The organism is Serratia sp. NCCP-200 (genome assembly GCF_059697885.1).
Genome location: NZ_BAAKUJ010000001.1, coordinates 1 through 113,229 on the forward strand (window position 1 = coordinate 1; position 113,229 = coordinate 113,229).

Genomic DNA, 113,229 nt, shown 5'->3' on the forward strand with positions numbered 1-113,229 from the left:
GCGCCGATGGTAGTGTGGGGTCTCCCCATGCGAGAGTAGGACACTGCCAGGCATCAATTAAGCCAAGAGGCCATCCGCAAGGATGGCCTTTTTGCTATGCGCAGAAAACAGGAAATAACAGTGAAAACCCCTCACCCCCGCCCTCTCCCAGAGTACCAGCCGAGAACAACTGAACATCCGTGCGAAGGGAGAGGGAGCCGTCCGGCGTCGTGGATGAGTGAGTGCGGCTTCGGCAAGTCGGAACCTTTGATGAACCCATGCCGTTTCGACAGTGATGAGTAATCAGAAAGATAAGAAGTTCAGAGGAATACCAGCGGACTCGATCGGTTCCCTCTCCCTTTGGGAGAGGGTTAGGGTGAGGGGTCATTACCAAGCTTCAACGCGCCAGATGATAAATACTGTACCCTGTCGCAGCCCCTGCCACATCCCAGGCAAAATCCTTCCAGCTCCAGCCCGTACCGCCTTCGCGGCTGTCATACAGCTCTTTCGCCGCGCCCAAGCCAACTGAAAATAGCAGGCCAAAACTGCGGCTACGTGCCTCATTCCAGTTCTGATGATCGCCATAAGCCGCACCAGCGGCGGCAAATGCAGCGGAAGCCACAAAGTGCTGAGCCTTGTCTTTGCCGGTCCAGCTATCATTGGCCAGGTGAGTACAGCCACTGGAGAACAACAGTACCGGAAGGAGGAGAAGCGGGCGGAGTGGGCGCATAGTGAAAACATCCTGTCTCAATATGAACAAAAAAGCCCGGCATTGCCGGGCTGTGGTGCAGTTAATTATAGCGAGTTTACAATATACGGCTAATCAAGCGATCGATACGGATCCGACGCAGACGACGGATCAGTTTACGCACCTTGACCGGATATTCCTGAATGCTTTGCAACTCGAGGTAGTGGCCCACCACCGTGGTATGGGTGCGGATCGTTTCCAACTCTTTATGCCGCTGTTCCTGCATTTCGTGCTTGGGATCGTGGAACAGAATGGCGTTCTCCAGATCCAGCCGCCAGGCGCGCGGGTTGAGGTTGTTACCGGTGATCAATTGCCACTCGTCATCGACCCACATCCCTTTCAGGTGATAGCTGTTATCGCCGTCTTTCCACAGGCGCACAATCAGCTGGCCGGTATCAACATAGCGTTGCAGGCGGCTCAGGAAGCGGCGCAGGTTGATTTCGTAAAGATAAGGCAGCGCGCCGATAATCTTGAACGGCTGATCTTCAGGAATGTAGAAGTCATTGGCCGTCTTGTCCCCCACGATGATCTCCACCTGTTTCCCTTGGCGCAGCAGATAAATGATATTGCGCACCAGCAAGGCTGGCAGGTTGAAGTAAGGCGTGCACAGCGTCAGTTTCTGATCGGTGCTGGACATCAGGTGGTGGATCGTTTTGTTCAGAATACTCTGTTTGCCCAGGCCGACTAACGGAGTGACGGCCAGCTCATCATTACTGGCTCCCCCCTGAAATTGATAGGCGGCACGGCGAAGGGCAAAGCGGAACAGGCGGATTTCGTTCTTGATCTCGAGGCTCTTGGGCCTGTCAGCACGATCAAGACGCTGTACGGCACCGGCGGTTAACAGATGCTGTTTGATGTAATCGCACAGGGTTACCGCCAACGGGTTATTGGTGATCAGCTGATAGCGATCGTAACGATACTTATCATGCTGGTGCAGATAGACATCATTAATACTGGCACCGCTGTAGATCACCGTATCGTCAACGACAAAGCCCTTCAAATGCAGTACGCCCAGCGCTTCGCGAGTATTGACTGGAACGCCGTAAATCGGCACCGAAACCTGCGGGTGTTGTGCCGCCATAGCGCAGTACCAGTCGGCATTGGTATTGGCCGCTGCCGCACCGATACGCCCACGTTGAGCACGATGCCAGTCTACCAACACGCAGATCTCCAGCTCAGGGCGCTGCTGCTTGGCTTGATAGAGCGCATTGAGGATATCGCGGCCCGCATCGTCATGCTCCAGATAGAGCGCTACCAGATAAATACGGGTTGTTGCGTTAGCGATCGATTCCAGCAGCGTTGCACGGAAATCAGCCGGCGTAAAAAGGGTACGGACATCAGCAACCGTCTGGGGGAGTTTGGGCAGTTGTGCAAGGTGTTGTTGATGTTTGCTACGTTTAAATTTTGACAACATCACAGTGCGCTTCTTCTCTCATATTTGGATGGCCGGAACGCCACTTCCATGAATAAAATGCTTCGAACAATCGGGCGATAATACCACTAGTTGCCCCGATTGTGCGTATGTTTTGGCGTTAAGTAGTGGATTCGTATTACATTGCGACAGCGGTCACGGCGTCGCCCCATCCTGTAGCGGCAGGGTTAAATTGACAATCCCTTCGTCAATTTGTACATCGACCTTGAACCCCAGCTTTTGAGCCAGTGTGACCATTCCGCGGTTATTCGGCATCGTAATGCCTGTCAGGCGGATCAGGCCTTGCGCTCGCGCATAGCCAATCATTTTCATCAAGAGCTGTCGGCCCAGACCCAGGCCTTTCAGATCGGAACGTACCAGTACGGCGAATTCGGCGTCGGTGTTGTCCGGATCTGACAGGGCGCGCGTCACGCCGATGATCTCTTCGCCATGGCGTACCGCTACGAAAGCCATTTCTCGATCGTAGTCGATTTGGGTCATGTTAGCCAAATCGTCGTGGCTAAACTCGTTGATCTCACTAAAGTAGCGGTAATAGAGATCTTCCTTGGTGACGCGGTCGATAAAGTGCTTCAGCGCCGGTTCATCCTCCGGCAGGATCGGGCGGAACAGGCATTGAGAACCGTCTTTTAATTCAATGGCTTCTTCCAGCTCATGGGGGTAAGGGCGGATCGCCAGGCGCGCCTGTGGATCGCCACTGAAAGGCGTTAACTGCATGGAAACGTCCAGCAGGGTAAATTCGCTACCGGAGGCTAATACCGGATGAATATCGAGGCGTGAGATCTCTGGGCAGTCAAGGATCAGGTTGGAAACCTGCACCAACAGGCGGCTTAAGCCGGGGATATCAAGCGGCCGCAGCGCACTGCGCCCACGGATTTTGCCTCCTTTCACCGCCTGCAACACCAGATAACGCGCTAGCGCCATATTCAGCGGCGGCAGGGCAACGGCGACCTGGTTTTCCTTACGCCATTCAATGCCGCCTTCGCCGAGCATTATCAGCGGGCCGAAGGTCGCGTCCTGTTCAACGGCAATCCGCAATTCTTGTGCTCCGGCACGGTTGGCCATGCTTTGCACTAACAGACCGTGGATGCGCGCCTGCGGATAAGTACGCTTCACCCGATCGAGGATCGCTTCCGCTGCCCGCTGCACCTCGGTGGCGGTACGTAAATAAAGCATGACCCCCTGAACTTCGGATTTATGCGAGATATCCGGAGAGCGCAGTTTCAGCGCCACCGGATAGCCAATCTGTTCGGCAATGTGCACCGCTTCGGCGCTGTCACTGGCAATCCAGGTTGGCAGGGTGCTGAGGCCGTAAGCCTGCAGAATCGGCTGGACTTCATGGGTATCCAACTGGCTCGCCCCTTCGGCCAATGCCTGATGGATCAACTGGTGCGCGGCGGCGGTATTGGCCGTAAGCCCAATCGGTAGCGCCGGAGTTTCCTTCAGCTGCTTCTGGTTACGGCGGTATTCCACCATATGCATAAACGCGGTGACCGCGCCTTCTGGCGTGCGATAGGTTGGGATCCCTGCCTCGGTAAACAGGCGGCGGGCCTCCTGAGAGGAGTATTCACCACACCAGTTGGTTAACAGCGTAATGCGTTTCCCACGGGGGTGCTGGCGGATGGCCTCGATCAGCCGTTCGGCGGTCTCAGTGCCCGGAGAGGCGGCGCTAGGGGCATGGATCAGCAGCAGGGCGTCATAGTCGTGGCTGTCGAGCAGCGGTTGCAGAGCGGCCAGATAGCGCTTGGGGGTTGCATCATCACGCAGATCGATAGGATTTCCTGGCCGGATAAACTCCGGTAGGGCAGTGCTCAGCTTCTCCTGAGTCTCATCCGTCAACGTTGCCAGCTTACCGTTGCGGGAGAGTAATTGGTCCAGCGCCATGGCTGCGGGGGCCGCGCCGTTGCTGATAATCATTAGCCGCTCACCGCGCAGCGGGTGCATATGGCTTAAGGTTTCCACGGCGGAAAACAGCTCGTGAGTATCCTGCACGCGCAGCAAACCGGCGCGTTGGATCGCAGCATCGTAGGCGGCGTCTAATCCCTGCTGGCTGTTGAGTAGCTGCTGTGCCTGTTGGCTACGGCCACTTTTGATCACCAGGATCGGTTTATTGCGTGAGGCACTGCGGGAGGCGGAAAGGAAACGCCGCGCGTCGTTGATGTTTTCCAGATACAGCATAATGGCGCTGGTTTTGCTGTCGCGGGCCAGGAAGTCGAGCAAATCGTCTACGTCGATATCCAGGCTATCCCCTAACGCGATGAAGTAGGAGAAGCCAACCTCCCGTTGTTGCGCCCAGTCCAGAATGGTGTTCGCCACGGCGGCAGACTGGGAGATAAACGCCAGCTTGCCTTTCTGAATGGGGACCGGCGAAAAGCTGGCGTTGATACCTTGCCAAGGTGCCAGCAAGCCCAGGCTGTTTGGCCCCAGCAGGCGCATTGAGTAACGTTGTGCGGTGGCCTTCAGCTCGGCGAATTGTTCCACGGGGGAGGAAAGTACAATGGCGGTTTTGCAGCCGCGCTCACCCAGGGCTTCGATCAGTGCCAGGTTACGCTGGGCATTGGTACACAGCACGGCCAGATCGGGGGTTAGCGGCAGGCTGGCTACGTCGGGATAGGCCATCACGCCGCAGACAGCCTTGTAGCGAGGCGTGACCGGCAGTATCGGGCCGGTAAACCCGCCAGCCAGTAGATTGCGCATCATCAGGTAGCCAGCCCGGCCGGGCTGTTGAGAAGCGCCGAGCACGGCGATTGATTTGGGACGTAATAGCGCTTCTAACCCTCTCTGGCTCATGTGCGGCTCCTGCTCCTGATCGGTTTGCCTGAAAGAGGCAAATTATCGTCTGATTCTAGGCGCTTTGTGGCAGATTTGCTGTGACCGGTGCCTCTGGGCGGTGAGGTTTCCCGGCCAGATACTGTTCACGGAAGTAATTGAAATGTTGGCTCAGCCCGGTCGCGGCCTGTTCATCGCCTGCCTGTTGGAGCAGGGCGGCAGCGACTTCTGCCGTACAGTGCTGTTCGGGGCGGCTGGCAACACGTAGCAAATAGTCCGATGAGGCCAACACGTTCAGTGAAAAGACCGGGAACTGATTCAGATAGGGGCTTTTACGGAACATCTTGCGCGCTTCCGACCAGGTACCGTCGAGCATGATAAATAAAGGCGGCTTGCCACCGGTGGGCAGGCTGCTAACCACCGGGCGATCCGCATCGGCATATGACGCCGGAAATACCACGTAGGGCTGACGAGTGGGATCGTTGATGGCTGCCAGCAGGCCCGGATCGATTTCGGTGCGTGACCAGGTAAACGCCAGGGTATCAGGCAGGATATCGGCGATCAGGCGGCCGGTATTGCTGGGTTTTAACGGCTCTGCGCCGAACATGATCAGGCAAAAGCGGCTGTTGGCCTGCTGCGGTTTGATGGTGGCACACAGGCAGTTTTGCTGCGGTAGCAAACAACCCTGACAGCGCACGGCGCGGCTACCTCTGGCCAGAAATGGGCGGGTGGCGCGGTCTAAACGGTTTTGGCGCAGACGAAGTACGGCGTTGTCAGTCATAACGATCCTGAAAAACTGCCATTGTAGCGCAGAAAAAAGCCCGGCGGGAGAGGCGCACGGGCTTTCTGGGTGATGAGATGCCGACAACAACTGGCGGCATAGTAAGCGCTTTTGCGTTAAACTAGCTCGTTAAGCCAGTTATCGAACGGCGCTTTCGGCATCGCGCCGTTGAGCATATCGACCATCTTGCCTTCACGGAACACCATGATGGTAGGGATGCTGCGAATGCGGAAGCGGGCGCTCAACTCGGGTTCGGCTTCGGTGTTGACCTTCACGAAACGCACCTTGCCAGCACGCTCCTGTGCCACGTCTTCAAAGATCGGCGCGAAGCTGCGGCACGGGCCACACCACGGGGCCCAGAAATCGACCACGATCGGCAAGTCGTCTTGCAGGAGCTGGTCCAACGTGGCGGCGGTGGCGTTAATCACTTCACCGTCGAACAATTCATGGCCGCAGCGGCCACATTTAGCGCCGTCCGCCAGACGTTCTTCCGGCACGCGGTTGGTGGCATTACAAGCTGCACAAACTGTATTCATGGTTACCTCTGGGGCTGACGCAGCATGTTAGCCGCGTATATGTATCCTTAATGTTGCTTATTATCGGTAAAAGCGTGGCATTCGACCAAGTGATTTGTTCGATGAATTTGATAGATGCTAGCTTTTAGCGCAAGTTGGTGGCTTAGCGCACCAACATCAGGTAATCTTCGCGCCCTGCGCGTTGGTGGAGAAGACAATGAACGATTCATTTAGTGGCAAGAACGGTAAGGTTAAAGTGATGTTCGTCCGTAGTGACGACGATAGCGGCGACAACCGTAACAAGAACAAACGACCTGACGGCAAAGGCCGCCCGGCTGACAATGCACGCTCTGGCCGTGCCGGTCAGGATAAGGCGCGCGGTGGTGACCGTCGGGGTGCCGATCCCCGTCGCAGCGGCAGTGAAAGCGATCGTCCTCGCCGTCCGGCGCGCACCGAAGACAGCGGTGGTTATGAATCACCGTGGAAAACCGTGTCTCGTGCTCCGCAAGAAGAACCGGCGTTCGATCATGGTGGCATCAGTGGCAAAAGCTTTATCGATCCTGAGCAGCTGCGCCGCCAACGTGCGGAAGAAACCCGTGTTTACGGTGAAAACGCCTGTAAAGCCCTGTTCGCCAGCCGTCCAGATGCCATCGTCCGTGCCTGGTTTGTGCAATCCGTAACCCCACGTTTCCGTGAGGCACTGCGTTGGATGGCGGCTAACCGCAAGGCTTACCATGTGGTGGATGAAGAGGAACTGGCCAAAGCGTCCGGTACCGAACATCACGGCGGCGTGTGCTTCCTGATTAAAAAGCGTCAAGGTCTGGATGCGCAGGCTTACCTGCAGAATGCACCGGCCAAAGATTGCGTGCTGGCACTGGAAGAAGTGGGCAACCCACACAACCTGGGTGCGATCGTTCGTTCTTGTGCACACTTTGGCGTGAACGGCGTATTGCTTCAGGATCCAGCGGTGCTGGAATCTGGCGCAGCAGTGCGTACGGCTGAAGGCGGGGCGGAACACATCAAGGCAATCAATGCCGATGACTTCCTATCCGTGCTGGATACGTTCCGCAAAGCGGGTTACACCATCGTCACCACCTCCAGCCATAAAGGCACGCCGTTGGCGCAGGCTAAACTGCCAACCAAGATGGTGCTGGTGTTGGGTCAGGAACGTGATGGCCTGAGCGACAGCGCTTGGCAACAGGGTGATATGAGCGTGTCTATCGGCGGGACTGGCAAAGTAGAAAGCCTGAACGTCTCGGTAGCGACCGGTATTCTGTTGGCAGATTGGTGGCGTCAGAACCAGGCGTAATCTGTTACGCAATAAAAGCTCGTTCGATTGCAGACAAAGCCCTGGCCGTAAGGTCAGGGTTTTGATCTATGTGACTAAATATGTCTGCAACTCTAGCCCTTAAAAATCAGCTTTCCCAGTTTTCTCAACTTTCATGTTGTCGGAAAATTTCTTTTGTGTCGCATAAAAGCTGCCAAGGGTAAAAGCTTTCAGCTGTTGATCCGTATCAGCCCGGCACGAAGCGCTGTCGCAAGCAGCATTGATTATCCCAAAAGTTACGGCCTTTTGTTTCATATCAAATTTGGCCTCTTCAAGACTGTTTTTTCCCATAGCGACCACACATCCAGTTACAATGGCCTGAGCTTTTTGCTCGTTCATGCGCAGTATCGTGTCATTAACGAGCTTGCTGTACCCATCATTGTTATACACATCGACGGCGAACTCGCGGCATTCATCATAATACGGACTGGTTTTGACTTCTGCGTAGGCAGGTATTTTCATGGCAGCACAACCCACCATACCAAGGCTTAATGCTGCAATCAGCGTTTTTTTATCATGCTTTAGCCCAGAGATTCCCTGTTAGAAAAGTTTATAAATTCAACTAATATCCATTCTGGCACTGCGGCATTATTGTTGTCTTTTATGTAGCCAAAATCCACAAAAATAGGTCGATGGGGAAAGCATCATTCAATTCTATGAGGCGGTCCATCTTTGAACCGCCCCATATCACAGAAGATCTTTAGCCACTTCCATTGGAGTTTATGGGCGTGACTCGATCAGTGGGCTCCGCCCCCGCCGCCCCCGGAACTGAACGGTGGTTTGGCGAACCAGACCAGCGCCAGCAATATCAGGAACACCCCCGCCGAAAGCCAGAATATCTCGTTGGCCGAGATGATCAGCCCCTGCGCGGTGATCTCGTTGGCGATATACGCCGAAGCCTGCTGCTTACTCATGCCGAGCTGCTCCAGCTTGCTGTACATCTCCTGCGACTGCGGGTTGAACGGATTCACAAACTCGCTCAGCTGCGAGTGATGCATCGCCTCCCGGCTGGTCCACAGCGTGGTGGTGATCGAGGTGCCGATAGAGCCCGCCAAGGTACGGGTAAAGTTCGACAGGCTCGATGCTGCCGCTATGCGATCCGGCGGCAACCCAGACAGGGTAATGGTCGTCAGCGGCATAAAGAAGCAGGCAATCGCAAAGCCCTGGAAGAACTGCGGCCAGGCGGAAGCGCCAAAATCCATCCCCGGCTCAAACGTGTAGGCGCGCCAATAGAAGCACACGGCATACATGATGAAGCTGAAGGTGACCAGGCGGCGCATATCCAGCCGGTGGCCGAAGCGGCCGATAATCGGTGACAAGATCACCGGCAGCAGCCCGATCGGCGCAGATGCCAAGCCAGCCCAGGTGGCGGTGTAGCCATATACCTCCTGTAGCAACTGTGGCAACAGCACGATCGCCCCGAAATACAGCATGTAGGCCAGGCTGATACACAGACAGCCAATGGTAAAGTTGCGCGATTTGAACAGCGACAAATCCACCACCGGGTGATCGTCCGTGAGCTCCCATACCACCAGGAACACCAACGCCACCACGGCCACGACGGTCAGGACAATGATCTCGGTCGAGTTGAACCAGTCCAGCTCCTTGCCCTGATCGAGCATAATCTGCAGCGCACCGATACCAACCACCAGCAGTACCAGCCCGACGGTATCGATCGGTTTGATCTCGGTTTTGGTTTCCCTGCCTTTCAACGTCGACATCGCGACCAGGATCACGAACAGCCCAATCGGGATGTTGATGAAGAAGATCCAGCCCCAGTGATAGTTATCGCTGATATAGCCGCCCAGGATAGGCCCAAAAATCGGCGCGACGATCACGGTCATCGACCATAGCGCCAGGGCCATCGAACGCTTGGCGGGGGGATAGTTATTCAGCAACAAGCTTTGCGACAACGGGATCAGCGGCCCGGCGACGATGCCCTGGATCACGCGGAAGAAGATCAGCATGCCCAGACTGTTGGAAATACCACACAGCCAGGAGGCCAGGGCGAACAGCGCCGTGGACCACAGGAACAGGCGAACTTCACCCACGCGTTTCGCCAACCAGCCGGTGATCGGAATGGAGATGGCGTTGGCCACCCCAAATGAGGTGATCACCCAGGTGCCCTGCGAGTTGGAAGACCCGAGGTTACCCGAGATGGTCGGTATCGCCACGTTGGCAATAGTGGAGTCCAGCACCTGCATAAAGGTCGCCATGGCGAGCGCGACCGTCATCCAGGCGAGCTGGGCACCTTCAAGCGGTTTCTGTGCCAAGGTAGCCTCCCGCTCGCTTAACCGGCGTTTGCATGGATCACATCGGCGATCATTTGATTCACCGGTGCCAGATCCAGCGTCAGCGCGTTGGTTTCAAACAGCGGTTTTTGACGTACCGTATCGGAGAGCACCAGGCCGTCCAGATTGGTGGTGTCGACTTTGACCAGCGTAGAAAGACCGATACGCAGAGGATGCTCAGCAACCTGTTGCGCATCCAGTTCGATACGCACGGGTAAACGTTGCACCACTTTGATCCAGTTACCGGTCGCGTTCTGTGCAGGCAACAGTGAGAATGCGCTGCCGGTACCCATATCGATACCCACGACCTTGCCTTTGAACACCACGTCGCTACCGTACAGGTCACTCACCACGGTGGCCTCTTGGCCGATACGCATATTGGCGATCTGCGTTTCTTTAAAGTTGGCATCCACCCAGACATGATCCGGTGCCACTATGGCCATCAGAGGCGTCCCAGGGGAGATCTGTGCCCCCACCTGAACGCTACGGCGTGAAACGAAGCCGGTGATTGGGCTGACGATACGGGTACGCTGCAGCGCCATCCAGGCATCGCGCATCTGTGCAGCGGCTTGCAGCACGGCGGGCTGTTTATCCAGCGGGGTATTCAGCACCATCGCCTGATTGGCATTGTATTGCTGCACTGCGACTTCCAGTGCCGCTTTGGCATTGTCTACCGCGTCACGCGCATGTTGCAGCTCTTCGCGGCCAATGGCATCGGCGTTGCCCAGCACGATACGACGCTTGAGATCGTTTTCTACCTTGCTCAGCTCAGATTTGCGCAGCGCAATGTTAGCCTGATACTGCTTACTGTTGATCACCAGCTGATGCGTTTGGCGCACGCTGTTGGCCAGCGCGGTTTTGGCCCGCTCAAACGCCTGTTCGGCGTCGGTAGGATCCAGCGTTAACAGCACATCGCCTTTGCGGACAAAGTCGGTGTTATCGAAGGTCACGCTGTTCACGCTACCGGAAACCTGGGCCATGATCTGCACCTGATTACCGGCCACGTAGGCATCGTCGGTTTCCTGGTGATGACGCAGCACCAGGAACCAATAGACTAAATAGGCCACCCCAATAATCACAAAAATAAACGTCAACAGCAGCAGCCAGAATTTACGCTGCCGTTTTTTGCCAGCCGGTTGCTGCGGGTTTTGAGTTTCCGCACTTGCACTCATGGTATTCTCCACGCTCTAAAATTATGCTTTAGGTTCCGCTGCCGCCGGGGCCTGGTAGCCACCCCCTAACGCGCGTACCAATGCTATCTTCGCCTGCATCAAGTTGCTGCTGGCATTCAGTTGTGCCTGTTGCTGCTGTAATAGCTGCGTCTGGCTGGTCAACAGTTCATCACGCCCAATAATTCCTGCCTGGTATTTGGCGTTGGCGACCCGGTACACATCCTGCATGGATTGGGAGGCAGAGGTTGCCTGCAGCAGCTGCTTGCTACTGCTCTGTTGAATGGTGATGGCGTCGGCCGTTTCCTGTAACGCATTGACAAGCGTTTGGTTATAGGAACCCACCGCCTGATCGTAGAGTGCAGACTCTTCACCCAGCTTGCTGCGTAGCGCACCGGCATGGAAGATAGGCAGGGAAATAGCTGGTACCACGCCCCACGCCTGGCTGGCGGCTTCAAACAGATTCGGGCTGGTGCCGCCGACGTTGGTGGTGGTCAAGCCAGCAAAGGCCGAGATCGACAGGCTAGGGTAGAACTCTTTGCGTGCCGCACTGACCCGTTGGTTATAGGACTCCACCAGTTGGCGCTGTGCCACGATGTCCGGGCGTTTACCCAGTAACTCTGCGGTGAGTTCGCCTTTGGGGGCTAACTGCTCTTCGCTTGGCATGGCTACCGGATGCAGAGACTGCATCGCATCCGGGCCAAGACCGGCCAGGGCGGCCAACTGGTGTTTGAGTTGTTCAATCTGTGACTGCAGCTGGATGATCTGCTGCTTGGCACTGTCTGCTTGTGCCTGGGTCTGTTGCGGGATTTCCACGCCGTAGATCCCGGCTTTATATTGCTTTTGGCGCAGGTCGGCCAGGCGTTGATTGTTATCCACCTCTTGTTGCAGCACATTCTCCAGCGCGTAATTCGCCTGTAACTGGTAATAGGCTGAAGCTACCGAACTGGTCAGCGTCAGAGCGGCCTGTGCTTGCTCGGCACGAGCGGCATCGATCTGCGCTTTTGCCGCATTGACCTGATTGCGATATTTGCCCCACCAGTCAAACTCATAGGCCAGATTCAGGCCCAGAGAGTTAGAGGACTCATACACCGGGTTGGGCGGATAGCCAAAGCCCAGGTTGGTGTTTTGCGCCACACGCTGACGGTTGATGCTGGCATTCAGATCCAGGTTGGGGCCATTGGCGGCACTGGCTTCCCCCGCCACGCTTTGGGCTTCACGCACGCGAGCGCCTGCCTGTTGCAGCGAAGGCGAGTTTTGCAGCGTCTGGGTCATCAGGCTATCAAGCTGGGGATCGTTAAGGGTGCGCCACCATTGCGGGCTGATGGCAAGCGAGCTGACTTTCGGCTGGGCAAGCTGCAGCTGTTGCGGATCCATCATCTTGGATTGCGGGGCAATATTATCGGTAGATGCGCACCCCGCCAGCAACAGAACGGCGAACAGCGGGGTGAATCTCCAGTTTAACGGGGATCGCATAAAATGATTACCTGAACAGGAATTATTGGGATAACTGTTCTGAAACTTCCATCTGATCCAAACGGGTCAACAATTTGCGCGTCAGCATTTCAAGCTGCTGCTGCTCCTCGTCGTTCAGCGTAGACCACAGAAAGTGCAGACATTTATGCTGCGGTGGCAGCAATTGTTCGAGAAACGCTTCCCCAGCCTGGGTCATATGCAGATGCAGGCAGCGGCGATCGTGATCGCTTTCCCGGCGCTCAATCCAACCGCGTTTCTCTAGTTCATCGGCAATGCGGGTGGCATTGGTACGTGACGAACCCAGGGCCGAGCTTAGCTCAGAAGGCTGAATACTGTGGTTTTCCTGCGCATCCAGCGTAATGAGAGCCATAAACAAGGTTTCGTTGATTCCCTGTGCTTTCAGCATTTTATTGCGATTTTCCAACAGCTTGCCTTGCATATGCATGCACAGGCGGGTCAGCAGGATTTCCTGGTATGGGAAGTCTTTCTGACGTTTGGCGCGGAAATTCAGCATTTGCTCTATGGGGGTAAACGAGCTTTCCATAATTTAGTGCCTCATTAATTTCGTTCGGTATAGTAACGATGGTGATTAATAATGTAAATCTTCAGCCAGGGGAATAATTTAGCAATTCGTGTCATTTGTAAGTTGTTTGTAAATGCTTAACGCCACAGACACTAAGGTCTTGTGATTGAAGGCACAAATTCTGCCGTTCCGCAGGCTGAGATAGGTAAGGTTTGTTTATGTAACAGGGCGGGGCACTACGGCATCCTGCGGAGGGGATAGAAAGAAAACTTACCTGAGTAAGGTCGTTCATGGTGGTCCGGGGCGCAGGGTGCATAGGTCGCCAATAATTTACCGCGACAATATTACCAGAGTGTAAGTAATTTTCACACCCTGCGGCCTAATAAATTTCCTGGGTTATTATTTTCTTGCTAACTAGATGGTGGCCGGACCCTGCGGGTCATAGCGCTTGCCACGCCACCACGTCAGCAGATTCAGCACGCACAATACGCCACCAATCCCCGCTACGCCGTTCCAACCAGCATGTTGATAAGCGGCGGCGGAAAGCACTGAACCCACGGCACCCCCGATAAAATAGCTGGTCATGTAACCGGCGGTCAGGCGATTACGCGCCTCCGGCATGATGCGATAAATCACGCTTTGGTTGGTGACATGCACCCCCTGCACCGCCAGATCCAGCACCAGAATGCCGATAATTAGCGCCCAGAGAGAGTACGGGGCCAACGCAATCGGGATCCAGGACAGCAGCAACAGCACCAATCCGACGCTGGTGGTTAGCCCTGCTTTGCCCTTATCGGCCAGATGACCGGCACGTGAGGCAGCCAAGGCGCCAGCAGCACCCACTAGACCAAATAGCCCAATTACGCCTTCGGAATAGTTGAAAGGTGGGGAAGCCAGCAGGAAAGCCATTGAGGTCCATAGCACGCTGAAGTTGGCGAACGACAAAGCGCCAATGATCGCGCGGGTACGCAGCAACGGGGTGAAGCAGAACAGGGAAAAGATGGATTTCAGCAACTGCGGGTAGTTCAGGCCGGAATGCAGCTTATAGCGTGGCAAGGCGCGCCACAGCAGCAGGGCCATCAGGATCATCAACACGCTGGCCACCCAGTAGATGGTACGCCAGCCGCCGAGGGCCGCTAAAGCACCGGCGACGGTACGTGCCAGCAGAATGCCGAGCAGCAGGCCGCTCATGATCACACCGACGGTTTTACCGCGTTTTGCCGGGTGCGCCAAGGTTGCGGCGAGTGGCACTAAAAGCTGGGCCACGACGGAGAACAAGCCGGTAAGGGCCGTTCCGAGGATCATCATCGATAAGGTGCTGGAGGAAGCGGTGATCAGCATGCCCCCGGCGGCTAACAGCGTCATAAAGACGATCAGCCCGCGGCGCTCAAACATATCGCCCAACGGCACCAGAAACAGCAGGCCAACCGCATAGCCTAGCTGAGCCGCGGTGACGATAAATCCGGCCTGGTTAACCGAGAGATTAAAGTTTTGTGCGATGGTTTCCAGCAGCGGCTGGGCGTAGTAGTTGCTGGCAACCGCCAGGCCGGTGGCCATCGCGATTAACAGCGTCAGTGCAGGGCTAAGCCCCGGGTGTTCGGTTGGTTGGTTCATAGGTCTTCAATAATGGAAATCTGTGATCGAAGTATCAGACACAACAGAATGTTAAGGCAATGTATAATTTTTATCAGTATGCCGCAGGAAGGATGTCGGTCAGTTAAACAAAGAAAACGGGGCCCTCACCCTAACCCTCTCCCACAGGGAGAGGGAACCGATCGAGCGGGTCTGAAAATTCGGTGATTTACCTTGGAAGGGGACTTATCAAGTAGGTCTGAACATTCGGTGATTTACTTTGGATGAGGGGACAATCGGGTTTGCCGAGATTATCCCTTTATTGGCAAAAGAGCAGGGGCTAACAGCTCCCTCTGAAGTGAGAGGGGACTGATCGAGTGGGTCTGAACATTCGGTGATTTACTTTGGATGAGGGGACAATCGGGTTTGCCGAGAAAGCCCCTTACTTCCAAAAGAGTAGGGGCTAACAGCTCCCTCTCCCTGTGGGAGAGGGTTGGGGTGAGGGCTATTATGACTTGGCGGCTTCAGCGGCGGTTTTCACCCAGCCGTCAAACGTGGCCTGGTGAGCCTTGATCCAGCCATTGACATGGTTTTGGATGTCCGCCTCGGAGGACTGGCCTGCATGCATCCGCAGGTTCTGCGCGTTGACGTCGGCAATCGGCAGTTTCATGATGGCAAACAGCTTGGCGGCGGCAGGGTTGGCCTGCGCCCACTGTTTATTGGCGGCAATATGCATGTTGTTGACCGGGAAGCCATAGTTGGCCCCGTTCGGCAGCTTGGTATCCACATCTTTCAGCTCGCCCGGCAGGGAAGAGAACGGCACCTGCAACCAGACAACGTCACGCCCTGGCACCATCACATCGCTGACCCAGTACGGCGTCCAGGTGTAATACAGCACCGGCTTGCCTTCTTTGAAGCGGGTGATGGTATCGGAGATCATGGCGGCGTAGTTGCCCTGATTATGCTCCACGGTTTTGCCCAAGCCATAGGCGTCGATATGGTGATTAATCACCGTTTCACAGCCCCAGCCCGGGGTACAGCCAGTCAAGTCGGCCTTGCCGTCACCGTTGGTATCAAACAGCTTGGCAATTTTCGGATCTTTTAGTTGCTCAACGTTGGTAATGTGATACTTCTCGGCGGTTTTTTTGTCGATCAGGTAGCCCTGAGCGGCACCGCTGACGTAAGCCCCTTCGCGATAGAATTTTTTATCGCCCCCGGCGGCCTGATATTGATCGGCGTGTAACTGATCCCAGTTCACCGCCAGAAAAGTGGCATCCCCAGCGGCGATGGAAGTGTAGGCCACGTTGTAGTCCACCTCACGCGGCTCTTTCACGTCATAACCGAGTTTTTCCAGCGCCTTGCTGACCAGCAGCGTTTGGAAGGTCTCCTCGGAGATGGTGCTCTGTATCGGTTGTACCGAAATACCTTTTCCTGGCAAATCAGCAGCGGAAGCAACCTGTGAACCAAGCAGTGTGGTAAGGGCAATTGCCCAGATCCCTGTAGTGCGCATAGTTTTTCCTCTGTTATTGATGTTGTTTGGAGATAGAGCCCGCCAGGGCAGAAAGCCGCCGGCGGGTAGAACGATCAGGCTTTTTTGATAAACGGGCGAGCGATCAACCCGATTGGGCCGTGGGTATACCAGCGGCCTAGCCCTTTACTGCGGCGATCGCGCCCCAGCGACTGGGTGAGGCGATCGAGAATAATGGCAAGAATAACGATACCGACGCCACCTACGGCGGCCAGTCCCATATCCAGGCGGCCGATGCCACGCAGCACCATCTGGCCCAGACCGCCTACGGCGATCATCGAGGCGATAACCACCATCGACAGCGCCAGCATCAGCGTCTGGTTAACCCCGGCCATGATGGTTGGCATGGCCAGCGGCAACTGCACTTTAAACAGCAGCTGGCGCGGGCTGGAGCCGAAGGATTCGGCGGCTTCGATCAGATCTTCCGGCACCTGTTTGATGCCCAGGATCGTCAGACGCACGATGGGCGGCAGGGCAAAGATTATTGTGACGACCACCCCCGGCACGTTACCGATACCGAACAGCATGACGATCGGCACCAGATAGACGAAGGCTGGTGTGGTCTGCATGGCATCAAGCAGTGGCCGGATCACCTTGGCGGCATGTTTGCTGCGAGCCAACCATATGCCCAACGGCAGACCTATAAGGATGCAGAAGAACAGGGCGGTGAGCACCAGCGCCAGCGTGACCATTGCCTGTGACCAGGCCCCGATTGCGCCGATGGCGACCAATGACAGCAGCGTGGCGGCTCCCATGCCGAGGCTGGATATCTGCCAGGCGATCAGCGAGAACAGCAAAATGGCGACTGGAGCAGGCATACCCAGCAAAAACTGCTGGAAACCACTGAGGATGAAATCTACCGGCACGCGAATGCCCTGGAACAGCGGACGGAAGTGCAACACCAGCCAATCAATGGCGTGGGTGACCCAGCTGTCAAACGGTACCCAAGCCTTGTGGAACGGATCCAGCAGGCTAAAGTGCTCGGGCTCCACTGGGGCGCTGTTAAGCCAGTCAGCGCTCGATGCGGCCTGATTAGCGGCATCGTGGGGTACGCTGTCTGCCGGTGCGCCGGTTGACCAGGGATCGCTGCTGGTAGCAGCCTGAGTTGCCGGGGCGTCGTTAGGGGATGTGGCAGCTGTTGCCCATGGATCCTGATAATCACTCATTCGTAGGGCCCTCTTTATCTAAAGCCTGCAGCAGCATGCCTTTGGAAATGATACCGATATAGTTGTTGTCTTCCCCGACCACCGGCACGGCGCAAGGAGCCTGTGCGACCAGTGAGATCAGTTCGCTCAGCGGCATATCCGCCGGAACGGGCAGTGGGGCATCCAGCAAGGCGTCGTCCAGCGTTTGATTGGCCGCCAGCGCCTGCTTGAGAGAGTCTATCGATACCACGCCGATAAATTTCTGGCCGCGTTCAAGCACGTAGCCATAGTCACGGTCTTCATCACGCAGGATCTGCAACGCAGAGCGCGGACCAAAACCGGGGGTCTTACGGATCAGGGTCACCGGGCGACGTTTGGCGATATCTTTGGCACTGAAAACGTGGCTGATATCGACGCCGCGGAAGAAGGTGCGCACATAATCGTTGGCCGGATTATTTAATATCTCATCCGGGGTCCCCACCTGGATCACTTCGCCGCCTTGCATAATGGCAATGCGATCGCCAATACGCATCGCTTCATCCAGATCGTGGGAAATAAAGACGATGGTGCGCTGATGTTTCGCCTGTAATTTGACGAGCTCATCCTGCATCTCGGCACGAATTAATGGGTCTAGCGCAGAGAAGGCTTCATCCATTAACAATATATCCGGATCGTTAGCCATGGCGCGGGCTAAGCCGACACGCTGGCGCATACCACCGGACAGTTCATCGGGATAAGCATTGGCATAATTTTCCAGCCCAACCTGACGCAAAGCGTCCAACGCTTTTTCCTGGCGTTCCTGTAAAGGAATACCCGCTAATTCCATGCCGAATGCGGTATTATTTAATACGTTCATATGCGGCATTAAAGCGAATGACTGGAACACCATGCTGATCTTATTACGCCGTACGGTGCGCAGCGCAGCATCGGATATTTTTGATATATCCTCACCGTCAATCAGCACCTCACCGCGGGTGGGTTCTATCAGACGATTGAGAAGGCGTACCAAGGTGGATTTACCGGAACCGGAAAGCCCCATGATGACAAATATCTCGCCTTCTTCAATGGCCAGAGAGGCGTTCTTGACGCCAAGTGATAACCCCGTTTTTTCCAGCAGCTGGTCTTTCGTCAAACCTTTGTCTATCAGCTTAAATGCGCGTTCCGGGTGCTCACCAAATATCTTATATAAATTTTTAACTTCTAGTTTAATTGCCATGCAATTCGCTGTTTCCTTTGGTTTATTATCAAACGCTAAAGTTGTCCTAATAGAAAATAAGAGTGCCCTATACCCTAACACACTGACATTCTGAGACAACCCTCAATGTTCATATCGCAGGATTTTTCTGGTGATATCCGGTTTGATGGTTGGGCATAATTACCCGATTTTTACGCGGTTATTTAACCATAATGAGCAATAGAAAATGGCCGGATATATTGGTGACTACGGCAGCTATTTGCAGGGAATATTGACAGCGTCAAATGGGTAATTAATGCACGCATGGTAAAGTTCTGCGTGCATTGACTAACGGCAGGAAAATCAGCGGGTTTACCACCGTGGATCAGAGCGTGGGTTCTTCGCTGCTGGTGGGAATAACGACCAGTTCCACTTGCTGCTGCTGTAACACCGATCCCATTGCAGAGGGGGGAGGTAGGTCGGTAAATAACGCGGTCGCCTGTCGGGTATTGCCGATTTCTACTGCCGCCGAAGCATGGAATTTGGTGTGGTCCGCAGCCAGCAGAATATGACGGGAGTGCGCCATCATCGCTTTCACCACGCTGGACTCATTCACGTCAAATTCCAGCAGGTCGCCGTTAGCTTCGATTGCCCCGACGCTGGTGATCAGGTAGTCGGCGCGAAAGCCTTCCACAAAGCTTACGGCGCTGGGGCCGATGATACCGCCGTTATTGGGGCGCAGCGTACCGCCCGGCACCATCACTTCGAACTCGGTGTTTTTATACAGGATATGTGCCACCCGCAGGCTATTGGTAATGATGCGCAGGTGGCTGTGGTTCATCAGCGCCCGGGCAACATGCTCAACGGTGGTGCCGATGGTGATAAAAATGGTGGAACGATCGGGAATGTAATCGGCAATGGCCTCCGCAATGGCTATCTTCTCTTGTGTGTAAGAGAGTTCCCGTTGCTCAAAGGCCGTGTTGACCACGCTGGAGGCACGACCTGCGCCCCCATGATGGCGGCTAATCAGCCCCTGCTCGCTCAGTTTGCGGATATCGCGCCTGACCGTCTGCGTTGACACTTCCAGCAATTGCGCCAGCTCGTCGATGTTCATATAGCCGCGCTTGGCGATCAACTGGATCAGCTGATCGTGGCGTGGGTTGCCGGTAAGTTCAGTCAGACTCATGCTCCACTCCCTTAATATTGTCATGGGCCAACCATATTATACAAAACTGGCCAGGAAAGAGTCAGTTTGATCACAATTGGGGATGCCCGCGCGCCCGCCAGGACGTGTACACTTCAATGCGGCAACTGCATTGGCGTAACGCACCGCCTGAGCTATATCGGGTTGTGAACCCAGGGATACCGCCAGCGCACCGTGGAAAACGTCTCCGGCACCCGTGGTATCCACCACCTCAACCGGAAAGCCTGGCTGATGTTTAAGTTGAGCGTTTTCCAACCAGAAACAGCCATGTTTACCCTGAGTGACATAAACTTGTCCGTTTTTGTCATTTTTTGCTGCACGCAATCCCTGCTCGATATCTGTTTTTCCTGTCATCCGCAGCAAACCAGGCTCGGAGAAGGCTGCATGGTCGGCCAAAGCAACCAGCGGGCGGATATCCTGCGGTGTGACATCGGCATCCAACAGGGTAGTGACACCTGCGCGCCGGGCCAAGGTGAAGGCGGTCAGCGCGCCCTGATGCCAACGCACGTCCGCCAACACCACATCGTAATGGCTAAAGTCGATGTTATGCAGCCATTCGGCATCCTCGGGTAAATCTGGGCTGGGATGGTTGATGATCATGCGTTCTCCCTGGGCATCCACCAGCACAGCCGATTGTGATGAGCGCGCCTGTGGGCAACGTCGGGCATGCCTGACATTGACGCCATAGCTGCCCAGCTCGGCCAACAGGGTTTGCCCGGTAGCATCGTCCCCGACCCGGCCAATGAAATCTACCTCTGCCCCCAATCTGGCTGCGGCCACCGCAGCCGTTGCCGCCGGGCCTCCGCCAATTTCGCGGTAGTCGGTGGCAACATATTTCCCCCCGCCTTCAGGCAGTTTCTCTACGTAATACAGGCGGTCTTGCACTGCAATGCCTACGCATGCGATTCGAGTCATGGTCTGGATCCCTGGATGTTGAACTGTGTAAGCGAACGGTTTTCAGCAAAAAGTGGCTGCCGATCACGCTGCCACCATTTTAATTCACTCAAATGTTAAAAGAGTGACGGCTGTCAATTTTTTGACCATAAATTACAAATACGATCAAAAACAGACAAAAACGGTCTGATTTGTGGCCGGTGGGATGACACAGACATGACACTAGTAACCAACAGGAGAGAACCATGGCACAGATCGCATTTATCGGGCTAGGGCAAATGGGCGCGCCGATGGCCAGCAACCTGATCAAGCAGGGGCACCGGCTGAACGTTTTTGATATCAGCCCGGCGGCGGTCAGCACCTTGGTTGCTCAGGGGGCCAAGGCGGCAACCAGCCCGGCGCAGGCGGTACAGGACGCGGAGTTCGTCATCACCATGTTGCCTAACGGCGAACTGGTGCATGAGGTGTTATTTGGTGCCGAGGGGGTGTGCTGCACCTTATCGCCTGCGGCATTGGTGATGGACATGTCCACCATCCACCCACTGCAAACGGATCGGCTGATTGCCCAGATGCAGGCTCGGGGCTTTAGCCTGATGGATGCCCCGGTCGGGCGGACTTCAGACCATGCTCAGGCTGGCACGTTGCTGATCCTGGCTGGTGGCACCGCCGAGCAGGTGGAGCGTGCGACGCCCGTGCTGATGGCGATGGGCTCGGAGCTGATCAACGCCGGTGGGCCGGGCATGGGGATCCGCGTGAAGCTGATCAACAACTACATGAGCATCGCGCTCAACGCGCTGTCTGCCGAAGCTGCGGTGCTGTGCGAGGCGCTAGGGCTGTCGTTTGACGTTGCGCTGCAAGTCATGAGCGGCACACCGGCAGGCAAGGGGCATTTCACCACCACTTGGCCAAACAAGGTGCTGAAGGGCGATCTCAGCCCGGCGTTCATGATCGATCTGGCGCACAAGGATCTGGGCATAGCGTTGGATGTGGCCAATCAGTTGCACGTTGCCATGCCGATGGGCGCAGCCTCACGTGAGGTTTACAGCCAGGCGCGGGCCAGCGGGCGCGGGCGTCAGGATTGGAGTGCCATTTTGGAACAGGTTCGGGCTGCTTCGGGCAGAGCGGATCAAGCGTAACACTTAACGTAATTGCGGTTGCTATGCAGCGCGCAGAGGGGAGAAGAAATGCCTTATTTATCTGGTAACACCATGATCCAACATGCATGGGAAAACGGCTATGCCATCGGCGCGTTCAGCGCACACAACGCCGAAACCATTCGCGCCATTTTGCTGGCAGCCGAACAGGAGCAGGCCCCGATCATGATCCAGGTGGGGCAGAAAGTGATTAGCGTGATGGGTCTGGAGCCCATGAAGGCGATGATCGATGCGTTTATGCGCGATATCACGGTGCCGGTGTGCATCCACCTGGATCACAGCCGCAGCTTCGAACAGACCATGCAGGCGGTGCAGGCCGGGTTCCAGTCGGTCATGTTTGACGGCTCTCACCTGTCATTTGACGAAAACGTACGGATCACCCGTGCCGTGGCGGACGTGGCCCATGCGCTGAACATTGGGGTCGAGGGTGAGATCGGCAAGATCGGCGGCACCGAGGATGATATTTCGGTCGACGAAAAAGACGCCCTGATCACCAGCAGTGACGAAGCGCTGCAGTTTGCTCAATCGACCACGGTGGATTATCTGGCAGTGTCCATCGGCACCGCTCACGGCCTGTACAAACAGGAGCCCAAGCTGGCGTTCGAACGTCTGCAAGAGATCCGCGAGATCGTCAAAAAACCGATTGTGCTGCACGGTGGCTCTGGCGTACCAGACGATCAGATCCGCAAGGCGGTTTCACTGGGCGTCGCCAAGGTGAACGTGGACACAGAACTGCGGCAGGCCTTCACCCAGGGCATGGCTGAAGTGCTCGACCAGGATCCGCACGAGTTTGTCTTGGCGGTGTCGCTCGGGCATGGCCGTGATGTGATGCAGGCCAAGGTCGCCGAAAAAATCAGGCTGTTTGGCAGCCAGGGTAAAGCCGCTCAGTTTTAAGCATCCGTTGCGCGGCAAACTGCCGCGCTCACCATAGGGCACAGATTATGACAACCATTCAACGCCAGCATTTTGGCGAACATCAAGGGCAGGCCGTTTCCCTTTTCACGCTGACCAATGCCAACGGGATGCGGCTGTGTGTGACCGATTACGGCTGCATCATTACTCAGCTTTGGGTGCCGGATCGCCATGGGCAAGCGGAAGATGTCGTGATGGGGTTCGACAATTTGGCGGCTTATCAGGCCGGGCATCCGTTTTTCGGCGCGATTGCCGGGCGCTGCGCCAACCGTATCGCTGGTGGACGTTTCAGCATCGACGGTCAGGAATATATTCTGGCCACCAACGAGCTTCCTACCGGACAACACCTGCACGGCGGACGTCGGGGTTTTGACAAATATGTCTGGCAGGCACAGGAAGACGGCGACGGCATTATTTTCAGCCGTACCTCTATCGATGGTGAGGAAGGCTATCCGGGCAATCTGCAGGTTAGCCACCGCATCGGCCTGACGGAAGACAATGTGATGACGCTGAGCTTTGAGGCACAGACCGATAAGCCGACGCTGGTCAACCTGGTTAATCACAGCCACTACAACCTGCGCGGACATCAGCATCTGATCCACGATCAGCAGCTCAAGATCGACGCCGACTTTATGACGCCGGTAGATGAAACCACCATGCTGCCCACCGGCGAAATCCGCCGTGTTGCCGGGACGGCATTTGATTTCCGCAACGCCCGTCGTCTTGGGGACGCCATGCTGCACCGCCCGGCGCAGGATTTTGATATGAACTACGTGCTTAAACCTGGCGATGACGCGTTGCATCCCGCTGCCAGTCTGATTTGCCCGCAGACCGGGCGAGTGATGGAAGTACACACCTCGCTGCCGGGCGTGCAGTTTTATAACGCCTTCAAGCTTTCCAACAAGATCTGGAATGGCAAGGCTGGCCATCGCTATCAGGCGTTTTCCGGCATCTGCCTTGAAACCCAGGCGTTCCCAGACAGCATTCACCACGCCCATTTTGGCAACGTGGTGCTGCGCCCAGGGGAAAACTATTACAGCCAGACTGAACACCGCTTCAGCACCGTGGCATAGATTTATTCGATTACTGGAAGCAATGTGATGAAAAATAAAGCAAAAGTAGGCGTATTGGCGCTTGGCCGCGCGACCTTCGATGTGCCCTACGCGCAAGAGATGCTGGCGCAAGCCTGGCAGGCGCTGAGCGGAATGGATATCGAGCTGGTGGGGGAACCGGTGTTGCAGTTTGATGCCGAATCGGCTCTGCAAATACTGCCCGCACTCAAACAGGCCGATCTCGATCTGCTGCTGATCCTGCAAGTGACCTTTACCGATGCCTCCCTCACCACCGAAGTGGTGCGTGATTTCCCGGTGCCCACGGCGATGTGGTCATTCCCGGAAGCCCGTACCGGTGGCCGTCTGCGCCTGAACTCTTTTTGCGGGGTGAATCTGGCTTGCCATGCCCTGAGCCGTGAAGCCATCAATGTGCAAACGCTGCACGGCCTGCCGGACGACAGCCGGGTAATTAACGAATTACAGCAGCTGGCGCAGGCCGCGGCGATCGTTAAGCGCTTCAAACAGGCCAAGGTGATGGTGATTGGCGAACACCCGCTGGGTTTTGACGCCTGCAACTACAACCAGCAGCAACTGACGCAGCACTTTGGCGTTGAGGTAACTCGCCAGCCGGTGCTGGAGTTTATTGAAGAGGTGAAGGCGCTGCCGGACAGCGTGGCCGATGCGCCTTATGCCCGCCGTGCCAAGGATTTCCCTAACCTGGCAGAGATGGATCAAACGGCCACCCGCAAAACGCTCAAGGTTTACTCTGCCCTGCGTGAAAAAGCGCAGCGTGAAGGTTACACCGGCATTGCCGTGCGCTGTTGGCCGGATTTCTTTACCGATTACGGCTGCGCTGCCTGCGGGGCGTTGGCGTTGATGAACGAAGATAAAGTGCCGTGTGGCTGTGAAGCCGACATGTTTGGCGTGCTCTCTTCGCTGATGGCGCAGTGGGCCTCTGGCAATGCGGCGTTCAATACCGACCTGGTGGATATCGATCCGCAGGATAACAGCGTGGTGTTCTGGCACTGCGGGCAGGCACCGATCGAAATGGCCGATCGCGATGGCCCGGTGCAGGCCACCATCCACTCCAACCGCAAGCTTCCTCTGCTGTCTGAGTTTGCTCTCAAACCGGGGCGCATCACGCTATGCCGCATCACTCAGGGTGAGGGCAAGCTGCGCCTGATGCTGGCCGGTGGCGAAATGATCAAGGCTCCGCTGGCGTTTTCCGGTACAGCCGGGACCGCACGCCTGGATGTGGATGCAGACACTTACCGCCAGCGCCTGATTGCGGCGGGTATGGAGCACCACACCTCGCTGGTTTACGGCGAGCACCGCCCGCTGCTGCGCAAAGTGGCCGGTCTGCTTGGTTTGGACGTGATTGAACTGACCTGAGCGGGCGACCAACGCTTGGAAAAATACGGTATTTAACCTTTTGGAGAATGGATCATGGTTTCTCAGCAAGGCTTGGAACTCACGCAACACGCAGGTGGATTTACGTTGACCTTTCAGCAGCGTGTGCTGATACAACACACGGCTGCGGCTCCGTGCCTGTGGATTGGGCGCGGCAAGGCGGATATCGAGATGTTCCGCGGCAACTTCAGCATCAAAGACCAGCTCAGTGAAAAACTGGCGCTGACCGAAACCCAGATCGTCCCGCAGGGCAAAGGCTGGCTGATCCGCTTTAGCCGGGGCGATGTGGCCCAGTGCACGCTGGCAATCACTACCGATGCGCAAGGGCGGTTGGAAATGCAGCTGCGCAACAGCGACGAGCAGAACAACCGCATGTGGTTGCGCCTGGCTGCCCAGCAGCAAGATCACGTTTATGGCTGCGGCGAACAGTTTTCCTATTTCGACCTGCGCGGCAAACCTTTCCCGTTATGGACCAGCGAGCAGGGGGTTGGGCGTAACAAGCAGACCTACGTTACCTGGCAGGCAGACTGCCAGGAAAACGCCGGTGGTGATTACTACTGGACCTTCTTCCCGCAGCCGACGTTTGTCAGCAGCCAGAAATATTACTGCCACGTAGAAAACAGCTGCTACATGAACTTCGATTTTTCTGCCCCAGAGTTCCATGAACTGGCGATCTGGCAGGATCAGGCGGTGTTGCGCTTTGACTGCGCCGACAGCTACATCAGCCTGTTGGAAAAGCTGACCGCGTTGCTTGGCCGCCAGCCGGAACTGCCGGACTGGGTGTATGACGGCGTCATCCTGGGCATTCAGGGCGGCACCGAGGTCTGCCAACAGAAGCTGGACGTGATGCGCGAGCACGGTGTCAAGGTTAGCGGGATCTGGGCGCAGGACTGGGAAGGACGGCGGATCACCTCTTTTGGCAAACGCCTGATGTGGAACTGGCGCTGGGACAGCGAGCTGTACCCGGAGCTGGATAAACGCATCCCGCAGTGGAAAAAAGAGGGGGTACATTTTCTGGGGTACATCAACCCTTACGTGGCCATCGAGAAAGAGCTGTATGCCGAGGCGGCAGAAAAAGGCTATCTGACCAAGGATTACGACGGCAAAGACTATCAGGTCGAGTTTGGCGAGTTCTATGCTGGCGTAGTCGATCTCACCAAGCCTGAAGCTTATGACTGGTACAAGAACGTCATTAAAAAGAACCTGATCGAGTTTGGCCTCGATGGGTGGATGGCGGACTTCGGCGAATATCTGCCGACCGATACCGTTTTGCATAACGGCATCGATGCGGAAATCATGCATAACGCCTGGCCAGCACTGTGGGCCAAGTGCAACTACGACGCGCTGGAAGAATGCGGCAAGCTGGGCGAGATCCTGTTCTTTATGCGCGCGGGCTACACCGGCAGCCAGAAGTATTCGGTGATGATGTGGGCGGGCGATCAGAACGTGGACTGGAGCCTGGACGACGGCCTGGCTTCGGTGATCCCGGCGGCACTGTCGCTGGCGATGACCGGCCACGGTCTGCACCACAGCGATATCGGCGGTTACACCACGCTGTTTGAGATGAAACGCAGTAAAGAACTGCTGATGCGCTGGTGCGAGTTCTGCGCTTTCACGCCGATGATGCGTACCCATGAAGGTAACCGCCCAGATGATAACTGGCAGTTCGATCATGATGTGGAAACCATCCGCCAGTTTGCCCGCATGAGCCAGGTCTTCACCTCCCTCAAGCCGTACATCAAGCAGGCGGTGGCGCTCAATGCGCAGTCCGGCTTACCGGTGATGCGCCCGCTGTTTCTGCACTACGAAGACGATGCCCACACCTACAGCCTGAAATACCAATACCTGTTTGGCCGCGATCTGCTGGTGGCTCCGGTGCATGAAGAAGGGCGCACCGACTGGACGCTCTACCTGCCGCAGGATAGCTGGATCAACCTGTGGACCGGTGACCGGCATAGCGGAGGAGCCGAGGTGACGATAGCAGCACCACTAGGCCAACCGCCGGTGTTCTATCGGGCGGATAGCGAGTGGGCGGAGTTGTTTGCCTCGTTACGCACGCTGTAATCACCAACTGTCAGCCGCCCGTTGTCCAGCCGGCAAGGGCGGCTATCTCTGGGAACAGGTGTTTTCCAAGGAGAATCACCATGAGTGAAGCTAACCAGGATCCGGTGAAGCTGATATTGCCCCTGCGCGAGAAATTCGCCTATGGCATGGGCGATGTCGGTTCCAACCTGCTGTTGTGTGTCGGCACGCTGTATCTGCTGAAATTCTATACCGACGTGTTGGGGATCCCCGCCGCGTGGGGCGGGCTGATCTTTCTCATCTCGCGTTTTTTTACCGCCTTTACCGACATGGGGACCGGGCTGATGCTCGATTCCCGGCGCAATATTGGCCCCAAAGGCAAGTTCCGGCCATTTATTCTTTATGCCTCAATGCCGGTGGCGTTGCTGGTGGTGGCCAATTTTATCGGCGTGGGCGCTTCGTTGGATGTCACCATTAAAACGGTGATCGCCACGCTGATCTTTATGGCGTTCGGGCTGTTCTTCAGCATGATGAACTGCTCCTACGGCGCGATGGTGCCTGCGATGACCAAAAACCCGCAGGAACGTGCGCAACTGGCTGCCTGGCGGCAGGGCGGGGCGACGGTGGGTTTGTTGTTGTGTACCGTAGCGTTTGTGCCGATCCTGTCGCTGTTTGATGGGCGTCCACAGGTGGGTTATCTGGTGGCGGCAGCGATCTTCGCTTTCGTCGGCATGCTGTGCATGTGGTGGTGCTATTCCGGCGTCAAAGAGCGTTATGTCGAGATCCCGAAACCGGGTGCACCCAAGCCGGGTCTGTTGCAGTCCTTCAAGGCGATCGCCGGTAACAAACCGCTGTTCGTGCTGTGCGTGGCCAACCTGTGCACGCTGGCGGGCTTCAACATCAAGCTGGCGATCCAGATTTACTACACCCAATACGTCCTCAACGATATCACCCTACTGTCCTATATGGGTTTCTTCAGCATGGGCTGCATCCTGCTTGGGGTGCTGCTGGTTCCGACGGTGGTGAAACGCTTTGGCAAGAAAAACGTCTATCTGGGCGGCCTGTCGCTGTGGATCCTGGGCGATGCCATGAACTATATGTGGGGCAATACCTCCACGCTGTTTGTGTTGTTCTCCTGCCTGGCGTTCTTCGGTACGGCCTTCGTCAACAGCCTCAACTGGGCGCTGGTGTCGGACACCGTGGAATACGGTGAGTGGAAAACCGGCGTGCGTTCGGAAGGCACGGTTTATACCGGCTTTACCTTCTTTCGCAAGGTTTCCCAAGGGCTGGCAGGGTTCTTCCCTGGCGTGATGCTGGCCTATATCGGCTATGTTCCCAACGTGGCGCAGGGGCCTGGCACGCTGGAAGGCTTGCGACAGCTGATCTTCCTCTATCCCTGTGGCCTGGCCGTGCTGACCGCATTGACCATGGGGCTGTTCTATCACCTGACGGAGAAGAACTATCTCAAGATCGTCGGTGAGCTGGAAGAGCGCAAGCGGGTGGTAAGCCCGGCGCTATAAGCGGCCTGGTGTTAATCGGGGCGAATGTATTCGCCCCTGCAACCAGAAAAACGCAGGATGTAAGACAATAATAAGGACCCGTCAGATGGCCAACTCTTTATCCTACCAAGACCCCGTTACGCTGCGGTTGCCGCTGCGCGAAAAGTTCGCCTACGGCATGGGGGACTTCGGTTCCAACCTGATGCTGTGTATCGGTACCCTATATTTGCTGAAGTTCTATACCGATATTCTGGGATTACCCGCCATCTACGGCGGAATGATCTTCTTGATCGCCAAATTCTTCACCGCCTTCACCGATATGCTGACCGGCGTGCTGCTGGATTCCCGGCGCAATATCGGTGCCAAGGGCAAGTTCAGGCCGTTTATCTTCTATGCCTCGCTACCGGTGGCTTTGCTGGCCGTGGCCAACTTCCTCAATAGCGGGTTCAGCCTGAATACCAAAACCGTCCTGGCTACCGTGCTGTTTATGCTGTTCGGCCTGTTCTACAGCCTGATGAACTGCTCCTATGGAGCGATGGTGCCAGCCATGACCAAAAACCCGCAGGAGCGCGCGCACCTGGCCGCTTGGCGGCAGGGAGGTGCAACGCTTGGGCTGCTGTTGTGCACCGTGGGCTTTGTCCCGATCCAGATGCTGTTCACTTCACGCCCGGAGATAGGCTATCTGGTTGCCGCGGTGGTGTTTGCGACCTGTGGCGTGCTTTGCATGTGGTGGTGCCATGCCGGGGTCAAAGAGCGCTACGTTGACGTAGTACCGACGCATCATAAACCTGGCATCTTCAAATCCTTCCGCGCCATTTTCCAAAACCCACCGTTGCTGGTGCTGTGCATCGCCAACCTGTGTACGCTGGCGGCGTTTAATATCAAGCTGGCGATCCAGGTCTACTACACCCAATACGTATTGCACGATATCCATTTGCTGTCCTATATGGGCTTTTTCAGCATGGGCTGTATCCTGATTGGCGTGCTGATGGTGCCGGCGGCGGTGAAGCGCTTTGGCAAAAAGCGGGTCTACCTGGGTGGCCTGTTGCTGTGGTGCCTGGGCGATCTGTGTAACTACGCCTGGGGCGACAGCTCGCTCTCTTTCGTAGCGTTCTCCTGCATGGCCTTCTTCGGCACGGCCTTCGTCAACAGCCTGAACTGGGCGCTGGTGCCCGATACCGTTGATTACGGCGAATGGAAAACCGGCATCCGTGCGGAAGGCTCGGTGTATACCGGCTATACCTTTTCACGCAAGATCTCCGCCGCGCTAGCCGGATTGTTACCGGGCATTATGCTGACGCAGATCGGCTATATTCCGAATGTTGAACAGTCTGCCTCGGTGCTGAAAGGCCTGCGCGAGCTAATCTTTATTTATCCCTGCGTATTGGCGATGGTTGCCGCCGTCATGATGGGGTTTTTCTATAAGTTAAACGAGCAGTTATTTATGCAAATCATCACCGAGATTAATCACAAAAAAGGAAACCGCGACCAACAGGCCGAGCTTCATCCGGCAATCAATACGGCAATAATCAAAGAAGTCTAAACCAGGGTATTACCAATAATAACGCACAGCTGTCATGCCTAACGGCATGGCGGCGGGATTTCTGCATGCTTTTATCAGGAACAATGTCACAAGGAAACTTAACCATGTCTACTTTCTGGGGTTCTGGCAGCAATAAAACCAAGACGATACTGCTGGTAGCGGCGTTGTTTGCCTCAGCCAGCGCTCAGGCCGGGCGTGCCTATCTGGAAACTCGAGAGGCTTATAATACCGCCTCTGAATTAAACGAAATCATCCTGCGCGGCGGCTATAATTTTGATGGTGGAGCCGGTGTGATGGCCACCAACGCCTATAACATTGGCAAGTTTGATCAGCTCAAGCACAGCTATAACGAGCTGGAGGGCTGGTATCCATTGTTCCGGCCAACGGATAAATGGACGGTGTCTCCTGGTGGGCTGGTCAACTCGAGTAGTGCGGGTTCTGGCGGTGCTATCTATCTGGACAACAACTATAAATTCCTGCCGTTTTTCAACCTGACCGTGCGTTATCGCTATAACCATAATAACTACGATTCCATCGATTTTAACGGCAACCCAGCACGTAATGATACCCATGAAATTGCCAACTACTGGAACTTTAAACTCAGCGATGAGTTAAATTATACCTTCGAGCCACATTACTTTATCCGGGTTAACGATTTCCACAGTAAGAATGGCAAGAGTCACCATTGGGAGATCACCAATAAGTTCAGCTATAAAATCGATACCCATTGGATGCCCTATCTGGAGCTGCAATGGCTGGACCGCTGGAACGATTATAATAAGGAGCAGTATCGTATCCGCGTAGGGTTGCGGTATACCTTTTAAGCCACACCAATAAAAAACCCGGCCAAGTCTTGGCCGGGTAAAAAGAGCTGAATGTAATATTGATGCCGATATCGAAGGGGATATCTATGAGTCAGCATAACCCCGAAATATGACAGGCAGATGTCAGCCTAAGCCTTGCGGTATAGACGACGCGGATGACCGATATTGCCGTAGAGCATTTCAACGTGCACAAACTGGGTTGCTACGCAGTATTCCAGATAGCGGCGTGCGGTGGTTTTGCTAATGCCGGCGTGTGCCACCACGTCTTCCACCGCATGGGCTACCTCTGGCCGCTCGTTGAACAACGCCTGCACCAACTCCAGAGTAATGGTTTCAATCCCTTTGGCGCTGGGTTCGTTGGAAAACTGCTTGGACTGCAGGTTATACAGTGCATCGACGCTGCTCTGGTCGATGACCTTGAAGGTGCGTTGGGTCTGCACAAACTGCATAAAGCGTTCCAGCGAATTGCGCAGCCGCTTATAGGATACCGGTTTGATGATGTAGTCGAAGGCCCCGTTGCGGATCGCCTGGCTACAGGTATTCATATCGCTGGCTGCGGTAATGAAAATCACCGAGCAGCCGGGCTTTTTCACCGCGGCTTCTTCCATTAGCGCAATCCCCTGGCCGTCCGGCAGAAAGTTGTCCAGCAGGATCAGCCGGGGCTGGTGAGCATTCACTTTTGCTCTGGCTTCCGCCAGGGTAGCGGCATAGGCCACCACCCGCAGGTTGAAATTTTTCTCAAGAAATTCGGCGTGTAGCGTGGCCAGTTGCGGCTCGTCTTCCACGATCAGAACGTCCAGTGTCTCAGGTTGCATAGGTCGGATCCGGGTGCTTAAGCTTTTGGGATAAACAGCGAGAAAATGGCGCCGTGCGGATCATTGTCCGACACTTCGATGCTGCCATGTGCCTGAGCGACGTGGCTGGCCACCAGGTGCAGGCCGATACCGTGGTCGCCCTTATCTTTGGTTGTCACGCCTTGTTCAAACAGCGTATCACGAACCTGCGGTGCAATCCCGGTGCCGCGATCGGCCACTTCGATCACCAGCTCGTTGCTGCTGTCATTGATATAGAGTTCTACCGCTTCGTGCGGTGCCGCGCAACGCAGCGTAGCATCGAACGCATTATCCAGCAGGTTGCCAATAATCGACATCAGCTCGGTTTCATTCAGCGCGGCGGGGATTTGGCGCAGTTGGCAGGCGGGGTCGAAGCGGAGTTCAATGCCTTTTTCCCGTGCGCTGGAGTATTTACCCAACAGCAGGCCACATAGAGCGGCGGAGCTGAAGCGCTGGGAAATGAAATCGAGGATCTCTTGTGCGCCTTCCGACTGGGCCTCCACATAGCGGACGGCTTCGTCATAACGTTGCATATGCAGCAAGCCGGCGAGCGTGGCCGTCCAGTTCAGCTGTTCGTGGCGCATGATGCGCAGGTTATCGGCATAGCGTTTTACCTGGCTAAGCTGGCTGCTGAGGGTGTTGATGTCGTTCTTGTCGCGAAAGCTAATCACCCATCCCTGTAGCTCATCTTCCTGCATGATCCGCACCCGGCTGGCAATCACTCGCACATGGTTGAAGCGGCACACTTCATCATGGGTGTCGTGCCCCAGCTGCGCTGCGGCAAAGAAATCGGGCTGCGACTGAATGATCTCACCGATGTGCTGACCCAGCAGATTATTAGCCGGTTGGCGCAGATCCAGCAGCTCACGTGCTGCGTGGTTAATAGTGATGATGCGCAGTTGCGGATCTATGGCGATCACTCCTTCATAGATGGCCTCCAACAGGGCTTTTTGCTGGCGCACCAGCAGCGCGATCTCTTTGGGCTCTAATGAAAACATCTGGCGTTTCAGGTTTTTCGATAATAGCCAGGAAAAGATAAACAGCGCCATCAATAGCAAGACGATCGAGGCCACGATCTGGGTCAGCGTGCGGGCATTTAAACTGTCGATATGGGATTTAAGGTAGCCGACGGAAACTATGCCAATTACCCGGTTATTGTCATCCAGGATCGGGGCCTTGCTGCGTAATGAAATACCAATTCCCCCATTGCGGATCGAGATAATACTTTTGCCTTCCAGCACTTCTTTATTATCACCACCGATCATCGGCTTGCCCAGTTGCTCGGGGTGTTCGGAATGATAAAGATGCATGGTATGCCTATCGCCAATCACAATATAGCTGGCATCGCTGCTGGCACGGATTTTTTTCATCAGTGTGGCGATATATTGCGTGTCGTTATTTTCAACCGCGGTGACCAGAGAGGGGATCAGCGCAATCTCACGAGCCTGCACTTGGGCACGGGCGCCCAGATCCCGGTGCAACTGCGCATCCAGTTGGTAGTAAGTGTAAACCCCGATCAGCGTCAACAACACGCAAGAAAAGGCGACCAGGCACAGGAACAGCTTGATATGAAAAGAGAGTTTGATGTGCATGGTTTGCCGCGGATCCTGGTGTCTGTTTGGGTGACTACCCTATCATGAGTCGCCCTTGAAGTAATATTGCCCAAGATCAAGTTGTGAGCATCGGCACGGCTTTATTGTAAGGAGGAATGAAAACAAACCTATTATTGAACCCATTAACTCCACAGGTTATTTTACATAAAGAGTATTAACACCATAGAAACCATAACCCCCATTAAAAACCCTTATTTATTTTGAACAAAATCACAGCGGTGACTCCAAGCGTTTCTCTATGATGGCCGAACAAACAATAAGAGGCCAGATTATGAGCACAACCGATGATTCCTACCTCGTTACCAAAGATAAAACAGCCGATATTCCGCTGCGTGAAAAGTGGTGGCATATTCTGGATAATTACAAAATAGGAATTATACCGCTGCCCTTCTTCGTGCTGGCAGGAGTGCTGATCCTGCTCGATTGCCTGGCAGGGAAATTACCCAGCGATATCGTGGTGATGGTGGCGACGCTGGCGTTCTTCGGCTTTGCCTGTGGTGAGTTCGGCAAGCGCCTGCCGCTGGTGGGGAAAATGGGGGCTGCCGCCATCTGCGCCACCTTTATACCTTCCGCACTGGTGCACTATGGTTTGCTGCCGGACGTGGTGGTTGAATCCACCACCAAATTCTACAAGTCGACCAATATTCTTTATCTCTACATCTGCTGCATCATCGTCGGCAGCATTATGAGCATGAACCGCCAGGTATTGATCCAGGGCTTCCTGCGTATCTTTGTGCCGATGTTGTGCGGTGAGGTTGCCGGTATGCTGGTCGGGATGGCGGTGGGTATGGCGTTGGGCCTGGATCCGTTCCAGATCTTCTTCTTCCTGATCCTGCCGATCATGGCCGGTGGCGTGGGGGAAGGGGCGATCCCATTGTCAATGGGCTATGCCGCCATTTTGCATATGGAGCAGGGTGTGGCCTTGGGGCGTATCCTGCCGATCGTGATGTTGGGCAGCCTGACGGCGATCGTGATTGCTGGCCTGCTGAACCAAGTGGGGAAACGCTATCCGCACCTTACCGGCGAAGGCAGCCTGATGCCGAGCAAGCAGGGTGATAGCGAGGTCGCGGCAACCGAGAAACTGAGCGGTAACGTGGATGTTGCCACTATCGCCTGTGGCGCGCTGCTGGCCATCTTGCTGTATATGGTGGGCATGTTGTTACACCGGCTGATCGGCTTGCCGGCCCCGGTGGGGATGCTGTTTGCCGCTGTGGCGGTGAAACTGGCACACGGCGTTTCGCCACGCATTCAGCAAGGATCGCAGGTGGTGTATAAATTCTTCCGCACCGCCGTGACCTATCCGATCCTGTTTGCCGTAGGGGTTGCTATTACGCCGTGGCAAGAGCTGGTGGATGCCTTCACCGTACAGAACCTGATTGTGATCGTGGCCACGGTAAGCACGCTGGTGGCCACCGGTTTCCTGGTTGGCAAGAAGATTGGTATGCATCCGATCGACGTGGCCATTGTTTCCTGCTGCCAGAGCGGACAAGGCGGAACCGGTGACGTGGCGATCCTGACTGCGGGCAACCGGATGTCACTGATGCCCTTTGCCCAGATCGCAACGCGCATCGGCGGAGCGATCAACGTTTCGCTGTCGCTGCTGGTGCTGTCGCATTTCTATTGATGACCCCTCACCCCAACCCTCTCCCACAGGGAGAGGGAGCTGAAAGCCCCTGCTCTGTTAGGAGATAGGCGAAAATCTCAGCGAAGGTGAGTCAACTAAAGTCCATGATCGATCACCGTACCTCACCCCAACCCTTTCCCACAGGGAGATAGGCGAATATCTCAGCGAAGGTGGGTCGACTAAAGTCCATGATGGATCACCGTACCTCACCCCAACCCTTTCCCACAGGGAGATAGGCGAAAATCTCAGCGAAGGTGGGTCGACTAATGTACATGATAGGTCCTGGTACTTTCATACCGATCTTGAGGAGTTAATCTGTAATTTGTTGGTATGTAAGTAGAAAACAGTAGTTGAGATGTGGCTCGTTCAGTCCCCTCTCCCTGTGGAAGAGGGTTAGGGTGAGGGGGCTAGCGGTGAGGTTAAGTGACTCTTGCTGATGAAAAAACAACCATATCTATTGAGTATTCAAGAGTGGTGTAGCACAATTGAGCTACATTTTTTGTCATCGCCGAGGTTTGACCATGTCAACCACCACCATCCGCCTGCCTGAAGAACTTAAAGCTCGCGTCGCGGCCGCAGCAGACAATATTGGCGTGAGTTCTCACAGTTTTATTCTGCAGGCTATTACGGAAAAAACTCAGCGGGAAGAGTTACGTCGCGATTTCGAGGAACAGGCGGAACAGCGTTATGCCAACATTATCGCCACGGGTGAGACCATTTCCTGGGACGATATGCGCGGTTATCTGGAAAGCTATGTAGCCGGAAATAGCACGGCCACCCAGCCTGTAGCGAAAAAACTGGGGGGGCGATGACCAAAATCGAGTTGGCGCCAGAGGTCAGGGATGATATCGAGCGGATTCTCGGCCATTTGGCGCATTATGAGGTAGCCGATACCGGGCAGCGAATTCAGGAGATTATCCAGGCGATTACGGTACTGGAACATAATCCGTTGATTGGCAGGCCACTTGGCTCAGGAACGCGTGAGTTGATTATTGGCCAGCAAACGCGAGGATATTTGGCGCTTTATAAGTACGTGCCCGATATCGATACGGTATTTGTTCTGGCCATCCGTAGCCAGAAGGAACTGGGTTATTAATTGTTGAGGTTTTAGCTAGAGGCGCAGCATCCTGTTCCCTATCAGGCTCAGAATTCCCAGTCCTCATCTTCGGTATTCACCGCTTTGCCCATCACATAGGAAGAGCCGGAGCCGGAGAAGAAATCGTGGTTCTCATCGGCGTTGGGTGACAGTGCCGACAGGATTGCCGGGTCTACTTGTGCCATTGCCGGTGGGAACAACGCCTCGTAGCCCAGATTCATCAGCGCCTTGTTAGCGTTATAGTGCAGGAAGGTTTTCACCTCTTCCGTCCAGCCCACTCCGTCGTAGAGCTCTTCGGTATACCGCACCTCGTTGTCGTACAGATCCTGCAGCAAATCGAAGGCAAAGTTCTTCACCTGCTGGCGGCGGGCCGGGCTGGCCTGCTCCAGGCCTTTCTGGAACTTGTAGCCAATATAGTAGCCATGCACCGCTTCATCGCGAATGATCAGGCGGATCAGATCGGCGGTGTTGGTCAACTTGGCCCGGCTCGACCAGTACATGGGCAGGTAAAAGCCGGAATAGAACAGGAACGACTCCAGAAACACGCTGGCGACCTTTTTCAACAGCGGATCGTCGCTGCGATAGTGCGCCAGAATGATGCTGGCCTTTTTCTGTAGCGTGGCGTTTTCCTCGCTCCAACGGTAAGCCTCGTCAACATCCCGGGTTTGGCACAGGGTGGAGAATATCGAACTGTAGGAACGGGCGTGTACCGCCTCCATGAAGCTGATGTTGGAATACACCGCCTCTTCGTGTGGGGTGATGGAATCGGCGATCAGCGCCGGTGCGCCAACGGTATTCTGGATGGTATCCAGCAGCGTCAGCCCGGTAAATACGCGGATGGTGAGCTGCTGCTCCTTGGCGGTCAGCGTAGCCCAGGACGGAATATCGTTCGACAGCGGCACCTTTTCCGGCAGCCAGAAGTTGCTGGTCAGGCGGTTCCACACCTCCAGATCCTTGTCGTCATCAATCTTGTTCCAGTTGATGGCCTGCACTCGTTGCATTGTCATAATTTTCCTCACAGCGCGCAGGACACGCAGCCCTGCACCTCGGTGCCTTCCAACGCCATCTGGCGCAGACGGATGTAATAAATGGTCTTGATGCCTTTACGCCAGGCGTAGATTTGCGCGCGGTTAATGTCACGGGTGGTGGCGGTATCGCGGAAGAACAGCGTCAGCGACAGCCCCTGATCCACATGCTGCGTGGCGGCGGCGTAGGTATCGATAATCTTTTCCGGGCCAATTTCGTAGGCGTCCTGGTAATACTCCAGGTTGTCGTTGGTCATGTAGGGGGCTGGGTAATAGACCCGGCCAATCTTGCCCTCCTTGCGGATCTCGATGCGTGAGACGATTGGATGGATGCTGGAGGTCGAATTATTGATGTAGGAGATGGAGCCGGTAGGCGGCACCGCCTGCAGGTTCTGGTTATACAGCCCGTGCATCATCACCGCAGCGCGCAGTGCCAACCATTCCTCACGCCCAGGTATGGCGATATTGGCGTTGGCAAACAGTTCGCGTACCCGCGCGGTTTTTGGCTGCCACTCCTGCTCGATGTATTTGCTGAAATATTCCCCGCTGGCGTAGGTGGAGTTCTCGAAACCGGCAAAACTGCTGCCGCGTGCTATTGCCAGCCGGTTGGAGGCGAGCAGGGCGTGGTAGGTCACGGTGTAGAAGTAGATATTGGTGAAGTCGATGCCTTCGTCCGAACCGTAGAAGATGCGTTCGCGCGCCAGATAGCCGTGCAGGTTCATCTGGCCCAGGCCGATGGCATGTGTTGCCTGATTCCCCGCGGCGATAGACGGCACCGAGCCGATATCGCTCATATCCGCTACCGCCGTCAGCCCGTAGATCGCGGTTTCCACCGCCTTGCCGAAGTCTGGCGCATCCATGACTTTGGCAATGTTCAGCGAACCAAGGTTGCAGGAGATATCTTTGCCGATCTCGGTATAGCTCAGGTCCTGATGGTAACGGCTGGCGCTGTTGACCTGCAGGATCTCCGAGCACAGGTTGCTCATATTGATGCGCCCGGCGATCGGATTGCTGCGGTTGACCGTATCTTCAAACATCATGTACGGATAGCCGGATTCGAACTGGATCTCCGCCAGCAGTTGGAAAAACTCACGGGCGTTGATGCGGGATTTGCGGATGCGTTTGTCATCCACCATCTCACGGTATTTTTCGCTAACGCTGATCTCAGACAGCGGTACGCCGTACACCTGTTGCACGTCGTAAGGCGAGAACAGGTACATCTCTTCGTTATTTTTTGCCAGCTCGAAGGTGATATCCGGGATCACCACCCCCAGCGACAGGGTTTTGATGCGGATTTTTTCGTCGGCATTTTCCCGCTTGGTATCCAGGAAGCGCAGAATATCGGGATGATGGGCGTGCAGATACACCGCTCCGGCGCCTTGACGTGCCCCCAGTTGATTGGCGTAAGAGAAGGCATCCTCCAGCATTTTCATTATCGGGATCACCCCGGAGGACTGGTTCTCAATGCGCTTGATCGGTGCGCCAACCTCGCGGATATTGCTCAGCAGAAAGGCCACACCGCCGCCGCGTTTGGAGAGTTGCAGTGCCGAATTCACCGCGCGGCCAATCGACTCCATATTGTCTTCAATACGCAGCAGGAAGCAGGAAACCAGCTCGCCGCGCTGCTGTTTGCCGCAGTTGAGGAAAGTTGGGGTTGCGGGTTGGAAGCGCCCGGAGATGATCTCTTCCACCAGATCCTGCGCCAGCGCGGTATCGCCCGCTGCCAGCCGTAACGCAACCATACACACCCGGTCTTCATAGCGTTCCAGATAGCGGTGGCCATCGAAGGTTTTCAGCGTATAGCTGGTGTAATACTTGAAGGCGCCGAGGAAGGTCTCGAAGCGGAATTTCCTGGCATAGGCCTGCTGGAACAACTGCTTGATAAAGGGGAACTCATACTGCTCCAGCACCGCCGCTTCGTAATAGCCCTCATCCACCAGATAGCTCAATTTCTCCGCCAGATTGTGGAAGAACACGGTGTTTTGGTTCACGTGCTGCAAAAAGTATTGCCTGGCGGCCAGCCGATCCTTATCGAACTGGATGCGCCCTTCTGCGTCATAAAGGTTGAGCATCGCGTTGAGCGAATGGTAATCCAGCGTGGCGCTGGCGGACCTGGTCAGTTCTGTCGTTGCCAAAATGCGGTGACTCCCTGTTGAACGATAGCGACGTCTTGTGTGGTGCCGAGTAGCTCAAATCGATAAAGCACCGGTACCTGGCATTTTTTGGCGATGATGTCACCGGCGATGCCATACGCGGCGCCGAAATTGGTGTTACCTGCGGCAATCACACCGCGCAGGTAACCGCGATTCTGCGGATCATTGAGAAAACGGATCACCTGGATCGGTACGGCACCGACGCTGCTGCCGCCGCCGTAACTGGGCACGATCAGGATATAAGGGTGCTCCATCAGCACTTTTTTACTGCCCGCGATCGGGATGCGTATCGCGGGCAGTGCCAGCTTCTCAACGAATCTGTGGGTGTTCTCCGAACTGCTGGAGAAGTAGACCAGCGGATCCATGGCACACCTCAGGAGGTTAGGGCGTTGGCTAACGCGCCGATCTTGTCCGGGCGGAAACCAGACCAGTGATCGTCACCGGCGATAATCACCGGAACCTGTTGATAGCCCAGTGATTTAACGTGGTTCAGCGCCTGCTGATCCTGAGTCAGATCGACCACGCGATAGTCGATCCCTTGTCTATCCAGGGCACGGTAGGTGGCATTGCACTGGACACAATCTGGTTTGGTGTAAATAATAATACTCATGATTCGCATTTACCTTTTGTATTGAAGGAAAGGCGGATAAGTCAGAAAGTTGAGCATGATAGGGCGTTTCTGACGGCGTCACCAACCCAAGCGTTTCCCCCTGCGTTGATGAATGAATACTATATGTGGATATTTATATTATCAACATCACTATATGTGGTGTTTTTCGGTTTTTGGTGCGCAGGCCGCGCCGAGGCTGGAAAAGCGGTGGGGAAATATTTTTTGCGATGCGGATCGAGCAGGCCGGGTTGCCCCGGCCAGCAAAATTACTGCCGCATGCTGACTGCCAGGCGGTTAAAGGCGTTCATAATGCTGATGGCAAAGGTCAGATCGCTGATTTCGGCATCGCTGAAATGGGCTTTCAGGGCGTCAAAGGCGCTGTCCGGTGCGCCGGTTGCCGCAATCAGGGTCACCGCTTCTGCCCATTCCAACGCGGCACGTTCTGCCTCGCTGAATTCATGGCTGACGCGCCAACCGGCCAGCGTATCCAGCTTGGCGTGGCTCGCACCCCCTGCACGCATCGCTTTGCCGTGCATATCCAGGCAGAAAGCGCAGCCGTTGATCTGCGAAACACGCATAAACATCAGCTCAATGATCGCTTTATCCAGCGGGCCTTTCTCTAACCCGCCCAATGCGCTCACCATGGCTTTATAAGGGGCCGGTGACAGTTCGGCGTACTGCAAACGTTGCTTGATCATGTTCAAACCTCGGATTAATGACGTAACCAATGTATGGCGCTACTTTAGCCGCGATATGGTCTATGCTATAGAGCCATAAAATGATTATTTAACCAGGCCATGACACGTAGTGCTCATCAATTCAGACGGCCCATTTTCCCCTCACCCCAACCCTCTCCCAATGTACGGTTCGAGGTTCGTCACGAACACTTGTATGGGGAGAGGGAGCCAGTCCGGAGTCGCCGTTGGGCGCCGATGGTCATTTGTGGCACGGTATGTCCCCTCTCCCTGTGGGAGAGGGTTAGGGTGAGGGGGATTAAGCTATGACACGTCATATTTTTGCTGCCCTGCGGCTGGATCACCAACAGGCAGAGCCCCTATATCGGCAGATCTATCTGCGGATCAAAGACGCGATCGTGCAGGGAACCCTGGTAGCTAACAGCCGTTTACCTTCGGTACGCGGCTTGGCAAGCGATTTGGGGGTAGCACGTGCGACGGTAGAAAATGCCTACGCTGCGCTGGTGGCCGAAGGTTTTCTGCAAAGCCGGGGCCAGGCGGGAACCTATGTCTCCTCCCAGTTGCTGAAAATACCTGAGCGCCCCGAACTGTCAGCAGCTGCCCTCTTGCCGACTCCGGCACCTTCCGCATTCCAGTCTCATCCTGCCGGGCCGACTCAACCCTTCCAGCTTGGCCTGCCCGCGCTGGATGCCTTCCCACGGGCGGTATGGCAGCGCATCGTTGCCCGGCAGTTGCGTGGCACCACGATGGCTTCACTGGCACACCCGCCACCTAATGGCCTGCCGGAACTACGCGAGGCAATCGTGCATTACCTGCACCTTTCCCGTGGCATTGTCTGTCGGCCGGAACAGGTATTTATCTGTGCGGGTTATCAGGCTTTGATAGAGCTGGTGATTAACGCGTTGTTGAAATCGGGAGAGGCGGTCTGGCTGGAAGACCCTGGTTATCCGGTTACCCAGCCGCTGTTTATCGCCGCCGGAATGCAAATTGTCCCAGTGCCGGTTGATGAGGAAGGGATGAATATTGGCGCCGGTATTGCCACCCGGCCAGACGCCCGCATGGCGGTGCTGACGCCGACTCACCAAAGCCCATTAGGGGTTACCCTCAGCCTGGCCAGGCGTATGGCGCTGCTGGATTGGGCAACCCGTCACTCGGCATGGATCATCGAAGACGATTACGACAGCGAATGTCGCTACTACGGCAAACCTTTGCCGCCGTTAAAAAGCCTCGATCGTCAGGGGCGGGTACTGTACGCCGGGACCTTCAGCAAAACCCTGTTTCCGGCGTTACGCATGGCCTATCTGGTGGTGCCCGCAGAGCAGACGGCGGCTTTTGAGCGTTGCAGCCAGCTGCGAGGCTGCGGTTGTCCACCGTTACTGCAAGCCGGAGTGGCCGATTTTATCAACGGCGGGCATTTTTACCGCCATCTGAAGCGCATGCGGTTGCTATATCGCCAGCGGCGCGCATGGTTGGTGCAGGCCCTGACACAGCGGCTTGCAGACTATTTGACGGTGGCACCGCAGGCCGGGGGCATCCAGATGTTGGCTCATTTGCAAGCTGGGCTCAATGACAGTGAGCTGGCGAAGAAAGCCTGGCAACAGGGGTTGTCGATACAGGCATTGTCGGATTGGCAGATGTCTACGCCTGCCGATAATGGTTTATTGATGGGCTTTGGCAACTTCACCAGCTATAGCGAAGCGGAGCGCGCGGTGGACCGGTTAGCGGCGATTATCGAGAGCGGAAAATAAAGCGGCCCACGGAAAACCGTGGGCCAGACGCACATCTGTTTTTATGGTTAAAACCAGCTACATGGGTTAACGCCGTGCAAGCAAGACGCCGAGGACGATACCAACAGCGGCACCGATGCCTACGCCCTGCCAAGGTTTGTCTCGTACATAGCTATCGGCATTGCCAACTACGTCGCGAGCATGTTGTGTCAGGCTGCTGGAACCGCTGAAGCGTGCACGGGCATCGCGTAATATCCCTTTTGCCTTGCTGTGCAGTTCATGCAGTTCTTCTTTGGTCTTGCTGCTGGAGTCACGTAATACTTCATCCAGCGTATCGGCCAGCAGGTTCACGTCCTGATCGATGTCTCGTTCTACTTTCTCTGTCTTGTTAAACATTCGACTCTCCGTTACGACACATGTCCTTTAAGTGTAGACCATTTTGGGAAGTGTGCTGGCGATCACGAAAATTAATGGCTATCCCCGCGAAAAACGAAGCTTTTTTCGGGCCTTATTCCCGCCTAAGGGCCTGACTATAAGCTCTGTACATTTGGTTACTCAGCGAAACCAATCACTCACGGAAGCGGCGAATTGATTCCTCTATTATCTCCTCAACGGCCCAACCGGGCTTACCGAAAAACACAATCTGAGGATTTAAAGATGAAAAAAGTATTAGCGCTGATCGTTGCTGCCACCATGGGCCTGTCTTCTGTTGCTTTCGCTGCTGATACTGCGGCTGCACCGGCACCTACTGCGGCTCCTACTACTGCGGCTCCTGCGGCTGAGAAAGCTCCAGCTAAAGCGACTCACCACAAGAAAGAACACAAGAAAGCCACCAAAAAAGCACCAGAGCAGAAAGCTCAGGCCGCTAAAAAGCACAGCAAAAAAGCGCCAGTAGCTCAGAAGGCTCAGGCTGCCAAAAAGCATCACAAAGCCGCCACCAAACCCGCTCAAAAAGCGCAGGCCGCTAAAAAACACCACAAAGCTGCCGCGACCAAAGCTCCAGTAGCTCAGAAAGCTCAGGCTGCTAAAAAGCACCAAAAAGCCGCAGCCAAACCCGCTCAGAAAGCCCAGGCTGCTAAAAAACACCACCAATCAAGCAAAAAAGCCGCAGCTCCTGCAGCTAAATAAGTGAAGATAGCGGAGCCGTCAAAGGTTCCGCCTCCTCTGCTGAATACTCTGACACCCGGTTTTCCGGGTGTCTTCTTTTGAGGTGAGGTCATCATGATGAACCGCTACCTGTTTGAAGTGATCTTCAGTGCCGTCACGCTATGTGGTCTGGTGGTTGCCTGGCAATTATTCCTGGCCAGCAGCTTCCTGTAATTATTGCCCGATAGACGTTTCGTGCAGGTGCAGCCAGCGTAGCCCGTCTACGGTCTGGGTAAAGACCACGGTGGAATAACGCAGGGTCGCAGGTTGGCCTGGCAGCGTTTGCTTCTCGCGATAGTTGACTACGGCCCCCGTTGGCCATTCTGCGACCATCTTCATTTCTTCGATCGCAATCTCCAGCCCCGGCTTTGCAGCCCGATGCGCCTGGAAAAATCCCTCCAGTTCGTTGGACCCCAGCTTGCTGCCGTTTAGGGCAATCATGCAAAAATCTGCCTGAAACCGCGCCAAGAGCGGTTGCAGTTCCCCAGCCCCTTTTCCCAGCCAGTCGGCGATAGCCACATGGGCGTCAATCACTTCGGTAAAATAACGATTCATCAGGATCCCTGTTCAGCGTTGAGATGGCGCACGATGGCGCGGTTGGTAATACGCAGGCACAGCAGCATCGGGAACAGCGTACTGGCTGCGGCGAGATAAAAACAGTAACGATAGGCCATGAGCGCCTCCATATGGCCGAGCAACAGATTGAGCAACAGGCTGAGCAGGGTAACGCCAAAGCAAAAGCTCAACTGGCGGTTGATATTCCATAGGGCGCTGGCATCGGCCAACTGGGTGTCGGCAATGGTGAGAAAGGCGCAGCTTTGTGCCGTGCTGCTACATAGGCTGCCACCCAGCCCCATCAAGGCAAACGCGAAGATTTGCCAGCTATGCTGCCCGGCATCTCCGATCTGCGATAAGGCCAGCATCCCCAGGCCTTGCAAAGCGCAACCGGCAATAAACAGCGGGCGCGGGCCGCAACGGTTGAAAACCTTGCCGGTCAGGGTGATGGCGGCGAAAGAGGCCAGTGACCAGGGAACCATCAGCCCGCCCACCTGAGTGGCCGACATACCCAGCTGGTTTTGCAGGTACAGCATCGCCACCAGGCTGACGCCGATGAACAGACCAGGGATGCACTGGTAGACGATCATGGCGATACGCAATTGTGGGTCCCGCACCAACCGCAGGTTCAGCAGCGGGTGTGGATGGCGCAGGCTGTGCCGCAGGTAGTAAGCAAACACCAACAGCCCAGCGAACAGCAAGATAGCGCCTTGCAACAGCAAATGGGGGTCGCTCAGACGGGTCAGACCAAGCAGGATCAAGGTAAGTGCCAGGCAGGCGCTAATCAGCCCGGTGACGTCCAGCCGCTTAACCTCGCTGGCCGCAGGCTCGTTACGCAGCCACAGAACGGCCAACAGCAAAGCCAGTGCCGCCAGCGGCAGGTTGCTGTAAAACACCCAACGCCAGTCAAGATGATCGACAATCAGGCCACCCAATGCCGGGGAGAGCGCCGGAGCCAGCAGCCCCACCAGCATGATGGCGGCAGAAAGCCCGGCGCGTTCATGGCTGCGAAACAGCTGATAGGTGAGCGTTTGGCCAATCGGGATCAGCAACCCTCCGCCCATACCTTGTATCACCCGCCAGCCGATCAGTGCTTCGATCGAGCCAGCGCGGCCTGCCGCCGTGGTTGCCAGCATAAACAGCACCAACGACAGCAGAAAGACCTGCCGCCCGCCAATGCGTTGCGCTATCCAGGCGCTGAGCGGGATCACCAGCGTCAGGCCAAGCAGGTAACCGTTACTGATCCAGGCCAGTTGGCTGATGTTGGCCTGCAAAGCGTGTCCGATCGCCGGGTAGGCGACGTTGGCGATAAACATGTTGATCAGATCGACAAAGAATCCGAGCAGATAGACGATTGCCACTTTAGTGCGATAAGCCATGAAGCCTCCGGTTGAAGGCGTGCAGTGTAGCGGGCGGGAAAGGGCTGATAAATCGGCGCTGGGCGATTACACTGTCAAAAATATTTTGACAGTTGGTGGGTGAAAGATGCTCAATTTAAACAGATTAGCGATGTTTGCGGCAGTGGTCGACACCGGCAGTTTTACCGCAGCGGCGGAGGCGCTGGGGCAAACCAAGGCGGTGGTCAGCTTTAACATCAAGCAGTTGGAAAGCGAGCTAGGCGTTTCATTGCTGGTGCGCAGTACGCGGCGGCTGTCACTGACCGATGCTGGCGAGCGTTTTTATCCACGTTGCCAACGGCTATTGCAAGATGCGGAGTACCTGCTCGACGATGTGCGCCGCGATCATCATGGCTTGAGTGGCATTCTGCGCATCACCAGTACGCCGGAATATGGTGCGCAGGTTGTGGTTCCGGCCTTGGCCGCCTTCGCGCAGTTGCATCCGCGCTTACGCATTCAGCACGTTTCTTCTTCCTATCACGCGGATCTGATTTCCGAGCGGTTTGACGTGGCTATCCGTCTGGGTCAGTTGGCGGACTCCAACCATCATGCGGCGCTGATCGATAACTTCGCTATCTTGCCGGTAGCGTCTCCGGCTTATCTTGCACGGTGGCCGATCGCGTCATTGCCTCAACTGGCTCAGGCTGCCTGGCTGGCCCACAGCCGCCTCCCTTCGCCGCTGATTTGGCAAGTGCTCACCCCTGAACGTCAGGCGGTGTTGTTCAGGGGGGAAGATGACGCCAGGCTGATGGCCGATAGCGCCACCGCGTTGCTGACTTTCGCGTTACAGGGGGCGGGAGTGGCCCTGCTGCCAGAATGGTTGGTACGGCCCGTTATTGCCAACGGGCAGTTATGCCACCTGCTGCCAGATCATCAGTTCCCGGTACAGAGCATTTATGCACTCTATCCCAACACGCGCCATGTGCCTGAGAAGGTGCGGGCGTTTATCGATTTCCTGCGGGCGCGGATAGCCACGGCTGAATAAAAGCCAGCACGGCAGCGATGGTTTGCTGGTGGGCGCGTTCACGCTCGGTGGGGGAAGATCCACAGATAAAGGCTTCCCCTTCCTCCGCTAATATCTCTGGGGCGGCCGGGGTACAAAGCTGTAAGAAATCGAAGTGATTGCTACCCGGCAAGACGATGGCCTTGATTGGCTGCCGCCCAGCGTGTGTTGCTAGCGACTCAGCTCCCAGACTTTCCGGATCGCTGCCCGGCATAAAGCGTTGTGCGGCGATGACCAGCAGCGGCGCGCTGATTTGGCGCAGGCTGGCCGGTTGCAGATAGGGCACCATGCCTGGGTCCAGGGCGATGGCGAAGCGGATGCGGGCATCGGTGTAATTAGCGTCAAACTGGGTGGCAGAGATACTGTTCTTGTTTACACCGGCATAAAACAGGCAGTTAGGCGATTGTGGTTGGTGTTGGCAACCGGCAATAAAATCCTTTAGCGCGACTCGGCCACCAATCGCAGAGATGGCACTATAGCCACCTTTGGAATGCCCCGCCACGCCAATGGCCTGTGCGTTGATCCGCGGCTGCCATGTGCCATCCTTGAGCATGGCGTCGATCAGCGCCGAGATATCGCGCGTTTGTTGCCACAGTTCGAGCGATTTTGCTGGGATGGAATCACCGCTGGTACTGCCCGGATGATTGGCTGCAACCACAATCATTCCTTGTTCCACCAACGCCTTCGCCAGCCAGGCTTGGCTGCTATTGTTGCCACCGCTGCCGTGGCTGATGATCATCAAGGGAAAATGCCCTGTTGCTGGTGGGGCGTCTGGCAGAGCAGGGATGCCTGCAAATACGGGCCTGCCGCCAACCTGTTGCGGCTGGCCTTGGGCATGAGTGGGATAATAGATACGGCTAACCAATGGGCGATCGCCGTTATAAAACGTTTGCAGGCGGCTGGCAACCTGCCAGGGCGCAGCGGTGGCGACACTGCTAAACAGCAGGCACAAGATCCATAACTTTTTCATGATGACTCCTTCAAGGGGAAAACCAGACCATCGCATTCGCGTTCTCCTGGCGCGACCTCGATCGCGATCCAGGTCGTTAAGCAATTGTTTTAGCTGATTATGGTCACTACACTGGGGCGTTCCCGAACAACCACAGAGGTAACATGCCGCTTATCCCGCTGTCTTTTCTCTTCAGCCTGTTGTGCCTGGCGTTGATCGTGCGCCTTGGTTGGCCACGGCCACACCGTTGGCTGCTACAGCTGTTGCTGTTGATCTGCGCCTGGCAAAGCCTGCTGGTGGGGATCCGTTTTGGCTATCAGCAACCTTGGGTCGCTATTTTACAACCGCTGGGGGCCGCCCTGATCCCGCCCTTGTGTTATCTGGTGCTGATGCTGCAAGCCCGTGGGCCGATGGGCTGGCGCATTGTTGGGCATCTGACGTTCCCGCTATTGGTGTTATTGGCGCAGTGGCGCGTCTTGGCGGCGCTGGATGGGCTGATCGTTATTGGCTATCTCGGTTATGGCGCGGCTATTTTGCTGTACCTGCGGCGCGGTGAGAATGCCTTGCAGCAGGTGGCGCTGGCGGACAGTTGGCTGAGCTATCGCTTATGGTGCGGATTGGGCGGCCTGCTGATCGTCTGCGGCCTGACCGAGTTGGCGATCACCCTGGATTATTCGCTATTAGCCGGAAGGCATGCTGGCGCACTGGCGGCCTTTGGCAACGTGATGATGGTCTTGGGGATAGGACTGGTGCTTGGCCGTGAGCGCCAACAGCAGGAACCCGAAGAACAGCCCTTGCCACCAGTGAAAACCGAGGCGCTAACAGAGGATGATGAGCACTGCTTTGAACTGATCAACCAGCGGCTACGTCAGGACGATCTCTATCTGGAACCGGCGCTGAACCTGGCCCGGTTAGCGCGCAAGGTGGGCATACCGGCACGTAAGGTCTCCCAGGCGATTAACCAGCAAGCGGGGATGAACGTATCCCAATACGTGAATCAATTACGTATTCAGCAAGCGGCGCAGTGGTTGAGCAACAGCGATCGCCCGGTGACCGAGATTATGCTGGAGGCCGGTTTCAGCACCAAATCCAACTTTAACCGTGAGTTTCTGCGGGTTCAGGGGATGAGTCCCAGCGAATGGCGTAGACAGCAGGGCGGGGGCCTATAGCTGCAGATTATTCCTAAACCAGAATGAGTACGGATAAATTAATTGTTTCATCTCCTGATTACGGTAAGGTCGCAAAGCTACCCAGAACTGAGAGGAGAAATAGATGTATTTACGGCCGGATGAAGTGGCTAAGGTGTTAGAGAGTACCGGTTTTGAGCGTGATTATGTCACCGATCAGACCTACGGTTTTCGCAAGGGCGAGCACTACGTGTATGTGAATCGGGAAGCGCGAATGGGCAGAATGGCGTTGGTGATCCACCCGGCATTGAAAGAGAAGAGCCTCCATTTTGCCACGCCCACTTCGTTGATGCGTAACAGCGAGCAGTATCTTGAGTTTCCCCTGGATTTAAGCGGTGATACGCCCAACACGCGTTACGGCATTCCTCACGGTTTCAGCTCCCGCGATGCGCTCTCGCGCTATCTCTACAGCATGTTCCTTTAAACTCTCCCCCGTAAGCGGGGGAAAGCTTCACCAGTTGCCCAGTGCTTCCCGGTTATAGCGTTCGTTGTAGGCCCGGCGGAACTGCGCCAGTTCAAACGCATCCAGATCCAGTTCGGCAAAGTAAAACAGCGCCGCTTCGGTGTGCTCGGCATGCAGTTCCGGCGACAGCCCGGCGCGCAGCAGCGTTTCCCGCCACAGGCCAATCTGCTCATCGTCCGCCTGCTTGATAAACGTCAGGTAGATAAACAGCATATAGGCGGCCTGATGCATCTCTTCGGTATAACCGTTGTTCAACATGCGGATAAAGCTTTGGCTGTGGCGGCTGCCCATTTCCTGCAGCATGGACTCCACCAGCATCGGTTTTACTTTCAGCAAATGCGCCAGTGAATCTATCGCCTTGCGGGTGTCGGAGGTCAGGACACGATAGCCAATAATGAAAACTACGATCAGGGCGGCGATGATGATCCACGTCATGTATGATTTTTACCGTCTTGGTGCGCAGCATCCGCGCCCGAAATTGTCAGTGTTGCTCGCCGCTGAAATTGTCTGCGGCCCGTTGTTTATTATGGACATGGCGATTAAAGGTGGCGGCATCTTGTGCCAGCGCATCCAAATGGGCACCCAGCATCTTGATCTGCTTGACCAGGGCATGCTGTTCCGGCACCGAACTGGCGGTGCTTAGTTTGTTGACCAACTGTTCATTCTGCATGCGCAGCGCGATTTCACGCCGTTGCGCTTCGGCCAGCTGTTGTTGCAAAGCCTGGTAGCTTTGTTGCCATTCACGGTGCTGCTGTTCGAAGCTGGCTTGTAACTCATTCATTGCATTCTGAAACTGGATTTCCAGCTCGCGCATATTCATGGGTTGGATCCTTTGCGGCACTCAATAATGGCCTGCAGTATAACGAAAACCGCTCACAACCTCACCCGTTGCCGTCAATTCCTTGCTTGCAACCCTGGCAAGGCGTCTTACAATCAAGCCATTCCCACTAAAAGCAATAGTCCGCCGGTGGGTGAAATCTCCCGAGAGTGATGTGAAATGAGCAACGAAGAGAACGATTTTTTTGCCCAGGCGATGGCCGATGTGAGGCCGTTATCCGCGGGGCAATCCACGCTGTACCTCAAGGCGCAGGATCCCGTCGATAAACGTGCTCGCCGGGAAGCTCAGGCGTTACAGTTGGAGAACTTCCTCAGCACCGGCTTTCTGGACATTATTCCCTGCGATACCCCGCTGGAATATAAGGGCGAAGGTATTCAGCAAGGGGTGCTAGACAAGCTGCGTCACGGCCATTATCCACCACAGGTCAGCCTCAACCTGTTGCGTCAGCCGGTCGAGAACTGCCGCCAGGCGCTGTTCCGCTTTATCATCCAGGCGGAGAAAGACAGCCTGCGTTCGTTGCTGATTGTGCATGGCCGTGGGCGCACAGATCAAAGCCATCCGAATATCATCCGCAGCTACCTGGCCAAATGGCTGGGGCAGTTTGAGCAAGTGCAGGCGTTTTGCCGGGCACTGCCACGTGACGGTGGGGAGGGGGCGTGCTACGTCACCTTGCGTAAGTCTGCCGCAGCCAAGGCGGATAACTTCGAACGCCATGCCAAACATAGCCGCTAAGGTGTGAGCATGGCGGCGCAGGAGAGCGCCGCCATAGGGGAGAGCTAGCGTTTAAACCACTTATAATCCAGAGAGTAACGGCCAGCACCGGTGACGGCAAGCAGCAGCAGACCGGCGATAATACTGATGTTTTTAAAGAAGTTGATTTCGTTGCCGATCATTTCTGCCCCGCTAAAACGCCAGAACGGGTGGCCGATAAAGGCGGTACCCAGCACATAAAGCGCATAAATGATGGCTATCGGCCGGGTGAAGGCCCCCAGCACGATGAAGATACCGAAAATGAACTCCACCACCACGGCGACAACCGCGGCCAGGTAAGGCATTGGCGTACCGTAGCCCTCCATTGCCGTGACCGTGGCACCAAAGTTGGTCAGCTTCATCCAACCGAAAATCAGAAACAGGATCATCAGCAAAATTCTGGCCAACAGAATGGTGCCGTCTTTTACACTTTCGCTCATTGTGAACCCCTTAACCACTACCCAAAATAGGTTGCTGTACCTGGTAAATACTAGATCAACTTCACATTTTATCTAGGGAGATGGCGTGAGAGAGTTCACGGAATATCAGCAGACGCCGAAGTCGTCGTCTTCGTGATAGGGGTTCACTTCGTTGGCCTGCACCTCGGTGCGTTGCTCTACCCCTAGTTCGACCCAACTGCATACCAAAGCCTCTCCATCCTCTTCGATAACGGTCATTTTTGGCCCACCGGTTTTACGCTGCACAAAATCACCCACGCTAAATGACATATCGTTTCTCCAGATCTGTTAGGGGGAAAACTGAGTATAGGAGACCGGAGGGATCCCTCTATAAACATTCCTCAACTGCCACCTTACGCAGGGGGGCCTGCGTAGATGCCCGATGAATTGCCGTTTGTGCCTGAATTGGTTAAGTATTATGCTGGCAGCAGGAAAATCACTCTATTTAGGGAACATCATGACAATTGAAATTCGCCCGGCGGTGAAAGCCGATGCCAAGCTAATTCTGGATATGATCATCGAGCTGGCCGTGTACGAAAAGGCTCGTGATGAGGTGCGCACCAACCAGGCAGAGATCGAAGAAAGCCTGTTTGGCCCCAACGCCTGCGCAGAGGCGCTGATTTGCAGTGTCAACGGCGAGCCAGCAGGCTATGCGGTGTTCTTTATGAGCTATTCGACCTGGCTGGGTAAGAACGGCATTTACCTGGAAGATTTGTACATCACGCCCAAGTTCCGTGGGGCGGGAACGGGCAAAGCCTTGCTGCGCCATATCGCTCAGCTTGCTTGCGAGCGCCGTTGCGGACGCCTGGAATGGAGCGTGCTGGACTGGAATCAGCCAGCGATTGATTTCTATCTCAGCATTGGTGCGGCTCCGCAAGATGAATGGGTGCGCTATCGTATGGAAGGCAAGGTGCTCGAGCAGTTTGCCATGTCTTGATCTGCGTCCGCTTCGGGGGAGGCATCTCCTCCGAAGGTTGAGATTGAATGCTTTTTTCCACCGCTGGCGCTATCCTCCCGTCATAGTGCTGCACCAATACCTTCATTTTCTGCTCGGTTTATCCCCTGCTTTGTCCTGTGAGGTTTCCTACAACACCCATCGATGGGCGGCTTTGCCTCGTCTGGTTACACTAGAGCCAATAAAAATAAGGAGGTCTTATGCGGGACATTCAACAGGTTTTGGGGCGCTGGGGCGTGTGGGCACGGGAAAGTTCTTCTCTGGGATATTCGCATATCGCCGCCGGTTTTAAAGGGTTGCTGCCGGGCAGTAGCAAACAGCAGGCCTCTTGCTGTGACGAGGACGGCTTGGTCGTTGATCGCGCTGTTGCCCACCTCCAGGCCCTACGTCAGCCGGAGGAGTTGGAACTGATCTTGCGTTACTACGTTTACGGGCAATCGAAGTCCGCCATCGCTCGCGGCTGGAAATGTTCGGAAGGCCGGGTAAGGCAACAGATGCAGGTGGCAGAAAGTTTTATCGAGGGTTGTCTGGTCAGCCAGAATATTCGTTTGGAAATGGATAGATAAACGATGACCGATAATAAAAATTAAAAATTTTTTAAATTGAAGTAATTACTACCCCGCAATGCGGGGTAGTTTTGTTATTTTAAATTAATGGCGAAAAATAATTTAATAAAATTCTATTCGCTACGAGTTTTATCTAGTAAATTGATAGCGTGGTTATTGCGTTTCGCAGTTGGTAAAAATATTTTTTAAAATAAACTTCTCGCTACGAATTATATCAGCTAGAGTGCTATTACTGGTTTAACCCAAGGTGATGCACTCTTATCAATAGGGTTAAATCAGGAGGCGCCATGAGCACCTTGCGTATTAATGATTTATTTGAGTCCAGGTTAACGGCCTGGGCTGAAGAGAACAGTATTAAATACACCTTGGCTAACGTGACGTTTACGGCGGATGACGATCTTCATCTGGAACCGTTTATTGCTCCGGAGCCTGCGGTGGCGTTAGGTATTTCCCAAGAGGTGCAGACCTACAGCGGGAATTATCAGGTTAATATTGTGATGAAGAAAGGGACGGGCGCTAAAACGGGCTATCAACTGGCGGAAGAGATTATCTCATTATTCCCCAGGGGATTGGTGCTGGCGGACGATGCTTTTAACTGTTATGTCAACGCTGGTGGCAATATCCTGCCAGCGATTGCCAAAGATGAATTATATACCTTGCCGGTCACCATCGGTTATTGGGCCGGGTATTAATATACCCGTCGTCTTTCAAGCTGCAGCGTTGTTACCTGCACTATCCCACCCCAGTCACTTACTAAACGTAAGCTCTTGGGGATGAGATAGCTTGTCGCCTAGCTGCAGCTTGAAATCCATAGGGTATAAAGATGTATAACGTTGTAAACATCGCTGGAGTGATTATCCAGCAAGTAAACCAAGCATACCGCCATCCGGCGGTTTTTTTATATCTGAAATTGGAGAATTACCATGGGTTTTGCATTACCAAATGGCGCCACCGTATTTGCTGGCGCGCCAACAGCACCAGGCGTAGTCACTACCGCAGTCAGCAATGCTAACGGCGCCGTATTTACCGTGGCCACCGGCCACACTCTGAAAGTGGGTGATATCGTAATGGTACGCTCCGGTTGGGGCCTGATCGACAGCCTGGTGGCCAAGATCACTGCCCAAGTGGATACCAGTATCACCATTGGTGCCATCAATACTACCGACGTAAGTTTCTTCCCGGCCGGTGGCGGCAAAGGCTCCTTGCAGAAGATCGCCAACTGGACGCAAATTCCTCAGATCACCGAGGTAGCGCAGTCTGGCGGCGATCAGCAATACGTGCAGGTGCAGTTCCTGGAAGACGATCGTCAGCGTAACCTGGCCACCTTTAAAGCGGCCAAAACGCAGACCTTTACCTTTGCGCACGATGCTTCTCAGCCGATCTACAGCCTGCTGCAGGATGCCGATCGCAATGGCGTCACGCTGGCGTTCTACATGCACGTGCCAAAAGCCAAGGAGCTGCGCTACTGGTCTGCGGTACCGGCTTTTGATCCGCAACCGACCACCGCGGTTAACCAGGTTGAAACCGTGCAGGTGGCGCTGGCGGTGCAGTCTTGCGATATGACGTTCTATAAAGTGACTGCTTAAACAGTCCATCAGCGAGCCCGATATTTTTCGGGCTCGATTTTTTTGCCGAATTATTTAACGATAGAGAGATAATCATGACCGAATTTAACCTGACACCGAATCCAACCTTTAAAGTCGACGTCAGCATTCCTCGCGCAGGTGACAGTGATGGGGTATTGACGTTTACTTTCAAACACAAAAAGCGCAGTGAATTGGAAAAACTGGAGAAAGCGCTTCGTGAGGCCAGCGAAGAACAGTTGAGCTCTGGCAACTATAGCAATCTACCGATGGCCGACTTCTTACGTGAGATCTGCGCCAATTGGACTTTACCCGATGAGTTGAATCAGGAAAGTCTAATCACTTTGCTGGACAACTATCCACGTGCTTTTGATGCTATCGCTACGGCTTATACCAAAGAGCTGATGGCGGTACGAGAAAAAAACTAATCGCGCTTGCTGAAGCCTTCTATTCGCCGGAAACGCCCCGTGAAGAACTGGCCGCATTTGGTCTATCTCCCGATGACTATGAAACAACCGTTCTCGATGTTTGGCCGGATATGCAGCCTGCATTCCAACTTTTTCAAGCGATGGCAACCCAATGGCGTACCGGTATGGGAGGTATTACGGGGTTAGATTACAATTGCCTTCCCTGGTTAATGCGGGTTTATGCCGTGGAGGATGAAGCAAGCGTGTTAAATGACATCCGAATTATGGAAACCGCAGCGCTTAAGGTGATCCACCAAAAATAATCGTCTGCGATGATGCCAGCCTTGAGCTGGCTTTATTGTTATAGCCAGGAGTAAGGCATGGCAGATATTACAACTATGACGCTGCGTGTTAATGCCAGTGATTTGCAGCGAGCTAATAGAGATCTGGTTGATTTGCAAAGCAACATTTCTGTGGCAACGAGTCGATTCGAAATGTTGAATCGTACGTTACGCAGCGGAATGCAGGAGATCAGCCGTTATAGCAATATTGGTAGACAACTGTCTCAGCTAGGAGAGAGTACCAATGCATTTATCGTTAACTTGAGAAGAAGCACTGCAGCAATAGAAGAATACCGGCAAGCGCTGGAAGGGATGCAGGGACAAGCTTCGAATACAGCTTCCATTTCTGGCCCTAACTCTGGAGATTTTGGTTGGAAAGAGGCTTTGGACCAAGGTTCACAGCTAGTAGATACCTATGATCAGGTGCAGAAAGTACTTGCTCCATTAGGAAGGATGGCTGCTCCGGTTGCTTTAACTGTGGGTTCAATTGCATTGCTTGGTACCGCATATTATCAAGGCGCAAAAGAGTCTGAAGAATTTAACAGGCAGTTAATCCTAACCGGTAATTATGCAGGGAAGAGCTCTGACCAATTACAGGATTTGGCGCGTAAATATGCTGATTTGGGTGGCGGTATGGATACCGCCTCTGAAACCATAGCAAAAATAGTTGGAACCGGTGCATTCTCTGGTGAGCAAATTGACGGGGTAACAAAAGGTGTCTTGGCACTACAACAAGCCACCGGCCAGACCGCAGAGCAGGCTATCAATGCGTATAAGAAAATATTTACCGATCCAATAACCAGTGCTTATGAATTAAATAAAGCCTATAATTATTTGTCTGTCGCTGAATTTGAACATATTCTTCAGTTGGAAGAACAAGGGAAGGTTGCAGAAGCTAGCGACTTAATTGCACAAAAGACAGCAATTACTTTCGAAGAACGAGCAAATAAATTAGTAGAAAATTTAGGGTATATAGATAAAGCTGTTATTATAGCTAAGTCTAGCTGGAGCTCATTATGGAATATGATGAAGGGAATTGGTCGGGATGACACCCTTTCAGAACAACTTGAAGCCGCCAATAAGAATGTCATTAATGTAAAAAATAATTTAGAAAAGTATCGGGATATTGATGCGAAATCGAGTCCAGACTATGGTACTGATTCTCGACCAATCGTAGATAAAAAGAAGATAATTTCAGATGCTGAAGGTAAAGTTTGGCTTCTGGAACAGGTTGTTAATTTAACTAACGATTTGTCAGCATCTACCTCTGCAGGGAATGTTGCACAAAAGTCAGCTATAGACCAGTTAAAAAAGGAGCATGATGCCAGGGCGACACTTAGAAATAAACCATCAGGAGCGACATACTCAAGCCCTCATAGAAATATAGCACCGGCTCCTACAGTTGGAGTTGTAGCTCCAACTGTTCCAGATACGCAAGAGCTACTTAAGCAATCTTCATCTGACTATATTAAAAACATGACGGAACGGCAGGAGGTTTTACGTGATAGCGCTGGTAAAAGTAATCGAACTATCCAGCGTGATGCAAGCAAGTCCCAATTTAAGAAAGAATGGATTCAAAAAGGTGGAGAACCATCAGGGATTGATTATGAAAGTCAATTAAAAGCCCTTACTGACTTCCATGCAGCTGAGGACGAAATCCGTGGTAGTTGGCTTGATGGAGCACAAAAAGGTTGGAACGAATATCTGGACTCTGCGACCAATGTGTATGATTCAATGGCCAATATCGGCCAAGCGACCTTTAGCGGTTTATCAGACATGCTTACCAGCATGGTGACCACTGGCAAAGCCAACTTCCAAGAGTTTACCGCCTCAATACTAAAAATGATTATCCAGGTGATTAACCAACTGCTAGTAGCTTTTGTCATCCAAAAAGCAATGGGTTGGATTAACCCATCGGCTGCAGCAACAGGACATTCCAGTGGTGGTTATACCGGCGACGGCGGTAAATACGATCAGGCGGGCGTGGTACACCGTGGCGAGTTCGTGATGACCAAAGAAGCTACCCAGCGGATCGGCGTGGGCAATCTCTACGCCATGATGCGCGGCTATGCGGAGGGCGGCCTGGTGGGCGGCAACAAAGCCCCGATGTACGGCTTGGCGGCAGAGCAGGGTGGTGGCATTACGGTCAACAGCACCGTAGTAATGAACAATGACGGCTCCGCGAATGCGGCCAATAGCTCCTCTGCCGGTGACGGCATGGGCAAGCTGGTGCAGGGCATCGTTAATCAGGCGATCACCGAACGTTTGGGCAAAGAGCTCAAGCCAGGCGGCCTGATCTGGAATGCCTCAGCGGCCCGCTGAATCTTCTTATCAATCATCAATAGTAACAACCGCAGTCTGGCATCAGGCCTGACTAATTGCTTCTTATCTCCCCCTCACCCCAACCCTCTCCCACAGGGAGAGGGAGCTGCTCTGGAGCTGTATTCAGTTGCAGCAATTAATCTGTAACGGGGGTGATATTTAGGATGAACGCATTAGCCAAGATGTGGCACGTACTGTCCCCTCTCCCTGTGGGAGAGGGTTAGGGTGAGGGGGCATTCTGGCCCAGCGACTGACGGTTATTACTGCTCGGAGTTTTTATGCTTATCGATACCTTTCAATGGCAAACCCAGGCCTCGCCTAGCGGCAACTTTGTTCATAACGTCAGAAGTGCGCAGTTCGGCGACGGCTATAAACAGGTCAGCAGCAATGGGCTGAACCAGGCGGTGCAGCAGTGGCAGTTGGCCTATACCGGCCATCCGGCCGTGACCCAGTCGATGCTGGCCTTTTTAAATCAACACGTGCTCGTCGCCTTTTTCTGGACGCCGCCCAACGGCAAGAAAGCGCTATTTCGCGTCAAATCGGATTCAATCTCCGTCACACCGCTTGCGCGCAATGTGGAGGCGTTGAGTTTTGCCTTTGAACAAGCCTTCGGCGTATAGGTGCAATCATGTCATTTAACAGTCAAGTGCAAAAGCTGGCGCCAGGGGAACTGATCCAGCTGATTGAAATTGATGGCACCGCCTTTGGCGCGGCCATCATGCGCTTTCATGCGCACAATATTCCCCACACTCAGGCCGAGATCGCGGCGGCGGGCAACGATGCCCAGCGGCTGAAACCAAAATCGATCTGGTGGCAGGGAAACGAGTATGAAGCCTATCCCTACGAGATCGCCGGCCTGGCAGCAACCAGCGATGGTTCACAACCAACGCCCAGGCTCAGCGTCGCCAACCTCAGCAATCTGGTGTCTTCGTTGTGTCTGACCTTCAACGACATGGTGCAGGCGAAAGTGCGGGTGCATGACACCTTTGCCAAATACCTGGATGCGGTCAACTTCCCCGAGGGGAACGCCCTTGCCGATGCTTCGCAGGAGCGAGTGCAGGTTTTCTACATCGACAGCAAAAGCACCGAAACCAACAGCGTGGTGGAATTCCAGCTCTGTACACCGTTCGATCTGCAAGGCCAGCAACTGCCCTCGCGGCAAATTCACGGGCTTTGCACCTGGTGCATCCGGGGTTGGTACCGCAGCGGCAGAGGTTGTGATTACAGCGGCGGGGCCTGTTTTGATAAGGACGATGAACCGATCGACGATCCGGCGTTAGACGTCTGTGGTGGCCGGGTGTCCTCCTGCAAAAAACGCTTTGGTGATGCGCAACCCCTGGCCTTTGGCGGGTTCCCAGGTTCCAACCTGTTGGGGAGGTAATGATGCAGGCTGAAATCATGCAGGCCATCTGTGAGCATGCCGCAGCGGAGTATCCCAATGAGTCCTGCGGTTTTGTGGTGCAGAACGGGCGTAAGGCGCGTTATCTGCCGTGCCGCAATGTGGCGGAAAACGCGTTGGATAACTTTGTCATCTCCCCTCAGGAATACGCGCAGGCGGAAGATCAAGGCGAGATCATTCGCATCATCCACAGCCACCCAGATGTGCCCGTGTTGATCCCTTCGGAGATGGATCGCCTGCAGTGCGATCACTCGGGCATTGTCTGGGGCATCGTCTCGTGGCCGGAAGGGGATTACACCGAGGTTGTGCCACGCGGTGAGCGCCCGTTGGTTGGGCGCAGTTGGCTGTTGGGGCATGCCGACTGCTGGTCATTGATCCGGGATTACTATCGCCAGGAACACGGCATCGCGCTGAACGATTATTCGGTAGAACATGAATGGTGGATCGACGGCAAAACCCGCCTGTATGACGATCATTGGTACGCCGAAGGGTTCCGAGAATTTCAGGGGCCGATGCGCGCGGGCGACATGATCATGATGCAGGTTTCAGCCCCGGTGACCAACCACGCGGGCATCTATCTGGGGGACGGCATGATGCTGCATCACCTGTTCGGCCAGCTTAGCCAGCGCTATCCCTACAGCGGATATTTTCAGGAGCGGACGGTACGCGTAGTCCGCAGGAAGGAGCTTCTATGATGCAAACAACAAGACTGATCCGGTTGGGTGGCCAACTGGGTAAAAAGTTCGGTAAAACCCATCGGCTGGTGGTGGCGGATACGCGCGAAGCGCTGCGGGCGCTGTGTATCACCTTGCCCGGATTTGAGAGCTTTATGATGAATGCCCATAAGGACGGCGTGCAGTTTGCCTTCTTTAATGGTTCGCAGAATATTGGCTTGGCCGAGTTTGCTACCTCCAAAGGCAGCGCCGATATTCGCATTATGCCGGTGATTGCCGGGAGTAAGAGTGGCGGGATGTTCCAGATTGTCATCGGCGTGGCGGCGTTGGTCGGGGCATTCTTTACCGCTGGTGGATCGATGGCAGCTTGGGGGACGGCATTAGCGGCTAAAAGTGCTGTGGTAACCGGTTTAACAATGATGGGGACATCGATGGTACTCGGCGGTGTAACGCAACTGATGACGCCACAGCCGAACTTCGGCATGTCCTCTTCCCAATCGGTAGAAAACAAACCGTCCTATGCCTTTGGCTCACCGGTCAACACCACGGCGCAGGGCTACCCAGTACCGGTGCTGTACGGCGAGCGGGAAATCGGTGGTGCGGTAATTTCCGCCGGTATTTATGCTGAAAACCAGCAATAACCCCCTTTAGGGCATTTTTCTACAGGTCGCATTCGCGACCTTTTTTGTGGGCGCAATATGACAAAGTTAACAATTCATGGGCGCAAGGGCGGTGGTGGATCGGCGCATACGCCGGTTGAAGCCCCCGATGATTTGCAGTCCAACGCTAAAATCAAAATCCTGCTGGCGCTGTCTGAAGGGGAAATTGCCGGTGAGTTAGACGGCACCCGCATCCTGCTCGACGGCACCCCGGTGCATAATCCCGATGGCAGTGAAAACTTTACCGGCCTGAAGTGGGAGGTGCGTAACGGCACCCAGACTCAGGATTATATCCAGGGCATGCCGGACGTAGAGTCTGAAACGCCGGTCAACGTCAAGCTGACCACTACTAACGTCTGGACCAAAACCTTCACCCGAACCGATATCGACGCGCTGCGCATACGCATGGGCTTTCCGGCGCTGTTCCAGCAGGAAGATAACGGCGATATGAACGGTTCGCAGGTAGAATATCTGATTGAGCTTTCCACCGACGGCGGAGCCTATCAAACAGTGGTCACCGGCACGCTAAAGGGCAAAACCACCAGCCTGTACGAGCGCGATCACCGGATTAATCTACCTAAGGCAACCACCAGCTGGACGCTGCGCATCAAGCGCATCACCCCAGACTCAACCAGCAGCAAGTTGGTAAACACTACCCAGATCCAGACCTACACCGAGATCGTGGACGCCAAGTTCCGCTATCCCAACACCGCCTTGCTGTTTATCGAGTTCGATGCCCAGCAGTTCAGCTCAGTGCCGAAAATTACGCTCAAGCCGAAGGGCAAAATCATTCGCGTGCCGGCCAACTATGATCCGCTGGCGCGGACCTACAGCGGCAATTGGGATGGCAGCTTTAAATGGGCCTGGAGCAACAACCCGGCTTGGGTGTTTTACGATATCGCGTTGGACAAGAATTACGGCTTAGGCAACCGGGTGACCGCCGCCGAGATCGACAAATGGGGGCTGTACAGCATCGCGCAGTATTGCGATGAGCTGATTGATGACGGTCTGGGGGGCGGGGGCAAAGAACCGCGTTTCCTGTGTGACGTGTATATCCAGTCGCAGCAGGATGCCTACACCGTATTGCGTGATATCGCCGCCATCTTCCGCGGCATTACCTACTGGGGTAACGACCAGCTGTTTGCCTATGCGGATATGCCGCGCGATGTGGATTTCGTCTATTCGCGGGCCAACGTCATTGGCGGTGAATTTGCCTATGCGTCGGGTTCTTACAAGAATCGCTATACCTCGGCGCTGGTGAAATGGGGCGATCCGGCCAACCATTATGCCGACGCGGTGGAAGCGGCTTACGATAACGAACTGGTGAAGCGCTACGGCGTTAACCAGACTGAAATCACCGCCATTGGCTGTACGCGGCGCACCGAGGCTCACCGCCGTGGGCGCTGGGCGATCCTGAGTAACGCCAAAGATCGTACCGTCAGCTTTACCGTCGGGTTGGACGGCAATATCCCGCTGCCAGCTCGGATCATCGGCATTGCGGATGCCATGCTGGCAGGCAAGACCAACGGCGGGCGCATCCATTCCGCGCAGGATCGTGTAGTGGTGCTGGACCGTGAAGTGGAGTTCGGCAAAGGCGATCGCCTGATCGTCAATCTGCCGGACGGCACGGCACAAACTCGCACTATCGCCAGTATCGCGGCAGACAAGCTTACGGTGACGCTGACCGCCCCGTTCCGCCAGCAACCAGAGCCTGAAGCGGTCTGGAGTATCGATTCCGACAACCTGGCGATCCAGCAGTTCCGCGTGGTGTCGGTCCAGTCCAACGATGATGGCACCTTCGCCATTAACGCCGTTGAGCACGATCCGGATAAATACGCCTTTATCGATAACGGCATCCGCCTGGATGCGCCGCCAATCACCGTCACGCCACCAGGAGCGATGCCAGCTCCGGCGAATATCGCCATCTCGCGCTACGACTACGTTAGCCAGGGGATTAACGTTGCCTCAATGCGGGTGCAGTGGCGTGCTGTTGCTGGCGCGGTGACCTATGAAGCCCAGTGGCGTAAAGATAACGGCAACTGGGTAAATGTGGGCGCGACGCCTTCGCTCGGGTTTGATGTTAACGGTATTTATGCCGGTAACTATGACGTACGGGTGCGAGCGGTGAATGCGGTGGGCGTTTCCTCGCAGTGGGGTCATGCCGAGCCGAGCTATCTGGCAGGAAAAGCGGGTGCGCCGCCCAAGATTGTTTCGCTGACGGCAACCCAGGATGTGGTGTTTGGCATCCAGCTTGCCTGGGGTTTTGGCCACAACTCTGCCGACGGCCTGAAAACCACCCTGATGGTAGCCAGCCGGGCGGATTTCGCCGACGAACGCTTATTGGCCGATGTGCCTTATCCGCAGCATCGCTATGACATGCAGGGCCTGCGTGCGGGGCAGGTGCTGTACTTCCGTGCAGCTTTTACCGACAAAACCGGCAACCAGTCTGACTGGAGCGAGTTTGTGCGCGGGATGGCTTCGGACAGTGCGGACGTGGTGCTGGCGCAAATTGCGCAAAGCATTACCGAGACCGAACTGGGCAAAGATCTGTTGGAGAAGATCAACAGCCTGCCTTCGGATCAGAACGTCCAGGATCTGGCCGAGAAGATCGCCCAGGCGCAGGCCGATATCGAGGCGAACAGGGATGCGCTGCAAGGGGATGTCGATACCCTGCAAGCGGCGCTGAACAAGGTTAACGCCGAGCTGGCGGGCCGGAATGCCGATCTGAGCAATGCTGTCGACGTGCTGCAACAGGATTTGACGCAGTTGGGCAAAGCCGCCATCGAAAACAGCCTGACCATCGAGCATAACCGCCAAAAACTCTCCCAGGCCCAGGAGGTTCTGAATAGCGATATCAAGGACGCACGCGGGGAAATTGACAGCACCCGCGCCAGCTTGGCGCGAGCAGATGCCGAACTGCAAGCCAAGGTCGATGCCCTTACCGGTGGCACCAACGCGGCAATGGCTCAGGTCGCTTCGCAGATCACTCAATTGCAGGATGATGATCAGCAACTGGCCAGCAAACTTGACGTGGTGATTGCCAAGGCCGAAGGGAACGCCGCACAAATCGCGCAGGAGCAAGCGGCTCGTGTGGATGCCGATGGGGCGTTAGCCAAGGATATCAGCTCGGTGAAAGCCACGGCAGATAATCAGCAGGGTTTGATTATCAAGCTGGAGCAGGCGCAGGCCGATGCCGATTCTGCTTTGGCTAAGGTGGAGTCCAACGTTTCCGCCAACGCCAAGGCAATCGGCAGCAACAAGACGGAACAGGACAAGGTTAACTCGCAGGTTACGCAGAAAACCGAAGCGCTGGCTGATCAGCAGAAAACGCAGGGCCAGCAGCTCAGCGGGCTGACTTCCGAGTTTAGCGAAAACCGGGCGGAGGTGACCCAACAGCTGAAAACGCTGGCGGCGACTGACTCGGCTCAGGCCCAGCAGATTTCCGGTTTGCAGGCCAGCACGGGCAGTAACACTGCGGCTATTCAGGCAGAGGCGAAATCCCGTGCCGATGCCGACGGTGCGCTGAGCCAACGGGTTGACGTGATCCAGGCAACCAGCCAGGAAAACACGGCGGCCATCACCCGCCTAGGCATCGCGCAAACCGAAGCCGAAAGCAGCACGGCCAGCCTGCAACAGGCTCTCGAGGCCACGGCCAAGGCGAATATCGAACAGGCGCTTAAGCAGGATAACGATGTTCAACGTCTGGATGAGAGCAGCGCCCGGTTAACCACGGCGCAAACCGTTTTCGCCGATCGGCAGCAGGCGCAGGCCCAGCAGATCACGCAGCTGGATGCGAACTTTGGTGATGTGTCTGCGCAGTTACAGCAGGAGATCACCACCAGGGCCAGCGAGACCGGCGCTTTGTCACAACGCTTTGACCATTTGAGCGCAGATGTCGGCAGCAATCAGGCCGAGGTGGATCAGCGTTTGCAGGCGCTGGTGGATAGTGGCAGTGCTCAAGCGTCGTTAATTACCGGCCTGGGGGCGGCCAGTGGCGAAAATAAAGCGGCGATCGCCGCTGAATCGCAAGCGCGAACCACGGCGGATGAAGCGTTATCTCGACAATTGAGTTCGCTAGATTCCACCGTTGGGCAAAATACGGCGGCAATCAACGAGCGGCTACAGACGTTGACCAATCAAGACTCGGCCATGGCGGAGCAGATTGGTTCATTAACGGCGGCCTCTGGCGAAAACAGTGCGGCGATCGGCGAGCTTAAGCAGGCTCAAAGCGACTCGGCGGGCTCGCAGGCTTCACTCAGCAGCTCGCTTGAAGCCATTGCCAAGGCGGATATCGAGCAGTCGTTAAAGCAGGCGGAAGACGTTATCAGCAATGACGTGGTCACCGCATCGATCAAGACCCAGCAGAACGTAATGGCGGACGATCAGCGTGCCCAAGCGCAGCAGATCACCGAATTACGGGCAAGCTTTGGTGATGTTGATGCGCGCTTGATGACGGAGCAGACGGTGCGTGCGGAAGCCGACAAGGCGTTATCCCAGCAGGTGACAGCGCTGGCAGGCACCGTGGGGGACAACAATGCCCAACTCAATCAGCAACTGCAGGTGCTGGTGGATACGGACAGCGCCCAGGCCAAGCTGATTAACGATCTGACCAGCCGAACAGGGGCGAATGAGGCCTCGGTGACCGCCCTGAGCCAAACGCTAACCGATAGCAATAGCGCGACGGCTCAGCAAATTGGCGCTTTGCAATCCGCTACTGGTGACAATACTTCGGCTATTACTTCGCTGTCGAAAACCGTGACCGATAACCAATCGGCAACGGCTAACGATATCAAGTTATTGAATACGGCGGTGGGGGATAACAAGGCGGCAGTCCAGCAGGTGAGTTCTGCGCAGGCGACATTGGATGGCAAGGTATCTGCAACCTGGTCGGTAAAAGTTGAAACCAGTAAGAAGGGGGAAAGCAGCGTTGCCGGTTTGGCATTGGGGGTTGATGACGCAGGGAACCGGCAATTCCTGGTGCGGGCCGATCGATTTGCCTTGGTAACCAAAGATGAGGGCAATGTGTCTGTTCCCTTCGCCGTGCAAAATGGCCAGACGTTTATCAACTCGGCGTTTATCGCTGATGGGACGATTACTAACGCGAAAATAACGGGTTGGATAGGCTCTGATAACTTCATTGATGGGAGGCAGGGCTGGGCTATCAATAAGTCTGACGGTAACGCTCAGTTTAATCAGGTTTCTGTTCGTGGAAATATCTATGCGGATGGTGGATATTTTAGGGGCGATATCACTGGGGCTAATGGAACATTCTCGGGAACTATTTACGCCAATAAAATAATAGGCGATCTAGTAGATAGCAACAGTATGTCTAACGTGATTAACATCTCTAGGCATATTAATAGGGAGTCTTATGTTGATATTCCATTGGTTACTATAATGGCGTCCGGCTTTGAGAAAAGAGGTGTAATACAAGGGCTGCTACCTAATGGATTAAGTCACTATCCAGAACGAGGGGTATCTGTGGCTCCGGGGAATGTAGCAAGTGTATGGGGGTATGGTGGTGCCAATGGCTCAATTGCTTTGTTATTAAATGGCAATGTGATAGCTAAATCATATAGAGACTATAGTGCTAATGGCTATTTACCTGAGATAATAAGCAGCATACCCATAACCATAAAAGCCGGTAGTAGTGATAATCAGTTGATATTGAGAGTGTTCAATAATGGATACGAGGCAAACTGGGTGGGGGTTTTCTTACAATGCTCCATTATATTGTCTCGCTCAACACAGAATATTATTTTTAATAACATTACTAACTAAAAACCGCCGCGAGTGGTTTTTCATTTTTTGGAGTAAGAATCTATGTGGTACAAAACAGGCACTATCAATTTAATCGCTAATAACGCCACCGTGACGGGTACCGGCACCGCTTGGGCCGATGCCAAGTTTGGTGTAATGCCAGGTATGATTTTACTGGCCCCGGATAATAAGTTGTATGAAGTTAAACAGGTTAATAGCAATACCTCACTGACCCTGAATAGCAACTATGCCGGTTCAACGGCCAGCGGGCAGAGTTACGCTATTATCACCACCTACGAAGGTGATATCAGCCAGTTCTCAGCTCGCTTTGCCGCGATGCTGACTTTCTTCCAAGGCAGCCGCAATGATACGGTGAGCTGGTTCACTGGCTCTGGGGATATGACATTTACCAAGGACGATGGTACAAAGCTAACTGTGCCTACGCTGGCGAAGGTTCAGGCGGATTATGTATCAAGAACATCCACTTTAGATCAGAGCATTTCTAGTACGGTGCTTCTTGCAAAGCCTGTTCGATTATCGACAGCATCTGGTTCAGCAGGTTTTATACCGGCTTCTCAAGGAGCGTGGGTTTCCTGGAACAGGAAGACATCAACGGATGATGGCCTCACTGGAGCGACAGACTTCATTACTCATAAGGGAGGGTATCAAGGGGGATGGAACTTTTGGAGTACCGATGGGGCTGCTATAAATCTTGTTGGTAAGTTAAGCTGGTCTGGATATTTATCTGTGATTGGTGGTTTGGTTTCTGTCGGTGACCAATCCATGCAGGCTGGTGTGACAACCTCTAATCTATTATTAAGGTTTAGAGATGTTTCAGGTGTAGAGAAAGGTGCTGTATATGCCCAGACCGATACTGGAGCTATGAATATCCGCTGGAATGGTTCAGCTTATACGATGGCTTGCCGCCCTGATGGCCTAGTCTCAGTACCCAAAGGGCATGTAATAACAACGGCAATGTCAACCCCTCAAGAAGTTGTTGATATAGTTGCATCCAATAGTGCACCCATCACATTTCGTGGTGCTGATTATGCGGGGTTTGATAAACCTAATAATTACACTATTGGTACTTGGAATGGTTTTTCAGTCGTACCTACCATTGGAAATGGTTTAGGGACAGGGGTCGAACAAGGTAAGCCTGTATTCTCCGTAAATGCTCGCACAGGGATTACTTATGCGCTTAATGGGCTATATGTTGGTTCTTCACCAGTTATTACTGCTGGACAATATGGTATTGGTGGTACAGCTGTATTACTTCCGCTAGATACAGTATTAGATGATCTTAAAACCAAACCTACGGGGAAATATGCTGTAAATGCCAATGGTATAGGAATGCCTCGTGCAGGAGTTGCTTATTCTCTTGACTGGGCGTTAACGGCTAACGCAAATGGAGGACAAGGAACTCTCTTGGCCTCGGCTATCATTACAGCACCAAGCTCGTATGATGAGACATATCGCAATACACTGAGAAATGGTGTCTGGCAAGGGTGGGTCAAATTATGGGATGCTAATGCGTTATCTGCGCCAATGAACACGGGGAGCTTTGGCCTCGGCTCGGCTTCAACAGCAACTATGTACTCAGATGCGAACACATCTGGTGTGAATCAGTTTATTAGACTGGCTCCTAATACTCCAAACTCTCCAACACCCACTGGTGCTGCATGGTCAGGGATTGAATGGGGTTACGACACAGCATCTAGAACTCAGCTACTATGCCAACAAGGACAAACTACCAACAATTTAGTATTCCGAGTTAGTGCTCCAGGGGGAAATAGATCAAGCTGGGCTACATTATGGCACAGCACCAACACCACCGTAGACGCCAACGGCTTCCTGAAAAAAGCATCCCCAATCGCCCGCCTCACCAGCAACCCAGAGAAAATGCCTGACGAATACCTGGATGGCTTTACCCTGTCCGGGCTGGCGGCGGTAAATGGCGAGGCTGCGGGCGTTACCGCTGAGCGAGTCTCCGTTGGCGTATACAAAGTGACGGGTTCGCTAGGTTTCGCGCTGGAAGGCTGGAACATCGAAGTCCCACAGGACGTCAACGGTAACCGCCTATGCTTCGTCGCCACTGAAGCAGCTGAAGACGGCACGATCACGGTCAGAGTCAGCAAGCGTCGCTTTGATATTGATACCGCAGCAATCGTTGCAGGGGAGCCGATGGATATTCCTGAAGGGCGCTGGATCGATCTGCGTTTGGAAATGCCGCCGGTTGAGGAAGTTCAGAGCGAGCCAGAACCGGAAAGCCACGAAGGCGAAATGGTGAGCGAGTAAGTTGTTCTGGCAGTGAAACGGTGTTGTCCTGAAGTTGCCCAGATCCGTTTGCTGTGAATAAGCTTGGAAAGTATTGGGGGGAGGCAGCCTCCCCAATATTGGATGTTTTAACGATATTTAATAAAGCGAATAGCCATTACGCAGCGGGTTTTTGTACCGCCAGGATAAAGATCATCGGGCGTTCTTTTTCTTCATCCAGTGCCGGGTTGTCGGCGATTTGCTGAGCCGAAGGACCCCACTCGTTAAGATAACGGATGGTGAATCCCTGCTGGACCAACAGATTGATATAGGTGCCCAGCATACGGTGCTGCTTGATCACTCCTTCCGCCAGCCAGTTGGAAATACGCTGTCCTTCTTGCTGATAGCCATTGATTGGCCAGGATTTTTGCCCTGCCTCATCCACTAACCAGCCCTGATGCTTTGGCGCAGTATAAATCGGGTGCTCGGCGGTAAAAATGAATTCCCCACCATTCAGCAATGCCTGATAAACGGTTGCGAACAGCTTGCCGAGGTCTTCGATATAGTGCAGCGTTAGCGAGCTATAGACCAAATCAAAGCTGGCTGCCGGGAGCTGTAGCGCTTCCAGATCCTGCTGGCGGTATTCAATCGCCGGATCTTTAGTCATCTCTTTTGCCTTGCCCAACATCTTCTCTGAAAGATCCATTCCCAGTACCTGGGCTGCACCTTGTTCACGAGCACTGCGGCAGAACCAACCGTAACCACAGCCAAGATCGACCACCTTTTTGCCCTGCAAATCGGGCAGAATGCTGCGGATGGTAGACCATTCCGGCGCGCCATCTAAACCCTGTACCGAACGGCTGAGCTGTGCATAGCCGTCGAAGAAGGTTTGATTGTCATAGATATTTTGCGACATAACGTCTCCTGTATTCAATAAACCGCATAACAGCGCGGCGCGTTAATGGTATTCGTTCAGCAACTGACTGCCAATAAAAATAGGGCATAATGTCGCTACCACAGAATAAATCAGGAGCTTGAGTGAAAATTATTTCGGTGCGTCAGGAGCCAGCCTATCGCGATGTGGCTATCGATTATTTCCAGCGTCAGTGGGCATCACCAGAAACCATGATGCTGTATCAAGACTCGATAACCCGTTGTATCGAGGCGGTAAATCCGCTGCCACAGTGGTATTTGTTGCTGGATGGGGAAACCGTTGTGGGTTGCGCGGGTTTGATTACCAATGACTTTATCAGCCGTATGGAGCTGTATCCGTGGCTATGTGCGTTGTACGTCGATGAGCAGTATCGCGGGCAGGGATGCGGCGCATTGTTGGTCAACCACGTAGCCAAGGCCGCAGGCGAACTGGGATTTCCCCGTTTGCATCTGTGTACCGACCATGTGGGTTATTACGAGAAATTGGGGTTCAGCTTTGATGGGCTTGGTTATCACCCGTGGGGTGAGTCGTCACGGGTCTATTCGTTGGATCTTGCCTAACCTTGATGTTGGGGCGCAGCGGCGCCCCTAAGGTTGGGCATCTCGCTATTTGGGGTGGTTCCAAGGCATTTTGGCCAACAGCGTTGCCATCCCGCAAAATCCGCTGATACCGGCAAATAGCAATCCAGCCCCGACAAAGCCGGACAACAGGAAGAACAGGGGAGAGATTACATACCCCAAGATTGTCCCAGCCAGAATAAGGGAGCCAGCAGCAATCTGCACCTGTCGCATGAGGGGAAGTGGCTGGTTGTTACCCTTGATGACAGCCAATCCCTGTTGCTTCCAGCCGTTGATACCGCCTTCAAGCAGATAAACCTTGGCAGGCCTTGCGGCCCCTGCCAATAGCACTGCGTTTTCTGCCGTACGGCGGCCAGACTGACAGTGAAAAATCACCACATCCTGTTCACTAACGGCCTGCGGTTTGCCACCTTTCTCAATATCAGTCAGCGACAGCAAGCTGGCTTGGGCAATGTGCTCGTGGGCATACTCATCCTTTCCGCGAATATCCAGCAACTGCGCTCCCTGCATGATTAATTTTTGCGCTTGCTGGGCAGTTATCGTTTCTATGTTCATGGTGTCCTCAGGGGCAATAGATGGCTTTTAGCGTGCTGATGACCTGCTGCACGGCGCTATTTTTAATTGAGTAGTTGATGCGCTGCCGATCGCGGGTGCTTTCAATCAGCCCTTCCTCGCGCATCTTGGCCAGATGCTGTGAGGTCGCTGATGGACTAAGCCCGGTAGCTAGCGCCAGCTCACCGGCACTGGTGCCTGGCGAGTCCACCAACATACAAAGGATCAACAGGCGGCGGGGGTTGCTCATGGCTTTGAGCAACGTCGCGGCGGCATTGGCGCTGGCAAGTAGTGAGGCGTTTTCGTCTGTCATTAATTACTTTAGTATTTTCTAAATTTAGTAAATGCTAAAGTAATTGGCGGGAAAATGCACGTGTTTTTTCAAGCGTCAGACAAAGGCCAAACTTGGGTTCATTCACAACGATATATACCGGCTATAGGGAGCGGCGCGTGAGGCCTTCGTAAATCAACTTAATGGCGAAAGCCCCGATTAGCTGACGCTCCTATGCCTACTGTGTGGTAGGCGTTAAGATCTCATCACCGCCATTTATGTCGTTCTGGCTGAATATGCTTTGCTTCGGCGGCTTTTTTGGCACTGTGTGGAGCCTGTTTATGTGGTTTACCGCCTGGCTTGATGATGGCGCTATATCATTATTGGCGAAAACGGGTAAACAAGCTGCCGGACTGGGGCAGTCTTTAATTGGTGAGTGGGGGCAAAAGTCATTCACCTGGGCCCCCAGCAAGCTGTGCTGTCAGCCTTTCGGCAATAAAGCACCAATCAGTGAGGTAAACACGCCCCCAGTGGTAAGGGCATGCGCTGTTTTGTATTCCTCACCCTTAATGTCTTTAAATCTGGCAAGGGCCGCTTGCGGGGAGGTGGCTTGCAACTCTTCAAATTGCTTGGCATAGCCTTTATCTAACAGGTGCTTTTGATTATCTGCGAAATCGGGTACAGAGTTATCCAGTACCACAATCTGCTCGCCCTTCACGAAAAAACTGTAAATCACCATAGTATCTTCCTTAAGTTAGTGTCACGACGATCCCAGGATCGGATGAGTGTTGTGTGGTCTATTTTCGCATAGGGCGACAAATCACAACCATTGCTATTGCGCTGCAAAATGGGAAAAATGCCAGGTGTAGCCAAGGGAAAATGGCTTCATAGGAAGGAACCAATGCGGCGTCAAGCTGGTTGCCAAGCAAGAAATTTCCCGCCAGTACCGCACACCCTCCGGCTGAGGCAAGCGCACCATAGTGTGCGCCCAACGTCGATTCGTTAGCAAACCATGGGATCAAGTCTTTCACTGAAGGCACCAGCAGCATTTGCCCCAGGGTCAATAACGTCACAAAACAGGCCGCAGGTAAAAGCCGGTATCCGTTTTCTGGCGGAGGGGTAGAAGCAAACAGCGCGACGCAAAGAAATGAGACGGAAATAAGCAGAAAACCCACGGGCAGGATGCGCGCAGCCCCGATGTGACGAGCAAAGCGTGCAAGCGGTAGCTGTAGGGTAATAATCAGCAGCGATGCCAGCATAAACAACGGGCCAAGATCTTTTTCGCTGCCGCCGGCACGTTGGATCTCCACCGGCAGCGCAAAATATAACTGGTTATAGCTTAACAGCCACGAGCTATAGGCGATAATAAAAGCGACAAACCGTGGTTTACGGAATGTCGTCCACCACGGAAGGATGTTTAGTGTCTGTTTCCTGACATTCGTAGCTGGAAGGCAGAAAAACAACACCACCAGTGCTATCACGAAGATACCCGCCCCCGCCAGTGCAACCTGACGAAAACCCAACCCTGTCAATAATGCTCCTGCCACCGGCCCCAGTACAGCCCCCAGCTCTCCGCAAACCGCAAACAACGCAAACCATTCCGCCCGGCTGCGTTTCCCCTGCAATTCGCTTTGCGTTCCAGCCTTTGCCAGTAACGCTTCGATTGATGGAGAAAACAGGGCACCGCCGATGCCTGTAAGACAGGCACCAATGATAATCGGAGATAGTGACTCGCCAAGTGCCAGTAGCAGGTAGCCTGCCACACGGATCATGCAGCCGCAGGGATAATGATACGTGCGCCGTAGCGATCGGATAACGCACCACCAACGATAAACATGCCTTGCTGCGAAAACGTTCGCAAACCTAATATCAGCCCGATGAGTCCGCCGGACAGCATCATGTCGTCGCGTAAAAACACGGCCAGAAACGGCACAACGGCGTAAAAGCCAATATTAAAAACAAACTGGCTGCCCAGTAATACAGGCGGCCAGACCTGAGTCACTGACCGCAGAATTGGCAAAGGCATGCGAATAACCCGGTATTAAGCGATGTAGTGGATATGTTTTTTTCCGTGGAAGGGCGAAATTTCAATCTTGGTCTCTACCCTGAATACATCCCAAAGTAGAGACTCTGTGAGGATCTCCTGCGGGCTACCAGCGGCGACGATCTGCCCTTGTTGCATTACAATCAACGAGTCGCAGAACATGGAGGCGTGGTTGAGATCGTGAATAGCCACAATGCTGGTTACTGGCAGTTCGCTGACGAGTTTCATCAACTGTATCTGATGACGGATATCCAGATGGTTGGTCGGTTCATCCAGGAGGATCTCCGTCGGCGATTGTGCAAGAGCTCGTGCAATGTGAACACGCTGGCGTTCGCCACCCGATAAACTCTGCCACCCCTGTTCACTCTTGCCGAGCATATCCACGCGCTGGAGCGCGGCGGTGACAGTATCGTCATCCTGCGCGGTCCAATTGGAAAATGGAGAGTGATGGGGAATTCGCCCCAGTTTGACCACGTCGACAACGCGCATATTGGCCTCGGTCATGCCGTGCTGTTCCACAAAGGCCACCCGACGCGCCAACTGTTTTTTGGTTATCTGAGCGATATTTTGCCCGTCCAGCGTAACGGTACCTGAGTGGGGGCGCCGTAATCCAGCGAGGATCCGCAGCAGTGATGACTTTCCGCAGCCGTTAGGGCCCAATAATCCGACGGTTTCACCACTCGAAACGCTCAGCGAGACGTTGTTGACGATGATTTTTTTACCCACACTCCAGGTAATATTTTCAGCGGCGATACTCATCACTTATTCCTTGAGCGGTAGATGATAACGGCAAAGAATGGCACGCCAACCAGCGCGGTGACCACGCCGACCGGAAGACTTTGCGGGGCTATCAGTAAGCGCGAAGCTATATCGGCCAGCACCATCAAGATGGCACCTGCCAATGCGCAGGTGATAAGTAACCTGCGGTGCAATGGCCCGAAAAAGAAGCGCATGACATGCGGAACGACCAAGCCCACAAAGCCGATGGAACCTGCCATGCTGACGATGGTTGCTGTAATCAGTGCAGTGATGGTGAAAAGGAGCAGGCGAACCCAGGGCACGGCGATGCCTAGCGAGGCGGCCGCATCATCGCCAAAAGTAAAAGCATCCAACGCTCGAGAATAGTAAAGGCACACTGCAAGCCCTACCAACACGACTACCAGCACCAGTTGAAACTCAGGCCATCTGACGCCGCTGAAACTGCCCAACAACCAGAACATCACGTCACGCGCCTGCTGCGCGCTAGCGGATGTGCTGATGGTGTAAGCGGTAATCGCGTTGAAGAGCTGGGACGCAGCAACGCCCGCCAGAATGGTGCGCTCATTGCCTCCACGCGCGCCATTGGTCAAAAAGGCGACAAAGGCAAAGGCGGCAAATGCCCCCGCAAATGCCCCGGCGGAGAGCGACACGGCACCGGTACCGATGCCCAATACAACCACTGACACCGCGCCGGTTGAAGCGCCCGCAGAAACGCCAAGCACATAAGGCTCTGCCAGCGCATTTTTCAGCAGGCTTTGCAGCACCGCACCGCATATGGCCAACCCGGCGCCGCAGCAAGCCGCAACAAGCGCACGGCTCAGGCGAAAGTCCCAAATCACACTTTCGTAAATGCGGCTAAGGGGCACTTCTGTCAGCCCGAGTTTATTGCTTATGGCATAGAACACGCTTCGCAGCGGGATAGAAAGCTCACCCACGCTAACGCCAATCGCGATCACCAGCACTAGCAACACCGCTGAAAAAACAGTCGACGCGGCTAGCAGAAACGTCTGTTTCATCGGTTGCGCCACTGCTGTCATTTATCTAGCCCAAGATTTCTTAGCTGTTCGCCAACTTGTTCTGCACCATAGATGGTACGAATCGTTGGGTTCATTGCCTGGCCGTCCATCACGACGATGTGGCCTTTTTTCACCGCATCTAATTGACTAACAGCAGGATCGGTTTTGAGAAATTTAATTTTTTCTTCTGCGTTATCGAGCGCCCAGCGATTTCGGTCAAGGCTTGAAACCACAATCACATTGGGGTTGGCGGCAATGATGCTTTCCCAACCGACGGTTGGCCACTCAGTCTCTGAGGTGATGGCGTTATGGCCGCCTAACAGATTAGCGATAAAACCGGAGGCGCTGTTCTTGCCGCCGACATAGGCGTCAGAGGAGGGAGAAGAGCTAGAGAACCAGAAGACAAACGAAAGATCCTGGTTGTTTTTTCCGAACTCCCGGCGAAGGTCTGCTTCGCGTTGTTTAAAATCGGCAATTAACGCCTGGCCGCGATCTTCGACGTTGAAGATTTTGGCAAAGTCCGCAATCTCTTGGTAAAGGAAGGTCATGTCCCACAGTTTTTGGCGGCTACCGTACATATCGCCAATGTCTTTTTTGGTTGCACACATACCAGGAGACATGTAGCTATTTACGCCAACGGTGGCGAGATCTTCGCGCTTGGCGACTTTACTTTCTGGGCCGAGCAGTAAAGGCAGTTGTGCGGGAACAAAATCAGGGTTTTGCGCAAGAATGGATTCCAGCGTCGGTATTTCTACCGTTAGCGTTTTGATTTTTTCATTCTGTTCAGCTAGTTGCGGCAGCACTTTGGTCGGCCAAAACGCACTGGCGACCATCTTGTCCTGCAGCCCCAGGAGCAGCAGAATTTCGACGGTATTTTGTCCCAGTGCGACGACGCGCTCGGGGGCTTTGGTAAACGTCTCTTTATAGCCACAATTCTCAATTGTTAGAGGGTACGTGGTTGCCAAAGCAGAGCTGGCCGAGGCGAGCACCATTCCTAACGCACAGATGACCTTTTTCATTTAACACTACTCTTAACGGAATGAGTTTTGACTGCGGAAACGCAATGATAATGAAAATTATTTATTATGCGATAAAAATTTACTGCTTAGCCCATGGAAAACCACGCATTAAATACCCATCAAGACTAGGGATTATACGGAGAAAAAAACGTCAAGTAGGTGATGACGCAGTGGGTAACTGCTTCACCTGATTTTGGCTCAGCATCAGCCCAAGGTTGTTAAGAGGTGATGTTGATATCCTTAGCAAATGAAAACAATATTAACTTACTGATTTTATTTTAAATAATTGAATTTAAAACACAAAAAAGCCCGCAATGTGAATTGCGGGCTTTTTCGTCACTGTCGCCGGGTCTATCTGGTATCACTGGCGACCTATTTGGGGCTGGGGGAATCTGAATGGATTGGTTAGTTAATTGTATTTATTGATAAAAATTGAGTTCAAGTTTGTGGCGTGTACCAATTATAAAAAGTGATATATTTCTGTGAATGATTTTTAAGCAAATATTTCAATGCAGAACGAGTAGGACAAACTACCATGAGCAAGACTGGAAGAGTGGTCTTACCTATGCCGAATCACATCTTTTAATTAGCAAAACTCCCAGATTGAAAAATAACCTTTTGTCGGTAACCTGTTTCTTCTATCACGCGGTAGGTATCGCCCGATTTGCTTTCAACAAGACTACTGGCGGTCATTGATATGTTGCTTTCTTCGTAGGCAATTTGACAACTAGCATGATCGAAGAAGCTCCGTAGGTAAGGTTTTACCTGCTCAAAAACCTCTTGGTGAGGGCAACTGACATAAAAGGTGACAATGTCTAGTTGGTCGGTCCAACCTCGATACAGATTAGCGATGAAGTATGTCTTTGCAAACCTGGATGATGTGAATACCAGTATATCGCCAGTCCCTACCGCAATTTCGTCAAAATAGTAATCGCATAGACCACAAAGATTAAGATTGATGTGCATGGCTTCCAGTGCTGCTTTTAAATCTGCATTGGGGAAGAAAGGGCCGTACTCGTCAGGGCAACATGTCCAGTCAGTCATTGAGACGCAGACAGTAAAAACTGTGCTTGGTATTTGTGCTGTCATCATCAATCCTTGGGGATGGTTATTAGTAGTAAGTTACGATAATGGCTGTTAGCTAAGCAATGCATCACAATACGTACAGTGACGCCCCTCACCCTAGCCCTCTCCCAAAAGGAGAGGGGACTGAACGTGCTACAAATTAGCTTCTGTACCTGGCTTAGGCTCCGTATAAGCCCCCTTTGAGTAGGGGGATGTTGTAGCCTTAGTAAGCGTTGATACTGATAACTCACTGATATAATTTATAATTACTGGATTTTAGGCACAAAAAAGCCCGCAACGTGAATTGCGGGCTTTTTCGTCACTGTCGCCGGGTCTATCTGGTATCACTGACGACCTATTTGGTGGCTGGGGGAATCTGAATGCATTGATTAGTTTGTTGTATTTATTGATAAAAACCGAGTTCAGATTTGTTATGTGTACCTAAGCGTGTACCAATTATGAAAGGTAACAGTCTTTTTAGTTCGTTTTTTAACCTGATGTAAACTTTAGGAAGTCCATTCTTACCTTCATTAGCAAAAGGCACAAATCGCGCCTTTCACTAAGAAATTGAGTTTTGCTAGGTATCGCAACTGTCATTTTTTCATGCAAGTAATTGCATGGTGAAAAGAGATATCTACCAACTCTGTGTCTGTTTTCAAATAAAAACAGATTGTCCCCTGCGGGGCTGTACCTACAATGATCCCATTTAAGCCATTGGCGATTTTGTCATCCCATCCATCATGATTTTTGAAAACTGAGATTAGAAAGCTGTAGTCGTCATCCGTGACAGGATTACCTATCGCGGTTGAATAAAGGATATGCTGGCATTTTTCTCTAATGTCAGCCTTTGTTCTGTAGGTCGTTCCATTGATCACATATGGCATATCAAACTCCTTTTTAACCTTAATAACACTTATTGATTATCTCTTCATTCTGTATAAATACACGTCTTCTTAAGTGTTAGCTAGCTCCCTAGTTTGGGGCGTACCTGTTTTGTGTCTTGAGTCACGAATATAACCAGGGTGTGTTTTGCGTAGTTATGAACAGCTAAAAAAAGATTTATAGAAAAACTGGTCACACTGTTCACTTTTTGCATTTTATCTAAATAAATCATTATTTTAAGTGGTGATGAGTTATCCGGGAACTGTACACAACTGTTCACTCCAGCGTGAACAGTGGCGACCGACAAGCACAAAAAAACCGGCCGGAGCCGGTTTTGCAGTTGTAGTGAAAGAGGGTAGCGAACGGCCCGCAAGCGGGCCGGAAGGATAACCGATACATTTTCCCTGGTGTTGGACTGTATGCGGTTTATACAAGGGACTATAAATGCCTCACTGCGGTAGCGTCCAATGGGTTCGGCAGATCAATAGCCGCGTATTGATCGGCGAAAACGATCGTGACCGCGTTCACTCAGTGCGCTTCACACTTGGGTAGCCAATCGGCCTCGCAATCCTCACTCAGTACCAGGTTGGTCTGTATCCCCTGGTTGGTCTTGCGCTTAAGCAAGGTGATCTCGTATTCGCGCAAGGTCTGCGGTATAGCCCGCCCGAACGCCGTCAGATTCAACGGGTATTTGTGCCCTCGCGCCTCCATATAAGAGAGGTAAGCGTGATACAGATATTTACGCGGGTTGGCGGGCACAATATTGGCGTTTCCCATATACAGGCCGTGGGGTTCACTCTCTTCCAGCAGGTAGCCACAAAAATCAACCAGCGGATCGGCACTGCGTTTGATTTCCAAGGCTTCATCCGAGTGTTGCTGCGCCTGGAGCAGGTCGCGGGCGTCGTTCGGGTTGGCAAAACGTTGCATCAGGTGGCGCACGATCACCGCCAGTTCGCCGGTGATTTTGGTCAGGAGCTGCGGATCGCGTTCATGGGGCGGTATCACCTCCGGGAACGGCAGGATGACCCGGCGACGGGATACACCGCCGCTGCGGTCACTGAATTGCATCGGGTTGTTGTTCACCGCCAGGATCACCGCCGGAATATGGGTGGAGTAGCCATCACGGTATTTCGGATCGATGGCGACGGCATCACCGCCGGTGATCGCCTTGATGCCAGCCCCGTCACCGCTCCATTTCTCCTGATCAGGCAGGATTATCAGCGAGAACCCGACCACCGAGGCCCGATCCCGTGAGGATTCTAGCGTATCGATAGAGGCCGAGGTGGTGTTGTCCTTCCCGGCCAGCAGGCTGGCGATCGAGGCCATCACGCTTTTACCGCTGCCACCCGGCCCGGTCACTTCCAGGAACATCTGCCAGTCATAGCGGTTGGCCAGCACCATAAAGAGCGCTGCGAGGATACGTTCCCGTTTGTCGGGTTGCTGCCCGGCGGCCCGCGTCAGCCAGCGCCAGAAGTGCGGCGCGTGGTCGGCCAGATTTTCCCCGGCCTTGGATGGCGTGTAATCCACGCTGTTCACGGTGCGCAGCCAGTGGGTTTTCTGGTGGGCGCTAAACTGGCCGGTGACGGTATCAAACACGCCATTACGAAAGCCGATCAATTGGCGGGCCGGGGTGCCCATCTGTGGCACCATCAGTTTCAGCGTATCCAGGACACTGCCGATCCCGGAGGCCGAGAACGGTGCGCGGATTTTCTGGAACAGGGCGGCAATTTCCCGGCTGAGTACCCGGTAAGGCAATACCTGCCAGGCGCCGTTCTCGTAGCGGCACAAATCTTCCCCCACTGGCGGTACCGCCAGCAAATGCTGGTAATGTTCGGCCAGCAGTGCGGCTTTCTCACTGGCGCTCATGGCTTTTAGGTCGGCATCGCTGAGGGTGTCGAACGGGCTAGGGTGCTGCGGTGGGTTAAACGCCTGCAATTGCGCCAGGGTAGGGAGTTTGCCCTGTTGCTGATAGCGATCGTTCCAATCACCGATCATTGGCGGTAATGCCAGTGTAGCGCCGGTCAGTTGGGCCGCCTCGGTGGCGCGGGTTTGGCCGGTGCCGTTCTCGTCATTGTCGGCGGCCAGCAGTAGCAATGCATCCGGGTATTGTGCGCGCAACTGTTGCGCCAGGGCGGGCAGGTTATTGGCACTGAGTGCAATACAGACGCTTTCCCCGGTTAATTGATGCACGGTCAGCCCGGTGGCGTAGCCTTCCGTTAACCAGACCACCGCGTGATCCGGCCCGGCCAGATAATGGCAGGCGTCTTTGACCTGTCCCCCGGCCAGGGTACGCTTGTCGCCTGCGGTGTTGATCAACTGGATGTTGACCACTTCCCCGGCGGCATTGGTCAGCGGTAACAGCAGATCGCCGGGTTGGTAGGTGATACCGCCTACGCGCAGGGGCTTACCCTGTAAAGTCAGGGTCTCGACATCCGGCCAGCCTTTGCGGATCAGGTAGGCATTGCCTGCCTGGGGGGCGGCAGCGGCCAGCAGTTGGCGGGCCTGTTCGGCGGCCTGTTGCCGGGCCTGGGTTTTCTCCTGTTGGCTATCCGGCACTGGTAAGGGGGCATATGAGGTGTTACCCAATACCCCGGCCACCTTGCTGGCGGCCTCTTTGGTGGTCACCGCCAGCGCCTTTTCGACCAGTGACAAGCCATCCCCGCCGCCGCACTGGTTGCAGAACCAGGTTCCGCGCCCTTGCTGGTTGTCGAAGCGAAAACGGTCTTTACCGCCGCATACCGGGCAAGGCTGCGCCCGACCCCCGGCGGTGATGTGAATGCCCAGAGCAGGGAGTAATACCGGCCACTGGCCGGTTGCTGCACGTGAGGTATGTGAAACGTTTAATAGCGTCATCGTCGCCCCCTCAATGCACGGTCGTATTAGCGGTGGCGGCGAGCTGGTCACAGCACAGTTCGTCCATCATCTTTTGCCCTAACGGCGTCAGGCGGGGAGGGGCGACCAGGATATCCGGCTGCACCATGTCACCCAACATGGCGCAGGCCATGTCCATGCCGTCTTCCGGGCCATGCTGACCGACAAAGTAGCCTTCCAACTGCATGGCGATGGTCATTTGCAATTCATCCAGCGAGTAACCGAGGCTGAGCCCATAAAAGGCGCAGGTATCGAGATAGGCTTGTGCCACGGCACGGCGATACACCGCTGTACGCACTTCAATAGGCAGGCAGGATTGATTTAGTGTGTTCATGCGGCGGTCGCCTCCAGGTTGTGATTGATATGGGATTCGCAGGTGGTGACCACCTGTCCGAGTTGGTCGGTCAGTACCGCCACCACGGAAGCTAGAGCATTTTGTTGGAAGCTGTCCGGGCGTTGGCCGCAGCAGTTCATCTGATCGAGCATATCGAGGAACAACACCCCGACAGAGTGCGCATGCTGTAGGCGCAGGAAATCGGCGTGTGGGATTGGGTAGTGGGTATCGCTATAGAAACGGGCGGCCAGGGTATTCATGCCACCTCCGCGACAGGCAGACGGCCCGCGAACGACAGCACGTAATCACGTACCAGGGCACGGCGGGCGGTGTGCTCACAGGTGGCGACGGTACGCAGCATGCAGGGCTGTAAATTGGTGGTGTTGCGGCGCACGGCAGCGAACAGGAAGATAAATTGCGGGTGTGACGGGGTGAGGGTAGTAGCCATGGTGGCAGCCTCCAATAAGTATTGGTTATTGCTACCACCGAAGTTCTCACGCAAGGGTGGTAGCCCAGACGGGGGTGAGAAACCGGCCTTATTGGAAACCGGCCAGCCCGAAGGCTGCCCCGCCTGAGCCACCATTGTTTGATCGCTACAGTAGCATAAAAACCACTGTGCAAAAAATGAGCGCACTAAGGCCACGACATAAAAAAACACGCTAGGCGCGTGTTGAGTCGCCAATAAGTAACACGGGTTCTCACGCCCGGCTGTCGATTTTGCGACAGCGCAAGGACTATAACGTAGGGCTTGCCGCCAGGGCAAGCCAGAAAACGCATACGGATGTTCAATCGATCGCATAGTGATCAACAGTCTGTCAGGTCAGAGGTTTTGTAGCTGTCGGCGGCGTTGGAAAGCGGTACATGGCGCACTTGGGGCCGGTGGTAAATCGATGGCCCTTGGCAGTTGAGAGCAATCACGCCGTGCAGGGCGCTGCGGCGTTCAGACAGAGCCATTTTAGGGTTCTTGCGCAGCATCAGGATAGCCTCTGCCACAAACAGGGCATCGCTGTGATCCAGGCTAAAGGTTTGCTGGCCGAGCGTCAGGAGCATCATGCTACGGCCTCCGGGTGACGGTTGGCGATACGTTCAGCCATCCACTCTTCCACCTCAGACTCAAGCCAGGCAACATTCTTACCGCCCAGGGAAATCTGGCTCGGGAACTGTGAACGCCCAATCATTTCATACACGGTGGAGCGGGAAAGGCCGGTGGTATAGAGCACTTCAGGCAGGCGCATAAAGCGATCGCGGGACGTTGGCTCGGTCAGGGTTGGCGCGGGGGTAGAACGGGACGGTGTGGCAACTGCAAGCATGGTTATGCTACCTCGTTTATATCCGGTGGTGACTCACCGGGACTGTGTGGACTCGTGTGGTAGCGCCCTATTATGTGAATATTTTTCATGATGGCAACAAGGGTTTGTTGTGTGGTGGATTACGCAATTGACTGAAAAATATACACATTATGTGATTAATAGTGATGAGGGATGAGGAAGGGGAGGAGGAGTTCAATCAGAAAGAAATAGTGGTAAATAAATAATAATCAATAGGTAAAAACGTTTAAAAAGACGATGAACAGGCTAGCCAGGGAAAAGGTCAATTTTGGGCAGGGTGAACAGTAGTGAACAGTGAGTGATGAGTTTTACAGTAACTGTTCACTACTTTACTTGCTGATTTAGCTATATTTATTATTAAAGTGAACAGTAGTGAATAGTTTATATAAAAACTAAAATCTTGGTGATGGTTTTTTGGGCAATTTCACGGGGTGTTGTCCTGCCGGTGATCCAACGGGGATTGATAGCGATGTTGTGCGGTTATCAACAGAATGGCGACACATTGACGAACACCGGAGACACCACAATGAGTACCACGCTACCCAAGTCCATCACTGAAAAGCTGCAAGCGCTGCGTGATGCCCGCGCCGCCCACGACAAAAATGCCCAGGAGTTAACGGAGGTCGTGACAGGTATCGCCCGTTGCCATCAACAGAAGAAAGACACCGAGGTGGAAAGTCTCGAAGCGGAAAGCCAGTGGCGTACCCTGTTCCGCAAACTGCGTGGGGAAATGACCCCGGAGTTGCAAGCGCAGCACCACAGCCGGATCTCCAAGCGGGAACTGACCAAAGAGTTCGACGGCCTGATTGAAGAAATGGAGGTGGATAAAATGTACCTCCACCTTTGCTGTGGAACGACAGCCCCCAAGCTGGTCGACGCGCACCGAGAGGCTTTGAACGCCTTTGCCGAGCACGCAATGGCTCAGGCCGTGGACTCCCTGGGGAAAGCGCTCTTGAGCGCCGATGTTGTCAATGCCTGCTCCCTGGCAAAGAAAGCCTACAGTGTTTACCACGATAACCCGATGAGAGTGATTGAACAGAGCGTATTGGGGGCGCTGACTGCGCATGTTATTACGGCTACGGCGCAAAAGAACATTGAGCATCCGGTACTAAGCGAAATTGGACTGGCACAGCCTGAGGAAACGGGGGTATTACCGGCGCTGCGTAACAGCCTAGTCAAACGCATGCAGGTCGCGAAGGAAGTGGAGGAAAAACGCAAGCGTTTCAGGGAGCGAGGGATGAAATCATGATGCGTTGTCCCTTTTGCCGCAGTGGTTCACATACCCGCACCAGTCGTTATTTAACCGAGCAGACCAAAGAGGCGTATTACCAGTGCCAGAATATCGACTGTTCTAGCACCTTTAAAACGCGGGAAAGTATTGAGCATGTTATTCAGCGGCCCTTGCCACCGGAAACTATCCCAGCACCGCCCCCACCGGAACGCCGAACGTTAAACCGTTACGGCAACAATAATCACCCGTACTGATTAATCACCCCGCATCTTTTACCTGGATGCGGTTTTTTCTTTCCAGCGCTCTCCCGAAATCAGCCTTTTTTCTGGCTAGCCTGCCTCAAACTGCGCGTGCATGCACATAGTGCATGATTTTGCATGAATCCCCTTGCCCTCAAAACAGCCGAAACCCCGCGCCACAAGGGCTTACATTGCCTTTACATCATGCATGAAATGTACATGATAAAGTCAGAGCGCGTAGGCGAGGGAGTATTGCGCGCTCAGAGGTTTACAGAGATATTTAGAGAGAATCTTGTATGAAATCTATATCTCCTTTATCTAAATAAGGTATATGTATGAAGTTGTTTTTTAAATAAGCAACTAGTTGGTCAAGATCTGCAATGTCTAGGTTTTTTAGAATTAATTTTTCTGCAACTTGGATTGGGATTCCAAACTCGTCCAATGCATTATAAATGCTAGGTAAATGGTTGTTTTCAAATTTGTAAGCGATAAGTCCATAGTCAAATTTAGCTGTCAAATTCATGCTTTTACAAATGTAATTCAGAACATCTGATATCGTGGATATTGCTGTTGGTATATTGTGACCAATTGCGTTTCTCAGGGTTTTCATTAACCAGTCTATAGTTCCTGAAATATCACCTGAAAATTTGTAATGTTCTATTTTATTCTTAAGGAAGTCAGAGTAAGAGCTACTGCTCAAATATTGAATTAGAAATGTGGATAGGTTTTCTATTTCTGATAAATGCACGCGTGAAAGGCTATTTTGCTCAAGAATTAGAATATACTCCGATAATGCTTTCATTTGATATTTGCTTGGCATTCCACTCCAAATTAGATTATTCCAATCAGATAATAGATTTTCCCTTATCTTCCTAGCTAACTCTTCGAGTTTTTTTGGCGGATACTTCGTGTTTGATGACAGGATTTCACTGTTTAGTATCGAGCCTGATTCGAATTCTGCCATTCTTTTTAGTGAGGACTCTGTTAAATAGGAGTTATCAACACCATAGAGTAAATTCAGTGGAACTTCAGGTGGTTGAGTTCCTGCAATTATGTTGACTTCATTAAGATGGTTTTCATTATCAGGGATGCTCTCCAAACAATAGACATTACCAACAAAGTGATGACCCATTCTACCTGCTCGTCCTTGTATATTTTTATGTGTGAAATTACTTACCAATGAAATATTAGAACGTCTATCATATATTATAACGTTTTTTGCAGAAGTATTAACGCCTTCGATTATTGTCGATGTGCATATAAGTATTCTGATTTCCCCTTGATTAAAGAGCCTGATCATTTTTTGCTGTATAGCTCGAGGCAATGAACCGTGATGTATTCCTATACCACTAAGTAGCGCTTTTACTATTATCCAGTCTCTATGATAGTTTTTAGAAAGCCAAGCTATAAAGTTGTTATCTATAGCTTGAGGTGTACCGCATTCTTTCTCTATTAATTTCTCTGCAACTTTAATGGCGGAAGTTGGTGATTGGCAATACACCATAGTTGAATCTTTAGTCTCCTTGAGTAACTCAGCTGTTTTCTCAATTCGTTGCTCATCGTGTGTAGGTAGATTAAATTCATATATATTTAAAGCGACAGTGGAGAACTCAGATGGTATAAATATATAGTTTAAACCTAGTTGTTTCAAACCAATGACATAGTCAATATTTGGACCGATTAAGTAAAATTGCTTCGTAGATTTTAATAGTTTTAAAAAAGCTATATTTAATAATATGGAGCGAGAGTCACTCTCAGATTCTATATTAAGTTTGTAAAATTCATCAAGAATGAAAAGATCAATGTCATTGAGGTCTTGCCTTTCCATTACTCGTTCTTGTGTTAAAATATATATACAATGATCTGTCGTCGCCAATTGACTTGGGTGAGTGATTATTTGAAATGTATCGATGAACTTTCCGGATAGTCTTCTTCTTGTTTCATCAATTAATGCAATGGTTGGAACTATTATTACAGTTCTTCTAAATTGACCGGATGCGATAGCGGAGTCAATTATCGCACTTTTACCAACGCTAGTCGATGCGCTAAGAACCACATTATTTTTGTTTATTAAGTAAGAGTAAACAAGCCGTTGAAGAGAGTGAAAAATGAAGCCGCCTTCTTCAGCTTTTGGCTTATAAAGATCTAAAATTAACAATTCTTTTAAGGATAAATCATCAAATTCACTCGATAAGTATGGGTACAATCCAGATTTCCTGACAGTATACTTAAATAGTTTCTTGGTATCCTCATATTTATGCTTATTATCAAGTGCCCGAATTACCAATTCGCGGCCATATTTTTCACTAAGAGGATTGCTTAGCAGTTTTAATATATAGCTTAAAGTGTCAAATCTAGACTGTATATCAGGCTCATTTCCAATTATATCTCTAATTTTATTTATTTCATACATTTGAAATGCCCTCATTAAATTTTGATATTAAAGCATCAAAACTCTCCAACGGTAATAAATAAGCCGAGATACAGACTTTGTTTATTTCGCTATCATTAATTTCATTTATTTTTTGACAATACATGTTAAATATGGCGGAAAACTCATCTTTAAGACTCTCCTTGTAACTATCAGTAAACCCATCCTTTAATTTTTCTGAGTTGTAAATGAATAATGATACAAACTTATATCTATCTATATAGCTACTTAATGTTGATTTTCTTTCCAAAAGTTCATCGATAGTATGCGGAAGTAAATGCTCATCCTTTTTAGCCTCAAAAATTCTACTTTTTGAAATATCAAATACATCAGGATCTAGATTTCGGTATAAAAAATCAGCAAAATTTTGTGTTATTAAATTAATGTCATTATCCACGGAAATAAATGAGCTGCCTAACCAAAGTTCATCGTCTTTTTCACTGTGAATAATATGAGCATTATTGAATTCTTTTATTTCACAGCCACTATTGATGTAAAGAATACCTGAAATTGGTTCACTGCATTTGTCATGTCGCATTAACATATGAAGAAGTATTTCAGAAACTAAAATGGGTATACTTATTGAGCTTGGTCTTCTTTTAATTCTATCTAAGGTTTTCTGCCATACAGAATAACAATCGCTAGATTCTGTTTCCGCTAACTCTCTAGGAGATAAAAGAAATTCAGGCATCCATTCGAAGATGTTTTCTGCTAATTTCTCATTTCTGAATTTATTCCTAGCATACTCTAGACAATAACCATGTGAAAACCTTTTCGAATCTTCTGACTGTAGTTGTGATAGAGAAGATAATACGAGCTCTTTTTTGCTGTTATAAGTTTTTTTATAGGCCGTACGTTGTGAGCAAACCTCTTGCAGCCATTCTTTAAGCATATCTCTAACTTCTTTTTGTTTAAATGTTTTTTGTTGTTCACTATAAATTCTATTTGAAGCGTTAGCTACCTCAGAAACCACGCGAAGTATCTTCTCGTATATTGATTCAACTTCATTATCAAATGCTGGAATGCCAAAGGAATTAGCAAATATATTTATTTTCTTCTGAGCTAATAGTAAAGCATCTTGCATTGAGGGTATCACTTGCCACATGGCATTATCAACCCAGTATTCCACATCATGTTTATTCAAAGATTGATAGTCTTTAATTTTACCTTTTATTGATTTTATCAAGCTATCTCTCTCTGTTGATTTTAACCTCAGAGATCGTTCTATTTCTAAATGCTTTAATGATTTTTGTATGCCGCGTTCAGTAATAATTCTAAACTTGGCTGTTACTCCTGGTTCTTTATCAGAGTCTAGTGACTTTTGAACAATGGTTTTCTTACCATGCTTTTTATGGAGTTCTGTTAAATTCCAATAACTTTCACCGTCAGTAGACTTCACCTGAACATACTCGGTGAAATCATTAAAAACTAAATCAATATCGTCAACTTTCTCACAGCGCACGCCAATAAGTGAATTGTTGGTCAACATGTCAAGGACTAGTGAAGTTGCAACATAGTCCTGAAATTTATAACCATGTCTTGCTGCAATAGCGCCGTGATTGTTTTGATCTTTGACCGGTATGGTTGATGTCATTTTGAGATAATCCATTATTCTAATTTACTATAACTATCAGATCCTCCCGAAGTTTCAAGCCGTATATTTAAACAGTGTTTTTATATACAGCTATACTTGTTAATTACCTAGTTAGCATATAGTTCATCTGTGTTACTTCTTGTTCGCGACAATGCAACCCCACCATTGCATTAGTTCTTTCCTTTGTTCTAGGTATGTTGAACGATTATATGCCTTTCTCACCTCATTTTTATCACTGTGAGCAAGTGCAGCCTCAATCACATCAGCATTAAACTCCGCCTCATTCATAGCAGTACTAGCTATAGACCGTAACCCATGAGCCACAAGCTTGCCACTATAGCCAATACGTTTTAAGGCAGCATTTGCCGTCTGACTGTTCATCGGCTTGCGTGGATCGTTACGACTTGGGAAAACATGCTCACGTCTACCGCTGATAGGGCGCATGATTTCGAGTATCTCTAATGCCTGGTCTGAGAGCGGAACAATGTGATCGCGTTTTGCCTTCATCCGTTCTGCCGGTATGCACCATTCCCTTTTCTCTATATCGATCTCGGCCCATGCGGTTGCCGAGGCTTCTGCAGGGCGTATCAGAGTTAGCAACTGCCATTCCAGCAAACAGCGCGTTGGTATCGATAAATTACTCATCGAGATAGTGCGCATCAGCTTAGGCAGTTCTTCGGGGCGTATAGTCGGCATATGCTGCTTTTTAGGACGTTCAAATGCATTACCAATACCTGAGGCTGGGTTAGCCTCAATCAAGCCGGTGTTGACGGCGTAAATCATGATTTCGTTGATGCGCTGCACCAATCGGCGAACTGTCTCTAATGCTCCACGCGCTTTGATAGGCTCCAGCACCTGGATCAGCAAGCGGGCTTTAATTTCCTGAACAGGGACATTCTCCAGGGAAGGCAAAATATCTTTCTCGATAGAACGCCAGATATCTTTCGCGTGATCCGCACTCACGTGGGCTTGCTTCAATGCAAACCACTGCTTGGCAACGTTAAGGAAAATGCTTTCCTGTGCTATCTGCTTCTGTTCGGTTTCTTCGGCATCTTTGGCTTGAGGGTCGATACCCCGAACCAGTAGCGAAAGCTTCTCATCACGGATCTGTCGGGCATCGGCTAACGAGAGGGCAGGGTAGGCACCTAGGCTTACGTTGGTTCGCTTGTCAGTTCCTGGGCGTTGGTAGCGTAACCGCCACAGCTTTTTGCCGCTGGTCTTGACCAGGAGGAACAGACCGTCGCCATCGTGCAGCGTGTAGTCTTTGTCTTGAGGCTTGGCTTTGAGGATTTCATTGTGGGACAGGGGGCGTGTTAGGCGCGCCATAACTAGCTTTCTTCCATAATTGGTACACGATTATTGGTACACATTATAGCGTGTACCTAAACGTGTACCAATTATCTCTGGATTCAGGCGGATGCTCTCGGACTACTACAGACACAAAAAAGCCCGCAAACCTAGGTGGGATGCGGGCTTTCCGTACTTCTCCGGACTTATCTGGTAATACCCGGATCATTATTTGGTGGAGCTGGGGGGATTTGAACCCCCGTCCGAAATTACTACACCGTCGGCACTACATGCTTAGTCCAATCTTTACATTCGCCGGTCAGCTGCGGATGGACACGCCACTAACAAACTAGCCTGATTAGATTTAGCACTTCAGCCCCAGGCAGGACTTCCATGCGATCTCTTTTGGGTTTGACCTCTCTTTATCCCCGTCTTAAGAGCGGAAGCTAGGGAGAGAGGGCTCTAAGCAGGGTATTAAGCTGCTAGTGCGTAGTTTTCGTCGTTTGCGACTATTTTTTTGCGGCTTTTTACGAGGCAAACCGCCCCTCGGCATGCTCCTAGGGCTTCGCAAATCCCGTCGAATCCAGAATCAGCCCCAAGTACTTTGTGCAGTATAACAGAAGATTACCCTGTTAAGCCAGCGGCTTAACGATTGGCATGCTTCATGATACGGGCTTTCGCCGTCTGCCACTCACGATCTTTGATGTCATCGCGCTTATCGTGTTCTTTCTTACCTTTGGCTACGCCAATCTTCACTTTGCTCCAGGCATTTTTCCAATACATGGAGAGGGCGACGACGGTATAACCATCGCGGGTAACGCGGCCGATCAGTGAGTCTAGCTCACGTTTTTTCAGCAGGAGTTTACGGGAACGTGTTGGATCGCATACCACATGAGTTGAAGCGACGTTCAGCGGCGAAATGGTGGCGCCAAACAGATAGGCTTCACCGTCGCGGAACATCACATAACTGTCGCTGATGTTAGCTTTGCCAGCACGCAGTGATTTTACTTCCCAACCTTGCAGGGCCAAACCCGCCTCGATCTCCTCTTCGATGGAGTATTCGAAACGTGCTCGCTTGTTTTGTGCAATGGTCGCGGAACCGGGTTTGTATGCTTTTTTCTTTGTCATAGTGCACTCATTATACTGGATGACGCAGCGAAAGAAATCCTTTCCCACTCAGCACCTGCGCAATTTCTCGCATTTTGGATCCGTGCCGCGCGTAGCAGATTTTTTGTTTGGCGCCAGATAAATGGTATTATCTGTACGTTTTTTGCCTCTCAGGAAATGATATGCCCCAGATCAGTCGATCTGCATTAGTGCCATTCAGCGCTGAGCAGATGTATCAGTTGGTTAACGATGTTCATTCTTACCCCGATTTTCTGCCAGGATGCACCGGCAGCCGGGTGATTGCCGCTTCCCCAAATGAAATGACCGCCGCGGTAGAGGTGGCAAAAGCCGGCATCAGCAAAACCTTTACCACGCGCAATACGCTGCTGGATAACCAAAGCATCAATATGCAACTGGTCGATGGCCCGTTCCGCAAGCTGATGGGCGGCTGGCAGTTCACCGCGTTAAGCCCCGAGGCGTGCAAGGTAGAGCTGCACCTGGATTTTGAGTTCACCAACAAACTGATCGAGCTGGCCTTCGGTAAAGTGTTTAAAGAACTGGCCGGTAGCATGGTGCAAGCGTTCACTCAGCGCGCCAAAGAGGTCTACAGTGTCTGAGATACGCGTTGAGGTGGTCTATGCGTTGCCAGAACGCCAGTATGTGCGCCAGGTTAAGTTGGCCGCAGGCAGCAGCGTTGAGCAGGCCATCCTGGCTTCTGGGCTGTTAGAGCTACGGAGCGATATCGATTTGGCCAGCAACAAGGTGGGTATTTACAGCCGACCGGCCAAGCTGAGCGATGTGCTCAATGATGGTGACAGGGTAGAGATTTACCGGCCATTGATTGCCGATCCGAAAGAACTGCGCCGTCAGCGGGCGGAAAAGGCAAAAAAATAAGGCGCTGAATGCGCCTTATCTTCATCAGAACGTTGTCTTCCGAGTTGCAGCCTGCGACTGTCATGAAGGATTTCACTCTTCCCCCATGGGCCGGATGACAGCTCCGGCTCGGCTTACTCGGTCAGTGCCGGTTTATTCTGCAGATCCGTCAACACACCTGCGCTGTCGAACGTCAACGTCAGTGTTTGCTGCGTGATCTTCTCATGGCCTGGCTCTTGGCGGAACACGTAGAACCACGTCTGGGTACCAAACGGATCCTGCATCATTGGCGTGCCCAATGTGTAAGCAACCTGTTGTTGCGTCATTCCCTTGTGGATTTTTGCCACGTCGGTTGGTGTCAGGTAGTTACCCTGGTTGATATCAGGCCGGTAAACCACCTTCTCAAAAGTAGAACAGCCTGCGGTCAGCATCACAAGAACCACAGCGGCAGCTGTCAGCATTTTACAGCGCATAATAATCACATTCCTTTAGGGCATAGGATGCCGATGATAATAGACCTTGCAGCAGTTGGGAACCTTTACAGGGCCTCATTATGACCTCAGGAAAGTAAAAAAGTTATGCGGCCAGCAATTCTTTTGCGTTTGCCAGCGTATTTTTAGTGACTTCACTGCCGCCGAGCAGGCGCGCCAGCTCTTGCAGACGGGCACGTTTGTCCAAGGGGGACATCTGGGTTTCGGTTTCCGTGCCGTCGGTTTGCTTGCTGACAAATAAATGCTGATGACCGCAACCGGCGACCTGGGGCAGGTGGGTCACGCACATAACCTGGGTTGATTCACCCAACTGACGCAGCAGGCGGCCAACAATGGCGGCCGTTGGGCCACTGATGCCTACGTCTACCTCATCGAAGATCAGCGCCGGGGTTTCCATTTTACGGGCGGTAATGACCTGGATGGCTAACGCGATGCGGGAAAGCTCACCGCCGGAGGCCACTTTTGCCAACGGCTGCAGCGGTTGCCCCGGGTTGGTGGAGACGCAGAACTCAACGCGGCTGGCCCCCTCGCTGCTCAGGTATTCCGGTTCAAAGCGGACGTCGATATTAAATTTGCCGTGCGGCATCGAGAGCGCATTCATGCTCTCGGTGATCAGAGTAGTTAACTCGGCCGCATAGTGCTGCCGCTTCTGGTGCAACTGCTCAGCCAGTGACAGCGCCTGTTGATGATGCAGGTTGACCGCTTCGCTCAGGTGTTGCTGATCGCTAGCCTGTTGGGAAAGCAGCTGTTGCTCATCCAGCAGTTGTTGATGCAGGCCGGGTAATTCTTCCGGCGAAACATGGTGCTTACGTGCCAGGCTGATTTGGCGCGACAGGCGCTGTTCCAGCTCATGCAGGCGGTTGGGATCGAGATCCATGCGGTCTGCGTAATGGCGCAGTTCATCGCTGGCTTCGCTGATTTGGATCGAGGCTTCTTCCAGCATGTCCAGCAGGCCGCTTAGCTTCTCATCCATGCCGATCAGGTCCAGCAGCAGGTGCTTGGTGGTGTAGAGCTGGCTGAGCATGTTGTGTTGTTCGTCATCGGCCAGCAGTTGCAGGGCCTGCTGGCTGAGGGTCAGCAACTGGCCGCTGTTGGCCAGGCGCTTGTATTCGCTGTCGATCTGCTCAAACTCACCGGCCTGTGGGGCGAATTCGTTCAGTTCTTTCAACTGGTATTGCAGCAGTTGCTTGCGGGCATCGCGCTCGAGAGATTGTTGCTGATGGTGTGCCAGCTCGCGGCAGCTTTGATGCCATTGGTGGTAAGCCTGGTGCATGGCGGCCTGCAAGGCCGGTTCGCCGGCATAGGCATCCAGCAACTGTTTTTGGTGTTCGGGTTTTAGCAGCAACTGGTGAGCGTGCTGGCCGTGGATCTGGATCAGGCGCTGGCCAAGCTCCCGTAATTGGGAAAGGGGAACGGCGGTGCCATTGATAAAGCCACGGGAGCGGCCATCTGTTCCGATCACGCGGCGTAGTAGGCACTCGTTGCTGTCATCCAGCTGGTTTTGTTCCAGCCATTCGCGGGCGGATGGGGTATCTGCCAGTGAGAAGCGGGCACAGATATCGGCACGGGAGGCCCCCAGACGTACCACGTTGCCGTCGGCGCGGTTGCCGAGGCACAGGCCTAACGCATCAATAGCAATCGACTTACCGGCACCGGTCTCGCCGGTGATTGCCGTCATACCCGCTTGAAAGTCGATCTCCAACTCACGAACGATAGCAAAATTGCTGATGGTTAATTGCGCCAACATAGGGACCTTCCTGTGTATAAACACATAACTGTGATTTCATACAGTATAAACTGGTTTTATATACAGTAAAGCGGTTGGCGCCATTTTTAGAATAATTTTTTTGACCAGCCCAGTTTGGTGCTCAACGTATTGAAATAGCTGTAGTCCTTGGGATGGATCAGGTTTAAGTGGAAGTCGCTGCGGCGGATCAGTACCTCTTCGCCTTCCTGGATGGGCAGGGCGATCTGGCTGTCGCAGCTGATTTCCAGATCGCTGCCGATATGGGAAAACTTCAGGCGAATGGTGCTGTCACCGTTGATCACCAGCGGCCGGGCGGAAAGCGTGTGCGGGAACATTGGCACCAGCGCGATGGCTTCCAGCGATGGAGTCAGAATGGGCCCGCCTGCGGAAAGCGAGTAGGCGGTAGAACCGGTTGGCGTGGCGATGATCAGGCCATCGGAACGCTGCGAGAAGGCGAAGCGATCGTCAATATAGACTTCGAACTCGATCATGTGCGCCACCTTGCCAGGGTGTAGCACCACTTCGTTAATCGCGGTGCTGACGCGGCATTGCTGGTGCTCTTTATGGACGATGGTTTCCAGCAGGAAGCGCTTCTCGTCGATATATTCCCCTTCCAGCACGTCCGCCAACTGCTGGAGTGCGTTGTCCGGGTCGAGATCGGTCAGGAAGCCGAGATTGCCACGGTTTACCCCGATCACCTTGATGTCATAACGCGCCAATACGCGCGCTGCGCCCAGCATGTTACCGTCACCACCCACCACGACGGCCAGATCGGCCCGTTGACCAATCTCCGCCAGGCTGCCGGTGTCTACGTCTTTCATGCCCAAATCGTGGGCAATCTGGCGTTCAAGGATCACCTTGTAGCCACGGGCAACCAACCATTCAAACAGCATTTCATGAGTAGCCAATGCGGAAGGGTGACGCGGGTGCCCAACAATGCCAATACATGCAAATTTTTTCTTCATCGCTGCCATTTTCCTCACCAGGGACGGTTTATGCCCCACATTGTGACCGGTTGACTTGAAACCCCGGTTTTGATCCCCATAATAAGCCAAGTTGCGAGATTAATGCTAAAACGCGGAGATATTCATGAGTAGTAAAGAACAGAAGACGCCAAACGAGCAAGCCTCGGAAGAAATGGAACAGCAAGTACAGCACGAGGAAGCCATGGCGGCAGGCGCCGATCTGCGCGATGATCGCATTGCCGAGTTGGAAGCCCAACTGGCTGAAGCTCAGCAACGCGAGCGTGACAGTGTGCTGCGTGCCAAGGCCGAAATGGAAAACGTTCGCCGCCGTAGCGAGCTGGATGTCGAGAAGGCCCACAAATTCGCGCTGGAAAAATTCTCCGGTGATTTGCTGCCGGTGATCGACAACCTGGAGAGAGCGCTGGAGCTGGCGGACAAGAACAACCCTGAACTGGTCGCGATGATCGAAGGGATTGAACTGACGCTGAAGTCACTGCTGGACGCGGTACGCAAGTACGGCATCGAAGTGGTAGGCGAGCTCAACGTGCCATTCAACCCGGACGTTCACCAGGCGATGAGCCTGATGGAATCAGCCGACCATCAGCCGAATCATGTGATGATGGTGATGCAGAAAGGCTACACGCTAAATGGCCGCCTGCTGCGCCCTGCGATGGTAGCGGTATCCAAAGCCAAGTCCTAATAAGACCTGCTGAGGATAAAGGCACCTTCGTGGTGCCTTTTTTGTGGCTGGATCATTCCTGCGGCAGGTGCGGCACCCAGTCAATCGGTGCCAGGCCTTGTTGTTCCAGTAACTGATTGGTTTGCGAAAAGTGGTGGCAACCCAGGAAACCGCGATGGGCAGAAAGCGGGGAGGGGTGCGGCGCTTTCAACACATGATGGCGCTGGCGATCGATAAAGCTCCCTTTCTTTTGTGCGTGTGAACCCCACAGCAGGAACACGACACCCTCGCGATTTTCGTTTAGTGCGGCAATAACCTTGTCGGTAAAGGTTTCCCAGCCCAGATTGGCGTGAGAATGCGCGCGGCCACCTTCAACGGTTAATACGGTATTGAGCAGCAGTACGCCTTGCTCGGCCCAGCTTTGCAGGCAGCCGTGTGTCGGGCGTTCAAAGCCGGGGATATCCGTCACCAGCTCTTTGTACATATTGACCAGTGAAGGCGGCGCAGGGATGCCTGGGCGCACGGAAAACGACAGGCCATGGGCCTGGTTCGGGCCGTGATAGGGATCTTGCCCCAGGATCACCACTTTGACGTCTGCCAACTCGGTAAAGCGGAAAGCGTTAAACACGTCTTTCTGCGGTGGATAAATGGTCTTACCAGCCTGGCGTTCATTAGCTACAAAGGCGAGTGTATCCAGAAAGTAGGGCTGCTCTTTCTCTTTGCCGATGACGTCGTGCCAGGTGAGGGAGGTAGACATAAGCACTCTCCTTTGTTTTTGTTAGCAATTCATGGTGCATAGCTTACCGTTAACCTCCGCTCGGCGAAACCCGCTTTTTCCATGGGTATGGTGAGCGAGATATACAAATATTTTTGAAAATTTACAAAAATAATTTTAATGAGCAAAAAGGTAAAATTGATATAAAACATAAATTTGCCTCTGATGCTCATTCGGCTACCCCGTAAAAATTGATTTTAGTCAAAGAATTGACCCGGTTTGACTGGTATACAGAACAACAAGACAACATTGGTTTTACCAAATGGCCGGGAACCACAACCGAGTTTTCGGCGACGTAGAAATTTTTCGCCCTATTACGGAGGCAACAAAATGATTACTGGTATTCAAATCACTAAAGCGAACAATCAAGCACTGGTGAACTCTTTCTGGCTGCTGGATGAAGAGAAATCAGAAGCGCGCTGTGTCTGTGCCAAAGCGGATTACGCGGAAGATCAGATCGTGCCTGTTAGCGAACTGGGCCAGATCGAGTACCGCGAAGTACCGATGGAAATGCAACCTACCGTGCGCGTAGAAGGTGGTCAGCACCTGAACGTGAACGTGCTGCGCCGTGAAACGCTGGAAGATGCCGTTAAGAACCCAGAAAAATATCCGCAGCTGACCATTCGTGTTTCTGGTTACGCGGTGCGTTTCAACTCACTGACGCCAGAACAGCAACGTGACGTTATCGCACGTACCTTTACCGAAAGCCTGTAATTTTCGGCTAGGTAGACAAAAGGGAGCTTCGGCTCCCTTTTTTAATGCCTTCACGGCAGAAAATAGATTTTGATCACATTAGCTGCAAAAAATAATCATTCCCATTACAGAACTCGTAGGACTCGCCGATAGCTAAATCAGTTCCATTTGGGGCTGTCTATGGATAAGGAGTCTTTATGAGTTTGCCTTTGAGTTTCATCTCGACGATGACGCCCATCACCGCGGTATCTGCTGCGGCACTCCCGGCTCAAGACGCAATAAAACCAGTCCACACCGACGAGCCACAGGTGACAAAAGTTGCTGTGTCGCTCCCCTCTGAAAATAGTCGTAATGCACAAAACCTGTTGGATTCACTGACTCGCGATCTCTCTGCTGCGGTACCTTTGGCCGCAAGGCTGGAGATGTCTCGTGGGCAAGCGTCTCAGCAGGGTGATTACTCTTTGGCGCTATTGGCCAAGGATGTCTACAACCTTACAGGGCAGGGTGCAGAGGGTTTTTCGCGCATGAGTGATAACGATTTACTGGGTGTTGGCATTGATTCCGCAAGTTTATTGGATACAGCCTCGGGGTTACAGGCGGGTATTTATTCGAATAAGCAGCACTATGTGCTGGCCTTCGCCGGTACTAATGATATGCGCGATTGGCTGAGTAATGTGCGTCAGGCTACGGGGTACGACGATGTGCAGTACAATCATGCTGTGGCGATTGCCAAGAATGCCAAAGCGGCGTTTGGTGACGGATTGGTGATAACCGGTCATTCGTTGGGGGGAGGGTTGGCAGCAACGGCAGCGCTGGCAACGGGTTCTCTGGCAGTAACATTCAACGCTGCTGGGGTTTCCGATCATACTCTCAACCGTTTCGGTATTAATCCCGCTGCGGCAAAGCAAGATGCAGAATCTGGCGGGATCCGTCGTTACAGCGAACAATACGATATGTTGACGGGGACGCAGGAGTCGACGTCACTGCTTCCCGATGCGATCGGGCATAAAATAACCATTGCCAACAATGAGACTCTGAGCGGCACTGATGCTTGGCGGCCGAGCAAATATTTCGATCGCAGCATGACGGCACATGGCATCGATAAAGTAATCAGTTCAATGGCGGAACAGAAGCCATGGGAGATCAAGGCGAATGCCTAAAAGGTGGTGCAGAGGCTGCTGGATAGCGGCTCTCATTGTGCCCTTGTTTGGGATCGCTGGGTTATTGATGGTAGCCAAGGAGCACTATATGGAACAGCAAACTTCGCCATTTGCGGGTACCGATATCTTGTCTTTATCACAGGCGGTGGCTGAAGGTGACGTTTGGCAAATTAGCCAGCAAGCAACGGCTGAACGGCAACATGTGCGGGGAGATTTACAGATCACACTGTTGCAGTGGGCGATTCTGCAGCAGAGGCCAGGCAGTGTACAGGCGTTGATACAGGCGGGAGCAGATATTGGGCAGCCTGGTATGGAGGGCAACGGGGCATTGCATACGGCGGCGATGGTTAAGGATGCGCAATATTTACGCTTGTTATTGCAACAGGCTCCCCAGGTTAATATGCGTAATCTGGTCACTGGTGCTACGCCATTAGCCGCTGCCGTGCTGGCGGGGCGGGAGGAGCAGGTGCGTATGCTGTTGAATGCCGGGGCTGATAGTACCTTGAGTGACAGAGTAGGGGATACGCCCTTGCACCTGGCCGCAAAAATCAACGTGCCAGAGTTGGCGTTGCTGCTGTTACAAACGGGGGCTGATGCCAAGGCACAAAATCAGCAAGGGAGAACGTTCCAGTATTATTTTGCCCAGACGCCAATGCATTTGCAGAATAGCGAGTTGCGTGAACAGTACCGCCAATTGGAGGTCTGGCTCAAAAGTCAGCAATTGGCTGGGCACTATACTCAGCCTTGAAAATAAAAAAACCGCCTTCAAAGTGATGGCGGTTTTTTGATGGCAGAGAGATTATTCTGCGTCTGGTTTGGCTTTTGGCTTGCGGCGCTTACCGACGTTTTTCGCGTCGCGATGGCGTACCTTCACCTTGGCCTTCTCTTTGTTCTTCAGCTTGTCTTCGATGCGCTTGGCCAGCACCTTCTTCGAAGGTTTACCGTTGCTCTTCTCGCTAGGCACCTTGGTGGATGGACGCAGTTCGTCAATCACGCGGGCTTTTAGTGGCTCATTGAGGTAACGCCCCACTTTGCCCAGCAGCAGATGGTCGTGCGCTTCTACCAGCGAAATGGCGGTGCCTTTACGCCCGGCACGGCCAGTACGGCCAATGCGGTGCAGATAGGTATCGGCAGTGCGCGGCATATCGAAGTTGAACACGTGGGTGATATCCAGGATATCCAGCCCGCGAGCTGCAACGTCGGTAGCGACCAGCACGTTGACGCGGCCATCCATCATGCGTTTTACCGCTTCGTTACGCTTGGCCTGCACCATTTCCCCTTCGAGATAGCAGGTGTTGATGCCCGCTTCACGCAGCCAGGCGGCCAGCTCATGCACGCGCTCACGCTTACGTACAAAGATCACTGACTTCTGCACGTCCGGCTGTTGCAACAGATGCACCAGCAGGGCGGTTTTATGCTTCACGTCATCGGCGCGGTAATACCATTGCAGGATCTTTTTACGTTCGCGGCGGGACGGATCGGCTTCAACCTCAACCGGATCTTTCAGGATACGCTCGGCAAACTCTCGGATCGCTTCGCTTTCCAACGTTGCGGAGAACAGCAACGTCTGGGTACGCCAGCGGGTTTCGGCCGAGATGGTCTCGATGTCTTGCGCAAAGCCCATATCGAGCATGCGGTCGGCTTCGTCCAGGATCAGCGTTTCTACCGCACGGCAGTCAAAGTTTTCTTCTTTGATGTATTGCAGCAGGCGGCCGGTGGTGGCAACCACCACGTCCTGGTTTTCGCTAAAGACTTCGGCGTGGTTCATATACGCCACGCCGCCGGTGATGGTGGCGATATCCAGCGAGGTATGCGCAGCCAATTCACGAGCCTGATCGGCCACCTGCATTGCCAGCTCACGCGTCGGGGTGAGGATCAGTACGCGCGGTGGGCCAGACTTCTTGCGTGGGAAATCCAGCAGATGTTGCAGAACCGGCAGCAAGAATGCGGCGGTTTTGCCCGTGCCGGTCGGTGCCGAACCTAATACGTCGCGCCCGTCCATAGCTGGCGGGATCGCCTCGGCCTGGATAGCGGTGGGGCGATCGTAGCCTTTATCACGCAAAGCGAGGATCAGGCGCTCATCGAGTTCGAGTTCGGAAAAATTGGTTGCTGTCATTATCTACCTCTACTTGGGGCGCCGATTATAGACGGGATGGCCGCAGGGTTCACCCTTTTTAACTTTTACCCTAAATCAGTTTGCCTTATGCTACGCCAGTTTTGTCTGCTGGTGGCCATTGTGAGTAATCAAATTAAAACAAAATCGACCCCGCGCCGCGGCGGTTTTACCTTTAAGCAGTTCTTTGTCGCCCACGATCGTTGCGCGATGAAGGTGGGTACCGACGCGGTTATGCTTGGCGCCTGGGCTGCCGTGGATAACGTGCAGCGGGTGCTGGATATTGGCTGTGGCAGTGGGTTGATTGCCCTGATGTTGGCGCAGCGCACGGCTGGCGAGGCCACCATCGATGCGGTTGAGCTGGATAACGCCGCCGCCTTGCAGGCGCGTGATAACGTGTTGGAGTCACCTTGGCCGCAGAAGGTCCAGGTGTACAGCCAGGATATCCATCATTTTGCCCAGCAGCATGCCCATTGTTACGATCTGATCGTCAGCAATCCACCGTATTTTGAGCCTTCTGTCGCCTGTCGCGATCTGGCCCGCACCAACGCCCGTTATACCGAAACCCTGACTCATGACGCCTTGCTGGATAGCGCCGAACGATTGATAACGGCAGAGGGGCAGTTCTGCGTGGTGCTGCCTTATGAGATCGGCGAAGCTTTTGAAGTGAATGCCCACCAACGTGGCTGGCACACCGCACGACGGCTGAACATCAGCGACCGGGCCGAGACGCCAAAGCACCGCTTGATGCTGGCATTAGCGCGTAAACCGGTGGCAAAAGAAGAGGCGGAGTTGGCAATAAAACTGGCGGATGGCAGCTACACCACCGATTTCCGCCAGTTGATTACCGATTTCTATCTGAACTACTGAAGCCTCAGGGTTGCAGAATGGTGGGTTTTGGCTCCGGCAACATGTCCGGGTAATCCAGCGTGTAATGCAGCCCACGGCTTTCCTTGCGCTCCATCGCGCTGCGCACAATCAGTTCCGCCACCTGCACCAGATTACGTAGCTCCAACAGATTGTTGGAGATGCGGAAGTTGGCGTAATACTCGTCGATCTCCTGCTGCAGGGTATTGATGCGGCGTAGTGCCCGCTCCAGGCGTTTGGTGGTGCGCACGATCCCGACGTAGTCCCACATAAACAGCCGCAGTTCGTGCCAGTTATGCTGGATCACCACGCGTTCATCCGAATCATCCACCCGGCTTTCATCCCACTGCGGCAACTGTTTGGCCAGCTTGATGGCAGGCAGGCGCGTCAGAATATCTTCGGCGGCGGACCAACCATAAACCAGGCATTCCAACAGCGAGTTGGATGCCATGCGGTTGGCTCCGTGCAGGCCGGTGTAGCTCACTTCACCAATCGCATACAGGCCGTCCAGATCGGTACGGCCATGCTGATCGACCATCACGCCGCCGCAGGTGTAATGCGCCGCAGGGACGATCGGGATCGGCTGTTGCGTCAGGTCAAAGCCCAGCGTCATCAGCTTTTCGTGGATCATCGGGAAGTGCTGGGTGATAAATTCCGCCGGTTTGTGGCTGATATCCAGGTACATGCAGTCTGCACCCAGGCGTTTCATCTCATGGTCAATCGCACGAGCGACGATATCACGTGGAGCCAGCTCACCACGCGGATCAAAGTCTGGCATAAAGCGGCTGCCGTCTGGGCGTTTCAGATGGGCACCTTCACCACGCAGCGCTTCGGTCAGCAGGAAGTTACGTGCCTGCGGGTGGAACAGGCAGGTTGGGTGAAACTGGTTGAATTCCAGATTGGCGACACGACAGCCAGCGCGCCAGGCCATGGCGATACCGTCGCCCGAAGAGATATCCGGGTTGGTGGTATATTGATAAACCTTGGCCGCTCCGCCGGTGGCTAACACCACCGTTTTGGCACGGTAGGTTTCCACCTGCTCCCGCTCACGGTTCCAGACGTAAGCGCCCACTACGCGCTTGGTGCCCGGCAAGCCGATCTTGTTGGAGGTGATCAGGTCGACGGCGTTGCGGCGCTCCATCACGCAAATATTGGGGTGAGCACTTGCTTTCGCTACCAGGGTAGTCTCTACTTCTTTGCCGGTGGCGTCGGCGGCGTGGAGGATGCGCCGATGGCTGTGCCCGCCTTCCCGCGTCAGGTGATAGCGTTCTTCACCTTGGGAATTGGTTTCGGTGTCGAACAGCACGCCCTGATCGATCAGCCACTGTACGCAGTGGCGCGCATTGCTGGCAATAAACTCGACGGCGTCTTTGTCACACAGGCCGGCTCCGGCGATCAGCGTGTCATCAACGTGCGAGGCGATGCTGTCCGTTTCATCAAACACCGCGGCGATCCCGCCTTGGGCATAAAAGGTGGCGCCTTCATTGAGCGGACCTTTGCTGAGTACAGTAACCTTGCAATGTTGCGCCAGGCGCAACGCCAGGGAGAGGCCAGCAGCACCGCTACCGACGATCAATACATCGCTAACATGTTCAGATGATGGTTGCATAACGTATGATGTGTGCAGAAGAAGAGTGAAATTCATGTTAGCCTACTTGTCCGGGCAAAAGCCACGGACAAGGTGACATCAACAAAAAAACAATGGCGGTATGGAACTTAGCGTTCCGTATGAACTCCAAGCGAGTGCTTGCTCAGGAAAATAATGTATGGCTGGCGGTACAATTTCACGCGTGGAGATAGATTTGGGGAGAATTTACCTCGGATGAGCGAGCAGTTAACGGATCAGGTTCTGGTTGAGCGGGTCCAGAAGGGCGATCAGAAATCGTTTAACTTACTGGTAATTCGTTACCAGCATAAAGTGGCGAGTCTCGTTTCGCGCTACGTACCACAGGGCGACGTGCCGGATGTGGTGCAGGAGTCGTTTATTAAAGCTTATCGCGCACTGGAGTCGTTCCGTGGCGATAGCGCCTTTTACACCTGGTTGTATCGAATTGCTGTCAATACAGCAAAAAATTATCTGGTTGCTCAGGGCCGGCGCCCACCGTCAAGCGATGTGGATGCCAATGATGCCGAAAATTACGAAAGTGCGGGTGCACTGAAAGAAATTTCGAACCCTGAGAACTTAATGTTGTCAGAAGAACTGAGACAGATAGTTTTCCGTACCATTGAGTCACTCCCAGAGGATCTTCGCATGGCGATTACCCTGCGGGAGTTGGATGGTCTAAGCTACGAAGAGATAGCCGCCATCATGGATTGCCCGGTCGGAACCGTACGGTCACGTATTTTCCGTGCTCGGGAGGCTATCGATAATAAAGTTCAACCGCTGATCCAACGTTAGCGATAGCGGACACTGGAAGGGTACTTAGGCATGCAGAAAGAAAAGCTTTCCGCTCTGATGGATGGTGAAATGCTCGACAATGAGCTGCTGAGTTCATTGAGTAAAGATCGGGCGCTTCAACAAAGCTGGCAGAGCTATCACCTAATCCGTGACACGTTACGGGGTGATATCGGGCAAGTCATGCATTTCGATATCGCAGACCGTGTTGCTGCCGCATTGGAAAAAGAGCCCGCTCGTCTGGTTCCTTCGGCAATTCCCGAATCTCAACCGCAACCTCACACCTGGGGTAAACTGCCGTTCTGGCACAAGGTTCGTCCTTGGGCTAGTCAGCTCACTCAAGTCGGCGTTGCCGCTTGTGTCTCTCTGGCAGTGATCGTGGGTGTGCAACAGTACAATCAGCCAACGGCCCAATCAGGCGCGGCTGAAGCACCAGCGTTCAATACGTTGCCAATCATGGGGCAAGCTTCCCCGGTCAGCCTGGGTGTCCCGGCAGACAGTTTCTCAACCGGCAGCGGTCAACAGCAGCAGGTGCAGGAACAGCGTAAGCGTATCAATGCCATGCTGCAGGATTATGAGCTGCAACGCCGTTTGCACTCCGATCAGCTGCAACTTGAACAAAGCAGGCCACAGCAGGCCGCCGTTCAGGTTCCTGGAACTCAGTCTTTAGGAATGCAACAGCAGTAATGAAGCAAATCTGGTTCTCCGTTTGTCTTTTAACGGGCAGCCTGCTCAATTCAAATATCGCCTCGGCGCAGGAACCTGCGTCCGGGGCGTTATTGCAACAAATGAGCAGTGCCAGCCGTTCACTCAACTATGAACTCGCCTATATCAGCATCAGCAAGCAGGGGATAGAGTCGCTACGCTATCGCCATGCGGTGATCGACAAGCAGCCCCTTGGGCAGTTGCTGCATATGGACGGCCCTCGTCGTGAAGTGCTGCAACGTGGCGGTGGGATCAGCTATTTTGAGCCTGGTCTGGAACCGTTCACGCTGTCTGGCGATCACATCGTCGACGCCTTGCCCGCTATCGTATTTGCCGATTTCGACTATCTGGCGAAATACTACGACTTCATCTCCGTTGGCCGCACCCGTATTTCCGATCGGCCTTGTGACGTTTACCGCGTCGTGGCTCGTGACGGCTCCCGTTACAGCTATGTGGTCTGGATGGATATGGAGACCAAACTGCCACTGCGGGTCGATTTGCTCGATCGTGATGGCGAAACGCTGGAACAGTATCGCGTCATCTCGGTCGTGGTGGGCGATCAGGTAAAAAACGTCATGCAACCTTTGCTCAAGGCCAATCTGCCACCGCTATTGACCTTACCCGCGGCTGAAGACGTTAAGCTGGCCTGGAATGCTGGTTGGTTGCCCGCAGGCGTTAACGAGGTGGCGCGTAATCGCCGCAAGTTACCGAATGTGGCGGTGCCGGTTGAATCGCGGCTTTATAGCGATGGCTTGTTCAGCTTCTCGGTTAACGTCAGCCCTTCTGGCAGCAATACCAGCCAACAGTTTTATCGTCAGGGCCGCCGCACCATCCAAACCGAAATTCGTAATGGCAATGAAATTACCGTGGTTGGGGAATTACCTCCTTCAACGGCGAAACGCATTGCCGACAGCATTACTTTCAAGGTAGCGCCGCAATGATGAAAGAGTGGGCCACGGTGATCTCGTGGCAACAGGGTGTGGCACAGCTGCGTTGTGAGCCTAAAGCCGGCTGTGGCAGCTGTACCGCGCGCTCTGGCTGCGGTGCTCGCGCGTTCGACGAACTGGTGCCCGAAAGTGAACATCACCTGCAGGTGGCAATTGCCCAGCCTCTGGAACCCGGCCAGCGCGTTGAAGTCGGTATCGCCGAAGGCAGCCTGTTGCGCTCGGCAATGCTGGTCTATCTGACCCCGTTATTAGGCATGATGCTAGGCGGTGGCCTGCTGCAATGGTGGTTGGGCAGTGACGCTGCGGCGGCACTCGGTGGGATTTTAGGGGGCGGCCTCGCTTTTCTGATCGCACGCGCATTGGCAAAACGCCTCGGCGAACAGGCCATTTATCAACCCGTGGTGCTGCAAATCGGTTTGCCACCCGGTGCCTTGCGGTTGAACACTGAAACCGAATCCCCGATTTAATACGGCGGCCGCGTCATCGCCGGGTTGTTATAGGCGGGGATGCGGTTGTTGATCATATGCTCCATCAGCGCAATAAACAGATCGGCGCTGAACAGCGAGTCATAACCCAGCGAAAACAGCTCATTACCTTGTAGATCCAGCAAACGAAGGGTGCCATGTTGCGGATTGTTTTCCAGGCGGTGGATCTTTTCGATCTGAACCTGCGCCTGGGCGGTACTCAGCGTCGTAGCGCTGAGTCGTAATGTTTGAGTCGGCTTCTCTTGCCACGAACCAAGCCAGCCCCCTCCGCTTTTGAGATAGCCGAAGGTCAATATTTCCCCCTGATAAAGCGAATTTAATGCCAGCGGTCCACGCAACTGGATCTGTTGCTGGATCAGCGTTTCAATCAGCTGCCGGGAGTGAGAGATATTGCTCTTGATGCTGTACCAGAACCCCGCCTCCGAGGTGCGAAACGCCATATTGTCGTTCAGCCCGCCAAGCAGCCTGCTACCGCGCGAATGGTAGATATCAGCAATCTTTTCAAACGCAATAAACCGTTCTTTATGACTGTGGTGATCCAGCACGCGCACGCCGTGCTCATACAGGCGATAGGTCAGCATTGGCCGCAGATAATGGCGCAATGCTAGCAACAGGGTGCCTAACAGAATGGTAACCGCGCCGGCTTGTAGTAAGGCCAGAACGTGAGGATCTTCCATGTTGCTCAATATCGGCACTAACAACAGCGCCGCACCGAGTGTGAACAGCAGCGTTACCACTGCCAAAATGCCCCAGTTGACCTTGGAAAAATCGTGCCGGCTCAGCATTTGCCCTTTATCGATCATGATAAACCTTCCAATCAATGCTCAGAGGAGATGCTGGTGAACTCTGGTGGGCTTGCCGATGTCGTAGTGCCCTGAAGTCTGTTTTTATCCAAAGTTCTTATCACTTGTAACCGAGGGGCGAGGGAGCGTATATGGGGTTTATCCGAAAGCAGGGGTAGAGTTTTTTAATTGTAAGTTATTGATAAAAATATTATTTATTAAATAATTAAGATTGGGTTTATTGCGTAATTGCATAATATGTATTACCAGCGGGTAAATATGATCTGGCCAAGAGGATTGGCGCAATTAACCCACAATTTTTATCGGGCCTTCGCCGCGTTAATATCTGCTTTCATCAACTGCGACGCGTTGTAACACTAAACTACGTATAATCGAATGGCTTCCCGACACCGATTGCTAGGTTTTCAGTGTTGTGACATGTAGAATGCTGCGATTCAGGCGAAAAATAGCCGACCCATTCACTGTCGCTTTATGTCCATGCGGGTTCCATAGGCGAGTAATTCAGAAATACCAAGGCAGAAAAACTAATTAAATGAAACACATAAGAAATTTTTCTATCATTGCCCATATTGACCACGGTAAGTCGACGCTGTCTGACCGTATTATCCAAATCTGCGGCGGCCTGACCGAACGTGAAATGGCTGCACAGGTGCTGGATTCTATGGATCTGGAGCGTGAGCGTGGTATTACCATCAAAGCGCAGAGCGTAACGCTCGACTATAAAGCCAATGATGGGCAGGTTTACCACCTCAACTTTATCGACACCCCTGGGCACGTTGACTTCTCCTATGAGGTTTCCCGCTCACTGGCTGCCTGTGAAGGCGCATTGCTGGTGGTGGATGCCGGGCAGGGCGTAGAAGCCCAGACCTTGGCCAACTGCTATACCGCACTGGACATGGATCTGGAAGTGGTGCCGGTGTTGAACAAGATTGACCTGCCAGCTGCCGATCCGGATCGCGCCGCACAGGAAATCGAAGATATCGTGGGCATTGATGCGACTGACGCGGTACGCTGCTCGGCAAAAACCGGCGTTGGCGTACCAGACGTGCTGGAGCGTCTGGTACGTGATATCCCGCCACCAGAAGGTGATGCGGATGCTCCGTTGCAGGCGTTGATCATCGATTCCTGGTTTGATAACTACCTTGGCGTTGTCTCCCTGATCCGCGTGAAAAACGGCACCCTGCGCAAGGGCGATAAAGTTAAGGTCATGAGCACCGGCCAAACTTATAACGCCGACCGCCTGGGGATCTTCACCCCGAAACGTGTCGATCGCGACGTGCTGAACTGTGGCGAAGTGGGTTGGTTGGTCTGCGCCATTAAAGATATCCTCGGCGCGCCAGTGGGCGATACCTTGACGCTGGCTCGCCAGCCGGCAGACAAAATGCTGCCAGGCTTCAAAAAAGTGAAGCCACAGGTGTATGCCGGCCTGTTCCCGATCAGTTCCGACGATTATGAAGCCTTCCGCGATGCGCTGGGCAAGTTGAGCCTGAACGACGCCTCCCTGTTCTATGAACCAGAAAGCTCCACCGCGTTGGGCTTTGGCTTCCGCTGTGGCTTCCTGGGTCTGCTGCACATGGAGATCATTCAGGAGCGTCTGGAGCGTGAATACGATCTGGAGCTGATCACTACGGCACCTACGGTAGTGTATGAAGTCGAAACCACCGGCAATGAAACCATCTACGTCGACAGCCCTTCCAAGCTGCCGCCGTTGAATAACATCGCTGAACTGCGTGAGCCGATTGCAGAGTGTCACATGCTGATGCCGCAGGAATATCTGGGCAACGTGATCACGCTGTGTATCGAGAAGCGTGGCGTACAGACCAACATGGTTTACCACGGTAACCAGGTGGCGCTGACCTACGAAATTCCAATGGCCGAAGTGGTGCTAGACTTCTTTGACCGTTTGAAATCTACCTCGCGCGGTTACGCCTCGCTGGATTATAACTTCAAACGTTTCCAGGCCTCGGACATGGTGCGCGTTGACGTGTTGATCAACAACGAACGCGTAGATGCGCTGGCGCTGATCACTCACCGTGATAACGCGCAGTATCGTGGCCGTGATCTGGTCGAGAAAATGAAAGAGCTGATCCCACGCCAGCAATTTGATATTGCGATCCAGGCGGCGATCGGCACGCATATCATCGCTCGTTCTACGGTGAAACAGCTGCGTAAAAACGTGTTGGCCAAGTGCTACGGCGGCGACGTCAGCCGTAAGAAGAAGCTGCTGCAGAAGCAGAAAGACGGTAAAAAACGCATGAAGCAGGTAGGTAACGTTGAGTTGCCGCAGGAAGCGTTCCTGGCCATTCTGCACGTGGGTAAAGACGGTAAGTAAGAGCGAAAGCTCGCGTAACTAGGGAGTTTGCATGGCGAATATGTTTGCCTTGATCCTGGCGATTGCCACTTTGGTGACCGGGATCATCTGGTGCTTTGAGCGCTTTAAATGGGCGCCGGCACGCCGGGCGAAAATCGCGGCGGTCAATGCACAGGCGGCCGGAACGGTCGACGAAGCGGCCTTGGCGAAAGTGGCAAGGCAGCCGGGCTGGGTTGAAACCGGGGCTTCGGTGTTCCCGGTATTGCTGTTGGTGTTTGTGGTGCGTTCGTTTATTTACGAACCGTTCCAGATCCCTTCAGGCTCAATGATGCCGACGCTGTTGATTGGTGATTTCATTCTGGTGGAAAAATTTGCCTACGGCGTAAAGGATCCGATCACCCAGACCACGCTAATTGAAACCGGTCATCCCAAGCGCGGTGATATTGCGGTATTTAAATATCCACGCGACACCAAACTGGATTATATCAAACGCGTGATTGGCGTACCTGGCGATCGCGTGACCTATGATCCGGTGAATAAGCGCGTGACGGTGCAAGAGTCCTGTAATAGTGGCCAGGCGTGTGATACCGCATTGGCGGTCACCTACAGCGATATGCAACCGAGCGATTTTGTGCAGATGTTTACCCGCAGCGGTATGGGCGAAGCCAGCAACGGTTTCTTCCAGATCCCTCTGACGGATAACGTGCCACAGGGCGGTATTCGCCTTGGTGAGCGCAAGGAAACGTTGGGCAACGTGACTCACCGTATTCTGACTGTGCCTGGCGCACAAGATCAGGTCGGCGCTTACTATCAGCAGCCAGGCCAACAGTTGGGCGAGTGGGTAGTACCGGCCGGCCATTACTTCATGATGGGCGATAACCGCGATAATAGTGCAGACAGCCGTTATTGGGGATTCGTGCCTGAGAAGAATCTGGTCGGTAAAGCCACCGCGATCTGGATGAGTTTTGAAAAGCAGGAAGGTGAATGGCCAACGGGCGTCAGATTGAGCCGTATCGGTGGTATTCACTAATAGCGTTTTACAAACTGCAGCCAATTAGGCTGCAGTTTGACAGGCAATGGGTCTATATAAACGCAGCAATATATTTCCACTCGTTGTAGAATAGCCCCTCGAGCGATAAAAGTTGGCCCCTTTTGGGCGCCACTGCAAACGAAACAGCTTTGGATTGGCTTTTGGCAAAGCAGGCCTGTTCCGTATGCTGCAAGTTTTTGACGCATTCTTGATCTATTGGTAACTCATGAACCCCATCGTAATAAACAGGCTGCAGCGGAAGCTGGGCTACACTTTTCAACAGCAGGAGCTCTTACTGCAAGCGTTAACTCACCGTAGCGCCAGCAGTAAACACAATGAACGTCTCGAGTTTCTGGGTGATTCGATCCTTAGTTTTGTCATCGCCAATGCGCTCTACCAGCGTTTTCCTCGCGTAGACGAGGGAGACATGAGCCGCATGCGTGCCACGCTGGTGCGGGGCAATACGTTGGCGGAGATGGCGCGCGAATTCGATCTGGGCGAGTGTTTGCGCCTTGGGCCGGGCGAGCTGAAAAGTGGTGGATTCCGCCGCGAGTCGATCCTGGCGGATACGGTGGAGGCACTGATTGGCGGTGTGTTCCTGGATAGCGATATTCAAAACGTCGAGCGCCTGATTTTGGACTGGTATCGTAGCCGGTTGGACGAAATCAGCCCCGGTGATAAGCAGAAAGACCCGAAAACCCGCTTGCAGGAGTTTTTACAAGGTCGTCATCTGCCATTGCCAACATATCTGGTGGTGCAGGTTCGCGGTGAGGCGCACGATCAGGAGTTTACTATCCACTGTCAGGTGAGTGGTTTGAGCGAGCCCGTTGTGGGCACCGGTTCAAGCCGCCGTAAAGCCGAGCAGGCGGCAGCGGAACAAGCGCTGAAAAAGCTGGAGCTTGAATGAGCGAAGAAAAACAATACTGCGGTTTTATTGCGATCGTAGGTCGTCCCAACGTGGGCAAATCCACGTTGCTGAACCAACTGCTGGGGCAAAAAGTCTCCATCACCTCGCGTAAACCACAGACGACCCGTCACCGCATTATGGGTATCGATACCGATGGCGCTTATCAGGCCATTTACGTCGACACCCCGGGTCTGCATATCGAAGAAAAGCGTGCCATCAACCGTTTGATGAACCGCGCGGCCAGCAGCTCAATCGGCGACGTCGAGCTGGTGATCTTCGTCGTAGAAGGCACCAACTGGACTGCCGATGATGAAATGGTGGTCAACAAGCTGCGCAGCCTGAAAAGCCCGGTGCTGCTGGCGATCAACAAGGTCGACAACGTTACCGACAAATCCAAGCTGTTGCCGCACATTGCGTTCCTCAGCCAGCAGATGAACTTCCTCGATGTGGTGCCGATCTCTGCCGAAAAAGGCATGAACGTGGACACCATTGCGGCTATCGCACGTAAAGTGTTGCCGGAAGCGGAACACCACTTCCCGGACGATTACATCACTGACCGTTCCCAGCGCTTTATGGCGTCGGAAATTATCCGTGAAAAGCTGATGCGTTTCCTGGGTGAGGAACTGCCTTACTCGGTGACGGTCGAGATCGAACAGTTTGTACCGAATGAGCGCGGTGGTTACGACGTGCACGGTCTGATCCTGGTTGAGCGTGAAGGCCAGAAGAAGATGGTGATCGGCAACAAAGGTTCGAAGATCAAGACTATCGGTATTGAAGCCCGTCAGGACATGGAACAGATGTTTGAAGCCAAAGTGCATCTGGAGCTGTGGGTGAAAGTGAAATCGGGCTGGGCGGACGACGAACGTGCGCTGCGTAGCCTGGGCTATACCGACGACCTGAAGTAATACCTCCTATGGATGGCTGGGAGCGCGCTTTCGTCCTGCATGGGCGGCCCTTTAGTGAAACCAGCCTGATGCTGGACCTGTTCACGGAAGGTCATGGGCGGGTGCGCTTGCTGGCGAAAGGCGCACGCAGTCGCCGTTCCAATCTAAAGGGTTGCTTGCAACCCTTTACTCCTCTGTTAGTACGCTGGGGCGGTCGTGGCGAAGTCAAAACGCTGCGCGGTGCCGAAGCGGTCTCCCTTGGTTTACCCCTCAGCGGCATGATGCTTTACAGCGGCCTTTACGTGAATGAACTGTTGTCACGGGTGCTGGAGCAGGAAGGCAACTATTCGGTGTTGTTCTTCGATTATCTGCAATGCTTACAGGCCCTGGCAGCGGAAGACAGCTCCCCGGAGCATGCCCTGCGGCAGTTCGAGTTGGCGCTGTTAGGGCACTTGGGTTACGGGCTGGATTTCCTCCATTGTGCTGGCAGCGGTGAGCCGGTGGATGATGGCATGACCTATCGCTATCGGGAAGAAAAAGGCTTTATCGCCAGCCTGGTGGTGGATCATTACAGCTTTACCGGCCGTGAACTCCGCGCCCTGGATGAACGCCAATTCCCCGATGCAGAAACCCTGCGTGCAGCCAAGCGCTTTACCCGTATGGCGCTAAAACCCTATCTCGGCGGTAAGCCGCTCAAGAGCCGTGAACTGTTTCGCCAGTTCGTGCGCAAACAACCCGATACCCCCGTCGACGAAGCCTAAGCGGTTTCTGCTTTTGCCGTTTTGCCCGCCCGTGTAAACTGCTGCTACTGAAAATGACTTAGTAGAGGGTTGTCATGGCTGATTTACTGCTGGGCGTCAATATCGATCATATTGCCACGTTACGTAACGCGCGCGGCACCAATTACCCGGATCCGGTGCAGGCGGCATTTATTGCCGAGCAGGCAGGTGCCGATGGCATCACCGTTCACCTGCGTGAAGATCGCCGTCATATCACCGACCGCGACGTGCGTATCCTGCGCCAAACCATCCAGACCCGTATGAACCTGGAAATGGCCGTCACCGATGAAATGCTGGATATCGCCATTGAGCTGAAACCTCAATTTTGTTGTCTGGTGCCGGAAAAGCGTCAGGAAGTGACCACCGAAGGCGGGCTGGACGTGGCCGGGCAGCAGGACAAAATGGCCGTAGCGGTTGAACGCCTGGCACAGGCTGGTATTTTGGTTTCGTTGTTTATCGATGCCGATCACCGTCAGATCGACGCGGCGGTGGCCGTTGGCGCACCTTATATCGAGATCCATACCGGTGCCTATGCCGAAGCGCAGGGCGATCTGGCCGTGCAAGCCGAGCTCAAGCGTATTGCCAAAGCGGCTACCTACGCGGCCAGCAAAGGCCTGAAGGTGAATGCGGGACACGGTTTGACCTATCATAACGTGCAGCCGATCGCCGCGCTGCCAGAGATGCATGAGCTGAATATCGGCCATGCCATTATTGGCCAGGCGGTGATGAGCGGTTTACCGGCGGCGGTGGCTGACATGAAGCTGCTGATGCGGGAAGCGCGTCGCTAATGGCGGTACTGGGCTTGGGAACCGACATCGTGGAGATGGCGCGTATCGAAGCGGTGGTGGAACGCAGCGGCGATCGCCTGGCTCGCCGGGTGTTAAGCCCGGCCGAATGGGAAGTGTATCAGCAGCATCAGCAGCCGGTACGCTTCCTGGCGAAACGTTTTGCGGTCAAAGAGGCCGCCGCCAAGGCGTTCGGCACCGGCATTCGCAACGGCCTGGCGTTCAATCAGTTCGAAGTGTTCAATGATGGCCTGGGTAAACCCAATATCCGGCTGCATGAACGTGCAGCCAAGTTGGCGCAGGAGATGGGGGTCAAATCAATCCACGTTTCTTTGGCGGATGAACGCCGCTATGCCTGTGCTACGGTGATCATCGAGGGGTAAGGAAGGATTTGCCCTGAGGTGCCGGAGTCAATCTAGTCCCCTCATCCCAACCTTCTCCCACAGGGAGAAGGAGCTAGTTAGGTGTTGCCGTCTGTTACAGAAGTCAGTCTGTGGCATATTCGTTGGAAGAGCAAAGGTGAGCTCAATAACGATAAATAGCTCGATCGGCCCCCTTTGGGAGAGGGCATTGAACTCACAGGCTATCGGCATGGTGCAGCACGACAAACTTGTCCCACAGCTGTTCCTGGTTCTCTACGTGCTGCGGATCGGTAATGATGGTGTTATCGATCGGGCACACCTGCTGGCAGGTTGGGGTCTCGTAATGCCCCACACATTCGGTGCAGCGGTTGGCATCGATCTGATAAATCTCATCCCCCATCGAAATCGCCTGGTTCGGGCATTCCGGCTCGCACATATCGCAGTTGATACATTTTTTGGTAATCAATAAAGCCATATCAATAAGTTACTCATTTAATCTTTTAAAATAAGCACTGGTTCGGTCAGCCGGTTTAACGGGGGGTGCTTATTACTGTCAGGCAAACACCACTTTAAGACTGCCGGGTGTCCGGCGTGGCTTGCCTACCACAATTTGTACATCACGCCCTAAGCGGGTCAGGCATTCTAGCATTTTGGCTTCGCTGATGCCCCGGAACTGGCCGCGCAACAGATTAGACAGCTTGGGCTGTGTCATCCCCAGGAGCTTTGCGGCCTGCTCTTGTGTCAGACGGCGACTTTTGATGATGTCGCCAATTGTGCTGGCAAGTTGGGCTTTAACCTGCATTTCTTCAGCGCCGTCGCTGCCAATATCGGCATAAACGTTGCCGCTGCTGACTTCGATATCTTGGCTCATACTATGCCCCTCTGGCATGATTTTCTGCGGCTTTCAGTCGTTCACGGATTTTGTCCATATCTGGTTTCGGTGTGGCGAT

Annotated in this window: 112 protein-coding genes, 1 other RNA gene and 2 pseudogenes (1 of these 115 only partly in view); 53 read left to right on the forward strand and 62 right to left on the reverse strand. The window is 53.4% G+C overall.

The annotated features are described in order from the left end of the window. Window positions 1–376 precede the first annotated feature (376 nt). The 5 genes from AC6HVW_RS00005 to trxC form a co-directional block, all read right to left on the reverse strand. Window positions 377–709, reverse strand: coding sequence for a YfiM family lipoprotein (locus tag AC6HVW_RS00005; protein ID WP_059201620.1), 333 nt, complete (start codon window positions 707–709; stop codon window positions 377–379). Between the two features lie 76 nt (window positions 710–785). Further along, entirely contained in the window at window positions 786–2,141 is a 1,356-nt protein-coding gene (gene pssA / locus AC6HVW_RS00010; protein ID WP_059201619.1) for a CDP-diacylglycerol--serine O-phosphatidyltransferase, read from the reverse strand. A gap of 153 nt (window positions 2,142–2,294) precedes the next feature. Next, window positions 2,295–4,946, reverse strand: a complete 2,652-nt coding sequence (locus AC6HVW_RS00015) for a bifunctional acetate--CoA ligase family protein/GNAT family N-acetyltransferase (protein WP_186486112.1) — start codon at window positions 4,944–4,946, stop codon at window positions 2,295–2,297. Between the two features lie 55 nt (window positions 4,947–5,001). Continuing rightward, window positions 5,002–5,706, reverse strand: coding sequence for a tRNA-uridine aminocarboxypropyltransferase (locus tag AC6HVW_RS00020; RefSeq protein ID WP_071683997.1), 705 nt, complete (start codon window positions 5,704–5,706; stop codon window positions 5,002–5,004). 116 nt (window positions 5,707–5,822) lie between these two features. After that, entirely contained in the window at window positions 5,823–6,242 is a 420-nt protein-coding gene (trxC, locus tag AC6HVW_RS00025) for a thioredoxin TrxC (protein ID WP_021807597.1), read from the reverse strand. Window positions 6,243–6,438: 196 nt separating this feature from the next. Between trxC and AC6HVW_RS00030 the strand changes: the two genes are divergently transcribed. Next, complete coding sequence (locus AC6HVW_RS00030) at window positions 6,439–7,530, forward strand: tRNA/rRNA methyltransferase (RefSeq protein ID WP_021807598.1); 1,092 nt, start codon at window positions 6,439–6,441, stop codon at window positions 7,528–7,530. Window positions 7,531–7,629: 99 nt separating this feature from the next. On the opposite strand, the gene AC6HVW_RS00035 is transcribed toward AC6HVW_RS00030, so the two are convergent. The 11 genes from AC6HVW_RS00035 to AC6HVW_RS00085 all read right to left on the reverse strand — a co-directional run bounded on the left by AC6HVW_RS00035 (window position 7,630) and on the right by AC6HVW_RS00085 (window position 20,545). Beyond that, window positions 7,630–8,010: a hypothetical protein gene (locus tag AC6HVW_RS00035; RefSeq protein WP_254698864.1), complete on the reverse strand. Its 381-nt coding sequence runs from the start codon at window positions 8,008–8,010 to the stop codon at window positions 7,630–7,632. Between the two features lie 275 nt (window positions 8,011–8,285). After that, window positions 8,286–9,821 (reverse strand): multidrug efflux MFS transporter permease subunit EmrB, encoded by a 1,536-nt coding sequence (gene emrB, locus AC6HVW_RS00040; RefSeq protein WP_021178986.1) that lies wholly within the window; start codon window positions 9,819–9,821, stop codon window positions 8,286–8,288. A gap of 17 nt (window positions 9,822–9,838) precedes the next feature. Then, the gene (gene emrA / locus AC6HVW_RS00045) at window positions 9,839–11,011 is read right to left on the reverse strand and encodes a multidrug efflux MFS transporter periplasmic adaptor subunit EmrA (RefSeq protein WP_071683995.1); all 1,173 of its coding nucleotides are present in this window, start codon (window positions 11,009–11,011) and stop codon (window positions 9,839–9,841) included. A 21-nt stretch (window positions 11,012–11,032) separates the two neighbouring features. Continuing rightward, the gene (locus AC6HVW_RS00050; RefSeq protein WP_071683994.1) at window positions 11,033–12,484 is read right to left on the reverse strand and encodes an efflux transporter outer membrane subunit; all 1,452 of its coding nucleotides are present in this window, start codon (window positions 12,482–12,484) and stop codon (window positions 11,033–11,035) included. A 22-nt stretch (window positions 12,485–12,506) separates the two neighbouring features. Further along, window positions 12,507–13,028: a transcriptional repressor MprA gene (mprA, locus tag AC6HVW_RS00055; protein ID WP_021178983.1), complete on the reverse strand. Its 522-nt coding sequence runs from the start codon at window positions 13,026–13,028 to the stop codon at window positions 12,507–12,509. Between the two features lie 393 nt (window positions 13,029–13,421). Next, window positions 13,422–14,621, reverse strand: coding sequence for an MFS transporter (locus tag AC6HVW_RS00060; protein WP_059201610.1), 1,200 nt, complete (start codon window positions 14,619–14,621; stop codon window positions 13,422–13,424). A gap of 466 nt (window positions 14,622–15,087) precedes the next feature. Further along, entirely contained in the window at window positions 15,088–16,089 is a 1,002-nt protein-coding gene (proX, locus tag AC6HVW_RS00065) for a glycine betaine/L-proline ABC transporter substrate-binding protein ProX (RefSeq protein WP_021807604.1), read from the reverse strand. A 74-nt stretch (window positions 16,090–16,163) separates the two neighbouring features. Beyond that, entirely contained in the window at window positions 16,164–17,273 is a 1,110-nt protein-coding gene (gene proW, locus AC6HVW_RS00070) for a glycine betaine/L-proline ABC transporter permease ProW (protein ID WP_071683993.1), read from the reverse strand. Then, window positions 17,266–18,468, reverse strand: a complete 1,203-nt coding sequence (gene proV / locus AC6HVW_RS00075) for a glycine betaine/L-proline ABC transporter ATP-binding protein ProV (protein ID WP_021807606.1) — start codon at window positions 18,466–18,468, stop codon at window positions 17,266–17,268. The genes proW and proV overlap by 8 nt, the downstream gene beginning before the upstream one ends. A gap of 343 nt (window positions 18,469–18,811) precedes the next feature. After that, on the reverse strand, window positions 18,812–19,612 hold the full coding sequence (locus tag AC6HVW_RS00080; RefSeq protein ID WP_024530699.1) for a DeoR/GlpR family DNA-binding transcription regulator: 801 nt from the start codon (window positions 19,610–19,612) through the stop codon (window positions 18,812–18,814). A gap of 36 nt (window positions 19,613–19,648) precedes the next feature. Next, window positions 19,649–20,545 carry a sugar kinase gene (locus AC6HVW_RS00085; RefSeq protein ID WP_071683992.1) on the reverse strand — a complete coding sequence of 299 codons (897 nt, stop codon included), beginning with the start codon at window positions 20,543–20,545 and terminating at the stop codon, window positions 19,649–19,651. Window positions 20,546–20,769: 224 nt separating this feature from the next. On the opposite strand from AC6HVW_RS00085, the gene yihU reads away from it, so the two are divergent. The 8 genes from yihU to ompL all read left to right on the forward strand — a co-directional run bounded on the left by yihU (window position 20,770) and on the right by ompL (window position 30,940). Beyond that, window positions 20,770–21,660, forward strand: a complete 891-nt coding sequence (yihU, locus tag AC6HVW_RS00090; RefSeq protein WP_186486110.1) for a sulfolactaldehyde 3-reductase — start codon at window positions 20,770–20,772, stop codon at window positions 21,658–21,660. Window positions 21,661–21,708: 48 nt separating this feature from the next. Continuing rightward, the gene (locus AC6HVW_RS00095; RefSeq protein WP_186486109.1) at window positions 21,709–22,572 is read left to right on the forward strand and encodes a class II fructose-bisphosphate aldolase; all 864 of its coding nucleotides are present in this window, start codon (window positions 21,709–21,711) and stop codon (window positions 22,570–22,572) included. Between the two features lie 47 nt (window positions 22,573–22,619). Then, window positions 22,620–23,663 (forward strand): aldose epimerase family protein, encoded by a 1,044-nt coding sequence (locus AC6HVW_RS00100; protein WP_071683989.1) that lies wholly within the window; start codon window positions 22,620–22,622, stop codon window positions 23,661–23,663. A 27-nt stretch (window positions 23,664–23,690) separates the two neighbouring features. Then, window positions 23,691–25,034 (forward strand): L-fucose/L-arabinose isomerase family protein, encoded by a 1,344-nt coding sequence (locus AC6HVW_RS00105; RefSeq protein ID WP_071683988.1) that lies wholly within the window; start codon window positions 23,691–23,693, stop codon window positions 25,032–25,034. Window positions 25,035–25,088: 54 nt separating this feature from the next. Next, complete coding sequence (locus tag AC6HVW_RS00110) at window positions 25,089–27,116, forward strand: alpha-glucosidase (RefSeq protein WP_071683987.1); 2,028 nt, start codon at window positions 25,089–25,091, stop codon at window positions 27,114–27,116. Window positions 27,117–27,196: 80 nt separating this feature from the next. Next, window positions 27,197–28,594, forward strand: a complete 1,398-nt coding sequence (locus AC6HVW_RS00115; protein ID WP_071683986.1) for an MFS transporter — start codon at window positions 27,197–27,199, stop codon at window positions 28,592–28,594. Window positions 28,595–28,679: 85 nt separating this feature from the next. Further along, window positions 28,680–30,116: an MFS transporter gene (locus AC6HVW_RS00120; protein ID WP_071683985.1), complete on the forward strand. Its 1,437-nt coding sequence runs from the start codon at window positions 28,680–28,682 to the stop codon at window positions 30,114–30,116. Between the two features lie 104 nt (window positions 30,117–30,220). Then, window positions 30,221–30,940: a porin OmpL gene (gene ompL, locus AC6HVW_RS00125; protein WP_071683984.1), complete on the forward strand. Its 720-nt coding sequence runs from the start codon at window positions 30,221–30,223 to the stop codon at window positions 30,938–30,940. Between the two features lie 128 nt (window positions 30,941–31,068). On the opposite strand, the gene AC6HVW_RS00130 is transcribed toward ompL, so the two are convergent. Further along, window positions 31,069–31,755, reverse strand: a complete 687-nt coding sequence (locus AC6HVW_RS00130; protein WP_186486108.1) for a response regulator — start codon at window positions 31,753–31,755, stop codon at window positions 31,069–31,071. A 17-nt stretch (window positions 31,756–31,772) separates the two neighbouring features. Then, window positions 31,773–33,365: an ATP-binding protein gene (locus tag AC6HVW_RS00135; protein WP_186486107.1), complete on the reverse strand. Its 1,593-nt coding sequence runs from the start codon at window positions 33,363–33,365 to the stop codon at window positions 31,773–31,775. 292 nt (window positions 33,366–33,657) lie between these two features. Here AC6HVW_RS00135 and AC6HVW_RS00140 point away from each other — a divergent pair, with 292 nt between their 5' ends. The 3 genes from AC6HVW_RS00140 (at window position 33,658) to AC6HVW_RS00150 (ending at window position 36,106) form a co-directional block, all read left to right on the forward strand. After that, window positions 33,658–35,010: a 2-hydroxycarboxylate transporter family protein gene (locus tag AC6HVW_RS00140; protein WP_021807620.1), complete on the forward strand. Its 1,353-nt coding sequence runs from the start codon at window positions 33,658–33,660 to the stop codon at window positions 35,008–35,010. A 521-nt stretch (window positions 35,011–35,531) separates the two neighbouring features. Then, a complete protein-coding gene (locus tag AC6HVW_RS00145; protein WP_071683982.1) occupies window positions 35,532–35,822 on the forward strand; it encodes a CopG family ribbon-helix-helix protein in 291 nt (96 codons plus the stop codon). Beyond that, window positions 35,819–36,106, forward strand: coding sequence for a type II toxin-antitoxin system RelE/ParE family toxin (locus AC6HVW_RS00150; protein ID WP_071683981.1), 288 nt, complete (start codon window positions 35,819–35,821; stop codon window positions 36,104–36,106). Before AC6HVW_RS00145 ends, AC6HVW_RS00150 begins: the two co-directional genes overlap by 4 nt. A gap of 47 nt (window positions 36,107–36,153) precedes the next feature. Here AC6HVW_RS00150 and nrdF read toward each other — a convergent pair whose 3' ends face one another. The 5 genes from nrdF to AC6HVW_RS00175 all read right to left on the reverse strand — a co-directional run bounded on the left by nrdF (window position 36,154) and on the right by AC6HVW_RS00175 (window position 40,592). Next, a complete protein-coding gene (gene nrdF, locus AC6HVW_RS00155) occupies window positions 36,154–37,113 on the reverse strand; it encodes a class 1b ribonucleoside-diphosphate reductase subunit beta (protein ID WP_037376549.1) in 960 nt (319 codons plus the stop codon). 8 nt (window positions 37,114–37,121) lie between these two features. Further along, complete coding sequence (nrdE, locus tag AC6HVW_RS00160) at window positions 37,122–39,266, reverse strand: class 1b ribonucleoside-diphosphate reductase subunit alpha (RefSeq protein WP_071683979.1); 2,145 nt, start codon at window positions 39,264–39,266, stop codon at window positions 37,122–37,124. After that, window positions 39,248–39,649 (reverse strand): class Ib ribonucleoside-diphosphate reductase assembly flavoprotein NrdI, encoded by a 402-nt coding sequence (nrdI, locus tag AC6HVW_RS00165; RefSeq protein ID WP_021807625.1) that lies wholly within the window; start codon window positions 39,647–39,649, stop codon window positions 39,248–39,250. The genes nrdE and nrdI overlap by 19 nt, the downstream gene beginning before the upstream one ends. 8 nt (window positions 39,650–39,657) lie before the next feature. Then, the gene (gene nrdH, locus AC6HVW_RS00170) at window positions 39,658–39,894 is read right to left on the reverse strand and encodes a glutaredoxin-like protein NrdH (protein ID WP_024484825.1); all 237 of its coding nucleotides are present in this window, start codon (window positions 39,892–39,894) and stop codon (window positions 39,658–39,660) included. 266 nt (window positions 39,895–40,160) lie between these two features. Then, window positions 40,161–40,592, reverse strand: a complete 432-nt coding sequence (locus tag AC6HVW_RS00175) for a carboxymuconolactone decarboxylase family protein (RefSeq protein WP_071683978.1) — start codon at window positions 40,590–40,592, stop codon at window positions 40,161–40,163. A gap of 302 nt (window positions 40,593–40,894) precedes the next feature. On the opposite strand from AC6HVW_RS00175, the gene pdxR reads away from it, so the two are divergent. Next, window positions 40,895–42,337 carry a MocR-like pyridoxine biosynthesis transcription factor PdxR gene (gene pdxR, locus AC6HVW_RS00180; RefSeq protein WP_186486106.1) on the forward strand — a complete coding sequence of 481 codons (1,443 nt, stop codon included), beginning with the start codon at window positions 40,895–40,897 and terminating at the stop codon, window positions 42,335–42,337. 66 nt (window positions 42,338–42,403) lie between these two features. Here pdxR and AC6HVW_RS00185 read toward each other — a convergent pair whose 3' ends face one another. Then, entirely contained in the window at window positions 42,404–42,712 is a 309-nt protein-coding gene (locus tag AC6HVW_RS00185) for an ElaB/YgaM/YqjD family protein (RefSeq protein ID WP_059201595.1), read from the reverse strand. A 261-nt stretch (window positions 42,713–42,973) separates the two neighbouring features. On the opposite strand from AC6HVW_RS00185, the gene asr reads away from it, so the two are divergent. Beyond that, entirely contained in the window at window positions 42,974–43,444 is a 471-nt protein-coding gene (gene asr, locus AC6HVW_RS00190; RefSeq protein WP_071683976.1) for an acid resistance repetitive basic protein Asr, read from the forward strand. A gap of 192 nt (window positions 43,445–43,636) precedes the next feature. Here the strand turns inward: asr and AC6HVW_RS00195 are convergent, their stop codons facing one another. Continuing rightward, the gene (locus tag AC6HVW_RS00195) at window positions 43,637–44,017 is read right to left on the reverse strand and encodes a DUF4440 domain-containing protein (RefSeq protein ID WP_186486105.1); all 381 of its coding nucleotides are present in this window, start codon (window positions 44,015–44,017) and stop codon (window positions 43,637–43,639) included. Further along, window positions 44,017–45,396, reverse strand: a complete 1,380-nt coding sequence (locus AC6HVW_RS00200; protein WP_186486104.1) for an MFS transporter — start codon at window positions 45,394–45,396, stop codon at window positions 44,017–44,019. Before AC6HVW_RS00200 ends, AC6HVW_RS00195 begins: the two co-directional genes overlap by 1 nt. Before the next feature lie 106 nt (window positions 45,397–45,502). On the opposite strand from AC6HVW_RS00200, the gene AC6HVW_RS00205 reads away from it, so the two are divergent. Beyond that, window positions 45,503–46,399, forward strand: coding sequence for a LysR family transcriptional regulator (locus AC6HVW_RS00205; protein ID WP_497569206.1), 897 nt, complete (start codon window positions 45,503–45,505; stop codon window positions 46,397–46,399). On the opposite strand, the gene AC6HVW_RS00210 is transcribed toward AC6HVW_RS00205, so the two are convergent. Then, a complete protein-coding gene (locus AC6HVW_RS00210) occupies window positions 46,359–47,387 on the reverse strand; it encodes an alpha/beta hydrolase family protein (protein ID WP_071683973.1) in 1,029 nt (342 codons plus the stop codon). The two genes, AC6HVW_RS00205 and AC6HVW_RS00210, sit on opposite strands and share 41 nt — an antisense overlap. Window positions 47,388–47,530: 143 nt before the next feature. Here AC6HVW_RS00210 and AC6HVW_RS00215 point away from each other — a divergent pair, with 143 nt between their 5' ends. Both AC6HVW_RS00215 and AC6HVW_RS00220 read left to right on the forward strand, forming a co-directional pair. Then, the gene (locus AC6HVW_RS00215; protein WP_071683972.1) at window positions 47,531–48,535 is read left to right on the forward strand and encodes a helix-turn-helix domain-containing protein; all 1,005 of its coding nucleotides are present in this window, start codon (window positions 47,531–47,533) and stop codon (window positions 48,533–48,535) included. 103 nt (window positions 48,536–48,638) lie between these two features. Beyond that, on the forward strand, window positions 48,639–48,977 hold the full coding sequence (locus AC6HVW_RS00220; RefSeq protein WP_021178947.1) for a DUF2002 family protein: 339 nt from the start codon (window positions 48,639–48,641) through the stop codon (window positions 48,975–48,977). A 27-nt stretch (window positions 48,978–49,004) separates the two neighbouring features. On the opposite strand, the gene AC6HVW_RS00225 is transcribed toward AC6HVW_RS00220, so the two are convergent. Beyond that, entirely contained in the window at window positions 49,005–49,451 is a 447-nt protein-coding gene (locus AC6HVW_RS00225) for a DUF1198 family protein (RefSeq protein ID WP_021807638.1), read from the reverse strand. A 46-nt stretch (window positions 49,452–49,497) separates the two neighbouring features. After that, window positions 49,498–49,836, reverse strand: a complete 339-nt coding sequence (locus tag AC6HVW_RS00230) for an MbeD/MobD family mobilization/exclusion family protein (RefSeq protein ID WP_021178945.1) — start codon at window positions 49,834–49,836, stop codon at window positions 49,498–49,500. A 177-nt stretch (window positions 49,837–50,013) separates the two neighbouring features. Between AC6HVW_RS00230 and smrA the strand changes: the two genes are divergently transcribed. Further along, a complete protein-coding gene (smrA, locus tag AC6HVW_RS00235; protein WP_037376550.1) occupies window positions 50,014–50,586 on the forward strand; it encodes a DNA endonuclease SmrA in 573 nt (190 codons plus the stop codon). Between the two features lie 44 nt (window positions 50,587–50,630). Here smrA and AC6HVW_RS00240 read toward each other — a convergent pair whose 3' ends face one another. Beyond that, the gene (locus tag AC6HVW_RS00240; RefSeq protein ID WP_021178944.1) at window positions 50,631–51,044 is read right to left on the reverse strand and encodes a DoxX family protein; all 414 of its coding nucleotides are present in this window, start codon (window positions 51,042–51,044) and stop codon (window positions 50,631–50,633) included. Between the two features lie 105 nt (window positions 51,045–51,149). Further along, window positions 51,150–51,332, reverse strand: a complete 183-nt coding sequence (locus tag AC6HVW_RS00245; protein ID WP_021807639.1) for a GDFGVC terminal motif YodC-like protein — start codon at window positions 51,330–51,332, stop codon at window positions 51,150–51,152. 187 nt (window positions 51,333–51,519) lie between these two features. On the opposite strand from AC6HVW_RS00245, the gene AC6HVW_RS00250 reads away from it, so the two are divergent. From AC6HVW_RS00250 to AC6HVW_RS00310, 13 genes are all read left to right on the forward strand, one after another. Beyond that, window positions 51,520–51,999, forward strand: coding sequence for a GNAT family N-acetyltransferase (locus tag AC6HVW_RS00250; RefSeq protein ID WP_024530931.1), 480 nt, complete (start codon window positions 51,520–51,522; stop codon window positions 51,997–51,999). Window positions 52,000–52,217: 218 nt separating this feature from the next. Continuing rightward, window positions 52,218–52,583, forward strand: a complete 366-nt coding sequence (locus AC6HVW_RS00255) for an antiterminator Q family protein (RefSeq protein WP_021807641.1) — start codon at window positions 52,218–52,220, stop codon at window positions 52,581–52,583. 287 nt (window positions 52,584–52,870) lie between these two features. Then, complete coding sequence (locus AC6HVW_RS00260; protein WP_071683971.1) at window positions 52,871–53,275, forward strand: phage tail terminator-like protein; 405 nt, start codon at window positions 52,871–52,873, stop codon at window positions 53,273–53,275. A 231-nt stretch (window positions 53,276–53,506) separates the two neighbouring features. After that, window positions 53,507–54,169, forward strand: a complete 663-nt coding sequence (locus AC6HVW_RS00265; RefSeq protein ID WP_059201585.1) for a phage tail protein — start codon at window positions 53,507–53,509, stop codon at window positions 54,167–54,169. 74 nt (window positions 54,170–54,243) lie between these two features. Then, entirely contained in the window at window positions 54,244–54,594 is a 351-nt protein-coding gene (locus AC6HVW_RS00270) for a phage tail assembly chaperone (protein ID WP_071683970.1), read from the forward strand. Between the two features lie 47 nt (window positions 54,595–54,641). Then, the gene (locus tag AC6HVW_RS00275) at window positions 54,642–54,896 is read left to right on the forward strand and encodes a DUF1799 domain-containing protein (RefSeq protein ID WP_037435565.1); all 255 of its coding nucleotides are present in this window, start codon (window positions 54,642–54,644) and stop codon (window positions 54,894–54,896) included. Between the two features lie 57 nt (window positions 54,897–54,953). Continuing rightward, complete coding sequence (locus AC6HVW_RS00280; RefSeq protein ID WP_186486102.1) at window positions 54,954–57,236, forward strand: phage tail tape measure protein; 2,283 nt, start codon at window positions 54,954–54,956, stop codon at window positions 57,234–57,236. Window positions 57,237–57,514: 278 nt separating this feature from the next. Then, window positions 57,515–57,856, forward strand: a complete 342-nt coding sequence (locus tag AC6HVW_RS00285; protein WP_024486957.1) for a phage tail protein — start codon at window positions 57,515–57,517, stop codon at window positions 57,854–57,856. Window positions 57,857–57,864: 8 nt separating this feature from the next. Then, window positions 57,865–58,617, forward strand: a complete 753-nt coding sequence (locus AC6HVW_RS00290; RefSeq protein WP_186486101.1) for a phage minor tail protein L — start codon at window positions 57,865–57,867, stop codon at window positions 58,615–58,617. Between the two features lie 2 nt (window positions 58,618–58,619). Further along, window positions 58,620–59,330 (forward strand): C40 family peptidase, encoded by a 711-nt coding sequence (locus tag AC6HVW_RS00295; RefSeq protein ID WP_021807649.1) that lies wholly within the window; start codon window positions 58,620–58,622, stop codon window positions 59,328–59,330. Then, on the forward strand, window positions 59,327–59,950 hold the full coding sequence (locus tag AC6HVW_RS00300) for a tail assembly protein (protein WP_071683965.1): 624 nt from the start codon (window positions 59,327–59,329) through the stop codon (window positions 59,948–59,950). The genes AC6HVW_RS00295 and AC6HVW_RS00300 overlap by 4 nt, the downstream gene beginning before the upstream one ends. 57 nt (window positions 59,951–60,007) lie before the next feature. Next, entirely contained in the window at window positions 60,008–65,749 is a 5,742-nt protein-coding gene (gpJ, locus tag AC6HVW_RS00305) for a TipJ family phage tail tip protein (RefSeq protein ID WP_186486100.1), read from the forward strand. Between the two features lie 42 nt (window positions 65,750–65,791). After that, a complete protein-coding gene (locus AC6HVW_RS00310) occupies window positions 65,792–68,023 on the forward strand; it encodes a phage tail fiber protein (protein WP_186486099.1) in 2,232 nt (743 codons plus the stop codon). Window positions 68,024–68,159: 136 nt separating this feature from the next. Here the strand turns inward: AC6HVW_RS00310 and AC6HVW_RS00315 are convergent, their stop codons facing one another. Beyond that, window positions 68,160–68,897: a class I SAM-dependent methyltransferase gene (locus AC6HVW_RS00315; RefSeq protein ID WP_497569207.1), complete on the reverse strand. Its 738-nt coding sequence runs from the start codon at window positions 68,895–68,897 to the stop codon at window positions 68,160–68,162. Between the two features lie 122 nt (window positions 68,898–69,019). Between AC6HVW_RS00315 and AC6HVW_RS00320 the strand changes: the two genes are divergently transcribed. Continuing rightward, the gene (locus tag AC6HVW_RS00320; RefSeq protein WP_071683962.1) at window positions 69,020–69,475 is read left to right on the forward strand and encodes a GNAT family N-acetyltransferase; all 456 of its coding nucleotides are present in this window, start codon (window positions 69,020–69,022) and stop codon (window positions 69,473–69,475) included. A 45-nt stretch (window positions 69,476–69,520) separates the two neighbouring features. Here AC6HVW_RS00320 and AC6HVW_RS00325 read toward each other — a convergent pair whose 3' ends face one another. Continuing rightward, window positions 69,521–70,048: a rhodanese family protein gene (locus AC6HVW_RS00325; RefSeq protein ID WP_071683961.1), complete on the reverse strand. Its 528-nt coding sequence runs from the start codon at window positions 70,046–70,048 to the stop codon at window positions 69,521–69,523. Between the two features lie 7 nt (window positions 70,049–70,055). Continuing rightward, the gene (locus AC6HVW_RS00330) at window positions 70,056–70,358 is read right to left on the reverse strand and encodes an ArsR/SmtB family transcription factor (RefSeq protein WP_071683960.1); all 303 of its coding nucleotides are present in this window, start codon (window positions 70,356–70,358) and stop codon (window positions 70,056–70,058) included. A gap of 203 nt (window positions 70,359–70,561) precedes the next feature. On the opposite strand from AC6HVW_RS00330, the pseudogene AC6HVW_RS00335 reads away from it, so the two are divergent. Beyond that, window positions 70,562–70,745 (forward strand): annotated as a pseudogene (locus AC6HVW_RS00335) (DUF6404 family protein). Window positions 70,746–70,797: 52 nt separating this feature from the next. On the opposite strand, the gene AC6HVW_RS00340 reads toward AC6HVW_RS00335, so the two are convergent. The 13 genes and pseudogenes from AC6HVW_RS00340 to AC6HVW_RS00400 all read right to left on the reverse strand — a co-directional run bounded on the left by AC6HVW_RS00340 (window position 70,798) and on the right by AC6HVW_RS00400 (window position 81,616). Beyond that, the gene (locus AC6HVW_RS00340) at window positions 70,798–71,055 is read right to left on the reverse strand and encodes a hypothetical protein (protein WP_071683959.1); all 258 of its coding nucleotides are present in this window, start codon (window positions 71,053–71,055) and stop codon (window positions 70,798–70,800) included. Between the two features lie 58 nt (window positions 71,056–71,113). Beyond that, window positions 71,114–72,342: pseudogene (locus AC6HVW_RS00345) on the reverse strand (MDR family MFS transporter). Window positions 72,343–72,357: 15 nt separating this feature from the next. Beyond that, window positions 72,358–73,119 (reverse strand): siderophore ABC transporter ATP-binding protein EitC, encoded by a 762-nt coding sequence (eitC, locus tag AC6HVW_RS00350; protein ID WP_071683957.1) that lies wholly within the window; start codon window positions 73,117–73,119, stop codon window positions 72,358–72,360. Then, entirely contained in the window at window positions 73,119–74,135 is a 1,017-nt protein-coding gene (locus AC6HVW_RS00355) for a FecCD family ABC transporter permease (RefSeq protein ID WP_223498240.1), read from the reverse strand. Before AC6HVW_RS00355 ends, eitC begins: the two co-directional genes overlap by 1 nt. A gap of 17 nt (window positions 74,136–74,152) precedes the next feature. After that, entirely contained in the window at window positions 74,153–75,154 is a 1,002-nt protein-coding gene (gene eitA, locus AC6HVW_RS00360) for a siderophore ABC transporter substrate-binding protein EitA (RefSeq protein ID WP_071683956.1), read from the reverse strand. Window positions 75,155–75,736: 582 nt separating this feature from the next. Beyond that, window positions 75,737–76,243, reverse strand: coding sequence for a hypothetical protein (locus AC6HVW_RS00365; protein ID WP_497569208.1), 507 nt, complete (start codon window positions 76,241–76,243; stop codon window positions 75,737–75,739). A 569-nt stretch (window positions 76,244–76,812) separates the two neighbouring features. After that, window positions 76,813–77,103, reverse strand: a complete 291-nt coding sequence (locus AC6HVW_RS00370; RefSeq protein ID WP_497569209.1) for a DUF3223 domain-containing protein — start codon at window positions 77,101–77,103, stop codon at window positions 76,813–76,815. Window positions 77,104–77,629: 526 nt separating this feature from the next. Beyond that, window positions 77,630–79,954: a primase-helicase zinc-binding domain-containing protein gene (locus tag AC6HVW_RS00375; protein ID WP_497569210.1), complete on the reverse strand. Its 2,325-nt coding sequence runs from the start codon at window positions 79,952–79,954 to the stop codon at window positions 77,630–77,632. A gap of 10 nt (window positions 79,955–79,964) precedes the next feature. Then, window positions 79,965–80,306: a DUF5375 family protein gene (locus AC6HVW_RS00380; RefSeq protein ID WP_024530888.1), complete on the reverse strand. Its 342-nt coding sequence runs from the start codon at window positions 80,304–80,306 to the stop codon at window positions 79,965–79,967. Next, window positions 80,303–80,566, reverse strand: a complete 264-nt coding sequence (locus AC6HVW_RS00385) for a hypothetical protein (protein ID WP_024529392.1) — start codon at window positions 80,564–80,566, stop codon at window positions 80,303–80,305. The genes AC6HVW_RS00380 and AC6HVW_RS00385 overlap by 4 nt, the downstream gene beginning before the upstream one ends. Next, window positions 80,563–81,105, reverse strand: coding sequence for a host cell division inhibitor Icd-like protein (locus AC6HVW_RS00390; RefSeq protein WP_497569211.1), 543 nt, complete (start codon window positions 81,103–81,105; stop codon window positions 80,563–80,565). The genes AC6HVW_RS00385 and AC6HVW_RS00390 overlap by 4 nt, the downstream gene beginning before the upstream one ends. 5 nt (window positions 81,106–81,110) lie before the next feature. After that, window positions 81,111–81,359 (reverse strand): hypothetical protein, encoded by a 249-nt coding sequence (locus AC6HVW_RS00395; RefSeq protein ID WP_497569212.1) that lies wholly within the window; start codon window positions 81,357–81,359, stop codon window positions 81,111–81,113. Beyond that, the gene (locus AC6HVW_RS00400) at window positions 81,356–81,616 is read right to left on the reverse strand and encodes a helix-turn-helix transcriptional regulator (RefSeq protein WP_025119863.1); all 261 of its coding nucleotides are present in this window, start codon (window positions 81,614–81,616) and stop codon (window positions 81,356–81,358) included. The genes AC6HVW_RS00395 and AC6HVW_RS00400 overlap by 4 nt, the downstream gene beginning before the upstream one ends. A gap of 544 nt (window positions 81,617–82,160) precedes the next feature. Between AC6HVW_RS00400 and sid the strand changes: the two genes are divergently transcribed. Beyond that, entirely contained in the window at window positions 82,161–82,883 is a 723-nt protein-coding gene (gene sid / locus AC6HVW_RS00405; protein WP_497569213.1) for a capsid size-determining scaffold Sid, read from the forward strand. Next, window positions 82,880–83,119: an ogr/Delta-like zinc finger family protein gene (locus AC6HVW_RS00410; protein ID WP_497569214.1), complete on the forward strand. Its 240-nt coding sequence runs from the start codon at window positions 82,880–82,882 to the stop codon at window positions 83,117–83,119. Before sid ends, AC6HVW_RS00410 begins: the two co-directional genes overlap by 4 nt. Before the next feature lie 265 nt (window positions 83,120–83,384). Here AC6HVW_RS00410 and AC6HVW_RS00415 read toward each other — a convergent pair whose 3' ends face one another. The 5 genes from AC6HVW_RS00415 to smpB form a co-directional block, all read right to left on the reverse strand. After that, window positions 83,385–85,517 carry a helicase-related protein gene (locus AC6HVW_RS00415; protein WP_497569215.1) on the reverse strand — a complete coding sequence of 711 codons (2,133 nt, stop codon included), beginning with the start codon at window positions 85,515–85,517 and terminating at the stop codon, window positions 83,385–83,387. Beyond that, window positions 85,510–87,129: a dsDNA nuclease domain-containing protein gene (locus AC6HVW_RS00420; RefSeq protein WP_497569216.1), complete on the reverse strand. Its 1,620-nt coding sequence runs from the start codon at window positions 87,127–87,129 to the stop codon at window positions 85,510–85,512. The genes AC6HVW_RS00415 and AC6HVW_RS00420 overlap by 8 nt, the downstream gene beginning before the upstream one ends. A 132-nt stretch (window positions 87,130–87,261) precedes the next feature. Beyond that, window positions 87,262–88,455 (reverse strand): integrase domain-containing protein, encoded by a 1,194-nt coding sequence (locus tag AC6HVW_RS00425; RefSeq protein ID WP_497569217.1) that lies wholly within the window; start codon window positions 88,453–88,455, stop codon window positions 87,262–87,264. 194 nt (window positions 88,456–88,649) lie between these two features. Further along, window positions 88,650–89,013: a transfer-messenger RNA gene (ssrA, locus tag AC6HVW_RS00430) on the reverse strand. A gap of 48 nt (window positions 89,014–89,061) precedes the next feature. Beyond that, a complete protein-coding gene (gene smpB, locus AC6HVW_RS00435; RefSeq protein ID WP_021178921.1) occupies window positions 89,062–89,544 on the reverse strand; it encodes an SsrA-binding protein SmpB in 483 nt (160 codons plus the stop codon). Window positions 89,545–89,705: 161 nt separating this feature from the next. Between smpB and AC6HVW_RS00440 the strand changes: the two genes are divergently transcribed. Next, the gene (locus tag AC6HVW_RS00440; RefSeq protein ID WP_021178920.1) at window positions 89,706–90,140 is read left to right on the forward strand and encodes a type II toxin-antitoxin system RatA family toxin; all 435 of its coding nucleotides are present in this window, start codon (window positions 89,706–89,708) and stop codon (window positions 90,138–90,140) included. Next, window positions 90,133–90,417 (forward strand): RnfH family protein, encoded by a 285-nt coding sequence (locus tag AC6HVW_RS00445; protein WP_059201560.1) that lies wholly within the window; start codon window positions 90,133–90,135, stop codon window positions 90,415–90,417. The genes AC6HVW_RS00440 and AC6HVW_RS00445 overlap by 8 nt, the downstream gene beginning before the upstream one ends. A 113-nt stretch (window positions 90,418–90,530) precedes the next feature. Here the strand turns inward: AC6HVW_RS00445 and bamE are convergent, their stop codons facing one another. The 3 genes from bamE to nadK all read right to left on the reverse strand — a co-directional run bounded on the left by bamE (window position 90,531) and on the right by nadK (window position 93,599). Further along, window positions 90,531–90,869 carry an outer membrane protein assembly factor BamE gene (bamE, locus tag AC6HVW_RS00450; RefSeq protein WP_021178918.1) on the reverse strand — a complete coding sequence of 113 codons (339 nt, stop codon included), beginning with the start codon at window positions 90,867–90,869 and terminating at the stop codon, window positions 90,531–90,533. A gap of 103 nt (window positions 90,870–90,972) precedes the next feature. Next, on the reverse strand, window positions 90,973–92,634 hold the full coding sequence (gene recN / locus AC6HVW_RS00455) for a DNA repair protein RecN (RefSeq protein ID WP_071683954.1): 1,662 nt from the start codon (window positions 92,632–92,634) through the stop codon (window positions 90,973–90,975). Between the two features lie 86 nt (window positions 92,635–92,720). Next, entirely contained in the window at window positions 92,721–93,599 is an 879-nt protein-coding gene (gene nadK, locus AC6HVW_RS00460) for an NAD(+) kinase (RefSeq protein ID WP_024485805.1), read from the reverse strand. Window positions 93,600–93,723: 124 nt separating this feature from the next. Between nadK and grpE the strand changes: the two genes are divergently transcribed. After that, entirely contained in the window at window positions 93,724–94,299 is a 576-nt protein-coding gene (grpE, locus tag AC6HVW_RS00465) for a nucleotide exchange factor GrpE (RefSeq protein WP_071683953.1), read from the forward strand. Between the two features lie 52 nt (window positions 94,300–94,351). On the opposite strand, the gene ung is transcribed toward grpE, so the two are convergent. Further along, window positions 94,352–95,035, reverse strand: a complete 684-nt coding sequence (gene ung / locus AC6HVW_RS00470; protein WP_021178914.1) for a uracil-DNA glycosylase — start codon at window positions 95,033–95,035, stop codon at window positions 94,352–94,354. A gap of 348 nt (window positions 95,036–95,383) precedes the next feature. On the opposite strand from ung, the gene grcA reads away from it, so the two are divergent. The 3 genes from grcA to AC6HVW_RS00485 all read left to right on the forward strand — a co-directional run bounded on the left by grcA (window position 95,384) and on the right by AC6HVW_RS00485 (window position 97,654). After that, complete coding sequence (grcA, locus tag AC6HVW_RS00475) at window positions 95,384–95,767, forward strand: autonomous glycyl radical cofactor GrcA (RefSeq protein ID WP_021178913.1); 384 nt, start codon at window positions 95,384–95,386, stop codon at window positions 95,765–95,767. Window positions 95,768–95,943: 176 nt separating this feature from the next. Beyond that, window positions 95,944–96,906 carry a Tle-like phospholipase domain-containing protein gene (locus AC6HVW_RS00480; RefSeq protein WP_071683951.1) on the forward strand — a complete coding sequence of 321 codons (963 nt, stop codon included), beginning with the start codon at window positions 95,944–95,946 and terminating at the stop codon, window positions 96,904–96,906. Next, complete coding sequence (locus AC6HVW_RS00485; RefSeq protein WP_071683950.1) at window positions 96,899–97,654, forward strand: ankyrin repeat domain-containing protein; 756 nt, start codon at window positions 96,899–96,901, stop codon at window positions 97,652–97,654. The genes AC6HVW_RS00480 and AC6HVW_RS00485 overlap by 8 nt, the downstream gene beginning before the upstream one ends. Before the next feature lie 51 nt (window positions 97,655–97,705). Here AC6HVW_RS00485 and srmB read toward each other — a convergent pair whose 3' ends face one another. Then, window positions 97,706–99,022, reverse strand: coding sequence for an ATP-dependent RNA helicase SrmB (gene srmB, locus AC6HVW_RS00490; RefSeq protein ID WP_497569218.1), 1,317 nt, complete (start codon window positions 99,020–99,022; stop codon window positions 97,706–97,708). Window positions 99,023–99,109: 87 nt separating this feature from the next. On the opposite strand from srmB, the gene trmN reads away from it, so the two are divergent. Next, complete coding sequence (trmN, locus tag AC6HVW_RS00495; RefSeq protein ID WP_497569219.1) at window positions 99,110–99,889, forward strand: tRNA(1)(Val) (adenine(37)-N(6))-methyltransferase TrmN; 780 nt, start codon at window positions 99,110–99,112, stop codon at window positions 99,887–99,889. Between the two features lie 4 nt (window positions 99,890–99,893). Here the strand turns inward: trmN and nadB are convergent, their stop codons facing one another. Continuing rightward, window positions 99,894–101,495, reverse strand: a complete 1,602-nt coding sequence (nadB, locus tag AC6HVW_RS00500; protein WP_021807681.1) for an L-aspartate oxidase — start codon at window positions 101,493–101,495, stop codon at window positions 99,894–99,896. Between the two features lie 213 nt (window positions 101,496–101,708). On the opposite strand from nadB, the gene rpoE reads away from it, so the two are divergent. Genes rpoE through rseC form a run of 4 tightly spaced genes read left to right on the forward strand, consistent with a single transcriptional unit; the run spans window position 101,709 to window position 104,400 of the window. Beyond that, window positions 101,709–102,284: an RNA polymerase sigma factor RpoE gene (gene rpoE, locus AC6HVW_RS00505; protein WP_012146382.1), complete on the forward strand. Its 576-nt coding sequence runs from the start codon at window positions 101,709–101,711 to the stop codon at window positions 102,282–102,284. 30 nt (window positions 102,285–102,314) lie between these two features. Further along, the gene (rseA, locus tag AC6HVW_RS00510; RefSeq protein WP_065686636.1) at window positions 102,315–102,968 is read left to right on the forward strand and encodes an anti-sigma-E factor RseA; all 654 of its coding nucleotides are present in this window, start codon (window positions 102,315–102,317) and stop codon (window positions 102,966–102,968) included. Next, window positions 102,968–103,927, forward strand: coding sequence for a sigma-E factor regulatory protein RseB (gene rseB, locus AC6HVW_RS00515; protein WP_071683948.1), 960 nt, complete (start codon window positions 102,968–102,970; stop codon window positions 103,925–103,927). The genes rseA and rseB overlap by 1 nt, the downstream gene beginning before the upstream one ends. Beyond that, window positions 103,924–104,400 carry a SoxR-reducing system protein RseC gene (gene rseC / locus AC6HVW_RS00520; protein ID WP_497569220.1) on the forward strand — a complete coding sequence of 159 codons (477 nt, stop codon included), beginning with the start codon at window positions 103,924–103,926 and terminating at the stop codon, window positions 104,398–104,400. The genes rseB and rseC overlap by 4 nt, the downstream gene beginning before the upstream one ends. On the opposite strand, the gene AC6HVW_RS00525 is transcribed toward rseC, so the two are convergent. After that, complete coding sequence (locus AC6HVW_RS00525) at window positions 104,397–105,221, reverse strand: hypothetical protein (protein WP_071683947.1); 825 nt, start codon at window positions 105,219–105,221, stop codon at window positions 104,397–104,399. The genes rseC and AC6HVW_RS00525 overlap by 4 nt on opposite strands. A gap of 532 nt (window positions 105,222–105,753) precedes the next feature. Here AC6HVW_RS00525 and lepA point away from each other — a divergent pair. The 7 genes from lepA to acpS all read left to right on the forward strand — a co-directional run bounded on the left by lepA (window position 105,754) and on the right by acpS (window position 112,300). Continuing rightward, on the forward strand, window positions 105,754–107,553 hold the full coding sequence (lepA, locus tag AC6HVW_RS00530; RefSeq protein ID WP_021178903.1) for a translation elongation factor 4: 1,800 nt from the start codon (window positions 105,754–105,756) through the stop codon (window positions 107,551–107,553). Between the two features lie 31 nt (window positions 107,554–107,584). Continuing rightward, entirely contained in the window at window positions 107,585–108,562 is a 978-nt protein-coding gene (gene lepB / locus AC6HVW_RS00535) for a signal peptidase I (protein WP_071683946.1), read from the forward strand. 226 nt (window positions 108,563–108,788) lie between these two features. Beyond that, window positions 108,789–109,469 (forward strand): ribonuclease III, encoded by a 681-nt coding sequence (gene rnc, locus AC6HVW_RS00540; RefSeq protein WP_021178901.1) that lies wholly within the window; start codon window positions 108,789–108,791, stop codon window positions 109,467–109,469. Then, entirely contained in the window at window positions 109,466–110,374 is a 909-nt protein-coding gene (gene era, locus AC6HVW_RS00545; protein WP_024529374.1) for a GTPase Era, read from the forward strand. Before rnc ends, era begins: the two co-directional genes overlap by 4 nt. A gap of 8 nt (window positions 110,375–110,382) precedes the next feature. Continuing rightward, the gene (gene recO, locus AC6HVW_RS00550) at window positions 110,383–111,114 is read left to right on the forward strand and encodes a DNA repair protein RecO (protein WP_021178899.1); all 732 of its coding nucleotides are present in this window, start codon (window positions 110,383–110,385) and stop codon (window positions 111,112–111,114) included. 74 nt (window positions 111,115–111,188) lie between these two features. Further along, the gene (gene pdxJ, locus AC6HVW_RS00555) at window positions 111,189–111,920 is read left to right on the forward strand and encodes a pyridoxine 5'-phosphate synthase (RefSeq protein WP_071683945.1); all 732 of its coding nucleotides are present in this window, start codon (window positions 111,189–111,191) and stop codon (window positions 111,918–111,920) included. Continuing rightward, window positions 111,920–112,300: a holo-ACP synthase gene (gene acpS / locus AC6HVW_RS00560; RefSeq protein ID WP_071683944.1), complete on the forward strand. Its 381-nt coding sequence runs from the start codon at window positions 111,920–111,922 to the stop codon at window positions 112,298–112,300. The genes pdxJ and acpS overlap by 1 nt, the downstream gene beginning before the upstream one ends. A gap of 193 nt (window positions 112,301–112,493) precedes the next feature. Here acpS and AC6HVW_RS00565 read toward each other — a convergent pair whose 3' ends face one another. The 3 genes from AC6HVW_RS00565 to AC6HVW_RS00575 all read right to left on the reverse strand — a co-directional run. After that, the gene (locus AC6HVW_RS00565) at window positions 112,494–112,754 is read right to left on the reverse strand and encodes a YfhL family 4Fe-4S dicluster ferredoxin (protein WP_071683942.1); all 261 of its coding nucleotides are present in this window, start codon (window positions 112,752–112,754) and stop codon (window positions 112,494–112,496) included. Window positions 112,755–112,832: 78 nt separating this feature from the next. Next, on the reverse strand, window positions 112,833–113,150 hold the full coding sequence (locus tag AC6HVW_RS00570) for a helix-turn-helix domain-containing protein (RefSeq protein ID WP_024484273.1): 318 nt from the start codon (window positions 113,148–113,150) through the stop codon (window positions 112,833–112,835). 1 nt (window position 113,151) lies between these two features. After that, window positions 113,152–113,229 carry the 3' portion of a type II toxin-antitoxin system RelE/ParE family toxin gene (locus tag AC6HVW_RS00575; protein ID WP_071683941.1) on the reverse strand. It continues 267 nt past the right edge of the window, so 78 of the gene's 345 nt are visible here — the last part of the coding sequence; the start codon falls outside the window, past its right edge — the gene reads right to left on this strand; it ends in the stop codon at window positions 113,152–113,154.

Coding starts and splice junctions, on each gene's coding strand:
- trxC (WP_021807597.1), bottom strand. CDS start 6,242: ATGAATACAGTTTGTGCAGCTTGTAATGCCACCAACCGCGTGCCGGAA.
- AC6HVW_RS00270 (WP_071683970.1), top strand. CDS start 54,244: ATGACCGAATTTAACCTGACACCGAATCCAACCTTTAAAGTCGACGTC.
- AC6HVW_RS00325 (WP_071683961.1), bottom strand. CDS start 70,048: ATGAACATAGAAACGATAACTGCCCAGCAAGCGCAAAAATTAATCATG.
- smrA (WP_037376550.1), top strand. CDS start 50,014: ATGAGCAACGAAGAGAACGATTTTTTTGCCCAGGCGATGGCCGATGTG.
- AC6HVW_RS00355 (WP_223498240.1), bottom strand. CDS start 74,135: ATGAAACAGACGTTTCTGCTAGCCGCGTCGACTGTTTTTTCAGCGGTG.
- rpoE (WP_012146382.1), top strand. CDS start 101,709: ATGAGCGAGCAGTTAACGGATCAGGTTCTGGTTGAGCGGGTCCAGAAG.
- AC6HVW_RS00105 (WP_071683988.1), top strand. CDS start 23,691: ATGAAAAATAAAGCAAAAGTAGGCGTATTGGCGCTTGGCCGCGCGACC.
- rseC (WP_497569220.1), top strand. CDS start 103,924: ATGATGAAAGAGTGGGCCACGGTGATCTCGTGGCAACAGGGTGTGGCA.
- AC6HVW_RS00310 (WP_186486099.1), top strand. CDS start 65,792: ATGTGGTACAAAACAGGCACTATCAATTTAATCGCTAATAACGCCACC.
- AC6HVW_RS00185 (WP_059201595.1), bottom strand. CDS start 42,712: ATGTTTAACAAGACAGAGAAAGTAGAACGAGACATCGATCAGGACGTG.
- AC6HVW_RS00280 (WP_186486102.1), top strand. CDS start 54,954: ATGGCAGATATTACAACTATGACGCTGCGTGTTAATGCCAGTGATTTG.
- AC6HVW_RS00230 (WP_021178945.1), bottom strand. CDS start 49,836: ATGAATATGCGCGAGCTGGAAATCCAGTTTCAGAATGCAATGAATGAG.
- AC6HVW_RS00330 (WP_071683960.1), bottom strand. CDS start 70,358: ATGACAGACGAAAACGCCTCACTACTTGCCAGCGCCAATGCCGCCGCG.
- AC6HVW_RS00245 (WP_021807639.1), bottom strand. CDS start 51,332: ATGTCATTTAGCGTGGGTGATTTTGTGCAGCGTAAAACCGGTGGGCCA.
- AC6HVW_RS00035 (WP_254698864.1), bottom strand. CDS start 8,010: ATGAAAATACCTGCCTACGCAGAAGTCAAAACCAGTCCGTATTATGAT.
- AC6HVW_RS00410 (WP_497569214.1), top strand. CDS start 82,880: ATGATGCGTTGTCCCTTTTGCCGCAGTGGTTCACATACCCGCACCAGT.
- AC6HVW_RS00380 (WP_024530888.1), bottom strand. CDS start 80,306: ATGAACACACTAAATCAATCCTGCCTGCCTATTGAAGTGCGTACAGCG.
- AC6HVW_RS00085 (WP_071683992.1), bottom strand. CDS start 20,545: ATGACTCGAATCGCATGCGTAGGCATTGCAGTGCAAGACCGCCTGTAT.
- AC6HVW_RS00260 (WP_071683971.1), top strand. CDS start 52,871: ATGAGCACCTTGCGTATTAATGATTTATTTGAGTCCAGGTTAACGGCC.
- grcA (WP_021178913.1), top strand. CDS start 95,384: ATGATTACTGGTATTCAAATCACTAAAGCGAACAATCAAGCACTGGTG.
- lepA (WP_021178903.1), top strand. CDS start 105,754: ATGAAACACATAAGAAATTTTTCTATCATTGCCCATATTGACCACGGT.
- AC6HVW_RS00120 (WP_071683985.1), top strand. CDS start 28,680: ATGGCCAACTCTTTATCCTACCAAGACCCCGTTACGCTGCGGTTGCCG.
- AC6HVW_RS00050 (WP_071683994.1), bottom strand. CDS start 12,484: ATGCGATCCCCGTTAAACTGGAGATTCACCCCGCTGTTCGCCGTTCTG.
- AC6HVW_RS00565 (WP_071683942.1), bottom strand. CDS start 112,754: ATGGCTTTATTGATTACCAAAAAATGTATCAACTGCGATATGTGCGAG.
- AC6HVW_RS00485 (WP_071683950.1), top strand. CDS start 96,899: ATGCCTAAAAGGTGGTGCAGAGGCTGCTGGATAGCGGCTCTCATTGTG.
- AC6HVW_RS00145 (WP_071683982.1), top strand. CDS start 35,532: ATGTCAACCACCACCATCCGCCTGCCTGAAGAACTTAAAGCTCGCGTC.
- ung (WP_021178914.1), bottom strand. CDS start 95,035: ATGTCTACCTCCCTCACCTGGCACGACGTCATCGGCAAAGAGAAAGAG.
- AC6HVW_RS00060 (WP_059201610.1), bottom strand. CDS start 14,621: ATGAACCAACCAACCGAACACCCGGGGCTTAGCCCTGCACTGACGCTG.
- AC6HVW_RS00570 (WP_024484273.1), bottom strand. CDS start 113,150: ATGAGCCAAGATATCGAAGTCAGCAGCGGCAACGTTTATGCCGATATT.
- AC6HVW_RS00095 (WP_186486109.1), top strand. CDS start 21,709: ATGCCTTATTTATCTGGTAACACCATGATCCAACATGCATGGGAAAAC.
- nrdI (WP_021807625.1), bottom strand. CDS start 39,649: ATGGATCCGCTGGTCTACTTCTCCAGCAGTTCGGAGAACACCCACAGA.
- AC6HVW_RS00265 (WP_059201585.1), top strand. CDS start 53,507: ATGGGTTTTGCATTACCAAATGGCGCCACCGTATTTGCTGGCGCGCCA.
- AC6HVW_RS00195 (WP_186486105.1), bottom strand. CDS start 44,017: ATGAATCGTTATTTTACCGAAGTGATTGACGCCCATGTGGCTATCGCC.
- rseB (WP_071683948.1), top strand. CDS start 102,968: ATGAAGCAAATCTGGTTCTCCGTTTGTCTTTTAACGGGCAGCCTGCTC.
- AC6HVW_RS00240 (WP_021178944.1), bottom strand. CDS start 51,044: ATGAGCGAAAGTGTAAAAGACGGCACCATTCTGTTGGCCAGAATTTTG.
- AC6HVW_RS00425 (WP_497569217.1), bottom strand. CDS start 88,455: ATGGCGCGCCTAACACGCCCCCTGTCCCACAATGAAATCCTCAAAGCC.
- AC6HVW_RS00115 (WP_071683986.1), top strand. CDS start 27,197: ATGAGTGAAGCTAACCAGGATCCGGTGAAGCTGATATTGCCCCTGCGC.
- sid (WP_497569213.1), top strand. CDS start 82,161: ATGAGTACCACGCTACCCAAGTCCATCACTGAAAAGCTGCAAGCGCTG.
- acpS (WP_071683944.1), top strand. CDS start 111,920: ATGGCGGTACTGGGCTTGGGAACCGACATCGTGGAGATGGCGCGTATC.
- eitA (WP_071683956.1), bottom strand. CDS start 75,154: ATGAAAAAGGTCATCTGTGCGTTAGGAATGGTGCTCGCCTCGGCCAGC.
- AC6HVW_RS00285 (WP_024486957.1), top strand. CDS start 57,515: ATGCTTATCGATACCTTTCAATGGCAAACCCAGGCCTCGCCTAGCGGC.
- AC6HVW_RS00295 (WP_021807649.1), top strand. CDS start 58,620: ATGCAGGCTGAAATCATGCAGGCCATCTGTGAGCATGCCGCAGCGGAG.
- rseA (WP_065686636.1), top strand. CDS start 102,315: ATGCAGAAAGAAAAGCTTTCCGCTCTGATGGATGGTGAAATGCTCGAC.
- AC6HVW_RS00315 (WP_497569207.1), bottom strand. CDS start 68,897: ATGTCGCAAAATATCTATGACAATCAAACCTTCTTCGACGGCTATGCA.
- AC6HVW_RS00020 (WP_071683997.1), bottom strand. CDS start 5,706: ATGACTGACAACGCCGTACTTCGTCTGCGCCAAAACCGTTTAGACCGC.
- gpJ (WP_186486100.1), top strand. CDS start 60,008: ATGACAAAGTTAACAATTCATGGGCGCAAGGGCGGTGGTGGATCGGCG.
- AC6HVW_RS00300 (WP_071683965.1), top strand. CDS start 59,327: ATGATGCAAACAACAAGACTGATCCGGTTGGGTGGCCAACTGGGTAAA.
- recO (WP_021178899.1), top strand. CDS start 110,383: ATGGATGGCTGGGAGCGCGCTTTCGTCCTGCATGGGCGGCCCTTTAGT.
- pssA (WP_059201619.1), bottom strand. CDS start 2,141: ATGTTGTCAAAATTTAAACGTAGCAAACATCAACAACACCTTGCACAA.
- grpE (WP_071683953.1), top strand. CDS start 93,724: ATGAGTAGTAAAGAACAGAAGACGCCAAACGAGCAAGCCTCGGAAGAA.
- AC6HVW_RS00390 (WP_497569211.1), bottom strand. CDS start 81,105: ATGCGATCGATTGAACATCCGTATGCGTTTTCTGGCTTGCCCTGGCGG.
- AC6HVW_RS00420 (WP_497569216.1), bottom strand. CDS start 87,129: ATGACATCAACCATACCGGTCAAAGATCAAAACAATCACGGCGCTATT.
- srmB (WP_497569218.1), bottom strand. CDS start 99,022: ATGACAGCAACCAATTTTTCCGAACTCGAACTCGATGAGCGCCTGATC.
- emrA (WP_071683995.1), bottom strand. CDS start 11,011: ATGAGTGCAAGTGCGGAAACTCAAAACCCGCAGCAACCGGCTGGCAAA.
- AC6HVW_RS00370 (WP_497569209.1), bottom strand. CDS start 77,103: ATGCCATATGTGATCAATGGAACGACCTACAGAACAAAGGCTGACATT.
- AC6HVW_RS00385 (WP_024529392.1), bottom strand. CDS start 80,566: ATGAATACCCTGGCCGCCCGTTTCTATAGCGATACCCACTACCCAATC.
- rnc (WP_021178901.1), top strand. CDS start 108,789: ATGAACCCCATCGTAATAAACAGGCTGCAGCGGAAGCTGGGCTACACT.
- bamE (WP_021178918.1), bottom strand. CDS start 90,869: ATGCGCTGTAAAATGCTGACAGCTGCCGCTGTGGTTCTTGTGATGCTG.
- era (WP_024529374.1), top strand. CDS start 109,466: ATGAGCGAAGAAAAACAATACTGCGGTTTTATTGCGATCGTAGGTCGT.
- proW (WP_071683993.1), bottom strand. CDS start 17,273: ATGAGTGATTATCAGGATCCATGGGCAACAGCTGCCACATCCCCTAAC.
- AC6HVW_RS00210 (WP_071683973.1), bottom strand. CDS start 47,387: ATGAAAAAGTTATGGATCTTGTGCCTGCTGTTTAGCAGTGTCGCCACC.
- AC6HVW_RS00525 (WP_071683947.1), bottom strand. CDS start 105,221: ATGATCGATAAAGGGCAAATGCTGAGCCGGCACGATTTTTCCAAGGTC.
- AC6HVW_RS00200 (WP_186486104.1), bottom strand. CDS start 45,396: ATGGCTTATCGCACTAAAGTGGCAATCGTCTATCTGCTCGGATTCTTT.
- proV (WP_021807606.1), bottom strand. CDS start 18,468: ATGGCAATTAAACTAGAAGTTAAAAATTTATATAAGATATTTGGTGAG.
- lepB (WP_071683946.1), top strand. CDS start 107,585: ATGGCGAATATGTTTGCCTTGATCCTGGCGATTGCCACTTTGGTGACC.
- AC6HVW_RS00395 (WP_497569212.1), bottom strand. CDS start 81,359: ATGATGCTCCTGACGCTCGGCCAGCAAACCTTTAGCCTGGATCACAGC.
- ompL (WP_071683984.1), top strand. CDS start 30,221: ATGTCTACTTTCTGGGGTTCTGGCAGCAATAAAACCAAGACGATACTG.
- AC6HVW_RS00030 (WP_021807598.1), top strand. CDS start 6,439: ATGAACGATTCATTTAGTGGCAAGAACGGTAAGGTTAAAGTGATGTTC.
- AC6HVW_RS00340 (WP_071683959.1), bottom strand. CDS start 71,055: ATGGTGATTTACAGTTTTTTCGTGAAGGGCGAGCAGATTGTGGTACTG.
- asr (WP_071683976.1), top strand. CDS start 42,974: ATGAAAAAAGTATTAGCGCTGATCGTTGCTGCCACCATGGGCCTGTCT.
- AC6HVW_RS00440 (WP_021178920.1), top strand. CDS start 89,706: ATGCCCCAGATCAGTCGATCTGCATTAGTGCCATTCAGCGCTGAGCAG.
- smpB (WP_021178921.1), bottom strand. CDS start 89,544: ATGACAAAGAAAAAAGCATACAAACCCGGTTCCGCGACCATTGCACAA.
- pdxR (WP_186486106.1), top strand. CDS start 40,895: ATGACACGTCATATTTTTGCTGCCCTGCGGCTGGATCACCAACAGGCA.
- AC6HVW_RS00205 (WP_497569206.1), top strand. CDS start 45,503: ATGCTCAATTTAAACAGATTAGCGATGTTTGCGGCAGTGGTCGACACC.
- eitC (WP_071683957.1), bottom strand. CDS start 73,119: ATGAGTATCGCCGCTGAAAATATTACCTGGAGTGTGGGTAAAAAAATC.
- AC6HVW_RS00225 (WP_021807638.1), bottom strand. CDS start 49,451: ATGACGTGGATCATCATCGCCGCCCTGATCGTAGTTTTCATTATTGGC.
- AC6HVW_RS00140 (WP_021807620.1), top strand. CDS start 33,658: ATGAGCACAACCGATGATTCCTACCTCGTTACCAAAGATAAAACAGCC.
- AC6HVW_RS00130 (WP_186486108.1), bottom strand. CDS start 31,755: ATGCAACCTGAGACACTGGACGTTCTGATCGTGGAAGACGAGCCGCAA.
- AC6HVW_RS00255 (WP_021807641.1), top strand. CDS start 52,218: ATGCGGGACATTCAACAGGTTTTGGGGCGCTGGGGCGTGTGGGCACGG.
- AC6HVW_RS00415 (WP_497569215.1), bottom strand. CDS start 85,517: ATGTATGAAATAAATAAAATTAGAGATATAATTGGAAATGAGCCTGAT.
- AC6HVW_RS00220 (WP_021178947.1), top strand. CDS start 48,639: ATGTATTTACGGCCGGATGAAGTGGCTAAGGTGTTAGAGAGTACCGGT.
- AC6HVW_RS00215 (WP_071683972.1), top strand. CDS start 47,531: ATGCCGCTTATCCCGCTGTCTTTTCTCTTCAGCCTGTTGTGCCTGGCG.
- nadB (WP_021807681.1), bottom strand. CDS start 101,495: ATGCAACCATCATCTGAACATGTTAGCGATGTATTGATCGTCGGTAGC.
- nadK (WP_024485805.1), bottom strand. CDS start 93,599: ATGAAGAAAAAATTTGCATGTATTGGCATTGTTGGGCACCCGCGTCAC.
- AC6HVW_RS00005 (WP_059201620.1), bottom strand. CDS start 709: ATGCGCCCACTCCGCCCGCTTCTCCTCCTTCCGGTACTGTTGTTCTCC.
- AC6HVW_RS00290 (WP_186486101.1), top strand. CDS start 57,865: ATGTCATTTAACAGTCAAGTGCAAAAGCTGGCGCCAGGGGAACTGATC.
- pdxJ (WP_071683945.1), top strand. CDS start 111,189: ATGGCTGATTTACTGCTGGGCGTCAATATCGATCATATTGCCACGTTA.
- proX (WP_021807604.1), bottom strand. CDS start 16,089: ATGCGCACTACAGGGATCTGGGCAATTGCCCTTACCACACTGCTTGGT.
- AC6HVW_RS00150 (WP_071683981.1), top strand. CDS start 35,819: ATGACCAAAATCGAGTTGGCGCCAGAGGTCAGGGATGATATCGAGCGG.
- AC6HVW_RS00375 (WP_497569210.1), bottom strand. CDS start 79,954: ATGACGCTATTAAACGTTTCACATACCTCACGTGCAGCAACCGGCCAG.
- mprA (WP_021178983.1), bottom strand. CDS start 13,028: ATGGAAAGCTCGTTTACCCCCATAGAGCAAATGCTGAATTTCCGCGCC.
- AC6HVW_RS00100 (WP_071683989.1), top strand. CDS start 22,620: ATGACAACCATTCAACGCCAGCATTTTGGCGAACATCAAGGGCAGGCC.
- AC6HVW_RS00400 (WP_025119863.1), bottom strand. CDS start 81,616: ATGCTTGCAGTTGCCACACCGTCCCGTTCTACCCCCGCGCCAACCCTG.
- AC6HVW_RS00175 (WP_071683978.1), bottom strand. CDS start 40,592: ATGATCAAGCAACGTTTGCAGTACGCCGAACTGTCACCGGCCCCTTAT.
- AC6HVW_RS00480 (WP_071683951.1), top strand. CDS start 95,944: ATGAGTTTGCCTTTGAGTTTCATCTCGACGATGACGCCCATCACCGCG.
- nrdH (WP_024484825.1), bottom strand. CDS start 39,894: ATGAGTATTATTATTTACACCAAACCAGATTGTGTCCAGTGCAATGCC.
- AC6HVW_RS00365 (WP_497569208.1), bottom strand. CDS start 76,243: ATGACAGCACAAATACCAAGCACAGTTTTTACTGTCTGCGTCTCAATG.
- AC6HVW_RS00250 (WP_024530931.1), top strand. CDS start 51,520: ATGACAATTGAAATTCGCCCGGCGGTGAAAGCCGATGCCAAGCTAATT.
- recN (WP_071683954.1), bottom strand. CDS start 92,634: ATGTTGGCGCAATTAACCATCAGCAATTTTGCTATCGTTCGTGAGTTG.
- nrdF (WP_037376549.1), bottom strand. CDS start 37,113: ATGACAATGCAACGAGTGCAGGCCATCAACTGGAACAAGATTGATGAC.
- trmN (WP_497569219.1), top strand. CDS start 99,110: ATGCTACGCCAGTTTTGTCTGCTGGTGGCCATTGTGAGTAATCAAATT.
- AC6HVW_RS00110 (WP_071683987.1), top strand. CDS start 25,089: ATGGTTTCTCAGCAAGGCTTGGAACTCACGCAACACGCAGGTGGATTT.
- AC6HVW_RS00080 (WP_024530699.1), bottom strand. CDS start 19,612: ATGAGTCTGACTGAACTTACCGGCAACCCACGCCACGATCAGCTGATC.
- AC6HVW_RS00015 (WP_186486112.1), bottom strand. CDS start 4,946: ATGAGCCAGAGAGGGTTAGAAGCGCTATTACGTCCCAAATCAATCGCC.
- yihU (WP_186486110.1), top strand. CDS start 20,770: ATGGCACAGATCGCATTTATCGGGCTAGGGCAAATGGGCGCGCCGATG.
- AC6HVW_RS00135 (WP_186486107.1), bottom strand. CDS start 33,365: ATGCACATCAAACTCTCTTTTCATATCAAGCTGTTCCTGTGCCTGGTC.